The sequence below is a fragment of the Acidovorax sp. JHL-9 genome (assembly GCF_000426205.1).
Lineage (GTDB): Bacteria > Pseudomonadota > Gammaproteobacteria > Burkholderiales > Burkholderiaceae_C > Acidovorax > Acidovorax soli.
Genome location: NZ_AUEX01000016.1, coordinates 1 through 103,729, shown reverse-complemented (window position 1 = coordinate 103,729; position 103,729 = coordinate 1). Strand labels below are relative to the sequence as shown.

The window sequence follows — 103,729 nt, the reverse complement described above, 5'->3', positions numbered from 1 at the left end:
ATGCGGGCTACTGGAACATGGTGGGCCCCTTTGGCGGCATCACCGCAGCCACGTTGCTGCAGGCCGTCATGCAGCACGCGGCGCGGCTGGGCGACCCGTTGTCGCTCACCGTCAACTACGCCGGTGCCCTGGTGGCGGGGCCTTTCACCGTGCAGGCCACGCCGGTGCGCACCAACCGCTCCACCCAGCACTGGACGCTGTCGATCCTGCAAGCCGATGCCGAAGGCGCCCAGGTGGTCACCACCACCGCCACTGCCGTGACGGCCGTGCGCCGCGAGACCTGGAGCGCGGGCGATGTGCCCCTGCCCAACGTGCCGCAGCCGGCAGACCTGCCGGCCATTCCGCCGGGCTTTGGTTCGGAGTGGCTCAGCCGCTATGAGATGCGACCCGTGACCGGAACACTGCCACGCGCCTGGGATGGCAGCGGCGACCACAGCCTGACCCAGCTGTGGATGCGTGATGCCCCCCCGCGCCCGCTCGATTTTTGCGCGCTGGCGGCGCTGGCCGATGTGTTCTTTCCCCGCGTCTGGTTGCGCCGTGCGCACCGGGTGCCTGCGGGCACGGTGTCCATCACGGTGTACTTTCACGCCAGCGCCGAGCAGTTGCAGCAAACCGGCATGGGCTACCTGCTGGGCCAGGCGCGCGGGCAGGAGTTTCGCAACGGCTTTTTTGACCAGACCGTGCAGCTGTGGAACGAGGCGGGCACCATGCTGGCCACCAGCCACCAGATCGTTTACTACAAGGAATAAGAAGCGGGCACTGTGTCGCCCTCGTTTCCCCCTTCACAACCCCCAGACCCACCATGACCGAAGCCACCCAAGACATCCTCGTGCACACCGAAGCGGGCGTGACCACCATCACCTTCAACCGCGTGGACAAGAAAAATTCCATCACCACCGCCATGTATGCCGCCATGGCCGATGCGCTGGCTGCCGCCGAGGCGGACACCAGCGTGCGCGCCGTGGTGTTCCAGGGCGACGTGGCGGTATTCAGCGCCGGCAATGACATTGGTGATTTTCTGCAGCAGCCGCCCGCCACCCAGGACTCGCCCGTGTTCCGCTTCCTGCGCGGCCTGGCCGCTTTCCCCAAGCCCGTGGTTGCAGCGGTCTGCGGCCCGGCGGTGGGCATCGGCACCACGATGCTGTTCCACTGCGATCTGGTCTATGCGGGCGACAACGCCGCGTTCTCCATGCCGTTCGTCAACCTGGGCCTGTGCCCCGAGGCCGCATCGAGCCTGCTGGTGCCGCAGATGCTGGGCTACCACCGCGCCGCTGAAGCGCTGCTGCTGGGCGAGCCTTTCATGGCCGAGGCGGCGCTCGAAGTGGGCCTGGTCAACCGCGTGGTGCCCCCCACGGAATGCAATGGCGTGGCACAGGCGCAGGCGCGCAAGCTGGCCGCCAAGCCGCTGTCGGCGCTGATCGAAACCAAGCGCCTCATGAAAAAAAGCCAGGCCCCCCAGGTGCTTGCCGTGATGGCCGAAGAAGGCGCCAGCTTTGGCCGCATGCTGCGCGAGCCCGCAGCGCGCGAGGCCTTTGGCGCTTTCATGGCCAAGCGCAAGCCCGACTTCAGCCAATGCTGAAACCAGCGCTGCCCCAGCCAGCCCAAGGACACGGATGACCAAAACCCCCGCAACACCCGTCGCGTTCGAGCCCGAGTTCATTGCCGGCGTGAAGACCATTTTTGAGGAAAAGATTGTCTTCAACCAGGTGCTGGGCCTCAAGGTGGTCAGTCTCGCGCCCGAGCGTGTGGTGGCCCGCATCGACATGAAACCCGAGCTGGTCGGGCACTTTGCCTACAACCGCATCCACGGCGGCGTGATCAGCGCGGGCCTCGATGCCATGGGCGGCCTGGCCGTGATGGCCGCCATGGGCGCCAAGCACATGGACGAGACGCCCGAACAGCGCCTGCACCGCTTTGCCCGGCTGGGCACCATTGATCTGCGCGTGGACTATCTGCGGCCGGGCATAGGCAGCCATTTCGAGTTGCGCGCCGAGGTGTTGCGCCTGGGCTCGCGCGTGGCCACCACGCGCATGGAATTTTTGGGGCCCGATGGCCTGCTCATGTCGGCGGCCGCCGCAGCCTATATCGTGTCCTGACTGCGCCCGATCCGGTGTGTCCATGCAAGTGATGCAAGTGCATGCAACCAGAGAACGATTTGGTTACCGATCTTGCGCAAGACGCCAAGGTGCAAGGCCACGGCACTCCTACGATGCCTTTTTTTCAAGGAGATCCGATGGCTGTGCAGAACCCCTTTTTTGGCAAGCGCGAAACTGAAACCTTCCAGCCCCGCCACAACACGGTCACCCCCAGCACCGTGAGCAATGTGGCACCCAGTGCCAGTGCCGCGGTGGCAGCCGCTGCTGCCAAGGCACCGGCAGAAAGCAGTGGCAGCAAGCTCACCGTGGGCCCCAACATCAAGCTCAAGGGGGTAGAGATCACCGATTGCGACACCCTGGTGGTGGAAGGCACGGTGGAGGCCACCATGGATTCGCGGGTCATCCAGATTGCCGAGCAGGGCGCGTTCCGTGGATCGGCCGACATCGACATCGCCGAGATCCGCGGCGAGTTCAATGGCTCGCTCACCGTGCGCGACAAGCTCGTCGTCTTTGCCACCGGCAAGGTCAGCGGAAAAATCCGCTATGGCAAGCTGGTGGTGGAAGAGGGCGGCCAGTTGTCGGGCGAAATCGAGGTGGGCGTGGGCACCGCCACCAGTGCCCGCACGGCGGCCGCAGCGCGGCCCATGGACGCTCCAGTGCCAGCCGTGGCACTGGCCTGAACGCAGCGCGTTCAGGTCGGCACCGGCACCGGGCGCGGCCGGCCGTCGGCGTCGATGGCCACATAGGTCAGGCGGGCTTCGGTCACTTTCAGGTATCGGCCCTGGTCCGAGAAGCGTTCGGCATACACCTCCACCTCCACGGTGATGGAGGTGCGGCCAATGCGTGTGACCGTGGCGAAGAAGGACAGGATGTCGCCCACCCGCACCGGTTGCTTGAAGATGAACTCGTTCACCGCCACGGTCGCCATGCGGCCCTGGATATAGCGCGCGGGCAGCACCGAACCGGCCAGATCGACCTGCGCCATCACCCAGCCGCCGAAGATATCGCCGTTGGCGTTGCTGTCGGCAGGCATGGGAATGACCTTGAGGACCAGTTCATGGCTGGAGGGCAAGGCGGGTGCGGGGAGGTGGGGCAAATCAGGCATGGGCACAATCGGGGTGAATAAGCAACCCCCGGAATTGTCCCCTATGCGCCACCACGGCGATTCTTCTCCCCCTCCTTCTCCGAACGACCCCGCGCACAAACGCTCTGACTGGGCCACGCTCTCACGCCTGCTGCCCTATCTGTGGCAGTACAAGGGGCGCGTCGTTCTGGCCATCGTGTTCATGGTGGGCGCCAAGGTCGCCAACGTGGGCGTGCCGGTGCTGCTCAAGAACCTGGTCGATGCCATGGCGCTCAGGCCCGGCGACCCGGCTGCCGTGCTGGTGGTGCCGGCCGGCTTGCTGCTGGCCTACGGATTGCTGCGCCTGTCCACCTCGCTGTTCACCGAGTTGCGCGAACTGGTGTTTGCCAAGGCCACGCAGGGCGCGGCGCGCTCGATTGCCCTGCAGACCTTCGAGCACCTGCACGCCCTCTCCCTGCGCTTTCACCTGGAGCGGCAGACCGGGGGCATGACGCGCGACATCGAGCGCGGCGTGCGCGGCATCGAGTCGCTGATCTCGTTCACGCTGTTCAACATCGGCGCCACGCTGATCGAAGTGGCCATGGTGCTCACGGTGCTGGCGGTCAGGTTCGACGCCTGGTTTGCCTGGATCACGCTGGCTGCGCTGGCCTGCTACATCGCCTTCACGGTGCTGCTGACCGAGTGGCGCACCCAGTTCCGCCGCCAGGCCAACGAGTTCGATTCGGCCGCGCACAGCAAGGCGGTGGATTCGCTGCTCAACTACGAGACCGTCAAATACTTCAACAACGAAAGTTTCGAGGCCCGCCGCTACGACGAAAGCCTGCAGCGCCTGCGCGCCGCGCGCCTGAAGGCGCAAAGCTCGCTCTCGCTGCTCAACACCGGCCAGCAGCTCATCATCGCCACCGGCCTGGTGGCCATGCTCTGGCGCGCCACGCAGGGCGTGGTCGATGGCCGCATGACCCTGGGCGACCTGGTCATGGTGAACGCCTTCATGATCCAGCTCTACATCCCGCTGAACTTCCTGGGCGTGATCTACCGCGAGATCAAGCAGAGCCTGACCGACCTGGACAAGATGTTCACGCTGATGGACAAGGAGCGCGAGGTGGCCGATGCCCCCGGCGCGCAGCCGCTGGCGGGACTGGCGCAGCCCACGGTGCGCTTTGAGAACGTGCAGTTCGCCTACGACCCGGCCCGGCCCATCCTCAAGGGCATCAGCTTCGAGATTCCGGCGGGCAAGACGGTGGCGGTGGTCGGCCCTTCGGGCTCGGGCAAGTCCACGCTGGCGCGGCTGCTGTTTCGCTTCTACGACATCCAGCAGGGTCGCATCACCCTGGCCGGGCAGGAAATCCGCGACGTCACGCAGGCCAGCCTGCGGCGCGCCATCGGCATCGTGCCGCAGGACACCGTGCTGTTCAATGACACGGTGGCCTACAACATCGGCTACGGCCGCCCCGGCGCCAGCCAGGCCGAGATCGAGGAAGCCGCGCGCGCCGCGCGCATCCACGATTTCATCGCTGCCACGCCCAAGGGCTACGCCACCCAGGTGGGCGAACGCGGCTTGAAGCTCTCGGGCGGTGAAAAACAGCGCGTGGCCATCGCGCGCACGCTGCTCAAGAACCCGCCGGTGCTGATCTTCGACGAGGCCACCAGCGCGCTGGATTCGGCCAACGAACGCGCCATCCAGGCCGAGCTGCAAAGCGCCGCGCGCAACCGCACCACGCTGCTCATTGCCCACCGCCTCTCTACCGTGGTCGATGCGCACCAGATCCTGGTGATGGACGCGGGGCAGATCGTCGAGCGCGGCACGCACGGCGAGCTGCTGGCACAGGAAGGGCGCTATGCCAGCATGTGGGCGCTGCAGCAAAGCGCAATGGAGTGACCGTGGTGCTTGGTACAAACCCGAATGATTGATGTGAATTAAGCACCAATCCATTGTGATTCGACCGTCTTCCTAGCGGGGCGTTCTACTGGAACAATCGAGCCGAGTTGCGATCGATGCTCTCCTTGCACCAAAAAGCATGGGGGCGTGATTGCCCACGAAGCCCGTTGTCCCTGGAGGCGCCCGGATTGTGTCGGATCTACGTTTTTCTCAGTTGATGCAGGCCCGCCTGGCGGCCGATCCGCAGGCTCCGGCCTTTGTGCACGGCGAGGGCGTCACCACGGTGGCGGCGCTGGCGCAGCAGGTGCAGTGCATGGCGGCCTGGTTGCGGGCCGCGGGCATCGGGCCCGGGGACCGGGTGGCCGTCTGGCTGGTGAACCGGGTCGAATGGCTGGCGCTGCTGATGGCGGCCGCCCGCATCGGCGCCACGGTGGCGGCGGTCAACACCCGCTACCGCCGGGAAGAGGTGGCCCACATTCTGCGCACCAGCGGCGCCCGTCTGCTGGTGACGCAGCTGCCCCACCAGCGGCTGGACTTTCTGGCCATCCTGGCAGGCCTGGACCCCGCGCAAGTGCCCGATTTGCAGCAGGTGGCGGTGCTGGGCAGCGGCAGCGCCGCGCCCGCTGGCGTGGCCGACCTTGCCGCCGGCCTGGCCTGGCCGCTGGTTGCATTGGACTGGCAGCCCTGCGCGCCCGATGCCGGGCCGGACGACTCGGACCCCGACGCCACGGTGGTGCTGTTCTCCACCTCGGGAACGACCAAGGCGCCCAAGCTGGTGATGCACCCGCAGCGCACCCTGGTGGACCATGCGCTGCGCTGCACGGCGGCTTACCGGTTGGATGCGCCCGGTGCCTGCCTGCTGACCCTGCTGCCGCTGTGCGGCGCTTTCGGCTTGAACAGCACCCTGGCCGCGTTCGCCGCGGGCGCGCCGGTGGTCTTGCCGGCTTTGTTCGAGTCCGACGAGGCCGCGGCCTTGCTGGTACGCCATGCGGTGACGCATTGCTTTGGCAGCGACGAGATGGTGCGCCGCTTGGCGGACAGCTCGCAGGCGGCGCAGCCGTTTCCGTCGCTGCGCTTCTTTGGCTTTGGCGCCTTCACGTCGAATTTCACCGAAATCGCCCAGGCCTGTTGTGCGCGGGGTATCCCGCTGCACGGCCTGTACGGCTCCAGCGAGGTGCTGGCGGTTTTCTCCGCCCAGGCCGGCGACCTGCCCTTGGCACAGCGCCTGGAAGGCGGCGGCATGCCCGTGGCCGGGGTGCAGGCGCGCATCCGCATCCGCGACGAGGCCACGGGCCGGTTGCTGCCTCAGGGGCAGTCGGGACAGATCGAGATCCAGGCGCCCAGCCTGTTCCAGGGCTACTTCGGCAATCCGGAGGCCACGGAAGAAGCCATGTGCGAGGGTTATTTCAAGACCGGCGACCTGGGCCATCTGCGGCCCGATGGCAGCCTGGTGTTCGAGACGCGGCTGGGCGATGCCGTGCGCCTGGGCGGCAACCTGGTCAACCCGGCGGAAATCGAAGAACTCCTGCAGCGCGATCCCGGGGTGCGCGAAGCCCAGGTGGTGGCGGTGCCTATCCAGGGCCAGGACCGCCCCGTGGCCTTCATCGTGCCCGAGCCGGGTGCGGGGCCCGACACGGCGGCCTTGCTGGCCCAGTTGCGCCAGTCGATTGCCAGCTACAAGGTGCCCCAGCGGGTGTGGATGCTGGCGGCCTTTCCGCTGACCCAGGGCGCCAACGGCAACAAGATTTCCCGTGCGCAGTTGCGCCAGATGGCCCAGGAGCGCCTGGCCGCCGAAACCGCCCAGCCCAAGGAGCCCGCATGAACCCCCGTTACTTTGAAGACTTCACCGTGGGCGAGCAGTTCACCAGCTCGGGCCGCACCGTGACCGAAGCCGATCTGACCCTGTTCAACATGATCTCGGGCGACTGGAATCCCATCCATGCCGACGCCGAGTTTGCCGCCGGCACCCGCTTCGGCCAGCGCATCGTCCACGGCGCCTTCGGCGTGGCCTTGCTGACGGGCTTCATGCACCAGATGGGAATTTTCGATGGCACGGCGGTGGCCATGCTGTCGCTCAAGGAATGGGCTTTCAAGGCCCCCATCCTGATGGGCCAGACCCTGCGCCTGCAGCTCACCGTGACCGAGCTGGACCCCGGCAGCAGCGCCCGCGTGGGCCGCCTGGGCCGGCATCTGCAGCTGCGCGACCAGCACGGCCAGGTGGTGCAGGAAGGCAGCAGCGACCTGCTCATCCTCAAGCGCCCGCCCACCAGTCACGCCTGATCCCGTCTGATTTCCCGGCCTTGCCCGCTTCCCTTTCCCATCCTCAGGAGACCACATGAAAAAACGCCTTTCCACCCTTGCCGCAGTGACACTGGCCCTGTGCTCCGCCACGGCGGTGACCCAGGCCCATGCCCAGGCCTACCCCAGCAAGCCCGTGACCATCGTCGTGCCGTATTCCGCGGGCGGGCCGGTGGACAACTTCATCCGCGCCCTGGGCCAGCAGCTGTCCGACAGCTGGAAGCAGCCAGTGGTGGTGCTCAACAAGCCGGGCGCCAACGAAATCATTGGTGCCGACCAGGTCGCCAAGAGCGCGCCCGACGGCTACACCCTGTTCGCTGGCACCGAGGCCTCGCTCACCATGAGCCCGCACCTCTACAAGAAGCTGCCTTACAACGTGGAGGCCGACCTGGTACCCATCAGCCAGCTGATCAGCCTGCCGCTGATGCTGTTCACCCACAAGAACACCCCGGCCAACACGGTGACCGAGTTTGTCGAGCTGGCCCGCAAGGCCAAGGCCCAGGGCAAGCCGCTGAGCTATGGCTCGTCCGGCGCGGGCGGCATTGCCCACCTGCCCATGGTGACCTTTGAAAAGCAGGAAGGTATCTCCATGACCCATGTGCCCTACCGGGGCGCGGCCAACCTGATTCCCGACGTGATCGCTGGCCAGGTGGATGCCGCGGTGCTGGCCGTGTCGGTGATCGAGCAGCATGTGAAGACCGGCGCGCTCAAGCCCCTGGCCGTGTCGTCCGAGACCCGCAGCGCGGCCTTGCCCCAGGTGCCCACCTTCAAGGAGGCAGGCGTCAAGGACATCCATGCCATCTTCAGCATCGGCCTGCTGGCACCCAAGGGCACGCCGGCGGCAGTGGTGGACAAGCTGGCCGCCAGCACCCGGGCCATCATCGCGGCGCCAGACTTCCGCCAGAAGAACATCGATGCCTTCAGCTACGTGCCCGTGGCCTCGACCCCGGTGGAGTTCAAGACCTACCTGAGCAGCAACAGCAAGCTGCAGGCCGAGCGGGTCAAGGCCTCGGGCGTGACGCTCGATTGAGCCCCATCTTTCTTCCCTTCGTTTCCTGACCTTCTGAGCGATTGACCATGAACGCCATCACGTCCCGAATCCCCGCCGCGCTGCAGAACCTGGCGCTGCCCATCATCGCCTCGCCGATGTTCACCGTCAGCTACCCCGAGCTGGTGCTGGCACAGTGCAAGGCGGGCATCGTGGGCTCGTTCCCGGCGCTCAATGCCCGCCAGCCCGAGCTGCTGGGCGAGTGGCTGTCCCAGATGAAGGCCGACCTGGACGCCTACCGCAGCGCCCACCCCGGCCAGCCGGTGGGCCCCATCGCGGTCAACCAGATTGCGCACAGCTCCAACGTGCGCCTGATGCAGGACATGGAAACCTGCATCCAGCACCAGGTGCCCGTCATCATCACGTCGCTGCGCGCGCCCGCGCGCGAAGTCGTGGATGCCGTGCACAGCTACGGCGGCGTGATCTTTCATGACGTGGTCAATGTGCGCCATGCGCAAAAGGCGCTGGAGGCGGGGGTGGATGGCCTGATCGTCGTGGCCGCAGGTGCTGGCGGTCATGCGGGCACCCAGTCGCCCTTTGCCTTGGTGGGTGAGGTGCGGCGCATTTTTGACGGCCCCCTGGCCTTGTCTGGCGCCATGGCCACCGGCGGCGCCGTGCTGGCTGCGCGTGCCATGGGGGCGGACTTTGCCTACATGGGCACGCGCTTTATCGCCAGCAAGGAAGCCAACGCCAGCGAGGACTACAAGCAGGCCATCGTGAAGGCGGGCGCCTCGGACATCATCTACAGCAACTGGTTCTCGGGCGTGCATGGCAACTACCTGCGCGAGAGCATCGAGCGCGTGGGCCTGGACCCGGAAAACCTGCCGGTGGGCGACAAGGCCAACATGAGCTTTGCCGATGGCCGATCCAAGGCCAAGGCCTGGAAAGACATCTGGGGCGCAGGCCAGGGCGTGGGCCAGATCCACGACCTGCCCGCAGTGCGGGAGATCGTGGCCAGGCTGCGCGCCGAATACGACCTGGCCCGCGCACGCATTTGCTCGGGTTGACGCCTGGCGCTTTCCGGGTCCAGATCGGCGGCACGATGACGAAGCCTTATGCTCGCGGTTCGAAGGAGGGGCCGGTGGATCAGTCGCCGTATTTGTTTTTTGCGGAAGTGGTGGAGGCCGGCAGTTTTGCGATTGCGGCCCGGCGTCTGGGCATGGACCGTTCCAACGTCAGCCGCCGTATCAAGGAGCTGGAGCACACCGCGGGCGTGCAATTGCTGCGCCGCACCACCCGCAAGATGGTGCTGACCGATCTGGGTGCCGCGTTCTACGAGCAATGCCTGGCGGTGCGCAGCGAAATCGAGCAGGCCAAGAACCTGCTGCTGTCGCATGGCGATGGGGTGCGTGGGCCCCTGCATGTCAGTTGCCCGCCGGCGATTGGCCGGCTGTACCTGGTGTCTTTGTTCGAGGCATTCTGTCGCCGTTACCCTGCGGTGTCCCTGCAGATCACCTTGAAGTCGGGCGCGGTGGATTTGATCGATGAGCGGATCGATGTGGCGATCCGTTTCACCAACGAGCCATCGCCACACCAGGTGGCCAGGGTCTTGGGGCAGACCCACTGGATTTTTTGTGCCAGCCCGGACTACCTGGCCGAGCATGGCGCCCCGCAGTTTCCCGAGGACCTTGCGCACCATGCATGGCTGGGCATGCGCACCCGCATGGAACTGCAGTTGCGCAAGGAGACCGCCCTGCACCGCGTGGTGCTGCGCTCGCGCGTCGCCTGCCCCGATTACGCCCTGCTGGGGCAGATGGCCCGCGATGGGCTGGGCGTGTGCCTGCTGCCCGTCTATGTCGCATCCCGCGGCCTGCCCCAGGGCGGCCTGGTCCAGGTGTTGGCCGACTACCAGATCGAGCCCACGCCTGGCAGCACCTTGTACGCCATGACCTTGCCAGGCATCCATTCACCGCCGCAGGTCAAGGCCTTTGTCCAGTTCCTGGCCGAGACCGTGCAGGCGGAATTCATCCATTGAGATTGTCAGGAAACATAGCCGATACCCTTTTGAATCCGAGGGTAGAGGCTATATTTTCAGGAGCAATTGGGGTTCACTTCTTGCGCGCGGTGATGGCTTTCTCGGCAGCGGCCACCAGGTCGGCGCCAATCTGGCCCTTCCACTTCTCGACCACGGGGCGCGTGGCCTTCACGAAGGCTTCGCGCTCGGCGGGCGTGAGCTGCGTCACGGTGACGCCGTGGCTGGCGATCTCTTTCAGCAGGGGCTTGTCGGCCTCGATCACGCCCTTGCGCGCAATGGCGGTCTGCTCTTTGCCCGCGTCGATGGCGGCCTGTTTGACGATCTCGCGGTCGGCGGGCGTCCAGCTGTTCCAGATGTCCTTGTTCACCACGAAGATCAGCGGATCGTTCATGTAGCCCCACAGCGTCAGGTGCTTTTGCGCCACGGTGTACAGCTTGGCGGCCATATAGACCGACAGGGGGTTTTCCTGCCCGTCCACGGCGCTGCTGGCCATGGCCGGCTGGGCGTCGGCCCAGCTCATCTGCGTGGGGTTGGCGCCCAGCGCGGTGAAGGTGTCCAGGAACAGCGGCGAGCCCACCACGCGGATCTTCATGCCCTTGAGGTCTTCGGGCGTCTTGATGGCCTTCTTGGAATTGGAGATTTCGCGGTAGCCGTTTTCGCCCCAGGCCAGTGGCACCACGCCGGCTTTTTCCAGCGTCTGGAACAGGCTCTTGCCCACTTCGCCCTGCGTGAGCGCGTCGGCGGCGGCGTAGTCGGGCATCAGGAAGGGCAGCGAGAACAGGTTGAGCTGCTTGACCTGGGGCGACCAGTTGATGGTCGAGCCCACGGCCATGTCGATCACGCCCTGGCGCAGTGCGCTGAATTCGCGCGTCTGGTCGCCCTGGATCAGCGAGACGCCGGGGTAGAGCTTGATGTTGATGCGGCCGTTGGTGCGCTCGCGCACCTTGTTGGCCCACAGCTCGCCGCCCTTGCCCCAGGGGAAGGCCGTGCCCAGCACGAGCGACATGCGGTATTCGCTTTTGTACGCGGTTTGCGCGATGGCGGCAGGGGCGGTGAATGCCAGGGCGGCGGCAGCGGCCACGGCCGAGGTGAGGAAGGTACGCAGTTTCATTTTCCAGTCTCCTTGTTGAAATCAATAACCCAGTTGGGCGGGCAGCCACAGTGCGAGTTGCGGGAAGGCAATCACCAGCACCATGACGAGGAACATGGCCAGCAGCATCCAGCCGACCCAGCGCACGGTGGACTCCATGCGCACGCCGGCGATACGGCACGACACCATCAGGTTCACGGCCAGCGGCGGGGTGAACTGGCCCAGCGCCACCTTGAGGGTCAGGATCACGCCGAACCATACCGGGTCCCAGTGGTAGTGGTTCATGATGGGCAGCAAGAGCGGCACGAAGATCAAGAAGATCGAGATGCCGTCGAGGAACATGCCCACGGTGATCAGCAGCACGATCAGCAGCGCCAGCACGCCGTATTCACCCAGGCCCGAATTCACGATGGCGTTGGCCACCGGGTCGATCACGCCCAGGGTGGACAGCGAATAGGCAAAGATGCCCGCCAGCGACACCACGATGAGGATCACGGCCGACAGCTCGCCCGATTCGCGCAGGATGGGGAACAGGTCACGCACGGAGATGGTGCGGTGGATGACCATGCCCACGAACAGGCCGTAGAACACCGCCACCACGGCGGCTTCGGTGGGGGTGAACCAGCCCGCGCGCATGCCGCCCAGGATGAGCACCGGCGCGGCCAGGCCCCACAGGGCTTCGCGCAGGCTCTTCCAGAAAGGTGGGCGGGGCAGGGTGGCTTCGAGCGCGCCCATCTTGTGCTGGCGCGCCATCCACACGGCCGGAACGATCAGCGCAATCCCGGCCAGCACGCCCGGCACCATGCCGGCCGCGAACAGCGCCGGCACCGAGGCGCCGGGCACCAGCACCGAGTAGATGATGAACGCCACCGAGGGCGGGATCAGGATGTCGGTGGCGGCCGCAGCGCCCACGACACTGGCCGAGAACGAGGGCGGGTAGCCCGCGCGCGACATGGCGGCAATCATCACGCCGCCCACGGCGGCGGCGTTGGCCGGGCCCGAGCCCGAGATGCCGCCCAGGAACATGGCCACGGCAATCGCCACCAGCGGCAGCATGCCGGGGCCGCGCCCGACGATGGCCACGGCAAAGTTCACCAGGCGCAGCGCCACGCCAGAGCGGTCGAAGATGGAGCCGACCAGCACGAACATGGGGATGGCCAGCAGCGGGTATTTGCCCAGGCCGGCGTAAAAGTTCTGCGGCACGGCCAGCAGGCCGAACCACTGGCTGTCGGCATTGGCCAGCGCAATGGCGGCGGCACCGGCCAGGCCCAGGGCGGCGCCAATCGGCACGCCCACGAACATCATGGCCAGGAAGGCCACGAACAAGAGCGTAGCGATCATGCCTGGAAGTCTCCGTGGTGGTCTGCGGGCGGCGCCTGGCGGCCGCGCCGGATGAACAGGCCGATGGCGCGCGCGGCAATCAGCGCCGAGATCAGGGGCAGCCAGACCGAATACCACCACTGGGGCACGCCGATGCCGGGTGAAGTCTCGCCAAAGCGGTAGTCGTCCCACACCACGCGCACGCTCAGCACGGCCATCAGGCCGAACAGCAGCGCCACCATGAGCGCGCCAAACCGTGCCAGCAGCTTGCGGCGGGCCACGGAGCCGCCTTCGGCAAAGTATTCGATGCGGATGTGCTGGTCACGCGCCACGGCGGCCGAGCCGGCCACCAGTGCCAGCACGATCATCAGGAAGACGGAAATCTCCTCGGTCCAGGCAAACGAGGAATTCGTGAAGTAGCGCACCAGCACGTTGGCGAAGGTGATGAGGGCCAGGGCGGCCATCACGATCACCGTGAGCCAGTCTTCGATGCGCAGCGAGCGGGGGGCGTTGTCTTCGGATGCCGGGGGTGCGGAGGCGCAAGCCGCCGGCCCGGGAGGGGAGGAGGGTGGCATGGGGGCAGAGTCTCGGGGAAACAAACAGGGCGAATGCTGTCGCTCTGCCCGGCGGTGTTGTGCACCAGGGGCCTTGGACGGGGCGGGCGCTGTGTGCGCCGCCGCATATTATGGGGCGTGTCGTGGGGGCGCTTGCCTTCGGGCAGGCCGGCGGCAGTGCCCGTGCGCGCGGATAATGCGGCGATGGAAACCAAGTGGCTTGAGGATTTTGTCAGCCTGGCCGAGACGCGCAGCTTCAGCCGCTCGGCCCAGCTGAGGCATGTGACGCAACCGGCCTTTTCGCGCCGTATCCAGGCGCTGGAAGCGTGGGCCGGAACCGATCTGGTCGATCGCAGTTCCTATCCCACCCGGCTGACGTCGGCGGGCAAGACGCTGTACGACCAGGCGCTGGAGATGCTGCAGGCCATGCAGAACACGCGTGCCATGCTGCGCGCGCACACCAGCGCCAGCCGGGACATGATCGAGTTTGCGGTGCCGCACACGCTGGCCTTCACGTTTTTCCCGGCCTGGGTGTCGAGCCTGCACGGGAAATTCGGCCCCTTCAAGAGCCGCCTGATTGCGCTCAATGTGCACGATGCGGTGATGCGCCTGGTGGAAGGGGGCTGCGATCTGATGATCGCCTACCACCACGCTTCGCAACCTTTCCAGCTGGACACCGGCCGCTACGAGATGGTGAGCCTGGGGCAAGAGGTGCTGTCGCCCTACAGCAAGGCTGACGCCGATGGGCAGCCGCTGTTTCGCCTGCCTGGCCGCGCCGGCCAGCCGCTGCCCTACCTGGGTTACGCGCCTGGCGCCTACCTGGGGCGCATGACCGAGCTCATCCTCAAGGAGTCGGGCACCGCCATCCATCTGGAGCGGGTCTATGAAACCGACATGGCCGAAGGCCTCAAGGCCATGGCGCTGGAGGGGCATGGCGTGGCGTTCCTGCCGCACAGTGCCGTCAGGAAGGATGTGCGCGAGCGCAAACTGGTGAGCGCGGCCCCTGAAGACCAGGAGGGCTTGCAGATCGTGATGGACGTGCGCGCCTACCGCGAGAAACCTGGCGCCAAAGAAGCGCCGAAAGGCACAGCCCAGGCCTTGTGGGCCTATTTGCAGGCGCAAGGCGCCATGCCGATATAAATTGTTCGGTTGGTTTTTCGGGCCTTCTGCCGCGGAAATTCACAGGACTGTCCCCAGCCGTCCAGGGCGGGTCGGAACTGGCTGCGGAACCTGCAGCCAAACATCGCTGTGGCACAAAGATTGCAAGTTCGCATGGCAAGCATTCATCAGGGCATCACGGCATGAAGGTGGGGCAATGGGTAGGGGCATGGGGCTTGGCCGCCGAGGGCCCTGCCTGTTGCGCGATTTCTGGACATGCCCTTCCGGCCAGGTGCCGTTCTGAATGGCATGGCAGGTAAACCCCCTGTTCTGGATTGTGCCGGCCGCACACAATGCGGGTGGACGCAAGTCTCTAGAATTCCTTTTTTACATGACAACAGGAGATAGAAATGAAGAAGCACATTTTCGCGATGGCCGTGGTCACACTCGCGGCCGGTAGCGCTTTTGCGCAGGCTGGCGACACGCTGGCCAAGATCAAGTCTTCGGGCAGCGTGACGCTGGGCGTGCGCGAATCCTCGGGCCTTTCCTACACGCTGGGCAACGGCAAGTATGTGGGCTTCCATACCGAGATGGCCGAAGTCATCCTCTCCGACATCCGCAAGCAGCTGGGTCTGTCCGCGCTGGAAACCAAGTACCAGCCTGTCACCTCGCAAAACCGTATCCCGCTGGTGACCAACGGCACGGTGGATCTGGAGTGCGGCTCCACCACCAACAATGCAGCCCGCCAGAAGGACGTGGCCTTTGCCGTGACCACCTATGTGGAAGAGGTGCGCATGGTCGTCAAGGCCAATTCGGGCATCACTTCGATCAAGGACCTGAACGGCAGGAGCGTGGCCACCACCACTGGCACCACCTCGGTGCAGACACTGCGCAAGAACGAGCGCGCCGGTGGCATCGACTTCAAGGAAGTCTATGGCAAGGACCATGCCGACAGCTTCCTGCTGCTGGAAACCGGCCGTGCCGATGCGTTCGTGATGGACGGCTCCATCCTGGCCGCCAACATCTCCAAATCCAAGAATCCGGCCGATTTCAAGATCGTCGGCGAAGTGCTGTCGGTCGAGCCGATTGCCTGCATGTTGCGCAAGAACGACCCGGCCTTCAAGAAGGCCGTGGACGACAGCATCAAGCGCCAGATCGCCGACGGTTCGCTGGCCAAGCTGTACGACAAGTGGTTCCTGCAACCCGTGCCACCCACCAACACCAAGATCGGCCTGCCCCTGTCTGACGCCACCAAGGCGGCTTGGGCCAGCCCCAACGACAAGCCCATGGAAGACTACGCCAAGAAATAATCGGCACTCGGCAACGCCCCTTCGAGCCATGCGTGTTCGGGGGGGCTTTTTTTGTTGGACGCGCGCCATGCGCTGTCCGGCTTCATGCAGAAATTGGGGGGTACTCCTATGAGTTGGGATTGGCAGGTGTTCTGCCAGGACACCTTGGATAAAGAGGTGGTGCAAGGCTGCTTTGGCAAGGGCGGCGACATCACCTATCTGGACTGGATGCTGTCGGCCTGGGGCTGGACCGTGTCGGTCTCGCTGCTGGCCCTGTTGCTGGCGCTGGTGCTGGGGTCGCTCATCGGCACGCTGCGCACATTGCAGGGGCGGCCGGTGGTCGTGCGACTGGGCAACGCCTGGGTGGAACTGTTCCGCAACATCCCGTTGCTGGTACAGATTTTTCTGTGGTACCACGTGGTGCCCACGCTGTTTCCGGTGATGCAGGGCGTGCCCGGCTTCGTGCTGGTGGTGCTGGCGCTGGGCTTTTTCACATCGGCGCGCATTGCCGAGCAGGTGCGCTCGGGCATCCAGGCCCTGCCGCGCGGCCAGCGCTATGCGGGCCTGGCCATGGGCTTCACGACCTTCCAGACCTACCGCTACGTGCTGCTGCCCATGGCGTTTCGCATCATCATTCCGCCGCTGACCAGCGAGACGATGAACATCTTCAAGAACTCGTCCGTGGCGTTTGCCGTGTCGGTGGCCGAACTCACCATGTTCGCCATGCAGGCGCAGGAAGAAACCTCGCGCGGCATCGAGGTCTACCTGGCCGTCACGGCCTGCTACATCGTCTCGGCATTTGCCATCAACCGCATCATGGCTTTCATCGAAAAGCGTGCGCGCGTGCCGGGCATGGTCGTGGCCGGCGGATCGGGAGGGCACTGACATGAATCTTGACTTCTCCTTCTACAACTGGGACCTGATCTCCAACTTCGTGCTCAAGGGGCTGTATTTCAGTCTCGTGCTCACGCTGGTGGCCACGGTTGGCGGCGTGCTGTTCGGCACCGTGCTGGCGCTGATGCGCCTGTCGGGCAAGAAGTGGCTCGATGTGCCCGCCACCATCTATGTCAACGGCATGCGCAGCATTCCGCTGGTGATGGTGATCCTGTGGTTCTTCCTGCTGGTGCCCGCCATCATTGGCCGTCCCATCGGCGCCGAAGTGTCGGCGGTGGTCACCTTCATCGCTTTTGAAGCCGCGTATTTCAGCGAAATCATGCGCGCGGGCATCCAGTCGGTGCCGCGGGGGCAGGTGTATGCGGGCCAGGCGATGGGCATGACCTACAGCCAGAACATGAAGCTGGTGATCCTGCCGCAGGCGTTTCGCAACATGCTGCCGGTGCTGCTGACGCAGACCATCATCCTGTTCCAGGACACCTCGCTGGTCTATGCCATTGGCGCCTACGACATGCTCAAGGGCTTTGAAGTGGCCGGCAAGAACTTTGGCCGCCCCATCGAGGCCTATCTGGCTGCGGCGGTGCTGTACTTTGTGATGTGCTATGCCTTGTCCTGGATGGTCAAGCGCCTGCACCAGAAGATCGCAATTATTCGATGACACCCCCTGAGTCGCTTCGCGCCTTCCCCCTCAAGGGGGACGACGCCGGTGGCCTGGCAAGGCCAGTTCCACGGTGTCTGCTGGCGACGGCCGTGCCGGTTGGGCGGCCCGTGCCCTGAACAAGTGACGAGAGAAGAGATTGGAGAAAGAAATGATCGAACTCAAAAACGTATCCAAGTGGTATGGCCCCGTGCAGGTGCTGACCGATTGCTCCACCACGATCCAGAAAGGCGAGGTGGTGGTGGTGTGCGGTCCTTCGGGTTCCGGCAAGTCCACGCTGATCAAGACCATCAATGCACTGGAGCCCTTCCAGAAGGGCGAAATCTATGTGGATGGCGTGGCCGTGCACGACCCCAAGACCGACCTGCCCAAGCTGCGCAGCCGTGTGGGCATGGTGTTCCAGCACTTCGAGCTGTTTCCGCACCTGTCGGTGACGGACAACCTGACCATCGCCCAGGTCAAGGTGCTGGGCCGCAGCGCCGACGAAGCCAGGAAGCGCGGCCTCAAGATGCTCGAGCGCGTGGGCCTGATGGCGCACAAGGACAAGTTCCCGGGCCAGCTCTCGGGTGGCCAGCAGCAGCGCGTGGCCATTGCGCGGGCGCTGAGCATGGACCCCATCGTGATGCTGTTCGACGAGCCCACTTCGGCCCTCGACCCCGAAATGGTGGGCGAAGTGCTGGACGTGATGGTCGGACTGGCCCATGAGGGCATGACCATGATGTGCGTGACCCACGAAATGGGCTTCGCCCGCAAGGTGAGCAACCGCGTGATCTTCATGGACGTGGGCGGCAAGATCCTGGAGGACTGCTCCAGGGACGAGTTCTTTGGCCACCCCGAGAACCGCCAGCCACGCACCAAGGAATTCCTCAACAAGATCCTGCAGCACTGAGGGCAGTGCATGTCCCATCGCCCAGCGGCACCTTCGGGTGCCGTTGGTCTGTTCAGGCCGGGGCGGGCTGTGCCATGCGCGTCCCTTCCGCCGGTAAGATGCCCCGGGCCGGAATCTCCCGGCATGTGGCCGCAACGGCCTGAACGAGATACTGGCAATGAAACAACCCGTGGTCATCACTGCTGAGCTGACACCTGAAAACGCCCAGGCGCTCGCACGCTTCGTCAAGAACATCGGCCATGAGGGCATCCGGGCATGTTCCCGGGACGATGCGGAAACCTTCCTCGTGCGCGATGCGCTCGATTCACTGCGTGAGGCGCTGGATCTGGCCGGTTACGACCCTGAATAAACCCATGGCTGCCGCCCTCCGGGAAGCGATGGCAAATTCCCGAGAGCGGGCAGGGATGGGACAATGGCGGCCATGACTGCCGCCCCTGACACCCTCACCATCACCCGCCCCGACGACTGGCACCTGCATGTGCGCGACGGCGAGCCCCTGCACACCGTGGTGCCGCACACCGCCGCCCAGTTCGGCCGCGCGATCATCATGCCCAACCTGCGCCCGCCCGTGACCACGGCCGCGCAGGCGCTCGATTACCAGCAGCGCATCCTGGCGGCCGTGCCCGTCGGTGTGCAGTTCGAGCCGCTGATGACGCTGTACCTCACCGACAACCTGCCGCCCGAAGAGATCGTGCGTGCCAAGGCGGCGGGCGTGGTGGCCTGCAAGCTCTACCCCGCAGGCGCCACCACCAACAGCGACGCGGGCGTGACCGACCTGCGCAAGACCTACAAGACGCTCGAAGCCATGCAGAAGGCCGGCATGCTGCTTCTGGTGCATGGCGAAGTCACCAGCAGCGACATCGACCTCTTCGACCGCGAGGCCGTGTTCATCGAGCAGCAGCTCATACCGCTGCGCCGCGATTTCCCCGAACTCAAGATCGTCTTCGAGCACATCACCACCAAGGATGCCGCAGACTACGTGGCAGGCGCCGACCGCTTCACCGCCGCCACCATCACGGCGCACCACCTGCTCTACAACCGCAACGCCATCTTCACCGGCGGCATCCGTCCGCACTACTACTGCCTGCCCGTGCTCAAGCGCGAAACCCACCGCGTGGCCCTGGTGCAGGCCGCCACCAGCGGCAGCAGCAAGTTCTTTCTGGGTACCGACAGCGCACCGCATCCCGCGCACCTCAAGGAACACGCCACCGGTTGCGCCGGCTGCTACACCGCGCATGCTGCCATCGAGATGTATGCCGAGGCCTTCGACAACGCCGGAGCGCTGGAGCGGCTCGAAGGCTTTGCCAGCTTCCACGGCCCCGACTTCTACAACCTGCCGCGCAACACCGGCTCCATCACCCTGCGCCGCGAGTCGTGGACGCCGCCTGACAGCTTTGCGTTTGGCGAAGCCGAGCTCAAGCCTTTGCGCGCGGGTGAAGCGCTGCCGTGGCGACTGGTGTAGCCGCCACGGATTGGGGCGCCGCCTGGTTTGCGCCCTGGCGGGACAGGGGAGAACCGGTGGCGCAGCAGATTGTGCGGGGCGATACCGTGCACACTGCGCTCCAGGCGGCGCTGGATGCGGGCAGGTCGCCAATGCGTTTTGTCCCGCAGTCCGAACTGCCCGAAGGCACCGCCTACGAGCAGTACATCTGGGACACCCGCCACGTGCCCACGCGCGACAACCTGCATGACTTCTTCAACGGCTTGGTGTGGCTGCAGTTTCCGCAGGCCAAGCAGCGGCTGAACCAGTTGCAGGCCCAGGTCATCGCGGCCGATGGCGTGCAGGCGGTGCGGGGGGCGCTGCGGGATGCGCTCACGGTGTTCGATGAAAACGGTGCCGTGCTCGACGCTCCGGCGCCGCTGTGGCAGGCGCTGAATGCGCGCGATTGGCGGCGGCTATTCGTGGAACTGCGCCCGTTGTGGCGCGAGGCCCGGCTGGTATTGTTCGGCCACGCGCTGCTGGAAAAACTGGTTTATCCGCGAAAACCCATCACAGCGCATGTCTATCAAGCGCAGGCAGCGATGGATTCAGCGGCATCTCTCGATGCCTGGCTGGCACAGCAGCTGCAGCCCGAGCACCTGGTGGCCAAGCCTTTTGTGCCATTGCCCGTGCTGGGGATACCGGGCTGGTGGCCCGGGAACGAGAACTTTTCCTTCTATGATGATTCCCTCGTATTCCGCAGCGCGCCCCGCAAAAACAACCACACCATGGGATCTGCAGCGCTGTGACACCGGCTTGAAGGAGCGCGCAGCCACCCCCATGTGTGCCGTTCCAGTCCCCCGCACCTCTGTGGAGAACCCATGAAACGTATTATTTTGTTCCTCTTGACCAACGTGGCCGTGGTGGCCGTGCTGGGCATTGTTGCCAGCCTGCTGGGCGTCAACCGCTACCTCACGGCCAACGGCCTGAACCTGGGCGCGTTGCTCGGTTTTGCCTTTGTGATGGGCTTCGGCGGCGCCATCATCTCGCTGCTGATCAGCAAGCCCATGGCCAAGTGGAGCGCGGGTGTCCAGATCATCGAGCAGCCGCGCAACGCCGACGAGGCCTGGATCGTCGAGACCGTGCGCAAGTTCGCCGACAAGGCCGGCATCGGCATGCCCGAGGTCGGCATCTTCGAGGGCGATCCCAACGCCTTTGCCACGGGTGCGTTCAAGAATTCGGCCCTGGTGGCCGTGTCCACGGGCCTGCTGCAGGGCATGACGCGCGAGGAAGTCGAGGCCGTGATCGGCCACGAAGTGGCCCACATTGCCAACGGCGACATGGTCACCATGACGCTGATCCAGGGCGTGATGAACACCTTCGTGGTGTTCCTGTCGCGCGTGATCGGCTACGCGGTGGACAGCTTCCTCAACAAGAACAACGAGAACCGCTCGGGCCCCGGCATCGGCTACATGGTCACCACCGTGGTGCTCGACATCGTGCTGGGCTTCGTGGCGGCCATCATCGTGGCCTGGTTCTCGCGCCAGCGCGAGTTCCGCGCTGACGCGGGCGCCACCCAGCTCATGGGCCGCCGCCAGCCCATGATCAACGCCCTGGCCCGCCTGGGCGGCATGCACCCGGCCGAGCTGCCGAAAAGCATGGCGGCCATGGGCATTGCCGGTGGCATCGGCAAGCTTTTCAGCACCCACCCACCGATCGAAGAGCGCATTGCTGCGCTGCAGAACAGCCAATCCAACGGCTGATTGCGGCCGCTTCCTTCCCGAACCGCCAGTGGGCCCAGGCCCCTGGCGGTTTTTTCATTGCGGCGCGTATCAGCCCAAGCCCAGCAGGCTGCGGGCCACGGCCTCGCCCACCTTGATGCCGTCCACGCCCGCCGAAAGAATGCCCCCGGCGTAGCCCGCCCCTTCGCCGGCCGGGTACAGGCCGGGGGTGTTGGGGCTTTGCAGGTGGTCGCCGCGGTCGATGCGCAGCGGCGCCGACGTGCGTGTTTCCACACCGGTGAGCACGGCGTCGTGCATGTCAAAGCCCTTGATCTTGCGGCCGAACACCGGCAGGGCCTCGCGCAGGGCAGTGATGGCATAGCCGGGCAGGGCGGCGTGCAGATCGCCCAGCGCCACGCCGGGCTTGTACGAGGGCTCCACGCTGCCCAGATCCTTGGAGGGCCGGCCGGCGATGAAATCGCCTACCAGCTGGCCGGGCGCGCTGTAATTGCTGCCGCCCAGCACATAGGCGCCCGATTCCAGCTGGCGCTGCAGCACGATGCCCGCCAGCGGATGGTGCCGGTCGGCGGCCAGGGCCTCGACCCCGTGGGTGGCGCCCAGCGCGGCCGCGTAGGCATCGGGGTCGCGCGGATAGTCGTGCGGGTCGATGCCCACCACCATGCCGGCATTGGCATTGCGCTCGTTGCGCGAGTACTGGCTCATGCCGTTGGTGACCACGCGGCCCGGCTCGCTGGTGGCGGCCACCACGGTGCCGCCGGGGCACATGCAGAAGCTGTACACCGCGCGGCCGTTGGCGGCGTGGTGCACCAGCTTGTAGTCGGCCGCGCCCAGCAGCGGGTGGCCCGCGTGGCGGCCCCAGCGGGCACGGTCGATCACGCCCTGCGGGTGCTCGATGCGAAAGCCGATGGAAAACGGTTTGGCCTCCATCTGCACACCCCGCTCGTACAGCATGGCAAAGGTGTCGCGTGAACTGTGGCCCAGCGCCATCACCACATGGGAGGCAGCGAGCTCGGTGGTCGCGCCCGTCGCCTGGTTCAGCACCCTCAGGCCGCGCACATGGCGGCCTTGCGGGCCGCTATCCACGATCAGGTCGGTCACGCGCTGTTCAAAGCGGATCTCGCCGCCCAGCGCAATGATCTGCTCGCGCAGGCTCTCCACTACCTTCACCAGCTTGAAGGTGCCGATGTGCGGGTGCGCCACGTACAGAATTTCCTCGGGGGCGCCGGCCTTGACGAATTCGGCCATCACCTTGCGGCCCAGGTGGCGCGGGTCCTTGATCTGGCTGTAGAGCTTGCCGTCGCTGAAGGTGCCCGCGCCGCCTTCGCCGAACTGCACATTGCTCTCGGGATTCAGCTCGCGCTTGCGCCACAGGCCCCAGGTGTCCTGGGTGCGCTCGCGCACGTTCTTGCCGCGTTCCAGCACGATGGGCCTGAAACCCATCTGCGCCAGCACCAGCGCCGCAAAGATGCCACAGGGGCCAAAGCCCACCACCACGGGGCGCAGGGGCAGGTCGGCAGGTGCCTGGCCCACGGGGCGCCAGGCCATGTCGGGCGTGGGCTGGATGTGCGGGTTGCCCGCGCATCGTTCGAGCAGGGCGGCTTCCTGCGCGGGATCGGCCAGTGCGATGTCGACGATGTACACCGCCAGCAGATCGGCCTTGCGCGCATCGAAACTGCGCTTGAAGACCTGCAGCTGGGCGATGTCGGCATCTGCCAGACCCAGGATGCGGGTGGTGGCGGCGCGCAGGGGCGCCTCGGCGGCTTCGGCCACTGTGAAGGGCAGCCGGATTTCAGAAAGGCGGATCATGGTCTTGCGGGCCCGTGGTTATCGGGCGAGGGGCAATGCGGGAGAGGCCGATTTTACCGGCCGTGCCGCAGAACTTTCTACCGGTACACCAGCACCGGAATCTTCGAATGCGCCAGCACCTTCTGCGTCTCGCTGCCCAGCAACAGGGCGCTGACGCCCGAGCGGCCGTGCGATGCCATGAAGATCAGGTCGCAGCCATGTTCGTCGGCCGCCGCGATGATGAGCTCATACGGCTTGCTGCCCACCCGCACCACGCGCTGGCAGCTGGCGCCGGCCGCAAGCACCTGCTTTTCTGCCGCATCGAGGATTTCGGTGCTGGCCTGCTGCAGGCGGGTCTGGATGTCCTGGGTGAGGTGCGCATGGCTCACCGCGCCCATCCCGGCATAGGCCGCAGGGGCCTCGGGCTGCACATAGATCAGCGTGATGCGGGCGCCGGTTTCGTGGGCATACGAGGCCGCCCGCGCCACGTTGCGCAGCGACAGTTCCGAGCCGTCGGTGGGAACCAGAATGTGTTGGAACACGGGTTTTCCTTTCAATGGTCAAGGCTCAGTGCCCACCGGCGCCGGGCTCGATGACGCGCGTGGGCTTGGGGGCGATCCAGATGATGCAGGCGGCGAAGACGAACATCACCGCAATGCCGGTCATGACCTGGTTGGTGGACAACATGCCGCTTTGCGACACGACCAGGTAGTCCAGCACCTGTGTGGCGGTGTCCTGGGGGGCGCCCGATTGGGTCAGCTGCTGAAATACGCTGCCATCGCGGTCGGCCAGGCCTACCAGCTCGGCGTGGTTGCGCGTGGTCTGGTTGGCCCATACGGTGGTCACCACCGAGGTGGCAAACGCGCCCGACAGCGTGCGCAAAAAGTTCATCAGGCCGGCGGCCGAATCCATCTCGCGCTCGTCCACGCTGCCCAGGGCGATGCCGGTGGTGGGGATGAAGAAGAACGGCAGCGCAAAGCCCATCACCGCCAGCGGAATGGCGATGTCCCAGAACGCCATGTCGCTGTTGGCCACCGTGCGCCACAGGGTGACGCCGCCCATCCAGAGCACGCCCATGAACACCAGCAGGCGCGGGTCGCGCTTGCTGTTGGCGACGAGGGGCGCCACCAGCAGCGCCGTGACGCCCGTCCAGGCCGTGGCCAGGCCCGCCGTGGTGGCGGTGTAGCCCATGAAGCTTTGCAGCCACAGGGGGGTGAGCACGCTCACGCCAAAGAAGGCGGCATAGGCCACGCTCACCGTGATCACGGCGGCGTTGAAGCCGCGGTGGCGGAACACGCGCAGGTCCACCACCGGGTGCTTTTCGTGCAGCTCCCAGATCAGGAAGGCGGCAAAGCCCACCACGGCGATGATGGTCAGCGCCACGATCTCGCTGGAGGCGAACCAGTCGAGGTTCTTGCCCTCGTCCAGCACCAGCTGCAGCGCCACCACCCACACCAGCAGCAGCACCAGGCCGACCTTGTCGAAGGGGTTGCGCACGGGGGCGTCCTGGTAGTGCTTGAGCAGCTTCCAGGCACCGATGCCAAAGCCGATGGCGATCGGGGCGTTGATCAGAAACACCCAGTTCCAGCGGTAGTCGTCCACCAGCCAGCCGCCCAGGATGGGGCCCACCACGGGCGCCACCAGCGTGGTCATCGACCACACGCCAATGGCCACGCCGGCCTTGTACTTGGGGAAGATGCGCAGCATCAGCGTTTGCGACAGCGGCATCAGCGGCCCGCCGCTCAGACCCTGGAACACGCGCATCACCACCAGCATGCCGATCGAGGTGGACAGGCCGCACAGGATGGAGAAGATGCCGAACAGGATCATCGACACCACGAACACGCGCACGGCGCCAAAGCGTGCCGCGAACCAGCCGGTCAGCGGCACGGTGATGGCTTCGCCGACGGCGAAGGAGGTGATGACCCAGGTGCCCTGGCTGGCCGCTGCGCCCAGGGCGCCGGCAATGTTGGGCACGGCCACGTTGGCGATGGTCATGTTGAGCACCGCGATGAAGTTGGCCGCAGCCAGCATCATGGCGGCCACAAACAGCATGGGGCCGCTGAGCGGCGCCACGCTGTCGCTGGCAGCAGGCGCGCCGGGCGCCGTGGTCGCTTGACTCATGGGGGTGGCCTTTAGTTGGCGGCCGTGCGCTGGGTTTCAGCAGCGGCCGTGGCTTGTTGCTCGCCGGTGCGGGTGTCGATGGTGGCTTTCATCGACAGGCCCACTTTCAGCGGGTTGGCCTGCAACTCCGCTGCATCGAGCTTGACGCGCACGGGCAGGCGCTGCACCACCTTGATCCAGTTGCCGGTGGCGTTCTGCGCCGGAATGGCGGCAAAGGCCGCGCCCGAACCGCCCGAGAAGCCTTCGACCACACCGTGGTAGGTCACGCCCTTGCCGTAGATGTCGGCATGCAGGGTGACGCTCTGGCCCACGCGCACTTTTTCCAGCTGCACTTCCTTGAAGTTGGCATCGACATAGATCTCGTTGACGGGCACCACGGCCATCAGCGGCATGCCGGGCTGCACGCGCTGGCCCAGCTGCACCCTGCGCTGGGCCACCACGCCATCGAGCGGTGCGCGGATCACGGTGCGCGCCAGGTCCACCTGGGCCTGCTCCAGGCGGGCGCGGGCGGCGACCACTTCGGGGTTGGTGTCCACCGTGCTGTGGCTGATGAGGGCGGCATTGGCCTCCTTGGCGGCCACGGCCGAGCGCTGGTTGGCAGTGACCTGGGCGGCGGCGGCCTTGGCGGCGGCCAGCTGCGCGGTGGCGGCGTCAAAACCGTTCTTGGCGCGCGTCAGCTCGTCGCCCGACACCGAGCCCGAGGCCACCAGCGCCTGGCGGCGCTGCAGGTCCACCTTGGCGCGCTCGAAGTCGGCCTGCGCGGCCGCCAGCTGGGCGCTGGCGCGCTGGGCATCGGCCTCGCGGGCGTTGATCTGCGCGCTGAGGTTGCTGTCGGTGGCCATCAGGCTTTTCACGCGGCGCGTGGCGCGGTCGAGTTCGGCGCTGGCCTGGGCCACGGCCAGCTTGGCGTCGGTGGGGTCGATGACCAGCAGCACATCGCCCTGCTGGACGGCCTCGGTGTCGCTCACCTTCACTTCCAGCACGGTGCCGCCCACAGCGGGCGTGATCTGCGCCACTTCCGCGGCGGCATAGGCGTTGTCGGTGGAGACGAAATGCGAGGCGTGCAGCTTCCAGTAGGCGCTGCTACCCACGGCGGCCATCGCCACCATGCCGCCCAGCAGGGCCAGGCGGGCGTTGCGGCGTTTTTTCAGCGGGATGTCGGCGGCGGAGCGGGTGGTGTTGTCAGGCATGAGAATTCCTTGTGCGTTGTATTTCTGCGGGATGGGCGGGGCTTAACGGGAGGCGCTGGCCAGGGTGCTGGCGGGGGCCGACTGGTAGCCGCCACCCAGGGCGCGCTGCAGGCCGATGTCCAGCGTGAGGGAAGCCGAGCGCAGGTTGGTCTGGGCGCTCAGGGCGCCCAGCAGGCCGTCTTCTGCCGTGAGCACTTCGAGGTAGGTGGCCAGGCCGCCCTCGTAGCGGTTGCTGGCCACGCGGTGCGCCTCGGTGGCGGCTTCCACGGCCTCTTGCGCCTTGTGCAGGCGCTGGCCCAGGGCCTTCTGGCTGACCGCGTTGTCGGCCACGTCCTGCAGGGCGCGCGCCACGGTGGCGTTGTAGTTGGCCACGGCCTCGGCATAACCCGCGTGCGCGCCGCGCAGCTCGCCCTGCAGGCGGCCACCGCTGAAGATCGGCAGCGAAATCGCCGGGCCGAAGCTGGCCATGCCCGAGCCGCTCCTGGCCAGCATGTCCAGGCCGAGCGACTGCACGCCGATCAGTGCCGACAGGTTCACGTTGGGGTAGAACTCGGCCTTCTTTTGGTCGATGCGGCTGGCCAGCGCCTCGGTGCGCAGGCGCGCGGCCACCACGTCGGGGCGGCGGCCCAGCAGGTCGGCCGACAGCTCGGCGGGCAGGCCGAAGGCGCGGTCCAGCACCAGGGTGGGCCGCTGCAGCGCCAGGCCCCGGTCGGGGCCCGCGCCCAGCAGGGCGGCCAGGCGGTTGCGCTGCAGCGCGATCTGCTCGTCGATGGCCAGCAGCTCGCCCTCGCTCGCGGCGCGGCGGGCATCGGCATTGCGCAGGCCGCCGCGGGTTTCCAGGCCGTTGTCAAAGCGCTGGGCAAACAGGCTGGAGGTCGTCTTGCGAATCTCCACCGCCCGGGCGGCGGTATCGCGGTGGGCGTACAGGCGGCTCAGTTCGGCGTAGTTGGCGGCCACGCTGGCCGACAGCCACAGGCGCGCCTGGGCCAGCTCGGCGCGGCTGGCCTCCACGTCCGAGGTGGCGGCGGCCAGCGCGGCGCGGTTCTTGCCCCAGAAATCGAGCTCCCAGCGCACATCCAGCGTGGCGCGGCCGTAGTCGTTCAGGCCCTCGGTAGCGGGCGAGCGGGGAATCAGGTGGTTGTAGCTGAGCTTGTCGCCCGTGACGGACGCATTGGCGCTGACCTGCGGCTGGTTTGCCGAGCCCGTGATCTGCATCACGGCGTCGGCCCGCTGCAGGCGCGCGGCGGCGGCGGCCAGGTCGGGCGCGTCGGCCAGGGCTTCATCGATCAGCGCGTTGAGCTGGGCGTCGCCATAAGCCGACCACCACTGCGTGTCGGGCCATTGCGCCGCGGGCGCCTGCAGCGAGGCCGCGGCCTGGTAAGCCGTGGCGGCCTTGGGCTCAGGCTTGGCGCCCAGGTCGGGCAGCTGGGCACAGCCAGCCAGAAACAGGGCGGCGCCCAGGGCCGTGAGGGGCGAGACCAGCCGGCGCACGGTGGGCGAGGGCGGCGTACTGTGGTGAAACATCCATACTCCGTTAATTGAACTGATCGGTTTAGTTTAGATTTATTTTTTGACTGAATCAAGATAAACTGAACTGATTGGTTCAAAAATAAAGAGATTGACATGCGCGCAAAAACCGAGACAAGACGCCAGGCGATCCTGGACACCGCCGCCGAGGTTTTCCAGGAAATGGGCTTCGAGCGCACCACCATGGCCGCCATCTGCGAGCGCCTGGGTTACTCCAAGGCCACGCTGTACAACTACTTTGGGTCCAAGGAAGAGCTGTTCTCGGCCGTGGTGTTTGGCGCCACCGAGGCAGAATTCCAGGCCACCCTGGCCGCCCTGGATGCCACCGTGGCCGACATGACCGAGGCGCTGCAAAAGTTTGGCCGGGGGCTGCTCACGCTGCTGTATTCGCCCCAGGTGCAGGCGGTGCGCCGCCTGATCGTGGCCGAGGCCGGGCGCTCGGCGCTGGGCCGGCAGTGCTACGAACTCGGCCCCGTGCGCAGCGAGGCGGTGACGGCCGCGTTTTTGCAGCAGGCCATGGACGCGGGCCAGCTGCGCCAGGCCGACGCGCGCATTGCCGCCTTGCACCTGCGCGGCCTGCTCGAGGCCGAATGGCTGGACCGCTTTCTGTTCCAGACCCTGGAGCCGATTTCCGCCGCAGAAATCGACGCCACGGTGCAGCGCGCGGTGGCCGCGTTCATGGCGGCCTATGGACCGTTGTGGGCGTAAAAAAAAGGAGCTGAAAGCTCCTTTTTATGGCGGATGGCACTTTTATCAAGAGCCTATTTACGATCTCCCAGGGGTCGCGCAGCGGTCTTTGCGCGATGGGATGCAAGGCGCGGTGCGCAGTGGATAGCCCGGCTATCCACAAGCGCCGCAACGCCGCAGACCGCCCGCAAAGACCGCTGCCCCAAGGGTTGGAGCGAAATCGGGCGATTGCACGCCCCGGCTGCTGGCATGGGCACCAGCCCATGCGGCGCATCCGAAGCATCCACTCATCCCGATGGCGCTCCAACGCGATCCCCTGCGAGATCGTAAACAGGCTCTCGGCGCCAGAGTCCTCTTTTGCTTCAAGCTGGCAAGAAGCCTTCCACCGACAGGTAGCGCTCGCCCGTGTCGTAGTTGAAGCCCAGCACCCGGCTGCCGGCGGGCAGTTCGGGCAGCTTTTGCGCAATGGCAGCCAGCGTCGCGCCGCTGGAGATGCCCACCAGCATGCCTTCCTCGCGGGCGCAGCGGCGCGCGTATTCGCGGGCTGGTTCGGCATCGACCTGGATCACGCCGTCGAGCAGGCTGGTGTCCAGGTTCTTGGGGATGAACCCTGCGCCGATGCCCTGGATGGGGTGGGGCGAGGGCTGACCGCCGCTGATGACGGGCGACTGCGTGGGCTCCACTGCGAACACCTTGAGCTGGGGAAACTTGGCTTTCAGCACGCGCGCCACGCCGGTGAGGTGACCGCCTGTGCCCACACCGGTGATGAGCGCATCCAGCCCTTCGGGGAAGTCGGCCAGGATCTCCTGCGCCGTGGTGCGCACATGCACCTCGATGTTGGCCGGGTTCTCGAACTGCTGCGGGATCCAGGCGCCGGGCGTCTGTTGGCGCAGTTCTTCGGCGCGGGCGATGGCGCCCTTCATGCCCTTTTCGCGCGGCGTCAGGTCAAAGCTGGCGCCATAGGCCAGCATCAGGCGGCGGCGCTCGATGCTCATGCTGTCGGGCATCACCAGAATCAGCTTGTAGCCCTTGACGGCCGCCACCATGGCCAGGCCCACGCCGGTGTTGCCACTGGTGGGCTCGATGATGGTGCCGCCGGGCTTCAGCGCCCCCGACTTCTCCGCGTCTTCCACCATGGCCAGCGCGATGCGATCCTTGATGGAGCCGCCAGGGTTGCTGCGCTCGGACTTGATCCACACGTTGGCGCCTGCGCCAAACAGGCGGTGGATGCGTACATGCGGGGTGTTGCCAATGGCTTGCAGGATGTTGTCGGTTTTCATGGGAGGTCTCCTGGGAAAAGAGGGGTTGCCCATGCATTCTGGCCCAGTTCATCGTGGGTGTGCAGCATATGGATATGCCGATCGGGGCGATAATCACCCCCGTGAAGCGCGCCAGACCGCCGCTGGTGCAATCTGGGAAACCAGGCACTGGAGGAACGTCCGGACTGCACAGGACAGCGTAGCAGCTAACGGCTGCCCACCGTGAGGTGAGGATCAGAGCAACAGAGACGAGTCCGGGTGGAAACTACCTGCCACGGAGTGTTCTGTGAGGCGCCAGCGCAAGCTGGCGAGAGGACAGCGAGAGCTGTCCGAACCCGGCGAAAGCCGGGTCCGAACAGCCACCCCGAGCGGGCAAGCCCGCTCGGGGTGAAACGGGCAATCTCTACGCGCAGCAATACCAAGTAGGCCAGCGTTGATGTGGTTCCGCAGAGCTGGCGGGTAGGTAGCATCGAGCCGTGGTGGCGACACCCGGCCCAGAGTAATGGCGGTCACGCTGCGGGTCTTCGCAAGAGGGCCGGCAGTGCACAGAATCCGGCTTATCGGCGCGCTTCACACATTGATAAAAATAGCTGCCAGCGCTTGATTGGAAAGCGCTGGCAGCTATCATTTTTTGATGTCTCTCTCCGGGCGGTGCGCCGCCGCGTCGTGGGTTAGAACCGTTCCCACGGCTGCAGGTAGCGCCACTGCCCCTCGGGCACCTTGGCCAGCGGCACGCGGCCGATGCGGATGCGCTTCAAGCCCACCACCGCCAGGCCCACGGCCGCGCACATCGCCGGGATCTGCCCGGGGCGGATGCCCTTGAGCGCAAAGCGCAACTTGGTTTCGCTTTGCCAGCTCACCTTGATGGGCGGCAGCGGGCGGCCGTTGAACGTGAGGCCGTGGCACAGGCGCTGCAGGCCATTGGTGGCGATCTCGCCTTTCACCTCGACGATGCATTCCTGCTCCAGCACCTCGATGTCTTCCGCCAGCTTGCGCGCGATGCGCTTGTCCTGTGTATAGACCACCAGGCCGCTGGCTTCGGTGGGCAGCGGCGTGAAGCATTCGAGCTGCCGGAAATGGCGCTGCAGCACGCGGATGCCCGAGGCGTCCTCGGGCAGGTGCGAGGCCGCCCCGAGCAGCGTGGCGGCCTGTGGCGCGCCCTGGCGGCGGCTGGTGTGGGCGGCTGGCCCGGCCGGAAGTCCCAGGCCCGCTTCAAACCCCGCCGGCTTGTGCAGCAGCAGCGTCACCGGGGTCAGCTCCAGCAGGCTGGCGTCTGGCGCCACCACCACGGCCTGGTCGGGGCGCACGCGGGCACCAGGGGCTTCCACCACCTGGCCGTCCACGCGCACAAAGCCGCCCTCGATGAACTGCTCGGCCGTGCTGCGCGAGCAGTTCAGTTGTTCGGCCACGCGTTTGGCCAGGCGGATGTGGCTGGGGTCGGGGTTTCTATCGGTCATTGAATGAATGGCGCGAGGTGTTCTTGTGGTTCAGTTGTTGCCTGGGTGCAGTGACCGGATGCGTTCCACATGCGCCAGCAGCGAGCGCTGGGCCACGGGCCACAGGCGCGGCGGCACGTCGTCGTAGGCGTGCTGCACCCATTCTTCCATGCTGCCATCGGGCAGCGCCTGCATGGCGGCCAGCACCTTGGCCTCGCGCGCCAGGCGGTGGGCCTTGAGCCGGGCAATCGCGCTGCGCGCCCCATGGATCGGGCCACCCAGCACGTAGCCGTGGGCGGGCAGGATGAATTCCACGCCGTGTTCGGCGCACGCCGCATCCAGCCGGTCGAGCGAGTCGAGGTAGTCGGCCATGTTGCCGTCGGGCGGATCGATCACCGTGGTGCTGCCGTTGAGGATGTGGTCGCCGCTGAACAGCAGGCCGTCTTCCTGCAGCAGCAGGCACAGGTGGTTGGCGGCATGGCCGGGGGTATGGATGACCTGCAGTGTGTGGGTTGTTTTTCCCTCTGGCGTCTGTCCGGTCAGCGCGAGCAGCTCATTGTTTTGTAGCGAACGATCGGGCGTGAACTGGCTGGCGGCACGGGCCGTGGGCGCCGATGGCAGGCCCAGGATGGGCGGCCTGGCCTGGCCCGCCTGCACGCACAGCGCCTGCAGCGGAGCGGCGCCGGGCGAGTGGTCGGCATGCGAGTGGGTGCACACGATCATGCGGATATCGCCCCCGGCGGCGCGCCAGAGCTTGTCCAGGTGCTCGGCATCGGCCGGGCCGGGGTCGATGGCGATGAAGCCCGTGGCCGGGTCGCCCACCAGGTAGCTGTTGGTGCCGGGGCCGGTCATCACGCCGGGGTTGGGGGCCGTGAGGCGCATCACGTTGCGCAGCAGCGGCACGGGGCGCTCGGCCTGCCAGTCGAGCGGGTGCACGATCTGCCCGTCGGGGCAGACCAGGGCCAGTTCGCCAAACGGCGCTTCGTCTTCCATGTAGCGCGCTTCCTTGCCCGCCAGGATGCCGGCGCGCGGGCAGCTCACCCACAGCGGCTGCTCGTGTGCCACGGCGTCGAGCACCGCCTGGGTGTTGGCGAACTGGGCCAGCCGCTGCAGCGTGCGGATGGTCGGGAAGATCATGAAGAACTGCCCGGCCTCGTGCCGCGCCAGGGCATCGGCAGGGCGCACCCACACGGGCTCGAACTGCTCGGTCTCGTCGGCCACGGGCTCCTGGCCTTCGGGCATGCGGGCCACGAGAAACGGCACGTCAAAGCGCCGGGGCAGGTCGCGGTCGCCGGTCCAGTGGGCCAGCAGGTACACGCTGTCGGCCGCCAGGCGCAGGCCGCGGGCCTGGCACTGCGCGGCAAAGGGCTGGTGGCGGTCGATGGCGGCGATGTCGTGGGCATCGGCCATCCAACCTTTGCGGGGGCCATCGGCATGGCGCGCGAGCAGCACACCCAGCTCTTCAAAGCTTTCGCGGATGGCCGCAATGGCCTGCGTGAGGTGTGGGTCGTCTTGCGCGGGGCGGCGGTCGGCAGCACCGTGCGATTGCGCGTCGAGTGCATCGATACCCCCGCCCGGAAACACATAGGCGCCAGGCGCAAAGCTGGCCGTGCCCGAGCGCCGGGTCATGAGGATTTCGAGCCCGCCGTTGTCCGGTGCATCGCGCAGCAACAGCACGGTGGCAGCAGGGCGGGTGGCAGCGGGTTCGCGGTGGGGATGCAGTTGTTGGGTGGTGCGGGGCATGCTTGAATTATGGGCAGGGCGCGGGTTGCTTTTCGGCCGTACATATCCCCGGATGGCGCCGACTCGAAAAAAGCTTGCCAATCGGGCCATGGGGGAAGGGAGTGTCGGGGATTTTGTGGGTGAATTGAGTCCACCGACGATAATCCGGCCCATGAAGATTCGCTTCACCAAAATGCAGGGCGCGGGCAACGATTTCGTGGTGCTCGACGAAACGCGGGGCCGCCTGGGGTTGACGCCGGCGCACTACCGCTGGCTGGCCGACCGCCACTTTGGCGTGGGTGCCGACCAGATCCTCACCGTGCGGCCCTCGCCGGGCGAGGGCATCGATTTCGAATACGTGATCCACAATGCCGACGGCGGCGAAGTGGAGCAGTGCGGCAACGGTGCGCGCTGCTTTGCGCGTTATGTGCGCGACAAGGGCCTGACCACGCAGGACACCATCCGCGTGCAGACGCTGGCCGGCGTGATTGCCCCCCGGCTCAATCCGGATGGCCGCGTGACGGTGGACATGGGGCGCCCGGTGTTTGACGCGGCGCTGGTGCCCTTTGACGCGTCCGGCCTCACGCCCGTGGCCCAGGGTTTGGGTCAAAGATGGCCTCTGGTGCTCTCTGGGTCTGCGCAAGATGCTTCTGTCCTGGTAGCGGTGGTGTCCATGGGCAACCCGCACGCCGTGCAACTGGTGGAGGATGTGGACGCCGCGCCCGTGGCCGAGACCGGCCCGCTGATCGAATCGCACCCGCGCTTTCCCCGGCGGGTGAACGCGGGCTACCTGCAGATCGTGGACCGCGGCCATGTGCGCCTGCGCGTGTTCGAGCGCGGCGCGGGCGAAACCCTGGCCTGCGGCACCGGCGCCTGCGCCGCCGTGGCAGCGGGCATCCGGCTGGGGCTGCTCGACGCCCAGGTGGATGTGCAGACCCGCGGCGGCCTGCTCACCATTGCCTGGAGCGGCCAGGAGGCCGACTCCGTTTTCATGACCGGCCCGGCCACCTCAGTTTTTGACGGCCAGATAGAACTCCCTGACACGCCATGACCACCAGCGCCCACATTCCTCCGATCACCGAAGACGACATCGCCCAGTTCCTCACCCAGACACCCGGTTTTTTCGAGCGCCATGCCGAGGTGCTGGCCAGCGTGCAGATCACCAGCCCGCATGGCACCCGCGCCGTGAGCCTGCAAGAGCGCCAGGCCGAGATGCTGCGCGAGAAGATCAAGGGCCTGGAGCAGCGCATCATGGAAATGGTGCGCCACAGCCATGAGAACGCCGCCATCTCCGCCAAGGTGGACCACTGGACCAGCGCCCTGCTGCAGGTGCGCGACCCCATGGACCTGCCCCAGGCCGTGGTGGACGGGCTGCGCACGCTGTTCGATGTGCCGCAGGCTGCCGTGCGCGTGTGGGGTGTGGCGGGGCCTTATATCGACGCCGACTTCACCCAGGGCGCGAGCGAGGACGCCCAGGCCTTCGCCTCCTCGCTGACCATGCCGTTCTGCGGCCCCAACCTGGGGTTCGAGCCCGCCGCCTGGCTGGCCAGCGAGGCGGGCGAGGCACCCCAGTCCCTGGCGCTGCTGCCGCTGCGCGAAGGCGCCATCGACAGCGCAACGCCGGCATTCGGCCTGCTGGTGCTGGGCTCGCACGACCCGCAGCGCTTTGACGCCACCCTGGGCACCGAATTCCTGGCGCGCATGGCCGAACTGGCCAGCGCGGCGCTGATGCGCTTGAGATGAGTCACCCCCCTGAGGCGCTGCGCGCCTTCCCCCCGCTCTCGCTGCGCTGCGCTGCGCGGGCAGGGGGACGACGCCCTCGCTGCGGGGCGGCCCTTGCTCGGCGTCCCGCGCCTGGGCAGCGCCAGTGGCGGCGGCCTGGCCTTGCCGCATGTGCCGACTGCCCGGCAGCAATCCTCACTGGCGGTTGAATCCATGTCCGATGCGAAGGCCACACGGCTGTCCAGCGATCCGCAAGTCCTTCGCTATTTGGAACATGTGCGGGTCGAAAAGCGGCTGGCCGCGCGCACGCTCACGCTCTACACCCTGGACCTGGAAAAGCTGGCGCAGCTGGCGGCGGGCGTGAACCGGCCCCTGCTGCAACTCGAGAGCGCGCACATCCGCCGTTTTGTGGCCCAGATGCACAGTGCGGGGCGCAGCGGGCGGGGCATTGCGCTCATCCTGTCGGGCTGGCGCGGTTTTTTCACCTGGGCCGGGCGGCAGGGCCTGATGGGGCACAACCCCGTGCAGGACGTGCGCGCACCCAAGGCCCCCAAACCCTTGCCCAAGGCGCTGGGCGTGGACGACGCCGTGCGCCTGGCCGAGTTCGACCATGCGGGCGCCGACCCCTGGCTGGAGGCGCGCGACGCGGCCATGGTCGAGCTGCTGTATGGCTGCGGCCTGCGCGTGGGCGAGCTGGTGGGGCTGGATGCCGTGCCCGGCCCCGACACGCAGCGCCAGGGCCGTGGCTGGATCGACCTGCAGGCCGGCGAGGCCCATGTGTTCGGCAAGGGCAGCAAGCGCCGCAGCGTGCCCGTGGGCGCTGCCGCCGTGGCCGCACTGCAGGCCTGGCTGGCGCTGCGCGCCGGGCCGTTGGGTGGCGAGGGCTCGGCGCGGCTCGATGCGGCGCTGTTCGTGGGCCAGCGCGGAGCGCGGCTCACGGCCCAGTCGGTCTGGCTGCGCCTGCGCCTGCGCAGCCAGCAGGCGGGGCTGACCACGCCGGTGCACCCGCACATGCTGCGCCATTCGTTTGCCAGCCACCTGCTGCAAAGCAGCGGCGACCTGCGCGCCGTGCAGGAGCTGCTGGGCCACGCCAACATCACCACCACGCAGGTCTATACGCGGCTGGATTTCCAGCACCTGGCCAAGGTGTACGACGCGGCGCACCCGCGCGCACGGCGCAAGTAGCGCCCTAAGCCGCTACGGCCGGCTCATCAACCCGCCGTCCATGCCGCGGCCATGCGCGCAAGCGAGGGTGCATGAGTGCTTGTTTTTGATAGCTGTTTTCGCAATATCCATGAGCACTATCGTTGGCTTTATTAAAAATTTCACTGGGCGAGTGCACAGGCGCAGGGCTGGCTAATCGCCGGGCTTTCGCGGTGTCCGCGTGGCCTGGGGTGTGGCCGTTCGGACGTGCGTGCCGTGCACATGGCCCGCATGCGGGCGGCCCGGTCGGCTGGCGATGTCGGTCAACCCATTGAGGATGCCGCAGTGGGCGGCATCCTGGGCCTCGTGGCACTGCTCGCGCAGGTTCTTGAGCTGCTTTTCGAGCTGGCGCAGTTCGCGGATGCGCGCCGCGACGTGGCCGATGTGCGCGTCCAGCAGGGCGTTGACATCGCCGCAGCTGCGCGTGGGCGCGTCCTTGAAGCGCAGCAGGGTGCGGATTTCGTCCAGCGTCATGTCCAGGCCCCGGCAGTGCCGTATGAACGACAGGCGCGTGGCCTGGGCTTCGTCGTAGATGCGGTAGTTGCTCCCGGTGCGGGCGGCCTCGGGCAACAGGCCTTCGCGTTCGTAATACCGGATAGTCTCGACCGGGGTGTGGGCCAGGGTGGCCAGCTCGCCGATTTTCATGGGGTGCGCTGCTCGTGGGGTGTGTGGCCATGGTACGCCGTGTGCGTGCTTGACTCTGAAGTGGCATCAGGGTTTCCAATAGGGTCAAGCAAGGAAAGCCAGCATGAGCACCCCCCCCCACACTTCTCCCGCCCCGGCGGATGCCTGCGGCCATTGTTCCTGCGCGCCGGCCCTTGAGCCCGCCGCCGTGCAGGGCGCCGAAGGCGTCGCGCGCGGGGCCGCCCACGGGGCGGTTTTCCGCATCGCCAGCATGGACTGCGCGGCCGAGGAAAGCGAGATCCGCCAGGCCCTGGCGGGCATTTCTGGCCTGCACGGCCTGCGCTTCCAGCTGGCGGCCCGCACGCTGGCCATTGATGCGGCGCCCGCGGCGATGCCGCAAATCCTGGCGGCCATCCGGCAGGCGGGGTTTGATCCGCAGCCTGTGGCGCAGGCATATGCCCACCTGCCGGGCGCGCAGGGGCTGTGGCGTCTGGGGTGGGCGCTGGGGCTGGCCATGGCGGCCGAGCTGCTGGCCTTTCTGGCGCCAGACACGCGGGTGTTGCAGGTGGCCGGCATGGCGTTGGCCGCCGCCGCCATCGGGCTGGCCGGTTTTTCCACCTACCGCAAGGGCCTGGCTGCGCTGGGGCGCGGGCGGCTCAACATCAATGCGCTGATGACCGTGGCCGTGACCGGCGCGTTTGCCATCGGCCAGTGGCCCGAGGCCGCCATGGTGATGGCGCTGTATGGCATTGCCGAGCTGATCGAGGCACGCTCGGTGGACCGTGCCCGCAACGCCATCCAAAGCCTGCTCGACCTGGCGCCCGATACGGCCGAGGTGCGCCAGCCCGACGGTGCCTGGCGGCCAGTCGCCGCGGCCGCTGTGGCGCTGGACGCGGTGGTGCGCATCCGGCCGGGCGCGCGCGTACCGCTCGATGGCGTGGTCATCGCGGGCACCAGCGCGGTCAACCAAACCTCGGTGACGGGTGAAAGCCTGCCCGTGGACAAGGCTGCGGGCGACACCCTGTTCGCCGGCACCATCAACGACACCGGCACCCTGGAAATGCGGGTGACGGCCACGGCCAGCCATACCACGCTGGCCCGCATCATCCATGCGGTGGAGCAGGCGCAGGGCAGCCGCGCGCCCACGCAGCAGTTGGTGGACCGGTTTGCCGCCATCTACACGCCGGTGGTGTTCGCGCTGGCCGTGGCGGTGGCGCTGCTCATGCCCTGGCTGATGGATGTGGCCTGGACGCAGGCGCTGTACAAGGCCCTGGTGCTGCTCGTGATCGCCTGCCCTTGCGCGTTGGTCATTGCCACGCCGGTCACGGTGGTGAGCGGGCTGGCCGCCGCTGCGCGGCGCGGCATTCTCATCAAGGGCGGGGTCTATCTGGAGACCGCCCACCAGATCCAGGCGATAGCGCTCGACAAGACCGGCACCATCACCGAAGGCCGGCCCCGGCTGGTGGCGACCGAGGTTCTGCCGCTGCCCGAGGGGCGGACCCCGGTGGCGCCGGCGCAGGTGCTGCGCTGGGCGGCCGGCCTGGCAGGGTATTCCGACCACCCGGTGTCGCGGGCCATTGCGCAGGGGCTGGATGCGGCCCAGGGGGCGCCAACGGGCGCGGCGCTGGAGGCCTTCACGGCCCTGCCCGGGCGCGGCGTGCAGGCCCGCATCGCCGGGCAGGCACTGGTGCTGGGCAACCATCGCCTGATCGAGGAGCGCGGCTTGTGCCATGCCGGCATCGAGGCGCGGCTGGCTGCCCACGAGGCCCAGGGTCGCACCGTGACGCTGCTGGCCACCGATACCGCCGTGCTGGCCATTTTTGCGGTGGCCGACACGATCAAGGACAGCTCCCGCCAGGCGCTGGCCGCGTTGCGTGCCATGGGCGTGGCCCCGGTTATGCTGACAGGCGACAACCAGGTGACGGCTGGCACCATCGCCGCCCAGGCGGGCGTGGCGGAGGTGCGGGGCAACCTGCTGCCACAAGACAAGCTGGCGGCCATCGAAGCCCTGCAGGCGCGCCACGGCCTCACCGCCATGGTGGGAGACGGCATCAACGATGCCCCCGCGCTGGCCCGCGCGGACATCGGCATCGCCATGGGGGCGGCAGGCACCGACACGGCCATGGAGGCGGCCGATGTGGTCATCATGAACGACGATCTGCGGCGCATTCCAGAGCTCATGCAGCTGTCGCGCCGCACGCGTGCCGTGCTGTGGCAGAACATTGCGCTGGCGCTGGGCATCAAGCTGGTATTTCTGTGGCTGGCGCTGTTCAACGGCGCCTCGATGTGGATGGCGGTGTTTGCCGACATGGGGGCCAGCCTGATCGTGGTGTTCAACGGCCTGCGCATGCTGCGCGCGATGGACCTGGAGCCGGCGGCATAGGCGACTGCCTTGTCCGCTGGTGGCCTCGTTTCGCCGCGTCCGGCGTGGGCTTTTGTCCCCCGCTAAACTCACCCCCTTCGCGGTCTGGCGCCCCGTCCGGCGGGCTGCATGGCCCATTGCATCTCCCAAGGCTACTCCCCATGTCCCTCATTCCTGTCACCATCCTCACCGGCTTTCTGGGTTCCGGAAAAACCACGCTGCTCAAGCGCCTGCTGAGCGAGGCCCATGGCCAGAAGATCGCCGTGATCGAGAACGAATTTGGCGAAGAGAACATCGACAACGACATCCTGGTGACCGACTCCAAGGAGCAGATCGTGCAGATGAGCAATGGCTGCATCTGCTGCACCATCCGCGAAGACCTGCGCGAAACCCTGCAGTTGCTGGCTGCCAAACGGCGCAAGAATCTGCTGGCGTTCGACCGCATCGTGATCGAGACCACCGGCGTGGCCGACCCCGGCCCCGTGGCGCAAACCTTCTTCATGGACGAGGAGATCGCCGAAACCTACCTGATCGACTCCATCATCACGCTGGTCGATGCCAAGCACGCGGCCCAGCAGCTCAACGACCGCCAGGAGGCACGCCGCCAGGTGGGCTTTGCAGACCAGATCTTCCTGTCCAAGACCGACCTCGTGAGCGCCGAGGACACCGAGGCGCTGATCCACCGCTTGAAGCACATGAACCCGCGCGCGCCCATCAAGGCCGTGCACTTTGGCGAGGTGCCGCTCAAGGAGGTGCTGGACCTGCGGGGTTTCAACCTCAATGCCAAGCTGGATATCGACCCCGACTTTCTCAAGGAAGAGGAGGAGCACGACCACCACGGCCATGGGCACCACGACCATGCGCACGGTGAGCACTGCAACCACCCTTCGCACCAGCACGGACACGAGGGCCATGGGCACCATCACCACCATGACGACGATGTCAAGAGCTTCGTCTACCGTTCGGATCGGCCGTTCGATCCGGCCAAGCTGGAGGATTTCCTGGGTGCCATCGTCAACATCTATGGCCCGCGCATGCTGCGCTACAAGGGCGTGCTGAACATGCAGGGCACCGATCGCAAGGTGATCTTCCAGGGCGTGCACCAGCTCATGGGCAGCGACCTGGGCCCCCAGTGGGCCGAAGGGGAGGCGCGCACCAGCAAGATGGTCTTCATCGGCATCGACCTGCCCAAGGATATCTTTCTGCAGGGGCTGGAGCAGAGTCTCGTTTGAACGGTTTGTACCGGAACGGGCAGGGATGGCCCCACATCCTTTTGTGTCGTATCTGCAACGTTCCCGTTTGCACCCGCGCAGGTCGATACAATCGCGCCCCGGCAAAACCCCGGAAGGCTTGCCACCCGCCCTTGGCTGCCTGCGCAGCCCGGGCCAGCCCGTTACGCGAGGAGTTCTGTCAGTGAAAGCCGAAACCAGCAAACCCAAGGCGGCCGCCAAAGCGGCCCCAACCGCGGCAAAAACTGCCGCCGCCCCAGCGGCAAGCAAGGCTGCTGCAAAGGCTACTGCCCAGGCCGCCCCCAAAGCCGCCAGCCCTGCCGTTGCAGAGGCCTCCGAGCAGGCGTTGCGGGCCGGCAGCCAAGTACCCGTGCGCAGCACCCGGCCTTCTTCCCGGCTGGTCCAATTGACCGTACCATCCATGGCCCAGGCAGTGGCTTCCACCGCTGCCAAAGCCAGTTATCTACACACCATGCCCACGACCGCGCAAGCGCAGCCTGTTTACACGGCTGCCAAGAAAGACCCCAAACTGGCGAACAATTGGAAAGACAAGGCCGCCGAAGAGCTGACCGACGCCGAAGTGATGGCGATGCCCGACAGCGAGTACATGAACGACAAGCAGATGGCGTTTTTCCGCCGCAAGCTCGTCCAGCTCAAGCAGGACATCCACAACAGTGCCGGTGAAACCACCGAGCACCTGCGCGAGGACACCGTGGTGGTGCCCGATCCTGCCGACCGCGCCACCATTGAAGAAGAGCATGCGCTGGAGTTGCGTACCCGCGATCGCGAACGCAAGCTGCTCAAGAAAATCGAGCAATCCATTGCCCGCATCGACTCGGGTGACTACGGGTATTGCGATGAAACCGGCGAACCCATCGGGGTGGGCCGCCTGATCGCCCGTCCCACCGCCACGCTGTCGCTGGAAGCGCAGCAACGCCGTGAACTCAAGCAAAAGATGTTTGGCGACTGAAGGCGAGCGGGCCTGAACTCTTTATGCGCACCCGACCTGACTGCCTATGAGCAAGCAAGACACCACACTCGGCGGTCTGCTGTCCAAGGTGGTGCGGTTTGTGCGCAACCCCACGGTCAACTGGACAGAGCTCGACTCGATCCAGGCCGATCGGGAGAGCCAGTACAGCAAGCAGATGCTCAAGGAGATGATCGAGCGCAAGCGGCGCAACGACTTCGTTCGTCGCCGCGAGTTCGATCAGCTGCGCAAACTGCGCCAGCGCGAGGTGCTGCAGGGCCATGGCGCCGAAGACCCTGCGGGTCGTCCGTCTTTCTTCCAGAGCAGCATGACTTCGCCCGGCGAGCGTGCGGTCACGCTCAAGAAAATCGACGAGATCGAAGCGCAGATGTCGCAGCAGTGGTGGAAAGGCAAGCAGCATGCAGATGCGCCCACCCAGCCTGTCGATATGCAGCCCCAGGGGAATGAAAACGCCGCCGCGCGTGCGTATGCACCCACCAGGCCGGGCACTTTGCAGGTACCGCTGGAGGCCAAGCCCTCGGTAGCGCCCTTGTTTGCAGATGACAGCATGGCCATTGCTGGCGCTGGTGGCACGGATGCCTCCCCGCGGGCCCATGCACCTGCGGCGTCCTTCAGCCCTGCGGCGCCTGCCGCCGGACCTGAATATGCTGCCGAACCGGAGGAATTCGTGCACGAACCCGATCTAGAAGAAGCCGCCATCCGGTTTGCCAATGGCGACCATGCCGGCGCCGAGTCAGGTTTGCGGGAGGTGCTCGCACAACACCAGCAGGACGACCCGCAGCAGCAGCTGGAAATCTGGATGACGCTGTTTGACCTGTACCGCGCGACAGGTTCGCAGGACCGTTTTGACACGCTGGCGATTGATTTTGCCGCGCGCTTCAACCGCTCGGCCCCTCTGTGGTTCTCGATACCCGAGCAGCTGGGGCTGGCATCTTCTGTGGCGCCTGCCGAGGCGCCGGTGGTCGCACGGCGCGATTTCAGCTGGACGGCGCCTTCGACCATGGCGGTGTCGTCCGTGGCTGCGTTGCAGGCCGCGCTGGGGCGTGCCGCCTCACCCTGGGCCCTGGCCTGGGGGCGGCTGGCGGCCATCGACGATGCGGCCGTGCCGCTGCTGGCCGACCAGTTCACGCAGTGGGCGGAGCGCAGCGGGCAGTTTGTATTCTCCGGCGTGTCTGCGCTCAACGCGCTGCTGGAGAGCAAGACCCAATCGGGCGACCGGTCCAGCAGCCCCGAGTGGTGGCGCCTGCGCATGGCGGCCCTGCGACTCATGGCCAGCCCCGATGAGTTCGAACTGGTCGCACTGGATTACTGCGTGACCTATGAGGTGTCGCCCCCTTCGTGGACGGTACCGCGCTGCAGCTACGCGGACAGCGAAAACGCAGCGGCGCATGTTGCGGAGGCCGCCGGCCAGGATCTGCTGGCCCCTGCGGCCGCCGTGCCTGCGGCGCTCGAATCGGCGCCCACGGCGACGCTGAGTGGCCACATCGACGGCGATGCCACGCCACAGCTGGAACCTTTCCAGGCGCTGATACAGCCTGGAGAACCCCTGGTCATCGCCTGCGACCGTCTGATCCGCATCGATTTTGGCGCTGCCGGATCGGTGCTCAACTGGGCTGCCGAACAGCAGTCCCGCGGCCATGTGGTGCAGTTCCACAATCTGCACCGCCTGGTGGCGATTTTCTTCAATGTGATTGGCGTCAACGAGCACGCCTGGGTCGTCCCGCGCAAGAACTGAACCGGCGCAAGGGCGATAGTGGCCGGGGCGGTGGCTTGCAAAATACCGCATCGCCCCCAGCTGGGACGGCTATGGATTCATCGAGTCAAAACCCTGTTTTTCACGGCACCACCATCCTGAGCGTGCGCCGCCAGACGCCCCAGGGCGTACAGGTTGCCATTGGCGGCGACGGCCAGGTGACTTTGGGCAATATCGTTGTCAAGGGCACGGCGCGCAAGGTGCGCAAGCTCTACCACGGCAAGGTGCTGGCGGGTTTCGCCGGCGCCACGGCAGATGCCTTCACGCTGTTCGAGCGTTTCGAGGCCAAGCTGGAAAAGCACCAGGGCCACCTCACCCGCGCTGCCATCGAACTCACCAAGGACTGGCGCACCGACCGTGTGCTGCGCCGCCTGGAGGCCATGCTGGCCGTGGCCGATGCGAGTGCCTCGCTCATCATCACGGGCAATGGCGATGTGCTGGAGCCCGAGCAGGGCATCGTGGCGATCGGTTCGGGCGGTGCGTATGCACATTCGGCGGCCAAGGCATTGCTGAACCACACCGACCTGTCGGCCCAGGACATCGTGAAGCGGTCGCTGGAAATCGCCGGCGAGCTGTGCATCTACACCAACATGAATCACACCATCGAGACGCTGTGACGGCAGGTGTGTGTTGCTATTTTATTTGTAGCTGCTTGCGCTTTTTGGATAAGCGTTGCAACCATTTTTGACGGTGGATTAGCCCTATGTCGTCCATGACCCCCCAGGAAATCGTCTCTGAACTCGACCGCCACATCGTCGGCCAGGCCAGCGCCAAGCGCGCCGTGGCCATTGCGCTGCGCAACCGCTGGCGCCGCCAGCAGGTCGAAGGCAGCCTGCGCCACGAGATCACGCCCAAGAACATCCTCATGATCGGCCCCACCGGCGTGGGCAAGACCGAGATCGCGCGGCGCCTGGCGCGCCTGGCCGATGCGCCTTTCATCAAGGTCGAGGCCACCAAGTTCACCGAGGTGGGCTATGTGGGCAAGGATGTGGACGCCATCATCCGCGACCTGGCCGAGATGGCGGTCAAGCAGACGCGCGAGTCTGAAACGAAGAAGGTGCGCGCCCGCGCCGAGGACGTGGCCGAAGAGCGCATCCTGGATGTGCTGATTCCGCCGGCCCGTGCCGCGACGGGCGCCGAGCCGGCTGTGGACAGCACGGCGCGCCAGGTGTTTCGCAAGAAGCTGCGCGAAGGCAGCCTGGACGACAAGGAGATCGAGATCGACCTGGCCGAGAGCCGCCCCCAGGTGGAGCTCATGGGGCCGGCCGGCATGGAGGAAATGACCGAGCAGCTGCGTGGCATGTTCAGCCAGATGGGGCAGGGCAAGCGCCACACCCGCAAGCTCCGGATTGCCGAAGCGCTCAAGCTGCTCACCGAAGAAGAGGCGGGCAAGCTGGTGAACGAGGAAGAGATCCGCGCCCGCGCCATCCAGAACGCCGAGCAGAACGGCATCGTCTTCATCGACGAGATCGACAAGGTCGCCGCGCGCCAGGAGAGCAGCGGCGCCGATGTGTCGCGCCAGGGCGTGCAGCGCGATCTGCTGCCGCTGGTGGAAGGCACCACGGTGTCCACCAAATACGGCATGGTCAAGACCGACCACATCCTGTTCATCGCCTCCGGTGCATTCCACCTGTCCAAGCCCAGCGACCTGATTCCCGAGCTGCAGGGGCGCTTTCCGATCCGTGTCGAGCTGGAATCCCTGTCGGTGCAGGACTTTGAAGCCATCCTCACGCAAACCCACGCCTCGCTGGTCAAGCAATACCAGGCGCTGCTGGCCACCGAAGGGGTGGCGCTCGACTTTCAGCCCGAGGGCATCACGCGCCTGGCGCACATTGCCTTTGAGGTGAACGAGCGCACGGAAAACATCGGTGCGCGCCGCCTGTCCACCGTGATGGAGCGGCTGCTGGACGATGTGAGCTTCGACGCGGCGCGCCTGGCCGGCCAGAAGGTCACCGTGGACGCGGCCTATGTCGACACGCGGCTGCAAACCCTCAGCCAGGATGAAGACCTGTCGCGCTACATCCTCTGAGGGCCTGTTTGCGATCCCCTGCGAGATCGTAAACAGGCTCTGATACGGTTTCGCCTTCCAACGTATCACGTCGTTGGGTCGCCTCGCCGTGCGACAGCACTGTCTTCTGCTCCCTCCAGGTTATCCGCCGGCATGCCAAACCGTATGAGGCGGTTCGCGCGCCTAGCGAGAACGGCGTGGCCGCGCCCTGTTCTCGCTGGCGGGGCCAAACGGGATGTGCGCCCGTTTTGCCTTCAGGTATCACTTGCATAGGCAGTTCTAAGTGCTTGCTGAGCAACGGGTTTTAGGGTTTTGAATCCTTCGAAAACGCTTCTAAGTCCTTGATTCCATTGCAAAAGTTTGTTGCAAGCGCCCTTGCATGGAATGCTTTTCCTGCTACAGTGCAAAAAAGTGCAATTAAGTGGTGAAAAGTGCCTTGAAACTCCAGTTCTGGGTTCAAGGGTTCATCGTCCTGCCAGGGGAAGCGTTCCGTGTTTCAAGGTGCCTCGTCGCTGAGTCTCGATGCGAAAGGTCGGCTGTCCGTGCCGACCCGGCATCGTGACGTCCTGAGCGCGACCGCGGCCGGCCAACTCACGATCACCAAGCACCCCCACGGCTGCCTCATGGTGTTTCCCCGTCCCGAATGGGAGAAGTTCCGCGAGCGCATCGGCCAGCTGCCGATGTCTGCCCAGTGGTGGAAGCGCATCTTCCTGGGCAATGCGATGGACGTGGAAATGGATGCCACCGGCCGGGTGCTGGTGTCGCCCGAATTGCGCGAGGCGGCTGGTATCGCCAAGGACGCCATCCTGCTGGGCATGGGCAACCATTTCGAACTGTGGGACAAGGCCACCTACGACGCGCAGGAAGCGCAGGCCATGCAGGGCGAAATGCCCGATGTGTTCAAGGATTTCTCTTTCTAAGGCCCGTGGTGACCCCTGATCTGCAACACACCACGGTCCTGCTCGATGAGGCGGTGGACGCGCTGCTGGGCGGTGCGGGCCCCGAGCCTGCCGGCACCTGGGTGGACGCCACCTTTGGTCGCGGGGGGCACTCGCGGCACATCCTGCTGCGGCTCGGGCCGCAAGGGCGTCTTGTGGCGTTCGACAAGGACCCGCAAGCCATCCAGGAGGCAACGCGCATCACTGATGCGCGTTTTTCCATTCGGCATGAAGGTTTTCGCCATCTGGCGGATTTGCCGCCGGGCAGTGCGGCCGGAGTGTTGATGGACCTGGGGGTGAGTTCGCCCCAGATCGACAGTCCCGAGCGTGGTTTCAGTTTCCGTTTCGATGGCCCGCTGGACATGCGCATGGACACCACGCGGGGGACCAGTGTGGCCCAGTGGCTGGCCACTGCCGAGGTGCAACAGATTGCGGAGGTGATACGTGACTACGGTGAAGAACGGTTTGCTGGCCCCATTGCAAAGGCGATTGTTGCTCGGCGCGAGGAACGGGGGCCTCTTGCAACCACCGCCGAACTGGCCGATCTCGTGGCTGGTGCGGTCAAAACCCGCGAGTCGGGCCAGAACCCTGCAACGCGCACATTTCAGGCTTTACGGATTTTCATCAACGCTGAACTTGAAGAGCTGCAGCAGGCGCTAGAAGCCAGCCTGTCGGTGCTCCAGCCGGGCGGGCGGCTGGTGGTGATCAGCTTTCATTCGCTCGAAGATCGCATCGTCAAGCAGTTCATCGCGCAGCATTCCAAGGAGGTGTACGACCGTCGCGCGCCGTTTGCACCGCCCAAGGTCATGAAGCTGGTCGCGCTCGACCGCATCAAGCCCAGCGCCGCCGAAGTGGCAGCCAATCCCCGTTCGCGCAGCGCCATCATGCGGGTGGCCGAGCGCACGGAGGCGCCCGCATGACCCGGCTCAGCCTCGTCCTGCTGGTGGCGGTGATGGCCAGTGCGCTGTATTTGGTGCACACGCAGTATGAGTCGCGCCGCCTGTTCACCCAGCTGGACCGTGCCGTTTCCGAGTCGCGCCGGCTGGAGACCGAGCACCAGCGCCTGCAGGTGGAAAAACGCGCGCAGGCCACCCCCCTGCGGGTGGAGAAAATCGCACGGGCGCAGTTGCAGATGCGCACGGCCACGCCGGCCATCACCCAGTATGTGGCCGACCCTGCCGGAGCCAGGGCCTCGGCTGCCGCACCGGAGGCACAGCCGTGAGCCGCAGCGTTCTCTACACCTCCAGCCCGCTGCTGGCCAGCAAGACACCCGTTTGGCGCAGCAAGTTCATCGTGGCGATGATTGCGCTGGGATTCGTGGGGCTGGGCGCGCGTGCGGCCTATGTGCAGGTATTCGGCAACGATTTCTTTCAGCGCCAGGGCGAAGTGCGCTTTGCGCGCACCCTCGAATTGCCCGCCAACCGGGGCAAGATTCTCGATCGCAATGGGCTCATCCTGGCCTCCAGCGTGCCAGCGGCCAGCATCTGGGCCATCCCCGAAGATGTGGAGCAGGACAAGCCCGAGGTGCGTGCCAAGCTCAAGCAGCTGGCGCGGCTGCTCGACATGCCCGCATCAGAGTTGCATGCCAAGCTGGCCGACGAAGACAAGACTTTCGTCTGGATCAAGCGCCAGCTGGACTGGGAGCTGGGCCAGCAGATTGCCGCCCTCGACATCAAAGGCATCTACCAGCGCAAGGAATACAAGCGCCAATACCCCGAAGGCGAATCGGCCGCGCATGTGGTAGGTTTTACCAACGTGGAAGACAAGGGCCAGGAGGGCATGGAGCTGGCCTTCAACAGCGAGCTGGCCGGGCGTGCCGGCTCGCGCCGCGTGATCAAGGACCGCCTGGGCCGCGTGGTCGAGGGCGTGGGCGAGACCGTGCCACCGGTCGATGGCCGCGACATGCAGCTGTCCATCGACAGCAAGGTGCAGTTTTTCGCCTACCAGAAGCTGCGTGACCAGGTCGCAGCCCATAAGGCCAAGGCGGGCAGCGTGGTGGTGCTCGATGCGCACACGGGCGAATTGCTGGCCCTGGCCAACTACCCCAGCTACGTGCCCGACAAACGCCAGAACCTCACCGGCGAGCAGCTGCGCAACCGTGCGCTCACCGATGTGTTCGAGCCGGGCTCGACCATCAAGCCCATCACGGTGGGCATTGCGCTCGAAAGCGGCCGTGTCAGGCCCGAGACCGTGATCGACACCTCCCCCGGGCGCCTCACGATCACGGGCTCCACCATCAGCGACACGCACAGCTATGGCGCGCTGACGGTCGAGGGCGTGATCCAGAAATCGAGCAACGTGGGCACCACCAAGATCGCCATGCAGCTTCCCGCGCGCGAGATGTGGGAAACCTTCTCGGCCGTTGGCTTTGGCCAGAAGCCGCAGATTGCCTTTCCGGGCGCGGTGAGCGGGCGCTTGCGGCCCTACAAGACCTGGCGCCCCATCGAGCAGGCCACCATGTCCTATGGTTACGGTCTGTCGGCCAGCCTGTTCCAGATGGCGCGCTCGTACACCGTGTTTGCCAACAGCGGGCGCGTCATTCCCGCCACCATGCTCAAGTCCAGCGAGCCTCCGGTGGGAGTGCCCGTGTTCTCCGAGCGCACGGCCGACCAGGTGCGCAAGATGCTGCAGATGGCCGCAGGCCCGGGCGGCACGGGGCAGAAAGCGCAGACCGTGGGCTACTCGGTGGGTGGCAAGTCGGGCACGGCGCGCAAGCAGGTCGGCAAAAACTACGCCGCCGGCAAGTACCGCGCCTGGTTCACCGGCATGGCGCCCATCGACAAGCCGCGCATCATCGTGGCCGTGATGATCGACGAGCCCAGCAATGGCCAGGTGTACGGCGGCCTCGTGGCCGCGCCGGTGTTCAGCGAGGTGGTGCAGCAAACGCTGCGCATGATGGGCGTGCAGCCGGACATGGCCGTCAAGCCGCAGATCGTCACCAACGGGGCGGAGGAGTCGCTGTGATGCATGTGCTGACCTCTGCCCATGAGGCCGTGCAATGGCTGCGCGCGCGCGTCACCGGCACCTTGCAGACCGACAGCCGCCTGGTGGCACCGGGCGATGGCTTCATTGCCTGGCCCGGAGCCGCGACCGACGGGCGCGCCCATGTGGCCGACGCCATGGTGCGGGGCGCCACGGCCTGCCTCGTGGAACAGGCGGGTGTGGAGGCGTTCGGGTTCACGGGCGACCACATGGCCGCATTGCATGGCCTCAAGGCCGCCACGGGGCCGATCGCCGCGCAGTGGTTCGGCCACCCCGCGCAGCAGCTGGCCGTGCTGGCCGTGACGGGCACCAATGGCAAGACCAGCACCGCCTGGTGGCTGGCGGGCGCCTGGAATGCGCTATCGAATCAAACGCCGCATCTGCGTGCCGGGTGTGCGCTGGTGGGCACTTTGGGCATGGGTGTTCCGCCTGGGCTCGAGGCCACGGGCATGACCACCCCTGACCCCGTGCGCCTGCAGCGCGCGTTTCGCCGGTATGCCGACCAGGGGCTGGGCGCTTGCGCCATCGAGGCTTCTTCCATCGGACTGGCCGAGGCGCGCCTGGATGGCACGCCGATCCGCGTGGCCGTCTTCACCAATTTCACCCAGGACCACCTCGATTACCACGGCAGCATGGCCGACTACTGGCTGGCCAAGCGGGCCCTGTTCGGCTGGCCCGGTTTGCAGGCCGCCGTCATCAACGTGGACGACCCCGCCGGTGCGCAACTGCATGCCGAACTCTCGGGTGGTGCGCTCGATCTGTGGAGCATTTCCGCCCAGGGCTCGGCTCGGCTGGTGGCGCAGGACATTGCCCTGGGTGACCAGGGCCTGCGTTTCACGGTGGTGGAGGGGGCGCAGCGGCTGCCGCTGCAGACCCGCGTGATTGGCCACTACAACGTGCTGAACCTGCTGGGCGTGCTGGCCACGCTGCGCAGCCAGGGCGTGCCGCTGCTGGATGCCGTGCATGCCTGCTCCAGCCTGCAACCCGTGCCCGGCCGCATGCAGCGGCTGGTGGCGCCGGGGCAGCCGCTGGTGGCGGTGGATTACGCCCACACCCCCGACGCGCTGGACAAGGCCTTGCAGGCGCTGCGCCCGCTGGCGGCCGAGCGTGGCGGCCAGCTCTGGTGCGTGTTCGGCTGCGGCGGCGACCGCGATGCCGGCAAACGCCCGTTGATGGGTGCCGTGGCCCAGCAGCATGCCGATTGGGTGGTGGTGACCAGCGACAACCCGCGCAGCGAAGCGCCGGTGGCCATCCTGCACCAGATCCTGCAGGGCACGATTGCCGGAGAAACCGTCCGCGCCGAACCGGATCGGGCGGCCGCCATTGCGCTGGCCATCGGCGAGGCCGATGCTGCCGATGTGGTGCTGATTGCCGGCAAGGGCCACGAGGACTACCAGGAAACCGCCGGCGTGCGCCGGCCGTTTGATGACATGGCGCAGGCGCAGGCAGCGCTGGCTGCCCGGGGAGCCAGCACATGGGCATGATGAATCTGCAGCAGGCACTCGACTGGATTCGCCCCGGCATTCCCCAGGCGCGCCTGGTGGGCGATGGGGCAACGCCGCTGGCACGGGTGCACACGGACACCCGCACGCTGCAGGCGGGCGACCTGTTCGTGGCGCTCAAGGGCGAGCGCTTCGATGCCAACGCCTTCCTGGCCGATGCCCGTGCAGGCGGTGCCGTGGCCGCCATCGCCCATGGCGGGCTGGAAGCCGCAGGTTTGCCCGGTATCGAGGTGCCCGACAGCCTGGCGGCGCTGGGCGCGCTGGCGGCCGGGTGGCGCGCCCAGTTCGGCCTGCCGCTGATCGGCATCACGGGCAGCAATGGCAAGACGACGGTGACGCAGATGGTGGCGTCCATCCTTCGCGCCTGGAAGGGCGAGGCCGCTTTCGCGACGCAGGGCAATTTCAACAACGACATCGGCGTACCGCTGACGCTGTTGCGCCTGCGCGCCGGGCATGCCGCCGCGGTGATCGAGATGGGCATGAACCATCCCGGCGAAATCGCCACCCTGGCGGCCATCGCACAACCCACGGTGGCGCTGGTCAACAACGCCCAGCGCGAGCACCTCGAATTCATGCACACCGTGCAGGCCGTGGCCGAAGAAAACGGTTCGGTCTTCGCGGCGCTGCCGGCCAGTGGCGTGGCCGTGTTTCCCGCAGGCGATGCCTACACCGCGCTGTGGAGCGGTCTGGCGGCGCCGCGCCGCTGCATCACGTTCGGAGAGGGCGGCGATGTGCACTGCGCGCACGCCCGCTGGCAGCAGGGTGCCTGGGCGGTGGAGATGGCCACGCCCGCGGGCGCGCTGTCGTGCACCCTGCAGATCGCCGGTCAGCACAACGTCACCAACGCCCTGGCGGCTGCGGCCTGCGCCCTGGCGGCAGGGGCTCCGCTGGACGCGATGGCCCGCGGGCTGAGCGCATTCGTCCCTGTCAAGGGACGCTCGCGCGCCCTGCGCCTGCAACTGGCGGGCCGCGAGATCACCGTGGTGGACGACACATACAACGCCAACCCCGACTCCATGCGCGCCGCCATCGACGTGCTGGCCGCGCTGCCCGCACCGCAGCTGCTGGTGATGGGCGACATGGGCGAGGTGGGCGACCAGGGCCCGCAGTTCCACGCCGAGGCCGGCGAACACGCGCACGCTGCGGGCATTTCGCACCTGTATGCGCTGGGTGCGCAGTCGGCCAACGCGGCCCGCGCCTTCGGGGTTGCGCGGCATTTTGACAACATGGCATCGCTGCAGGCGGCGGTGCTGGAGATGCTGCCCCGGGTGGGCAGCGTGCTGGTGAAGGGATCGCGGTTCATGAAGATGGAACAGGTGGTGGAGGCGATGGTTGCCACCGCAGAACAACAAGCAAAGCCAAGCGTTCACCCGGAGGGACACCCTGATGCAAGCCATTGATGCCCGCCGCCCACCGCACGGAGGTGCCGCATGCTGCTGATGCTGTCGCAATGGCTGCAGGGCCTGTCGCCCGAGTTCGGCTTCTTTCGGGTGTTCCAGTACCTCACGTTCCGTGCGGTGATGGCGGCCCTGACGGCGCTGCTCATCGGCCTGGTGGCGGGGCCGCGCGTGATCCGCATGCTCACTTCGCTCAAGATCGGCCAGCCGATCCGGGGCTATGCGATGCAGTCGCACCTGTCCAAGAGCGGCACGCCCACCATGGGCGGCGTGCTCATCCTGCTGTCGATCGCGATCTCGACACTGCTGTGGTTCGACCTGTCGAACCGCTTCGTCTGGATCGTGCTGCTGGTCACGCTGGGCTTTGGAGCCATCGGCTGGGTGGACGACTGGCGCAAGGTGGTCAACAAGGATCCCGAAGGCATGCGCTCGCGCGAGAAATATTTCTGGCAATCGGTGATCGGCCTGGTGGCTGCGCTGTACCTGGTGTTCAGCATCTCCGAGAGTTCCAACGCCCGGGTGCTGGAGCTGTTCATCAGCTGGGTGCAGTCGGGTTTCTCGCTCGATCTGCCGCCCAAGGCCGGTCTGCAACTGCCGTTCTTCAAGGAAGTGAGCTACCCACTGGGAGTGCTGGGTTTCGTCATCCTGACCTACCTCGTGATCGTGGGCTCCAGCAATGCTGTCAACCTGACCGACGGCCTCGATGGCCTGGCCATCATGCCGGTGGTGATGGTGGGCTCGGCGCTGGGGGTGTTTGCCTACGTCACCGGCAGCTCGGTGTATTCCAAATACCTGTTCTTTCCGCACATTCCCGGCTCGGGCGAGCTGCTGATCTTCTGCGCCGCCATGGCGGGCGCGGGCCTGGCCTTCCTGTGGTTCAACGCGCACCCGGCCCAGGTGTTCATGGGCGATGTGGGCGCGCTGGCCCTGGGCGCGGCACTGGGCACCATCGCCGTCATCGTGCGCCAGGAGATCGTGCTGGCCATCATGGGCGGCATCTTCGTGGTCGAAGCCCTGTCGGTCATGCTCCAGGTGACCTGGTTCAAGGTCACCAAGCGCCGCTACGGTGAAGGCCGGCGCCTGCTGAAGATGGCACCGTTGCACCACCATTTCGAAAAGAGCGGCTGGAAGGAAACGCAGGTGGTCGTGCGCTTCTGGATCATCACCATGCTGCTGTGCCTCGTCGGCCTGTCCACGCTGAAACTGCGATGAACCCGGACGATCCCCTCATCCCCGCAGCCGCCGAGTCACCGGCGGTCACACCGCCCGAGGTGGGGGCCGGCACAGGCCTGCCAGCCGCGGGCAGGCGCGCGGCCGCGCCCGCCTGGGATCCCGAAGTGCCGCCTGCGGTCTCTGCTGCCCAGGCGGCTGCCGATTTTGTAGCGCAGATTTTTGCGGACGTGACCGCGCCCGAGGCCGTGTCCGCCCCGGTCCCGCAGGCCGTGGATGCCACCGACAAGGTGCCTGCCGACGAAGCCGCCGAGCCGCTGGGCCGGCCTGGCGAAGGCATGGTGCCGCTGCAGGGCCGGAACATCCTCATCCTCGGCCTGGGCGCTTCGGGCCTGGCGATGGCGCGCTGGTGCGTGCGCTGCGGCGCGCAGGTCACCGTGGCCGATACGCGGCAAGCACCGCCCCAGCTGGCCGCCTTGCAGCAGGAGCTGCCGCAGGTGCGTTTCGTGGCGGGCGAGCTCGGTGCCCATCTGGTCGAGGGGCAGGGCCTGCACGCGGTGTACCGTTCGCCGGGCCTGAGTCCTGCATCGATTGCGGCTGTATTTGCAGCTGCCGATGCCATGGGCATCAGCACTGGAGGCGAACTGAGTCTCTATGCCATGGCGCTGGACACGCTGCGCACCGCGCACGGCTATGCGCCGGCGGTGCTGGCCATCACCGGCACCAATGGCAAGACCACGGTCACCTCGCTCACGGGCCAGCTGGTCGAGCGCGCAGGCAAGACGGTGGCCGTGGCGGGCAATATCGGCCCGACGCTGCTCGATACGCTGGCGGCCCGCATCGACGGGGGCACGCTGCCCCAGGTGTGGGTGCTGGAGCTGTCGAGCTTCCAGCTCGACGGCGTGGCGGGTTTCGAGCCCACGGCCGCTGCGGTGCTCAACATCACGCAGGACCACCTGGACTGGCATGGCGACATGCAGGCCTATGCCGGGGCCAAGGCCCGCATCTTCGGGCAGCACGGCGTGATGGTGCTCAACCGTGAAGATCCCGCCGTGATGGCCATGCTGCCGGAGCCGGTGCGTGTGAAGCTGCAAAAGCCGCAGCAGCGTGCGCACACCACCTTTGGCGGCGACATGCCCAGGCGCCCGGGCGATTTCGGCATCGAGATGGTCAGTGGAATGGCCTGGCTGGTGCGTGCCCACGCATCGGACGAAACCCGCAAGCGCGGGCGTGGCGAAGAGCCAGAGCTGCACATCCAGCGCCTGATGCCGGCCGATGCGCTGCGTATCCGGGGGCGCCACAACGCCATCAATGCCCTGGCCGCCCTGGCGCTGGCCTGTGAGGCCGGCTGCGTGCTGTCGCCCATGCTGTATGGCCTGCGCGAATACCGCGGCGAGCCGCACCGCGTGGAGCCCATCGGCATGGTGTCGGGCGTGGAATATTTCGACGACAGCAAAGGCACGAATGTGGGGGCCACGGTGGCGGCCCTGGCCGGGCTGGGCGCTGACCGGCGCCTCGTGGTCATCCTGGGAGGTGATGGCAAGGGGCAGGATTTTTCGCCGCTGGCAGCGCCGGTGGCGCGGTATGCGCGCGCCGTGGTGCTGATGGGGCGCGATGCACCGTTGATCCATGCGGCCCTGGAAGGCGCGGGTGTGCCACTGGTCGATGCGCAGACTCTGCCGCAGGCCGTGCAGCTGGCTGCGCAGCGCGCCCACGCAGGCGATGCGGTGCTGATGTCGCCCGCCTGCGCCAGCTTGGATATGTTCCGCGACTACGCACACCGCGCCCAGGTGTTTTGCGACGCGGTGCGCGAACTGGCACACGACGCCGGGCAGGAACTGGGGGGCATGCAATGAGCGCCGCCACCGGTGCATGGTCGCGCGTCACAGCCTGGCTGAAAGGGCTGTCGGGCAAGGCCGCCGATGTGCTGCCGGTGCGCGTGGGCGGCACCGACTACCGCCAGACCCACAGCACGCCCGCCACGGTGCTGGGCTTTGACCAGGCCCTGCTGTGGGTGGTGGTGGCGCTGCTGGCCTGGGGGTTGGTGATGGTGTATTCGGCGTCCATCGCCATGCCGGACAACCCCCGTTTCGGCAAGATCGCACCCACCCATTTCCTGACGCGCCATGTGTTTGCCCTGGTCGTCGGCTTCGTGGTGGCGCTGCTGGCGTTCCAGGTGTCCATGGCCACCTGGGAGCGCGTGGCGCCCTGGCTGTTCGTGGTGTCCATCGTGCTGCTGGTGGCGGTGCTGATTCCGCATGTGGGCACGGTGGTCAATGGCGCGCGGCGCTGGCTGTCCCTGGGCATCATGAACTTCCAGCCCTCGGAACTGGCGAAGTTTGCCGTGCTGGTATATGCGTCCGACTACATGGTGCGCAAGATGGAGGTGAAAGAGCGCTTCTTTCGCGCGGTGCTGCCCATGGGCGCGGCCGTGGCCATCGTGGGCGTGCTGCTGCTGGCCGAGCCGGACATGGGGGCCTTCATGGTGGTGGCCGTGATCGCCATGGGCATCCTGTTCCTGGGCGGCGTCAATGCCCGCATGTTCTTCCTGATCGCGGGCGTGCTGGTGGCGGCCTTCGGCCTCATGATCGCCACCTCGCCCTGGCGCCGCGAACGCGTGTTTGCCTACCTCGATCCCTTCAGCGAGCAGCATGCACTGGGCAAGGGCTACCAGCTCTCGCATTCGCTCATTGCCATCGGGCGCGGCGAGATCTTTGGCGTCGGGCTGGGTGGCAGCGTGGAAAAGCTGCATTGGCTGCCCGAAGCCCACACCGACTTCCTGCTGGCCGTGATCGGCGAGGAATTCGGCCTGGTGGGCGTGCTCACGCTGATCCTGCTGTTTGTCTGGATGACGCGCCGCATCATGCACATCGGCCGCCAGGCCATCGCGCTCGATCGCGTGTTCGCCGGCCTGGTGGCACAGGGCGTGGCCATCTGGATCGGCTTTCAGGCCTTCATCAACATGGGGGTGAACCTGGGCGCGCTGCCCACCAAGGGGCTCACGCTGCCGCTGATGAGCTTTGGCGGCTCGGCAATCCTGATGAATCTGGTGGCATTGGCCGTGGTGCTGAGGGTGGATTATGAGAACAAGCTCCTCATGAGGGGAGGCCGCGTATGAGTCAGAAAACCGCTCTCATCATGGCCGGCGGCACCGGCGGCCACATCTTCCCGGGCCTCGCCGTGGCCGAAGAATTGCGTGCGCGCGGCTGGCGCGTGCACTGGCTGGGCGCACCGGGCAGCATGGAGTCGCGCATCGTGCCAACCCATGGTTTTGCGCTGGAACTCATCGATTTCTCGGGCGTGCGCGGCAAGGGTCTGGTCACGCTGGCCTTGCTGCCGTTGCGCCTGCTGCGTGCCTTCTGGCAAGCCCTGCAGGTGGTGCGGCGTGTGAAGCCCGACGTGGTGGTGGGCCTGGGCGGCTACATCACCTTCCCGGGCGGCATGATGGGCGTGCTGGCGGGCAAGCCGCTGGTGCTGCACGAGCAGAACTCGGTGGCCGGCATGGCCAACAAGGTGCTGGCCGGCGTGGCCGACCGGGTGTTCACCGCATTCCCCGACGTGTTCAGGAAGGGGCAGTGGGTGGGCAACCCGCTGCGCGCGGCCTTCACGCAGCAACCCGGCCCGGCCGAGCGGTTTGCCGGGCGCACCGGCCCCCTGCGCCTGCTGGTGGTGGGGGGCAGTCTGGGCGCGCGCGCGCTCAACGAAATCGTGCCGCAGGCCATTGCGCTCATGCCTGCTGCACAACGCCCCGCCGTGCTCCACCAGAGCGGGGCGACGCAGATCGATGCGCTGCGCGCCAACTACGCTGCGGCGGGGGTGGAGGCGGAACTGACGCCTTTCATCGACGACACCGCCAGCGCGTTTGCGGCGGCCGACATCATCGTCTGCCGCGCGGGTGCCAGCACGGTCACCGAGATCGCTGCCGTGGGGGCGGCGTCCATCTTCGTGCCCTTCCCGTCGGCCGTGGACGACCACCAGACCACCAATGCGCAGTTCCTCGTGAACGCGGGTGGCGGCTGGCTGGTGCAGCAGCGCGACCTGACGCCCCAGGGGTTGTCTGAAATGCTATTGAAATTAGAGCGATCCATGCTTGCGGATGTGGCGCTCAAGGCCAAAAAAATGCAAAAAATCAACGCCACGCGCGAAGTGGTGACAGCCTGCGAGGAGCTCGCCGGATCATGAAACACGCGATTCGCCACATCCATTTCGTCGGCCTGGGCGGCGCCGGCATGAGCGGCATCGCCGAGGTGCTGTTCAACCTGGGCTACCGCATCTCGGGCTCCGACCTGGCCGACAGCGCCACGCTGCGCCGTTTGCAGGCGCTGGGCATCCAGACCTGCCTGGGCCATGCGGCGGCCCACATCGAAGGCGCGGACGCCGTGGTCACCTCCACTGCCGTCACGGCCGACAACCCCGAGGTGCTGGCTGCGCGCGAGAAGAAGATTCCCGTGGTGCCCCGCGCGCTCATGCTGGCCGAACTCATGCGCCTCAAGCAGGGCATCGCCATTGCCGGCACGCACGGCAAGACCACCACCACCAGCCTGGTGACCAGCGTGCTGGCCGAGGCGGGGCTCGATCCCACCTTCGTGATCGGCGGGCGCCTGAACAGCGCGGGTGCCAATGCCAAGCTGGGCAGCGGCGACTACATCGTGGTCGAGGCCGACGAGTCCGATGCGTCCTTCCTCAACCTGCTGCCCGTGATGGCGGTGGTGACCAACATCGACGCCGACCACATGGAGACCTACGGGCACGATTTCGGCCGGCTCAAGAAGGCGTTCGTCGATTTCCTGCACCGCATGCCTTTCTATGGCACCGCCATCCTGTGCGTGGACAGTCCGGCGGTGCGCGACATCCTGCCCAGCGTGACCTGCCCTGTCACCAGCTACGGCTTCTCCGAGGATGCCCAGGTGCGCGCCATCAACGTGCGGGCCGATGCCGGCCAGATGCGCTTCACGGTGCAGCGGCGCAACGGCGTCACGCTGCCCGACATGGAGGTGGTGCTCAACCTGGCGGGCGAGCACAACGTGCTCAACGCCCTGTCGGCCATTGCGGTGGCCGTGGAGCTGAACATCCCCGACGACGCCGTGCAGCGCGCGCTGGCCGGCTTCAAGGGCGTGGGGCGGCGCTTTCAGCGCTATGGCGACCTGCCCGCCAAGGGCGGTGGCCAGTTCACCGTGATCGACGACTACGGCCACCACCCCGTCGAGATGGCCGCCACGCTGGCGGCGGCGCGCGGTGCCTTCCCCGGACGGCGCCTGGTGCTGGCCTTCCAGCCGCACCGCTACAGCCGCACGCGCGACTGCTTCGAGGATTTCGTCAAGGTCATCGGTTCGGCCGACGCCGTGCTGCTCACCGAGGTGTACGCCGCCGGCGAAGCCCCCGTGGTGGCCGCCGACGGCCGCTCGCTGGCGCGCGCGCTGCGTGTGGCGGGCCGGGTGGAGCCACTTTTTGTCGACAGCGTGACCGACATGCCCCAGGTCATTGCCGACAACGCCAAAGACGGCGACGTGGTGATGTGCATGGGCGCGGGGACCATCGGTGCCGTGCCCGGAAAAATCGTTGAAATGCTACAAAATAATGAGCTACTGTCGCAGACAGGGAAAGCGCAATGAATACATTTGGTTCCAATATTGATGTGCGTGCACTGGGCAAGGTGGCGGTGCTGATGGGCGGCGCGTCGGCCGAGCGCGATGTGTCGCTGATGTCCGGCCGCGGCGTGCTGGAGGCGCTGCGCTCGCGCGGCGTGGATGCCCACGCGTTCGACCCCGCGCACAGCGATCTGGGCGAACTCCAGCGCGGCGGCTATGACCGTTGCTTCATTGCGCTGCACGGGCGCCATGGCGAGGACGGCACGGTGCAGGGTGCGCTGGAATTGCTGGGCATTCCGTACACCGGCCCTGGCGTGATGGCGTCCAGCATGTCGATGGACAAGATCATGACCAAGCGCATCTGGCGCGCCGAAGGGTTGCCCACACCCGACTGGCGCCTCGTGGCCAGCGCCGAAGAAACCGCGCAGGCCCTGCAGGCGCTGGGCACGCCCATGATCGTCAAGCCGGCGCGCGAGGGCTCGACCCTCGGGCTGACCAAGGTCTCCACGCCCGAGGCGTGTGCGCAGGCCTATGCGCTGGCGTCGCGCTACGACCCCGAGGTGCTGTGCGAGCAGTTCATCGAGGGCGACGAAACCACCTGCCCGGTGCTGGGCGAAGGCGCCGGTGCCCATGCCCTGCCGGTGATCCGCATCGTCGCCCCCGAGGGCAACTACGACTACCAGAACAAGTATTTCACCGACGACACGCAATACCACTGCCCGAGCGGCCTGCCCGAAGCCGAAGAGCGCGAGATCCAGCGCCTGGTGGTGCAGGCCTTCCGTTCGCTGGGTTGCCGTGGCTGGGCGCGGGCCGACATCATGATCCGCGCCAGCGACCGCAAGCCCTTTTTGCTGGAAATCAACACCTCGCCGGGCATGACCGGGCATTCGCTGGTGCCCATGTCGGCCCGCGCCCTGGGCATCAGCTACGAAAACCTGTGCGTGGGCGTGCTCGCCACGGCCACGCTGGACACGCCGCCGGGCGCCACGCTCAGCCCCGCGCAAGGCCAACCGCAGGAGACCACCGCGCCATGAACCAGTCGCTGCCCGCACCGCTGGACGTCAAGCTCATGAACCGGACCGCATCGGTCCTGTTCCTGTGCTGCGTCCTGCTGCTGCTGGCAGCGGGGACGCGCTGGATGTTGCTCTACCCCGGTTTTTCGGTGGCTCGCATCGTGGTCCAGGGGGAGCTGGTGCACAACAACGCCGTGACCTTGCGGGCCAATGTGGCGCCGCAGCTGGTGGGCAACTTTTTCACCATCGACCTGCGGGCGGCGCGCGCGGCCTTCGAGCAGGCACCCTGGGTGCGCAAGGCCCTGGTGCGGCGCGAATTTCCGCGCGGCCTGCGGGTGGTGCTGCAGGAACACGATGCCGTCGCCTACTGGGGGCCCGAAACGGGCGCGGCACTGGTCAACCGCGAGGGCGAGGTGTTCGAGGCCAACGTGGGCGATGTGGAGCAAGAAGGCTTGCCCCGCCTGATGGGCCCCCAGGGCAGCTCGGCCGAAGTGCTGCGGATGCATGGCCTGCTGCAGCCGGTGTTCGAGCCGCTGGGCATGGCGGTGGAGGCGCTGGAGCTGACGGGACGCGGCGGCTGGCGCGCGACGCTCGACAGCAACGCCGTGCTGGAGCTGGGGGGCGGCACGCCGCAGGAGGTGGTGGAGCGCACGCAGCGCTTCACCCGCACGCTGACACAGGTGGCGGCGCAATACCGGCGCCGCGCCGATGCGCTGGAGTCGGCCGACCTGCGCCATGCCGGGGGCTACGCACTGCGCCTGCGCGGGGTGACGACCGTGACCGCGGAAGCGGCAGCAAAGACGAAGAAATAGCCGCGGGGAGCGGCCGCGACTGGACAGGACAACGAAGGGCAGACACTGATATGGCAAGAGAATACAAAGACGTGGTGGTGGGGCTGGACATCGGCACGGCCAAGGTCATGGCCGTGGTGGCCGAGGTGCTGCCCAATGGCGAACTCAAGCTGGCCGGCCTGGGCGTGGCGCCGAGCAATGGCCTCAAGCGCGGCGTGGTGGTGAACATCGATGCCACGGTGCAGAGCATCCAGCAGGCGCTGAAAGAGGCCGAGCTGATGGCCGATTGCAAGATCCAGCGTGTCTATACCGGCATCACGGGCAGCCATATCCGGGGGCTCAATTCCAGCGGCATGGTGGCCGTGAAGGACAAGGAAGTCACCGCTGCCGACGTGGCCCGCGTGGTCGAGACGGCCAAGGCCATCAACATCAGCAGCGATCAGCGCCTGCTGCTGGTGGAGCCGCAGGAATTCGTGATCGACGGGCAGGACGTGAAAGAGCCCATCGGCATGAGCGGCATCCGCCTGGAGGCCAAGATCCATATCGTGACCGGTGCGCAGAGCGCGGCCGAGAACATCATCAAGTGCGTGCGCCGCTGCGGCCTGGAAGTCGAGCAGCTCATGCTCAACCCGCTGGCCAGCAGCCAGGCCGTGCTGACCGACGACGAGCGCGAACTCGGCGTGGTGCTGGTGGACATCGGCGCCGGCACCACCGACGTGGCCATCTTCACCGGCGGTGCCATCCGCCACACCGCCGTGATCCCGATCGCCGGCGACCTGATCACCAGCGACATCGCCATGGCGCTGCGCACGCCCACGAAGGACGCCGAGGACATCAAGGTCGAGAGCGGCTACGCCAAGCAATTGCTGGCCGACCCCGAGGCGCAGGTGGAAGTGCCCGGCCTGGGCGACCGCAGCCCGCGCATGTTGTCCAAGCAGGCGCTGGCGGGGGTGATCGAGCCGCGTGTCGAGGAGATCTTCTCGCTGGTGCAGCAGGTGGTGCGCGAATCGGGTTACGAAGAAGTGCTGTCCTCTGGCATCGTGCTCACAGGCGGCAGCTCGGTGATGCCCGGAATGATCGAACTGGGTGAAGACATTTTCCTGAAGCCCGTGCGCCGCGGCATCCCCAAGTATTCCAGCGCCCTGTCGGACATGGTGGCCCAGCCGCGTGCCGCCACGGTCATGGGCTTGCTCGAAGAAGCCCGGCTGGCACGGCTGCGCGGCTTCAAGGTGGCGCAAAAGAGCGGGTCGATGAAGACCGCGTTCGGGCGCTTCAAGGATTTCATCGTGGGGAATTTCTGAAATGCAGCGACAACCCCCTGAGCGACTTCGTCGCTTCCCTCTTCTCTCGCGCTGCGCGCGGGAAGGGAGACGCCGCCAGCGCGGCGGGGCGGTCCTTGCGCGGTGGCCCTCGTCCGGGCTGCGCCAGTTTCATGGGCTGTGGGCGGCGTGCCGCACGGGGGATCAATGACATGAAATATCCACTCTGGCTAGCGCGTGGGAGCCCTCACCGAATACCGCGCGAGCGATGGCGATGTACTGGACCGCCATGCTCTCCCACCCAATCCCCTTTTTCCATTTGGCAATTGCATACGAATCTAGAACCAGGAGCTCCAACATGACCATCGAAATGATCGAAGCCGAAGAATTCAACCAGGGCACCCAGATCAAGGTGATCGGTGTGGGCGGCGGCGGCAGCAACGCCGTCGAACACATGATTGCCCGCAGCGTGCAAGGCGTGGAGTTCGTCAGCGCCAACACCGACGCGCAGGCGCTCACCCGCAGCTCGGCCCATCGCACCATCCAGCTGGGCCAGAGCGGCCTGGGTGCAGGCAGCAAGCCCGACAAGGGGCGGGACGCTGCCGAGGCGGCGGTGGACGACATCCGTGCCGCCATCCAGGGCGCCCACATGCTGTTCATCACCGCCGGCATGGGTGGCGGCACGGGCACCGGCGCCGCGCCCGTGATCGCGCGCGTGGCCAAGGAAATGGGCATTCTCACCGTGGGCGTGGTCACCAAGCCCTTCGACTGGGAAGGCGGTCGCCGCATGACCAATGCCGACAACGGCCTGGCCGAACTCGAAGCCAATGTCGATTCGCTGATCGTGGTGCTCAACGAGAAGCTGCTCGAAGTGCTGGGCGATGACATCACCCAGGACGAAGCGTTTGCGCATGCCAACGACGTGCTGAAAAACGCCGTGGGTGGCATTGCCGAAATCATCAACGAATACGGCCATGTGAACGTCGACTTCGAGGACGTGCGCACCGTGATGGGCGAGCCCGGCAAGGCCATGATGGGCACGGCCACCGCCAGCGGCCCCGATCGCGCCCGCATCGCTGCCGAGCAGGCCGTGGCCTGCCCGCTGCTCGAAGGCATCGACCTGTCGGGCGCCAAGGGCGTGCTGGTGCTGGTGACCGCCGCCAAGGGCAGCCTGAAACTGTCCGAGTCGCGCCTGGCCATGAGCACCATCAATGCCTACGCATCGCCTGATGCGCATGTCATCTACGGCGCCGCCTACGACGACAGCCTGGGCGACGAGATCCGCGTCACCGTGGTGGCCACGGGCCTGTCGCGCCCCAACGCACGCCGCCAGCCCATTTCGGTGGTGCAGGGCGGCCTGCGCACCGGCACGGACAACATGGCCTACCAGATGCCCATGACTGTCAGCGGTGGCATGGGCGGTGCCGTCGGGGTGGCCGGTGGCATGGTCGGTGGTTCCCAGGCCGATTACGGCGGCATGTCGGTGCCCAGCGTCTGGCGCACCAACCGCACACAGGCGGCCGCCCGCGTGGATGCGCTCTCGTCGGGTGGCATGGACGATCTGGAGATCCCGGCTTTCCTGCGCAAGCAGGCGGATTGATCCGGTCCATCCCCCTGAGCGGCTGCGCCGCTTCCCCCTTCTCTCTGAGCGCTACGCGCTCCGGGAAGGGGGACGATGCCCTCGCTGTGGGGCGGCCCTTGCTCGGCATCCCTGGCACGGGTCGTGCCAGTCTCGATCGCTCCGTTTTCTATCAATGCCATAGTTGAGACGGTGCCGTGATCAACGGGTCGGCCCACTAAAATCTACCCATGCTTCAGCAACGCACCCTCAAGACGATCACCCGCGCTGTCGGCGTGGGGCTGCACAGCGGCCAGCGGGTCGAGTTGACCCTGCGGCCGGCACAGCCCGACACGGGCATCGTGTTTCGCCGCGTGGATCTGCCCCAGCCCGTGGACATTCCCATCTGCGCGACGGCGGTGACCGATACCCGCCTGGCATCGACCATTGGCACGGGCAATGCCAAGGTGCACACCGTGGAGCACCTGATGTCGGCCTGCGCCGGCCTCGGCATCGACAACCTGTATGTGGACATCACGGCGGAAGAGGTCCCCATCCTCGATGGTTCCTCGGCATCGTTTGTCTTTCTGCTGCAAAGCGCAGGCATCGCGTTGCAGAACGCGCCGCGCCGCTTCATTCGCGTGACCCGGCCGGTCGAGGTGCGCCAGGGCGAGGGGGCCGCGGCCAAGTGGGCAAGGCTCACGCCCTACCATGGCTACAAGCTCAGTTTCGAGATCGATTTCGACCACCCGGCGGTCGACTCCACGGGCCAGCGGGTCGAGTTCGACCTGGGCTCTGGCAACTACAGCCGCGACATCGCGCGCGCGCGCACCTTTGGCTTCACGCGCGACGTGGAAATGATGCGCTCCAGCGGCCTGGCGCTGGGCGGCGGGCTGGACAACGCCATCGTGATGGACGACTACAAGGTGCTCAACAGCGACGGCTTGCGCTACGACGACGAGTTCGTCAAACACAAGATTCTCGACGCCATGGGTGACCTGTACCTGGTGGGCAAGCCCCTGCTGGCGGCCTACAGTGCCTTCCGTTCGGGCCACGCCATGAACAACCTGCTGCTGCGCGAGCTGCTGGCGCAGCGCGACGCCTGGGAGGAAGTGACGTTCGAGGACGAGCGCCAGGCGCCCCGCGGGTTCCTGCAACCCGCGCGGGCCTGGTGAATATGAAGTCCCCCCCGAGCCGTTTCGCGCCTCGGTGCCGCCGCCAGAGGCGGCAGCTCTTCAGGCACGTCCAAGCCTGCGCAGGCAGGCTTGGAGTCGCGGCCCTCAGCCCCCAGGGGGACGACGCCCTCGCTGCGGGGAGGCCCTTGCCTGGCGTCCCTGGCCAGCGCTGTGCAAGTTTTCGCCGCGCAGGGAGTCGTTGAAATGCTGCTGTTTCGCTGGCTGGCCATGGCACTGCTGCTGGCGGCAGCGGTTTCTTTGGCGTTCTATGCCGGCACGGGCCAGGCGCGCTACAGGCGCTTTGGCCTGGTGGTGCTGAAGTGGACCCTCATCGCGGCGGTCTTTTTCTTTGCCGTGCTGTTCATCGGGCGCCTGGCCTGAAAACCGGCACGGCAGCAGCCGCCGCCGCGCTGGCCTATACTCGCGCCTGCTCCGGGGTGTGCTGATGCACTGAGATGCGGAGGCCTGACATGCGGGCCCAGACGCGAACCCGACGAACTTGATCCGGTTCATTCCGGCGGAAGAAGAGCCGATCCCTCCATGCCCCATGCCAGCTGCCTGGCGCGGGCGCCATGCCCCAGTTGTCCCGTGCAGCTGCGGGGGAGCAGGTCCATTCCGGAGCAGCCCCGCCACCGGAACCAGGAGACTGCCCCATGAATGCCCCCGAACCTGTCGCCCGCGAGAAATTCGCCGAACTGCTCGCCCTCACCCGCGAACCATTCCCTGCCTCGCGCAAGGCCTATATCCCCGGTCACCTGCACGCCGACCTGCGCGTGCCCGTGCGCGACATCGCGCTGACCAACGGCGAATTGGTCAGCGTGTACGACACCTCGGGCCCCTACACCGACCCGAGCGCGGTGATCGACGTGCGCCAAGGCCTGGCCAGCGTGCGCGGTGGCTGGATCAGCGGCCGTGGTGACGTGGAGCACTACGAAGGCCGCGCCCCCGTGGCGCTGGACGACGGCCAAAAGAGCGAAGACGCCACCCGCCTGGCCCAGCTGCGCGCCGAGGCCGCTGCCCTGCAGCGCAAGCCCCTGCGCGCCAAGAGCGGTGCCAACGTCACGCAGATGCATTACGCCAAGAAGGGCATCATCACGCCCGAGATGGAATACGTGGCCATCCGCGAAAACGGCAAGCGCGAGTGGATGCAGCAGTACATGGCCGATGCGGGTCGTGAAAAGCGCCTGATGGGCAACCCCCTGGGCGCAAGCATCCCGCGCATCATCACGCCCGAGTTCGTGCGCGACGAAGTGGCCCGGGGCCGCGCCATCATCCCGGCCAACATCAACCACCCCGAGGTGGAGCCGATGGCGATTGGGCGCAACTTCCTGGTCAAGATCAACGCCAACATCGGCAACTCGGCCGTCACGTCGAGCATTGAAGAAGAGGTGGAAAAGCTGGTCTGGGCGATCCGCTGGGGCGCCGACAACGTGATGGACCTGTCCACCGGCAAGAACATCCACACCACGCGCGACTGGATCGTGCGCAACTCGCCCGTGCCGATTGGCACCGTGCCGATCTACCAGGCGCTGGAAAAGGTGGGCGGCATCGCCGAAGACCTGACCTGGGAAATCTTCCGTGACACGCTGATCGAGCAGGCCGAGCAGGGCGTGGACTACTTCACCATCCACGCCGGCGTGCGCCTGGCCTACATCCACCTCACGGCCCAGCGGCGCACGGGCATTGTTTCGCGCGGCGGCTCCATCATGGCCAAGTGGTGCATGGCGCACCACCGCGAGAGCTTCCTGTACGAGCACTTCGAGGACATCTGTGACATCATGAAGGCGTACGACGTGTCGTTCAGCTTGGGAGACGGCCTGCGCCCCGGCTGCGCATCGGACGCGAATGACGAAGCGCAGTTCGCCGAGCTGCACACGCTGGGCGAACTGACCCAGATCGCCTGGAAGCACGACGTGCAGACCATGATCGAAGGCCCCGGCCATGTGCCCATGCACATGATCCAGGCCAACATGACCGAGCAGCTCAAGACCTGCCACGAGGCGCCGTTCTACACCCTGGGCCCGCTGACCATCGACATCGCGCCCGGCTACGACCACATTGCCTCGGCCATCGGTGCGGCCATGATCGGCTGGATGGGTACGGCCATGCTGTGCTACGTGACGCCCAAGGAGCACCTGGGCCTGCCCGACCGTGATGACGTGAAGCAGGGCATCATCGCCTACAAGATCGCGGCCCACGCGGCCGACGTGGCCAAGGGCCACCCCGGCGCGCGCTCGCGCGACGATGCGCTCTCCCAGGCGCGCTTCGACTTCCGCTGGCAGGACCAGTTCAACCTGGGACTGGACCCCGAGACGGCCAAGGAATACCACGACGAAACCCTGCCCAAGGACTCGGCCAAGGTGGCCCATTTCTGCTCCATGTGCGGCCCCAAGTTCTGCTCGATGAAGATCACGCAGGAAGTGCGCGACTTCGCTGCGCAAAAGGGTGTGGCCGAGGCCGAGGCGCTGGCGGCGGGCATGGAGACCAAGGCCGAGGAGTTCCAGCGCGGCGGTGGCAGCCTGTATGTGCCGATCCAGCCAGTCTGACGGTCGCTACTAAAAAAGAGCTTCTGGTGCTTTCTGCATGGGCGCTGGAAGCGCTTTTGGGCGAATGGCGCTTATGCAGTAGGCGCTTGCAGCTCTTGAACATGTCATATTGCAGCCCGAACTTCCCGTGGCGGTACCGGGGTGCAACGGCGCCAGCCACCGGCGCGCACCTGGCGATCAGTCCCTCGTCACCCGCACCACTTCTTCGCGGCTGGTGATGCCGGCGGCGATCAGGCGCTCCCCGTCGTCGCGCATCAGCGCCATGCCGTTGGCCAGTGCCGCGGCGCGGATGTCGGCCTCGGAGGCCTGGCTGTGGATCTGCGCGCGGATGGTGTCATTGGTCACCAGCATCTCGAACACCCCCGTGCGGCCCGCGTAGCCGGTCTGGCCGCAGGCATCGCAGCCCTGGCCGGTGCAGTGGGGGCAGATCTTGCGCACCAGGCGCTGGGCCAGCACGCCCAGCAGGGAAGAACTCAGCAGGAACGGTTCCACGCCCATGTCGGTCAGGCGCGTGACGGCGCTGGCGGCATCGTTGGTGTGCAGCGTGGCCAGCACCAGGTGGCCGGTGAGCGAGGCCTGGATGGCGATCTGCGCGGTTTCGAAATCGCGGATCTCGCCGATCATGATGATGTCCGGGTCCTGGCGCAGGATGGCGCGCAGCGCCTTGGCAAACGTCAGGTCGATCTTGCTGTTGACCTGCGTCTGGCCCACGCCGGGCAGTTCGTACTCGATGGGGTCTTCCACCGTCATGATGTTGTTGCGCGTGGCGTCGAGCCGGCTCAGCGCGGCATACAGCGTGGTGGTCTTGCCCGATCCCGTGGGGCCGGTCACCAGCACGATGCCGTGGGGCTGGGCGATCAGGCTGGTGAAGCGCTGCAAGGTGTCGCCCTGCATGCCCACGGCTTCGAGGCTGATCTTGCTTTCGCTCTTGTCCAGCAGGCGCAGCACGGCGCGCTCGCCATGCGCGCTGGGCAGGGTGGACACGCGCACGTCGATGGCGCGGGTACCCAGGCGCAGGCTGATGCGGCCGTCCTGCGGCAGGCGCTTTTCGGAAATGTCGAGGTCGGCCATGATCTTCAGGCGCGAGATCAGCGCTGCGTGCAGCGCGCGGTTGGGCTGCACCACCTCGCGCAGGCTGCCGTCCACGCGAAAGCGCACGCTGCTGTGGCGCTCGTAGGGCTCGATGTGGATGTCGCTGGCGCCATCGCGCGCGGCCTGCGTGAGCAGGGCGTTGAGCATGCGGATGATGGGTGCGTCGTCGGCCGTTTCCAGCAGGTCTTCGACGGCGGGCAGCTCCTGCATCATGCGCGAGAGGTCGGCGCCTTCTTCGACCTCGCTCACCACCGTGGCGGCGCTCGATTCACCCTGCGCATAGGCGGCGCTGATGCGCTGGGCCAGGCCATGGGCGTCGAGCGGCAGCAACTGCTGCACGGGGTGCTTGCGCAGCACCTCCGACAGCGCGCTGGCATTGGGCTGGGGGCCGTGCCACAGCACCAGCTGCTGGCCGTCGTCCTCCAGCAGCAGCTGGGCGGTGCGCGCAAAGGCGTAGGGCAGGGGGTGGCGCATGGTGGTGCCGCCTCAGGGTGCGCTGACGGGCGCGGGTTCGTACGACGCGGGCGTGGGTGCGGGCGGTGTGGCTGCTGGGCGCAGCGCGGGCAGTACCGGGGCCGCCGAGACCGAGCCCATCACGGCGCTGGGCGCGGGTTGCGCGACCTGCTGCAGCGCACGGATGGCTTCGTAGCGGTCGAGCATCAGGGCGTCGCTGGCGGCCGCATCGCGCACCACCACGGGGCGCAAGAACACCATCAGGTTGGTCTTCTTGCGCGAGCGGTTCTCGCTGCGGAACAGGTTGCCCAGCACGGGGATGTCGCCCATCAGGGGCACCTTGTCCTCGGCCTGCTGGTAGCTGTCTTCCAGCAGGCCGCCGAGCACGATGATGCTGCCGTCCTCGACCAGCACGTTCGATTCGATGGAGCGCTTGCTGGTAGTGGGGCCGTTCACGTCCTTGAGGGTGTTGCCGTCGATTTTGGAGACCTCCTGGTAGATGGCCATCTTGACGGTGCCGTTCTCGTTGATCTGGGGGCGCACGCGCAGCATCAGGCCCACGTCCTTGCGTTCCACGGTGGTGAAGGGGTTGACCGAGTTGTTGCCGGTGGTATTGGCGTACGAGCCCGTGACGAAGGGCACGTTGTTGCCGATGACGATGCGGGCCTCTTCGTTGTCCAGCGTCATCAGGTTGGGGGTGGAGAGCACATTGGCATCGCCGCTGTTTTGCAGGAAGTTGGCCAGCGCGCCCAGGTAGTACTGGCCGTTGACGCGCGGCGCCAGTGCAATGTTCAGGCCCCCGCCCAGCGATGCCAGGGCCGTGGCGCTGCCGGTGGCAATGCCGGCGGCCAGGCCCAGGATGTTGCCGCCCGACACCGACGAGTTGGTGCCGATGGCGCCCACCACGCCGTCGCCCTTGCTGCCCAGCACGCTCTGCCACTGGATGCCGAACTCGGCCAGCTTGCTGGCCGTGACTTCCACGATCAGGCTTTCCACCAGCACCTGCGCGCGGCGGCCGTCGAGCTTGTCGATCACGGCGCGCAGCTGCCGGTACTGGGGCTCGGGTGCGGTGATGATGAGCGAGTTGGTTGTGGGGTCGGCCTGGATCTGCCCGCCGGTGGAGGGCTGGTTGCCGCTGGCACTGCTGCTGGAGCCCCCGCCTGCACCCATTCCCAGGCCGCCGCTGCCGGCGCCCAGCCCGGCGCTGTTGCTGGCGCTGCTGGTGCCGGCCGTGCCGGAGGACGCCACCGTGGTGGACAGGCCGCTCGTCCCCGCAGAGCCCGACAACGCGGTGTTGCCCCCCCCCGTGACCGACATGGCTGCGCGCAGCGTGGTCGCCAGCTTGGTGGCATCGGCATTCTTGAGGTAGACCACATGGATGTTGCCGCTGGCCGCGCTGCTGCCGGGCACGGGCGGCTGGTCGAGCTTGTCCACCAGCGCGCGCACCTGGGCCACGCGGGCCGGGTTGGCGGCGCGCAGGATCAGCGAGTTGCTGCGCGCCTCGGGCAGCAGCGTGGTCTTGAACGAGGTGTCGGTCTGGCCCTGGGCCGCGGCCGGGCCGACTGCGCTGCCACCATCGATGAGCCGTGCCACCAGCGGCGCCAGGTCGGCGGCCACGGCATTCTTGAGCGGGATCACCTCGACATCGCTGGCGTTCGACACATCCATGGCCGCCACGATGCGGGCCAGGCGCTGCAGGTTGTCGGCGTAATCGGTGATCACCAGCGAGTTGTTGCCGGGGTTCACGTTGATGGTGTTGTTGGGGCTGATCAGCGGGCGCAGCACCGGCACCAGGTTGGCCGCGTTCTCATAGTTGAGCTTGAAGATCTGCGTGACGATCTGTCCGCCGCCGGGGCCCGCCGCGCCGCCCCGCGACACGCTCACGCTGCCGCCCTGCAGCTTGGCATCGGCCTCGGGCACCACCTTGTACAGGCCGGCGGACTCGACCACCGTGAAGCCTTGCAGCCGCAGTGCCGCCAGAAATTGGTGGAAGGCCGCCGCAGGCGTCACGGCCCGCTCGGTGATCAGCGTGAGCTGGCCTTTCACGCGGGGGTCCACCACCACGTTGCGGCCGGTGATGGTGGCCATGGTGCGGGCTACGGCCTCGATCTCGGCGTTGGCGAAGTTCAGCGTGACGGGTTCGCCCGGGCGCACGCTGCTGGTGCCGGTGTCGATGGCTGTCTGGGCATGAATCTGGCCGCTAGCGCTTGCCAATAAGGCGCAAGCAGCTATTGTATTGAGAGCGAACTGCAGTCGTGGCGAGATCTTGGAAGTCATAGGGTCAACCCACGGTAATGATGGAGCGTGCGCCGTTGCGCCGTCCGATGATGTTCAGAAGATTGGCCAGGGCCGCCTCGCGCTCGGGCGTGGCGCTGGCCTCGCCGGTAAAGTGCAGGCGCTGGCCCACCCATTGGCCGCGGCCGTTCAGCTGCAGGTCGCCATCGAGTGTGTTCAGGGTGAGCGTGGGCACTTCGCCGCCCTGCAGCACGAGCCGGTAGCTGCCCATGGGGCGCAGGGTGGACAGGCGCGAGGACATGGCCCGCGCGTCCAGTTGTGCTGTGCCCGCCAGTGCCAGGCGGCCCGCGGTCCACAGGGCTTCGAGGCCCTGGGTCTGCAGGGCCAGCTGGCCCTGGGGTTGCAGGGTGTTCCAGGGTGTGCCCAGGCCGGTCAGCAGGCCGGCGGGGAACTGGCTCTGGCCATCGGCGATGGCCAGGCGCGCGCCGCCCCAGCGCGCGTCCACGCGGGCCTGCAGGGGGGCGGCCATGCAGCAGGCGGCGTGCACCTGGGCGTGCAGGCCGGTCCAGCGGGGGCGCAAGCGCCACTCCAGGCGCCCGGGCAGGGCGGTGCGGTCCTGGCTGGCACCACCGCCGGTCAGGACCAGCTGGGCCGACCCGGTCCACACGGTGCCACGCGCCTGGGCCAGCAGCACTTGCCCCTGGCTGGCGCGGTCCACCGCCCGGGCCAGCCACTGCGCCGGCGCAAAAACCACCAATGCTGGCAGCACACCCGCGAGCACGCCGGCCGCAGCCCAGCCCCAGGGCGCGCGCGGGGCCGCCTTGGTGGTACGCCGGGGCCGGGAACGCTGGGGAAGGGACACGTTGCGGAACACGGAAGGGGCAGCCGGTCAGCGGGCTGGCAGGGCCAGCACCAGGCTGCCATCCCAGCGTGGTGCGGCTGCAGCGGGCCCATTGCCGAGGGGGGTGGGGGCCGTGGGGCTGGCTGCTGGCGCGCTGCGTGCGAGGCGGGCCTCGACCGGCACCGCCAGCGCATTGCTGCGCGCCTGGGCCAGCCATGGGGCCAGGGCGTCGGCGGGCGCCCCCTTGAGCGTGATGGTGGCGCGGTCGCCCGCCAGGCTGAGCTGGGCCGTGGCGCCCAGGCGCTCGGTCAGCGTGCTGCGCAGGCTGGCCACGGCATCGCTGGGGGCGCTACGGGGTGCAGCCTGCAGTTGCAGGGCTTCGGCCTGCAGGCTTTGCATGCGCTGCAGCTGGGTATCCAGGGCCGCATGGCGCGCGGGGGCCGTGCGCAGCGTGGCCAGGGCCGGCGCCAGGGCCACCCACCACAGCAGCGCCAGGGCCACCACGGCGCCCGCGGCCAGCAGCAGGTTCTGCTCGCGCGGGGCCAGGGCCTTCCAGCGGTCCTGCAAGACGGTGTGGAGGGGGGCGCTCATGGTGTGGTCTCCGGGCGCAGCAACAGGCTGCCGTCGCCCAGGCGGGCGCTGTAGCCGGCCGCTTGCAGCCGCGCGGCCAGGGCCGCCTGCGCTTCGGCCGTCAGCGTCACGCCGCGCAGGCGCAGCTCGCCCGCGGTGTATTCGAGTGCATTGGGCAGCTGGCCTGCGGGCAGGGCAGCGCCTGCCGCCGCGAGCAGGGGCTCCAGGTCGCGCGGCGACACGCTGCCGGCGGCCTGGCGCAGCGTGGCCAGTTCGCGTTCCATCTGCACGGGGGCATCCACCACCACCTGCACCTTGGGAAAGGTCTGGGTGAGTGCATTGCGCACACCCGCCTGCTTGGCGGCGAGCGCACCGCGCTCCTGCCAGGCCCACGCGTTCAGGCCCACCAGATGGGCGGCGGCCAGCAGGCCTGCGCCCCAGCGTGCCGCGCGCCACTGCGGCGCATGCAGCAAGGCGCTGGCGGCGCTGCCAGCCTTGCGCAGGGCACGGGTGCGCCCGGTGCTGGCCAGGTCGAACTGCGCCAGGTCCCAGTCGCTGCGCGCCGCATCGAGTGCGCGCTGGCTGGTGGTGTGCAGCACCACCGACCGGCCCAGCGTGCGCTCGGCCAGTGCCGCCACGGCGGGCTCGGCGCGCACCGGCGGCATCGCTTCGTCGGGGTCTCCGGGGCGGGTGGCCGGGCCGATCAGGCCCAGTGCCGCAGCGGACAGGGGTAGCACGGCCACGCCCTGATCGGGTCCGTGGCCACAAACCACGAGCTGGGCATCCTCGGGGCTGCCCAGCGCAAACAGCTCGGGCCCGCCGCTGGCGGTGGGGCCCGGCGCAAATTCGGGCACCACGCGCGCGACGCGCCGGCCTGCGGCCTCCAGTGTCTGCAGCGCTTCGCGCAGCCAGGCGCGGTCGCACACGGCCACCCACACCGGCTCGCCAGCGCTGGCACCCGGTTGCAGGGCAAAGTGCAGCTGGGAAGGTTCGTCGAGCAGCTGGTCTTCCAGCAGGCCTTCGAGCACCGAGCGCAGGCGCGGCGTCTGCTGGTTCCCCCCCAGCGGCACACCCTGGGGCAATTGCACGCGCTGCCATGAAAGCGCCGCTGCCGGCACCACTGCCACCACCTCGCCGCCCGGCCGGGCAGGCTCGGGCAGCAGCGGCGCCGGGGCGCTGGCGTGGCGAAGTGCGGTGTGGCCGTCGGCGGTCAGCGTGTAGCTGTAGGCGGTGGCGGACCCGGAAGGTGCCAGGGGCAGAAAAAGGATCAGGGTGCTCATGGGCGGGATTTGCGGGCCATTTTAGGGGGCAGAGTTGACAGTGCCGCGGCAAGGGCGCTCAGCGCGCCGCTGGAGGCGCAGCGGTCGCGCCTGCGCTGTCAAAAGCGCCGCGTTCGCGCCACAGCGTGGTGAGGGTGGTGCCCTGGCGCATCACCAGCGAGCGTTCTTCCACCACGCTGGAGCCCAGGCGCAGGCGTCCGCGCACCTCGAAGTAGCGCGAGGCGATGGCATGGTCGTCGGCGTTCAGCGCAATGCTGGCGCCCAGCTGGTCGGAGGCATCGGTCAACGCCCGGAAATGGCGCGCCTGCCGGGCCTGCACCAGCTTTTGCGCGCCCGCCATGTCCAGCCCGTCGATCGCGGCCAACAGCACATCCACGTCGGCGGTGTTCAGGTTCACCGGGGTGCGCACCGGCAACAGCGTGACATGCGGCGCCAGCACGGCGAGCGTGGCGGGCGGCAGGCCCAGCCAGCCCAGCTGGGCCAGGGTGGGCGGCAGCAGGGGAGCGCTGCTGCTGGCACCCTGGCTGGCCTTGGCTTCGCGCAGGCCCTGCACGAGCAGGCCCAGTTGCTGCAGGGGCAGGCCCAGGCGCTCGAACAGGCGAGAAAACTGGCGCAAGGCGCCTGCGTTGACCTTGTCGCCATCGATCAGGTTGCTCAGGTTCAGCCGCCCCTGCAGGTCGGTGATCTGGCCGGACAGAAAGGCGTCGGTGGTGTCGGTGCTGGCGTCGTCCACCTGGGTCATGTTGCGGTCGGCGGCCAGAAAGGTGGACAGGCGCGCCTCCTGCAGCGGCACGGCCCAGGGTTCGGCCAGGTGGTCGGCACCGCCGGTGATGCCGTCCTCGCGCAGGATCAGGCGCGACCAGTCGAGCGCGCCCACCAGAATCCAGGCCGACTGCAGCCGGGCACGCTCGGCCGTTTCGACCTCAATCGCGCGCCACTGCTGCCACAGGGCGGCGGCGGCAAAGGTGGCCACCAGCGTCACCGTGAGCATGGCCGCCAGCAGGGCCGCGCCGCGCTGGCGGGCCGGGCCCGAGGCGTTTGGAAACGAGGTAGTGCCGTGCCTCATGACTTACCGCCACCCAGCACCGGGTTGACCCAGTCGCGCGTGATCTGCCCGGCCAGCGCCTGGCCCGGGCTGAGGGTGATCTGCAGGCGCACGCCATCGGGCAGTGCGGCGTTGGCCTCACCGGGCGTCGTGTTGCTGCTGGACTGCGGGTTCGACCAGGCACCGCCGCGGTAAAAATAGATTTGCCAGTGGTCCAGTGGCAGCAGCACCACTTCCCTGCGCCGCTCGGCTTCGCCGGGGTTGCCGGCCCACTGGGCCGCCTGCTGCCAGGCCTGCTGCCAGTCAGCATGGGTGCGCACCGGGGGCGATTGCCAGCGCAGCCAGCGGCTGGTGCCCTGCAGGTCGCGCCGGGTCCAGGCCACCACCAGGGCACCTTCGTCGGGCCGGGCGCTGCTGCGCCGCGTCATGCGCAGCACCTGGCCGTCCCAGTTCAGCGGCGTGGTGTAGGGCACGGACACGATGGCGTCCAGATCCGCGCCCCACTGCGCGAGCGCGGCCTGCACCACCAGCAGTTCATCGGCCCGCTGGCGCGTCGTCTCCTGTGCCCGCGCCATGCCGTCCAGCCCGCGCCACCCCAGGATGGCCATCAGCGCCATGATGGCAATGGCCACCAGCAGCTCGATCAGGGTGAAACCGTTTGGAGAGCGTGCGCGGCGCGCGCCCCAGTGCGTCATGCCAGCCATTCGCATATCAATATCTGCCCACGATGGTGGACAGGCGCAGCACGGAGTTTTCGCCATCGAACACCTGCGCATCCACGCGCCGAAAACTCGGGTTGGGCGTGGGCCGCACGATCACGGCCACATCGAAGCGCCGCCCCGCCTGCTCGCAGGGCTGGGTGCTGTCGCCCACCCCCGGCATCTGGCGTGACAGGCGGGCCTTGACCAGTTCGTTCTCGGCGCAGAGCTGGGCCAGCACGATGTCCGATTGCCGCAGTGCATTGCGCGTCAGCGCCGTGGTGGCCTGCAGGCCCGCCAGAAGGGCAATGGCCACAATGGCCAGCGCCACCAGCACCTCGACCAGGGTAAAGCCCTGTTCTGGCGTTTTCATGGCAGTGGCTCCACCGCGAAAGGCCGCAGGCCGTCGGTGGCCACGCGCAGCGTGCGTTCGGGGTGGGCCTGGTGGGTCAGCAGCACCTGCTGCGGCCCGATCAGCGGCTCGGGTCCCAGTTGCAGGGTGGCGGGGCCGCGCACCGTGGTGCCGGCATCCAGCCACTGGGTGGGCAGCGTGCCGGCGGGCAGGCCCTCGAACCGGAAACCCTGCGCATCGGCGCGCCAGCGTACCGGCACGCCCGTGCCGCGCGATTGGGCCCGGCCCGATTCCAGCAGGGCCGCCAGCCGTGCTGCTTCGCGCTCCAGCTGTGTCTGCCCGCCGTCGCGCAGCGCCAGGCTGACGCCCGCCGTGGCCAGCGCCATGATGCTGATGACCACCAGCAATTCCAGCAGGGTAAAACCCCCCTGGGCCGCTGCGCGGCTTCCCTCCGCTCTCGCGCCGCGCGCGGGGAGGGGGACGACGCCAGTGACCTGGCAGCGCCAGTTCCACGGCGTCCCTGGCCGGGGGCGCGCCAGTTTCATGGGCCTGGGATGCGTGGGGAAAGAAGACCGGTCACTGCCAGCTGCCGATATCCGCGTTCTTGCCCTCGCCGCCCGACTGGCCATCGGCTCCGAACGACATCACGTCGATCTCGCCCTTGATGCCGGGGTTCAGGTACTGGTAAGGGCGACCCCAGGGGTCGTTGGGCAGCTTGTCGAGGTAGGGTTTCCAGTTGCCGGGGATGGGGCCGGCCGTGGGCTTGGCGACCAGCGCCTGCAGGCCCTGTTCGGCCGTGGGGTAGCGTTGGTTGTCCAGGCGGTACAGCTTGAGCGCCTGCATCACGTTGGCGACGTCGGTGCGGGCGGCGGTGCTGCGCGCATCGTCGGCGCGGTCGAGCACGTTGGGCACGATCAGCGCGGCCAGCACGCCGATGATGACCAGCACCACCATCAGCTCGATCAGGGTGAAGCCCCGCGCAAGGTGCGTGGCCAGGCGGCTGCGGGCGGTGCGCAGGGGGGGGGCGGAGGATTTGTTCACTGCAGGCGGTCTCGGGAGGGTCGGATCGTGTGAATCATAATCCCCGCATGGTGACCAATACACACAGCAGATGGGGCGTGCGCCTGGGGACTCTGGCGCTCTGGGCCCTGGCGGGCGCCAGCGTGGCCTATTGGGGGCTGCGCCTGTCGGCCCGGCCCGTGGGGCTGGCGGTGCCGGCCGTGGCCCCCGCGCCCGTGGCGCCCGATGCGCAGGCCATGGCGCGCCTGCTGGGTGTGCCGGCAGCGACCGATGCGGTGGCGGGCCGGGCGCCCGCGGCCTCGCTGGCCAGCCGCTTTGCCCTGATCGGCGTGCTGGCGGGCCGCAGCAGCGGCGGCGGTGCGGCGCTGATTGCGGTGGACGGCAAGCCGGCCAAGCCGTTCCGCGTGGGCGCTGCGGTGGACGAGGGGCTGGTGCTGCAGTCGCTGGACCCGCGCCAGGCCCGGCTGGGCGCCAGCGTCGATGGCCCCGCCACGCTGACGCTGGACATGCCGCTCAAGAACTGAACCGGTCCAGGTTCCGGATTTCCCATTCGCCCCACGCGGGCGCTGCCGCCGGCCACTGCTCTGGCCGGGGCCAGACGCCGTCGCCATGCGTCTGCAGCCAGGCCACGCAGCGCGCTACCCCGGCGTGGGTGATCCACACCACATCCTGCGCCGCTGGCTCCGTGTGCTGGGGCTGCGTGGCGCGCAAGGCCAGCGAGACGCGGGCCAGCATGGCGCTCAGGCTCTCACCGCCGCCGGGTGCGTGGGTGGCGAAGGCGGCCGTCCACGCGTCGATGGCCGTTTTGCCAATGTGTTCCCAGGCCCGCCCTTCCCAGTGGCCAAAGTCCATTTCACGCAGGCGGGTGTCGGGATTGGAGGCCAAATCGGGCCTGAGCGCTTGCAGGTCATGCGCCAGCAGCGCACATCTTTGCAGCGTTGAATGAAAGACCCGCGCCTTCGGTGGCAGGGCGTCTGCCAGGCGTTGCGCCGCCACGCGGGTGGCTGTGGCGTCGGCTGGCACATCGAGCGCACCGTAGCAGGTGCCCGGTGCCACCAGGGGTTGTGCATGGCGCACCAGCCACAGGCGGGTGCCAGCGGGCGGGCTCACATCCATCGCAGGGCCAGCGCCGCGCCCAGGTAAAAGCCGATCTCGCTGACCTGCTGCGTGGCGCCCAGGCAGTCGCCCGTGAAACCCTGCAGGCGCCGCGCGACCCAGCGGCCCATCCAGGCAGCGGCCAGTGCACTGCAGGAAGCAGATACTCCTAAATAAATAGCTGACTGCGATTGCCAGACAAGCGTTAGAGGTATAAAACACCACAAAACGGCAGCAACCAGTGCGGCGCCGGTGATCTGGTCGGCCAGCGGCTTGCTTTTGGACCGGGTCGTGTCGCCCACATGCGGCAGCCCGCGCACGATGAACAGCGGCCACAGGCGCGACAGCACATGGCCGCCCACCAGCGCAGCCACGGCCGCCAGCAGGCTGTGCGCGCCCAGCAGCGCCAGCAGGCCGACCTTGGCCAGCAGCGCCAGCACCAGGGCCATGGCCCCGAAGGCGCCGATGCGCGAGTCCTTCATGATGTCGAGCGCGCGTTCGCGCTCGTAGCTGCCGCCCAGGCCGTCGGCTACGTCGGCCAGGCCGTCTTCATGGAAACCGCCGGTCATCAGCACCGTGGCGATGGTGCAGAACACCGCCGCCACGGCCGGCGCCAGCGGGTTGGGCGCCAGGGCCCAATGCAGCGCGGCATACACGCCCGCCGCCAGCGCCGCCGCCAGCCAGCCGATGCCCGGAAAATGCGCTGCACTGGCGCGCAGCATGGCCGGGCTGTAGCCCACCCAGCCGGCCAGCCGCCCGGTGACGGGGATGCGGGTGAAAAACTGCACGGCCAGCAGGTAGTGGCGCAGGGCTTGCATGGTGCGGGGCCGTGGGAGTTTCAAATCGGATAGCTGCCAGCGCCGGATGGATAAGCTTCCGCAGTCATTTTGCGCAATATTCTGCTTACTTGGAGCGCAAAAACAGCCGGTAGGCCGGGTTCAGCGTTTCTTCCACAGATGGGTAGCCCAGCGTGGCCAGGAAGGCATCAAACGCCGCAGCGTCTTCGGGCGGCACCTGCAGGCCCACCAGGATGCGGCCGTAGTCGGCGCCCTGGTTGCGGTAGTGGAACAGGCTGATGTTCCAGGTGGGCTGCATCAGGCTCAGGAACTTGAGCAGCGCGCCGGGCCGCTCGGGGAACACGAAACGCAGCAGGCGCTCGTCCTGCGCCAGCGCCGAGTGGCCGCCCACCAGGTGGCGCAGGTGCTCCTTGGCCAGCTCGTCGTGCGTCAGGTCGAGCGACTCGAAACCGTGGCGCTCGAAGTTCCGGGTGATCTTTTCCGACTCGCCCTTGCCATGCGTGGCCAGGCCCACGAACACATGGGCGCGCTGGGCGTCGCTGATGCGGTAGTTGAACTCGGTCACGTTGCGCGGGCCGCCGGGCAGGCCGCCCACCACCTCGCAAAAGCGGCGGAAGCTGCCGCGCTCTTCGGGGATGGTGACGGCCAGCAGGGCCTCGCGTTCCTCGCCCACCTCGGCGCGCTCGGCCACGAAGCGCAGGCGGTCGAAGTTCATGTTGGCGCCGCACAAGATGGCGGCGTAGGTTTCGCCCTTGGTTTTGTTCTTGGCCACGTACTGCTTGATGGCCGCCACGGCGAGGGCCCCGGCGGGCTCGACGATGCTGCGCGTGTCCACGAACACATCCTTGATGGCGGCGCAGACCGCGTCGGTGTCCACGGTGACGAATTCATCCACCAGGCCCTGGGCGATGCGAAAGGTTTCCTCGCCCACCAGCTTGACGGCCGTGCCGTCGGAAAACAGGCCCACATCGGCCAGCGTGACGCGTTCGTGCGCGTTGACCGACTGGAGCATGGCGTCCGAGTCGTTCATCTGCACACCAATCACCCGGATGTCGGGCCGCACCGCCTTGATGTAGTTGGCCACGCCCGCCACCAGGCCGCCGCCGCCAATCGCCACGAACACGGCATCGAGCTGGTTGCTGCCCAGCTTTTGCAGCTGGCGCAGGATTTCCATGGCAATCGTGCCCTGGCCGGCGATCACGTCGGGGTCGTCAAAGGGGTGGACAAAGGTCAACCCCTGCTCCTGCTGCAGCCGCACCGCGTGGTCGTAGGCATCGGAATAGCTGTCGCCCGCCAGCACCACCTCGCCGCCCAGCGCCTGCACAGCGTCCACCTTGAGCTGAGGTGTGGTGGTGGGCATCACCACCACGGCGCGCGTGCCCAGCTTGCGTGCGCTCATGGCCACGCCCTGCGCGTGGTTGCCGGCCGAGGCGCAGATCACGCCCTTTTGCAACTGCTCGGGCGCCAGGTGGGCCATCTTGTTGTAGGCACCGCGCAGCTTGAAGCTGAACACCGGCTGCTGGTCCTCACGCTTCAAAAGCACCTTGTTGTGCAGGCGGCGGCTCAGGTTTCTGGCAGGCTCCAGGGCCGACTCGACGGCCACGTCATAGACGCGCGCGGTCAGGATCTTCTTCAGGTAATCGAGGGGTGTGAGAGGCTGGGTCATGGGATGGCAGGGTGTGCGCCGCCACAGCGCAGGTGGCGGGGCAGCCATCATAGGCGCAACGCCTGACGGCCCGACAGGGGCGGGGGCTGCCCGCACAGTGCTGAGCGCCGCACAGGCAAAAAAAAGCCCCAGGCGGTAAGGCCCAGGGCTGAATCCATCCTTTGAGGAGATGGAGGAGACAATCAGCGCATTGCGGCTGTTGGTGGCCTTGGGCTACCAACCCTTTCTTCCCGAAAGGGCAACGCATGGCGCTATTCTAGCGCGTCGGGTGCTGCAATGCAGCAAAAATTACCGTATTTTTTGCAGTGGCGGGCCCATTTCGCCAAAAAAGCCACGCACCAACAAGGAGTGACAGACATGGAATGCACAGTCAGCTGGACCGGCGGCGCCGGAACGCGATCGGGAATGGGCTTTGTGGCCGAAACGGGCAGTGGCCACATCCTGGCCATGGATGGCGCCCCCGATGCGGCGAACCCGGCCAATGGCGGGCTCAACCTGGCGCCCCGGCCCATGGAAACCCTGCTGGCGGGCACCGGCGGCTGCACCGCCTACGACGTGGTGCTGATCCTCAAGCGCGGCCGCCACGATGTACGCGGTTGCAGCGTCAGGCTCACGTCGCAACGGGCCGAGGTGGACCCCAAGGTGTTCACCGCCATCCACATGCAGTTCACCGTGACGGGCAAGGGGCTCGCACCCGCCGTGGTGGAGCGCGCCATTGCCATGAGCCACGAAAAATACTGCTCTGCCAGCATCATGCTGGGCAAGACGGCACGCATCACCACCGGGTTCGAGATCGTCGAGGCCTGAGATCGTAAGCGGGCTCTGTGGCCGCGCCGGTTCAGACGTAGTGCGCCGTGGTCGTCATCACCTTGGCGGCCATTTTCATCATCAGGCGGGCGGGCGCTGGCAGGGCCACAGCCCCGGTATCGTGCGCATGGGCGGCGTGGCGCTCTTCGTCGTCCTTCATGCGGCTGACCACGGCCCGCGAGGCCAGATCTTCCGCGGGAAGTCTTTGCAGATGGCTTTGCAGGTGTTCTGCCACCTGGTTTTCAGTTTCCACCACAAAACCCAGGCTCACGCGGTCGCTCACCTTGGCGGCCACCAGGCCCAGCGCGAAGGCGCCCGCAAACCACAGCGGGTTGAGCAGGCTGGGCCTGGTGCCCAGGGCGTCGAGCCGCTGCTGCGTCCAGGCCAGGTGGTCGGTTTCTTCGCGGGCCGATTCGAGCAGGTGGCTGCGCAGCCGGGCATCGCGCGTGACCGCTGCCTGCGCCGTGTAAAGGGCCTGGGCGCACACCTCGCCCACATGGTTCACCCGCATCAGCGCGCCAGCCAGGCGCTTTTGTGCGGGATTCAGTGCGGCTTCGGCAAAGGGCTCGGCGGGGGAGGCCTCCACGGCATGGGGTTGGGCAAACAGGGTGCGCAGCGCGGTGTCTGCGGCGCAAAGGAATGGATCCATGGCGAATCTCTTGGAAGAAAAATGGGCGGTGGTGGGAGCGGAATATGTTTTGACAACCCACTTCCCGGCAGCGCACAGGGGGACAATGCGACGAAGTGTTGCAACGTTCCGGGTGTGTGGCAAGGATGCCCGAGGAGAATGCGACAGTTGTTACAGACAGAAGTGGTTGTCTTGAGGTAGTTTGCGATCGCTTCTGCGCTGGCCGCCGCCAATGAGGTGCTGTGTGACGCATTTTTTGCCGCACCAGGGGATATTGGCATGGTGCCCTGTTGCGCAGGGCTTCTGCGATAAGGGGGTCTTGTTGCAATGCCGCAACGAAATTGACCCTGCGCGGTGATTTTCTTTGCGCAACCGCGCCCCGTCTGGTGCAATAACACCAACTTCCCCACCAGGAGGTTGGCCCGGGGAACCGGTGGGACTGTGCTGGCGCTGCGCCCCAGACCTCCGAACCGGTGCCCATGTTTAACCTTGGAGTAATTCGCAATGAAAAAATCCCTGATTGCCCTGGCTGTGCTGGCTGCTTCCGGCGCCGCAATGGCCCAATCTTCCGTGACCCTGTTCGGTATCGTCGACACGGCCGTCGGCTATGTGGACCACTCCGGCGCAACTGGCGCAGTCGACAAAAGCGTGTATGGCCTGAGCACCAGCGGTAACCTCACCAGCCGCCTCGGCTTCCGCGGTGTGGAAGACCTGGGCGGTGGCCTGAAGGCTGGTTTCTGGCTCGAAGGCGAAATCTTCGGCGACAACGGCAATGCTGCTGGCTTCAACTTCCAGCGCCGTTCGACCGTCAGCCTGATGGGCAACTTCGGTGAAGTTCGCCTGGGCCGCGAACTGCTTGCTGGCTACAGCAAGACCAGCAGCTACGACCTGTTCAGCCAGACCGGTATCGGCCAGTTCATGGGCTGGAGCGCCTGGGGTGAGACGGCTACTGATGCTGCCGGTGTCCGTAAGAACAACATGATCAGCTACTACACGCCCAACATGAGTGGCTTCACCGGTGGCATCAGCTACGCTTTTGACGAGCAGACCTCGGGCAAGGTTGGCCGCTACATTGGCGGCAATGTGGCCTATGACAACGGTCCTCTGAGCGTGGCCCTGTCGTTTGACCGTGCCAACCTGACCAGCACCGTTGAGCGCGACAAGCTGACCCTGGGTGGTTCTTACAACTTTGGCGTTGCCAAGGCTATCGCCATCCTCCAGCAGACCAAGGATGACCGTGGTGTCCTGGCCGAGCGCAAGGTGAACGCATACGCCCTGGGCGTGTCGGCTCCTGTGGGCGCTGGCGAAGTCAAGCTGCAATACGCTCTGTACGACCAGAAGGCCATCGACTCCAAGGCCCACCAGATCAGCCTGGGCTATGTCCACAACCTGTCCAAGCGCACGGCTGTGTACGGCACGGTGGCCTTCATGGACAACAAGGATGCTTCCAACATGGGCCTGTCTGCCAAGAACCTGAACACCGCCGGCCCCGGCGCTGGCGAAAGCCAGACCGGCGTGCAAGTCGGTATCCGTCACGCTTTCTGATGAACGGCTGGCGTGAGCCAGCTTTCATGGAGGTATGACCCGAGCCACCCGTCGCAAGACGGGTGGCTTTTTCATTGGGGGCATGTTTCCTTCTTGTGCTTTGTCCTTTGCCAGCCGGTTTTTGCGACCGGCTTGCGCTTCTCTGCAAGTGGCCCGGCAAGCGGAGCCGCAAAGTCACCTGCCTTTGTGCAAGCGCGTTGTGATGCCTGATTTTTAATAAGTGAACGATCGTTCTATTAGGGAAAGCCTGTGTAAGCAATACGCCACAAGCGCTTACGAACGGGCGTGCCTTTACTACACTCAATTGGCATCCACTCAACCACGGAAAGAGACGCGACCATGAAAAAAACCGAGATCCAGAAGCTGTTCGCCTTCGGAGCCGTTGCCCTGGCTTCGGGCTTTGCTTGCGCGCAGACCGCCGGCGCCCCTGCGAGCAGCGTGCAGCTGTACGGCATCGTTGATGTGGCCTATCGCCATACCACCAACGAAGGTCCGGCCACCGACCGGGGCCAGTCGCTGGACCAGATGATTGGTGGCGGCATGTCGCAAAGCCGCCTGGGTATCAATGTCACCGAGGATCTGGGCGGCGGATTGAAGGCGATCGCCAATCTGGAGCACCGCTTTCTCGCCGACAGCGGCACCGTGGCCGCCGCCAATTATTTCCAGCAGTCCTGGGTGGGCCTGCAGAGCAGCAGCCTGGGCCGCCTGACCGTGGGTCGCCAGTACAACATGCTGTTCGACCTGGTGACCACGACCTACGCATCCTTTCCCTATTCGCCGTACATGGAGGCATACAAGCCCGAATTGGGCATGTCCATGGGCTCGCGTGCCAACAACATGATCAAGTACATGGCCGAGGTCGGAGCGATCCGCGGCTCGCTCCAGTATTCTTTCGACGAAGGCAGCACGGTTGACAAGATGGGCGCGGCCGCGGCCAGCACCGGCGCCATCCGGACGGCTGGCGGTTACCTGCGTTATTCCGCCGATGGCCTTTCTGCCGGCCTGGGCTACCTGAACACCAGATTGCCGGGCGGCACCAAGGTGGATGCCTGGACCTTGGGTGGTTCGTACCGTTCCGGTCCCTTGTATGTGAACCTGGGCTACGCGGAGAACAAGCGCAAGGGCAACTATCCGCTGAGCGTGGCGGGCGTGGTCGATAGCGCCGTTCTCGGTGCCTTCTGGATGAGCCCTTCGAGTGGCGGCTTTGTACCAGGCGCCACGGCAGACCCGAGCCGGCCTGCCACCGTGGCGGGTTTGCTCAACCATGCCGACAAGCGTGAGATGTTCAAGGTGGGCTTTGGCTACCAGATCACGCCGCAGATCAATGGGGGCATGCATTACTACCATGCCAAGCAGTCCGGCTCGGCTTCGGGTGTTTACAACGGCAAGGCCAACTTCCTGGTGGCTGCCGTGGATTACGCCTTCTCCAAGCGCACGGATGCCTATTTCGCTGTGGACCATACCCGCGTCAGCGGCGGTGACGGCATGGCGCTGGCTGCCAACGGTGCCCGTACACGCACAGGCGTCACCGCAGGCCTGCGCCATCGCTTCTAAATCAACTGGTGGGAGAAGGGCGCTGCTCTGGTGACAGGTCAGCGCTGGTTTCCAGGGAAAAACCGGGTCGCTCGCCAGAGTGACCCGGTTTTCTTCTTTTTGTCGTCAGCCCACGAATGGGTGCATGGTTTCGGTTTCCTGCTGCTGGGTTGCGGTGGCATGGTTCCTGCGTGGAGGCGACGGATGCACTGGCGTTTTGTGGTGCGGAGCTATCGAAAACCATGGGTGGTTGCGAGAAAACTCCCTGTTAGCATGGCCCATCATTTTTCGTTTGACTGATGCTTGCCTTTATTTTGCGTCGCCTGATCCAGGCGGTCATGGTGATGGTCACCGTGGCCTTCATCGCCTTCATGCTGTTCCAGTATGTGGGCGATCCGGTGGTGTTTCTGCTAGGCCAGGATGCCACGCCTGAGCAGATCCGCAGCCTGCGCGCCGACCTGGGGCTCGACAAGCCCTTTTTTGTGCAGTTCTGGCACTTTCTGGTGAATGCCGCCCAGGGCGAGTTTGGCCTGAGCCTGCGCCAGGGCGCCAAGGTGTCGCGCCTGATGGCCGAGCGCTTCCCGGCCACGCTGGAGCTGGCCCTGGTAGCCGCCGCGCTGGCCCTGCTGGTGGGCGTCCCCATGGGGGTGTATGCGGCGCTCAAGCGTGGCACATTCATCAGCCAGGTGTTCATGACCTTGTCGTTGCTGGGCGTGTCGCTGCCCACATTCCTGATTGGCATCCTATTGATTTTGGTGTTTGCGGTGACGCTGGGCTGGTTTCCGAGCTTCGGTCGCGGCGAGGTGGTGCACATCGGGTGGTGGACCTCGGGGCTTTTGACGGCCAAGGGCTGGCACCACATCACGCTGCCGGCCATCACGCTGGCGATTTTCCAGCTCACGCTCATCATGCGGCTGGTGCGCGCCGAGATGCTGGAGGTGCTGCGCACCGACTACATCAAGTTTGCCCGCGCGCGCGGCCTGTCCAGCCGCGCCATCCATTTTGGCCATGCGCTCAAGAACACACTGGTGCCGGTGATGACGATCACCGGGCTGCAGCTGGGTGGGTTGATTGCCTTTGCCATCATCACCGAAACGGTGTTCCAGTGGCCTGGCATGGGGCTGCTGTTCATCCAGGCCGTGACGTTTGCCGACATTCCGGTGATGGCCGCCTATCTGTGCCTGATTGCGCTGATTTTTGTGGTGATCAACCTGGTGGTGGATCTGCTGTATTTTGTGGTGGACCCGCGCCTGCGCGTGGGCCATGCCGGAGGACACTGATGCACAACCCCCGCTGGAAAGTTGGCGGCCGCGCCTTTGCCCATATTGCCCAATTCCACCCCGAACTGACCGCGCTACGGCGTGACCTGCATGCCCACCCCGAGCTGGGTTTTGAAGAGGTGTACACGGGGCGGCGCGTGAAAGAGGCGCTGCAGCTGTGCGGCGTGGATGAAATCCACGAGGGCATTGGCCGCACGGGCCTGGTGGCCGTGGTGCGGGGCCGCAGCCAGTCCAGCGGCAGCATGGTGGGCCTGCGTGCCGACATGGATGCACTGCCGATCACCGAGCACAACGATTTTTCCTGGAAATCGTGCAAGCAGGGCCTCATGCATGGCTGCGGCCATGACGGCCATACCGCCATGCTGGTGGGCGCCGCCCGCTACCTGGCCGAAACCCGCAATTTTGACGGTACCGCGGTGTTAATCTTCCAGCCCGGCGAAGAGGGCTTTGCCGGCGCCCGCGTGATGATGGAGGACGGTCTGTTCGACCGGTTTCCGGTGCAGTCCGTTTTTGCCATGCACAACTGGCCGGCCATGAAACCGGGCACCGTGGGCATCAATCCGGGACCCATGATGGCGGCGGCCGACCGCATCACCATCGAGATCACCGGCCGCGGCGGCCATGGCGCGCATGCCTACCAGACGGTGGACGTGGTGCTGGTGGCGGCGCACATCATCACCGCGGCGCAGGGCATCGTGTCGCGCAACGTGCGGCCCATTGACAGCGCCGTGGTCAGCCTGTGCGCCATCCAGGCGGGCGACCTGGGCGCTTTCAGCGTGCTGCCGGGCAGCGCCACGCTGGTGGGAACGGTGCGCACCTTCGATCCGGCGGTGCAGGAGATGGTGGAGCAGCGCCTCAAAGAGCTGTGCAGCGCCATTGCCCTGGGGTTTGGCGCCACGGCCACGCTGCATTACGAGCGCATGTACCCCGCCACCATCAATACCGAAAGCGAGGCCATTTTTGCCGCCGACGTGGCCGAGTCGCTGGTGGGCGCCGACCATGTGGTGCGCGACCTCGAGCCCAGCATGGGCGCCGAAGATTTTTCGTTCATGCTGCAGACCAGACCCGGCGCCTACCTGCGCCTGGGGCAGGGCACGGGCGCCAGCGGCAGCGCGCTGCACAACAGCCGCTACGACTTCAACGACGAGGTTCTGCCGCTGGGGTCGGCCCTGCACGCCAGCCTGATCGAGCAGGCCATGCCCTTGCAGACCCCCTGATTCTTTGCCTTGTTCCGGTTGACCGCCTGAGTTCTTGTTCCCGTCCATCCACAGGAGATTTGCATGAAATTTCAGAAGAAAGCAGCCTTGGCACTTGTACTGTCTGCGCTGGCAGCCACCAGTTTGGTCGCCAATGCCCAGACGATCCGGATTGCCAACCAGGGCGATGCGCTCTCGATGGACCCGCATTCGCTCAATGAGTCGCTGCAGCTGAGCACCACGAGCAACATCTATGAGCCGCTGGTGGGGCGCAACAAGGACCTGAGCCTGGCGCCCGCGCTGGCCACGGCGTGGAAGCAGACATCGCCCACGGTGTGGCAGTTCGAGCTGCGCAAAGGGGTGCAATTCCATGACGGTACCCCGTTCAACGCCGACGATGTGCTGTTCAGCTTTGCGCGCACGCAGGCCGATGGCTCGGACATGAAGAGCTACACCAACGACTTCAAGCAAGTGCGCAAGATCAACGACTTTCTGGTGGAGATCGAGACCAAGACGCCTTTCCCCATTCTTCCGGACGTGATCTCGCAAGTGGCCATGATGAGCAAGAAATGGTGCGAGACCAACCAGGCCCTGACGCCGGTGGACCGCCGCAAGGGCATCGAGAACGCCGCATCGTTCCGCGCCAACGGCACGGGTCCGTTCCGCCTGCGCGAGCGCCAGCCCAACGTGCGCACGGTGTTCACGCGCAATGGTTCCTACTGGGGCAAGATCGAGGGCAACGCGACCGAAGTCATCTTCACCCCCATCGGCAACGACGCCACCCGCGTGGCAGCCCTGCTGTCGGGCGAGGTGGATGTGATGGAGCCCGTGCCGGTGCAGGACATCGAGCGCGTGAACAGCGGTGCCAACACCCGCGCCATTACCGGCCCCGAGCTGCGCACCATCTTCCTGGGCATGGACCAAAAGCGCGACGAGCTGCTGTATTCGAACGTGAAGGGCAAGAACCCGTTCAAGGACAAGCGCGTGCGCCAGGCTTTCTACCAGGCCATCGACATCGAGGGCATCAAGAAAACCGTGATGCGCGGCGCCTCCAACCCCTCCGCACTGATGGTGGGCCCGGGCATCAATGGCTTCCAGCCCGATGCCAAGCGCCTGCCCTACGACGTGGAAGCGGCCAAGAAGCTGATGGTCGAGGCCGGCTACCCCAACGGTTTTGAAGTGGCCATGAGCTGCCCCAACGATCGCTATGTGAACGACGGCCGCATCTGCCAGGCGGTGGCGGCCAACCTGGCGCGCATCAACGTCAAGATCAACCTGCAGGCCGAGACCAAGGGCACCTATTTCCCCAAGATCCTGCGCCGTGACACCAGCTTTTACCTGCTGGGCTGGACGCCTGCGACCTACGACGCACACAACGCCCTCAATGCCCTGATGGCCTGTGCGGACGACAAGGGCGTGGGCCAGTACAACCTGGGCGGCTATTGCAACCCCAAGGTGGACGAGCTGACCAAGAAGATCCAGGCCGAGACCGACAAGGCCCAGCGCAATGCCATGATCAAGGAGGCGTTTGAGCTGCATGCGGCCGACGTGGGGCACCTGCCACTGCACCAGCAGGCCCTGGCCTGGGGGGTGAGCAAGAAGGTCAAGCTCGTGCAGCTGGCGGACAACTACATGCTCTACAAGTGGATGAGCAAGAACTGAGCTGCCACCCACCGCCTTCCCAAGGGGCGGCAAGGCCGGGCCGCACAGTGCGCCGGGCCTTGCCGCCTGTTTCTGGTTTCCTCCGATGAAAAAAACCCTTGCGCGCTGGCTTGACAGCGATGTTGGCTACAGCTTTCGCACCTCGCCCATGGCCATGGTGGCGGCGGCGATCGCCGTGGTGTGCGTGTTCTGCGCGCTGGCTGCGGGCTGGGTGGCGCCGCACAACCCGTTTGACTTGTCCACGCTCGAACTCAGCGATGCGCGCCTGCCCCCGGCCTGGAGCGCCGAGGGCTCCAGCAAATACCTGCTGGGCACCGACGACCAGGGGCGTGACATTCTCTCGGCCCTGATCTATGGTGCCCGCATCTCGCTGGTGGTGGGGCTGGCGTCGGTGCTGCTGTCGGTGGTGGTGGGCGTGGCGCTGGGCCTGCTGGCGGGTTTCCGGGGGGGCTGGGTCGATGGGGCGCTGATGCGCCTGTGCGACGTGATGCTGTCGTTTCCTGCCATTTTGGTGGCCCTGCTGATCGCCGGGGTGGGCCGGGCGCTGTTTCCCAATGCGCACGAGTCGCTGGCTTTTGGGGTGCTGATTTTCTCCATCTCGCTCACGGGCTGGGTGCAATATGCGCGCACGGTGCGCGGCTCCACCCTGGTCGAGCGCAACAAGGAATATGTGCAGGCCGCGCGCGTGACCGGCGTGCCGCCGCTGCGCATCATGCGCAAGCATGTGCTGCCCAATGTGATGGGCCCGGTGATGGTGCTGGCCACCATCCAGGTGGCCACGGCCATCATCACCGAGGCCACGCTGTCGTTTCTGGGTGTGGGAGCGCCGCCCACCTCGCCCTCGCTGGGCACGCTGATCCGCGTGGGCAACGACTACCTTTTTTCCGGCGAGTGGTGGATCACCGTGTTTCCGGGGCTGATGCTGGTGCTGATCGCGCTGTCGGTGAACCTGCTGGGCGACTGGCTGCGCGACGCGCTCAATCCACGGCTGCGCTGAAGTGGAGAACAACCCCCTGAGCGGCTTGCGCCGCATCCCCCTTCTCTCGGCTTCGCCGGGAAGGGGGACACCGCCAGCGCGGCGGGGCGGCCCTTGCGCGGCGGTCGCTGGCCTGCGCCGTGCCTATTCCATCGACTGTGTGCAGCGCACAGAACTGTGAGTCACCGATATGTCTCTTCTCGAAGTCAAAAACCTCGTCGTCGAGTTCCCGGGCCGGCGCGGCACGCTGCGCGCCCTGGACGGCATTTCGTTTTCCATCGCCCCCGGCGAGATCCTGGGCGTGGTGGGCGAGTCGGGGGCGGGCAAGTCGCTCACGGGGGCCGCCATCATCGGCCTGCTCGAAGCGCCGGGGCGCGTGGCCTCGGGCGAGATCTTGCTGGAGGGCCGGCGCATCGACAACCTCAGCGATGCGCAGATGCGCCCCATCCGGGGCCGGCGCATTGGCGCGATCTTCCAGGACCCGCTGACCTCGCTGAACCCGCTGTACACCGTGGGCCGGCAGCTCACCGAAACCATCCAGGCGCACCTGCCGGTGAATGCGGCCGAAGCCCGGCGGCGTGCCATTGCCCTGCTGCAGGACACCGGCATTCCGGCGGCCGAGCAGCGCATCGACCATTACCCGCACCAGTTCTCGGGCGGCATGCGCCAGCGCGTGGTGATTGCCCTGGCGCTGGCGGCCGAGCCCCAGCTCATCGTGGCCGACGAGCCCACCACGGCGCTTGATGTGTCCATCCAGGCGCAGATCATCACGCTGCTCAAGAACATCTGCCATTCGCGCGGCGCGGCCGTGATGCTGATCACCCACGACATGGGCGTGATCGCCGAAACCTGCGACCGCGTGGCGGTGCTGTACGCCGGGCGCGTGGTCGAGATCGGCCCGGTGCACGAGGTCATCAACCACCCCGCCCATCCCTATACCGCCGGCCTCATGGCCTCCATTCCCGACATGGCGCAGGACCGCGAGCGCCTGAACCAGATCGACGGCGCCATGCCCCGCCTGAACGCCATTCCTGCAGGCTGCGCCTTCAACCCGCGCTGCCCGCGCCGCTTTGACCGTTGCACCGCCGAGCGCCCCGAGCTGCTGAGCGCGGGTGCCACCCGAGCGGCCTGCTGGCTGCATGCCCCGGAGGTGGTCGCATGAAGGCAACGACACCGGCCAGCGCGCCCCTGGTGCAGGCGCACGACCTGGCCAAGACCTTCGATGTCTCGGCACCGTGGCTCAACCGCCTGCTCGAAGGCAAGCCGCGCACGCTGCTGCACGCGGTGGACGGCGTGAGCTTTGAAATCGAAAAGGGCAAGACCCTGGCCCTGGTGGGCGAATCGGGCTGCGGCAAGAGCACCGTGGCGCGCCTGCTCGTGGGCCTGTACGAGCCCACGCGCGGTGGCCTCCACTTTGACGGGCAGGATGCGCATGCCGCCTTCAAGGGCGGCAACGCCAAGCCCATGCGCCGGCGCATCCAGATGATCTTCCAGGACCCCTATGCCAGCCTGAACCCGCGCTGGCTGGTGGAAGACATCGTGGCTGAGCCGCTGCGCGAGCATGGCCTCATCACCGACAAGGCCGAGCTCCAGCAGCGGGTGGGCGAGCTGCTGCAATCGGTGGGCCTGTCGGCACTCGACATGGTGAAGTATCCGCACCAGTTCTCGGGCGGCCAGCGCCAGCGCATCTCGATTGCGCGGGCCCTGGCCACCGAGCCCGAGTTTCTGGTCTGCGACGAGCCCACCAGCGCGCTCGATGTGTCGGTGCAGGCGCAGGTGCTCAACATCATGAAGGACCTGCAGCGCCAGCGCCACCTGACTTATCTGTTCATCAGCCACAACCTGGCCGTGGTGCGCCATGTGAGCGACCAGGTGGGCGTGATGTACCTGGGCCGCCTGGTGGAGCTGGCCGACAAGCACACCCTGTTTGACACGCCGCGCCACCCCTACACGCGCATGCTGCTTGATGCCATCCCCAAGATGCACGACACCGGCAAGGCGCGCAACCCCGTGCAGGGCGAAGTGCCCAACCCGCTCAATCCGCCGCCCGGCTGCGCGTTCAACCCGCGCTGCCCGCATGCCAACGAGCGCTGCCGCGCCGAGCGGCCCCAGTTGCTGGACCTGGGCGGCATCCGCATTGCCTGCCATGCGGTGCAGGAGGGGCGGATTTGAGAGCCTGTTGACGATCTCCCAGGGGTCGCTGCCCCAAGGGTTGGAGCGAAATCGGGCGATTGCACGCCCCGGCTGCTGGCATGGGCACGAGCCCATGCGGCGCAGCCGAAGCATCCACTCATCCCGATGGCGCTACAACGCGATCCCCTGCGAGATCGTAAACACGCTCTGAGGGGAATGACCGCTCCTGAAATGGGCGTTGTTCGCGCTTCCCGTCCCAGTGGGGTCACGGCGCTGGCAGGCCCGGCGCTGGCGGATCGGCTGGCGGCAGGGCGCGGCCCAGCAGATAGTCGATGCAGGTGCGCACCGCCCGCGTCTGGTGGCGGTCGGGCATGTAGAGCATGAACATCTGCGTGCCAAAGATGCTCAGGCGCCACTCGTCCAGGGTGGTCAGCACCTCGCCGCTGGCCACGGCGTCCTCCACCACATAGTCGGGCACCAGCCCCACGCCCAGCCCGGCCAGAATGCCCTGGCGCAGGAACGGAAAGTGCTCCGAAATCAGCATGGGCTCCAGCGTCACCTCTTCACGCCGGTCGCCCTGGTAGGCGCGCAGGCGCAGCTGGCGCCCCACGACGCCGGCCGTGATCAGTGGTGCGGTGCGCAGCGCCTCCAGCCCCGTGGGCAGGCCGTGCGCCAGGGCGTAGCCGCGCGAGGCGCAGGCGAGGTAGCGCACCGTGCCCATGTCGCGCGCCACCAGCGTGGGCGGGGGCTCGGGCATGACGCGGATGGCGATGTCCACCTCGTCGCGGATCAGGTCGTCCACCCGATTTTCAAAGCGCACATCGAGCACGATGCCGGGGTACAGGCGCTTGAAGTCGATCAGCCAGTCCGACATCACCATCTGCCCGTAGCCGCTGGGCACGCTCAGGCCCACGCGGCCCTGCAGACCCTGGCCCAGCGTGGCGATGGTTTCGCGCGCGGCCAGCATCTCGTTCTGGATGGCGCGGCCATGCTGGTACAGGCGCAGGCCCACCTCGGTGGGCTCGACGCGGCGCGTGCTGCGGCGCACCAGCTGCACGCCCACCGATTTTTCGAGCTGGCTCAGGTGGTAGCTCACATTGGCGCGCGACATCTTCAGGTTGCGCGCGGCCTGGCTGAGGTTGCCCGCATCCAGAATGTCCACCAGCACGGTCAGGGAGGTGATTTCCATGGTGGAAGGCTTCAAAAAGCGGTCTATGTCAAAAAATGTTTGACAGTCTGTCAACTGTTAATGTAATTGTCAAGATTGTTTTGCGCATCAACAATAGCGGGCTCTTTCCCAACCACCAGGAGACTCCCGCATGGGCGCAGCCACCCCCGATTCCGTTGTCACCACCGCCCGCGTGGGTTCCATTCTGATCGTGACGGTGAACAATCCGCCGGTCAACGCGCTGGGCGTGGCCGTGCGCCAGGGCCTCGCTGCCGCCATGGCGGCCGCGCAGGCCGACAGCGGTGTGGCCGGCGTGCTGCTGGTGGGTGCGGGCAAGGCCTTCATCGCGGGCGCCGACATCCGTGAATTTGGCAAACCCGCCATGCCGCCATCGCTGCCCGAGGTGTGCCGCAGCATCGAAGACTGCACCAAGCCGGTGGTCGCGGTGCTGCATGGCGCGGCCCTGGGCGGTGGCCTGGAAGTGGCGCTGTCGGCCCACTACCGCCTGGCCTTGCCCGCTGCCAAACTGGGCCTGCCCGAAGTGGCGCTGGGCCTGCTGCCCGGTTCGGGTGGCACGCAGCGCGCGCCGCGCCTGATGGGCGTGAAAGCCGCCACCGAGCTGATGCTCAGCGGCCAGCACCTGCCGGCCAAGGCCGCGCTGGCTGCGGGCCTGGTCGATCAACTGGCCGAGGGCGATGACGCCCTGGCCGCCGGCCTGGCTTACCTGAACGGCCTGCTCGCGCACAACGCCCCCGTGCGCCGCACGCGCGATATCGCCATCGCCGACCCGGCCGCCGCGCTGGCCGAGCTGGCGGCGCTGAAGGCCGACACGGCGAAAAAGACCCGGGGCCTGTTTTCGCCGCTCAAGATCATCGAATGCGTGCAGGCGGCGGTGCAGCTGCCGTTTGACGAAGGCATGGCCCGCGAGCGCGCCCTGTTTCTGGAATGCCTGGACAGCCCGCAGCGCGCCGGCCTGATCCATGCCTTTTTTGCCGAGCGCGAAGTGGTCAAGGTGCCCGAGGCCCAGGCCGCCGCGCCGCGCGCGTTCGCCCGCATTGGCATCATTGGCGGCGGCACCATGGGCGCGGGCATTGCCGTCTCGGCCCTGGATGCGGGCTACCCCGTGACCATGGTCGAGCGCGATGCCGACTCCATCGCCCGGGGCCGTGCCAATGTGGAAAAGGTGTACACCGGCCTGGTTGCCAAGGGCCGCATGACCGAAGAGGCCAAGGCCGCTGTCATGGCCCGCTATACCGGCAGCACCTCCTACGACGATCTGGCGAATGTGGACTTGGTGATCGAGGCCGTGTTTGAAGACCTCGAAGTCAAAAAAGCCGTTTTCCAGGCGCTGGACCGCGTGTGCAAACCCGGCGCTGTGCTGGCCACCAATACGTCGTACCTGGACATCGACGCCATCGCCGCTGCCACCCGCCGCCCGCAGGACGTGATTGGCCTGCACTTCTTCAGCCCGGCCAACATCATGAAGCTGCTGGAAATCGTGGTGCCCGCCAAGGTCAGTGCCGACGTGGTCGCCACCGCCTTCGAGCTGGCCAAGAAGCTCAAAAAAGTTCCGGTGCGCGCCGGTGTGTGCGACGGCTTCATCGGCAACCGCATCCTGGCGGTGTACCGGGACGCCGCCAACCATGTGCTGGAGGACGGCGCCAGCCCCTACGAGATCGACGCTGCCGTGCGTGAATTCGGCTATCCCATGGGTCCGTTCCAGGTGTCGGACCTGGCTGGCGGTGACATCGGCTGGGCCACGCGCAAGCGCAAGGCCGCCACGCGCGACCCCAAGGCGCGCTATGTGGAAATTGCCGACCGCATCGCCGAGCGCGGCTGGTACGGTCAGAAGACCGGCCACGGCTGGTACCTGTACCCCGAAGGCGCGCGCGTGGGCCAGCAAGACCCCGAAGTGCTGGCCATCGTGGACGCCGAGCGCGCCAGGAAAGGCATCACGCCGCGCACCTTCTCGCACGAGGAGATCATGCGCCGCTACATGGCGGCCATGGTCAACGAAGGCGCCAAGGTGCTGGAGGAGGGCATCGCCCTGCGCCCGCTCGACATCGACGTGACCTTCCTGTCCGGCTACGGCTTTCCGCGCTATCGCGGCGGCCCCATGCAATGGGCCGACATGCAGGGCCTGGACAAGGTGCTGGCCGACATCGAGGCCTTTGCCAAGGAAGATGCGCAGTTCTGGCAACCCGCCGCCTTGCTCAAGAAGCTGGTGGCCGAGGGCCGCAACTTCGCCAGCCTGAACCAGCGCGGCTGACTTCACGCGCTCCCTCTCCCGCTGGCGGGAGAGGGGGAGAGTGGCACGCAGCGCCCGTCCACGCTGCGCAAGCGGCGATTGATTGAATAGAAACACAACCCACCCAAGGAGCATCCCATGCGCCAAGCCGTCATCGTCTCCACTGCCCGCACGCCGCTGGCCAAGTCGCACCGCGGCGAATTCAACACCACCCCCGGCCCCCAGCTGGGCGCCTACGCGGTGCGCGCCGCGGTCGAGCGCGCCGGCATCGAGCCCGGCCTGATCGAGGACCTGATCTGGGGCTGCGGCTACCCCGAGGGCACCACGGGCCGCAACATCGGCCGCCAGACCGCGCTGCGCGCGGGCCTGCCGGTGACGGTGGGTGGCACGGTGATCAACCGCTTCTGTTCCTCGGGCCTGCAGGCGATTGCCGTGGCGGCGGGGCGCATCGTGCTGGAGGGTGTTCCGGCCATGGTCGCCGGCGGTGTGGAGAGCATCTCGCTCATGAACCCTGCCGGCCGCAGCGGCGCCGCCCACCTGGACCCCTGGCTGGTGGAGCACAAGCCGGAGCTGTTCATGGAAATGATCGATACCGCCGACGTGGTGGCCCGGCGCTACGGCATCACGCGCGAGGACCAGGACGCGTTCTCGCTGCAAAGCCAGCAGCGCACCGCGGCGGCCCAGGCGAGCGGCGTGTTCGATCACGAGATCGTGCCCTGCGCCACCACCATGGCCGAGAAGAACAAGGAAACCGGGGAGGTGACCCACCGCGAGGTGGTCGCCAGGATGGACAACTGCAACCGCCCGGGCACCACGTTGGCTGGCCTGGCCAAGCTGGAGCCCGTGAAGGGCGCGGGCAAGTTCGTCACCGCGGGCAACGCCTCGCAGCTGTCGGATGGCGCGGCCGCCTGCGTGCTGATGGAGGCCGCCGAGGCCGAGCGCCGCGGCCTGCAGCCACTGGGCGCCTTCCGTGGCTTTGCCATCGCGGGCTGCGAGCCCGACGAGATGGGCATTGGCCCGGTGTTCGCCGTGCCGCGCCTGCTGGAGCGCGCGGGCCTGACGGTGCAGGACATCGACCTGTGGGAGCTGAACGAGGCGTTTGCCTCGCAGGCACTGTACTGCCAGCGCAGGCTGGACATTCCCATGGATCGCCTGAACGTCAACGGCGGCGCCATCTCCATCGGCCACCCCTTCGGCATGACGGGCGCGCGCCTGGCAGGCCACATCCTGCTGGAAGGCCAGCGCCGCAAGGCGCGCGGCGAGCAGGTCAAGTGGGGCGTGGTCACCATGTGCATCGGCGGCGGCATGGGCGCGGCCGGTTTGTTCGAGATTTTCTAAAACCTTGCGGGACAGCGCAAAAAATGCGCCGCAATTTTTGCGCTGTCCCCCACCGACCAGAGGCAAGAAATGGATCTGCAATTCACTCCCGAAGAAGAGGCGTTCCGCGTCGCGGTGCGCTCGTTTCTCCAAGACCACCTGCCGCCCGCATTGGCCACCAAGGTCAAGGCAGGCCAGCGCCTGACGCGCGCCGACCAGGAGGGCTGGCACGCCACCCTGAACAAGAAGGGCTGGCTGGCCTACCACTGGCCTGCCGAGCATGGCGGCACCGGCTGGTCGGCCATCCAGAAGTTCATCTTTGACGATGAATGCGCCATGGCCGGTGCACCGCGCCTGGTGCCCTTCGGGCTGTCCATGCTGGGTCCGGTGCTGATCAAGTTTGGCAACGAGGCCCAGAAAAAGCACTGGCTGCCGCGCATCCTGAACGGCGATGACTGGTGGTGCCAGGGCTATTCCGAGCCCGGCGCGGGCTCGGACCTGGCCAGCCTCAAGACCACGGCGGTGCGCGCGGGCGACCATTACATCGTCAACGGCCAGAAGACCTGGACCACCCAGGGCCAGCATGCCAACATGATGTTCTGCCTGGTGCGCACCGACAAGCAGGCCAAGGCCCAGTCGGGCATCAGCTTTGTGCTGATCGACATGAACCAGCCCGGCGTGGAGGTGCGCCCCATCCGCACGCTGGACGGCGATGCCGAGGTCAACGAAGTATTCCTGACCGACGTGAAGGTGCCCCTGGAGAACCTGGTGGGCGAGGAGAACAAGGGCTGGACCTACGCCAAGTACCTGCTGACCTACGAGCGCACGGGCATCGCCGGTGTGGGTTTTTCCATGGCTGCGCTGGAAAAGCTCAAGGCCATCGCCAGCCGCGTGCAGCGCAATGGCAAGCCTTTGAACCAGGACCCGCAGTTCGCCACGCGCATGGCCCAGGTCGAGATCGATCTGAACAACATGGCCACGACCAATCTGCGTGTGATCGCAGCGGTGCAGGGCGGCGGCGTGCCGGGGGCCGAGAGCTCCATGCTCAAGATCCGCGGCACGGTGATCCGCCAGGAGCTGCTGTCGCTGATCCGCCGCGCCATGGGGCCGTACGCGCTGCCCTACATCGAAGAGGCGCAGTTTGCCGAGTACCAGGATGCGCCCGTCGGCCCCAAGGAGGCCGCCACCGCCGCCGCCGCCTACTTCAACTACCGCAAGCTGTCGATCTTCGGCGGCTCCAACGAAATCCAGCGCAACATCATCTCCAAGATGCTCCTGGGGCTGTGAAGGAATCGCCATGAACTTTGAACACAACGAAGACCGCCGCATGCTGGCGGACGCCCTGGGCCGCTACCTGAGCGAGCAATACCCGGCCGAATACCGCAACACCACGGCCTATGGCCGCACCGGCTACAGCGCCGAGACGTACGCCAAGCTGGCCGAGATCGGCGCCATCGGCGCGCTGTTCACGGAAGAGCAGGGCGGCTTTGGCGGGCAAGGCACCGACATCGCCCTGGTGTTCGAGGCCCTGGGCAACCATCTGGTGGCCGAGCCCCTGCTGGGCGCGCTGCTGGTCGGCCGTGCCTTGACCGAGGCGGGCAGCGAGGCGCAAAAGGCGCAGCTCGAAGGCATCATCGGTGGCTCCACGCTGGCCGCGCTGGCGCACGACGAGCCCGCCAACCACTATGAGCTCAATCGCGTGGCCACCACCGCCAGGAAGAACGGCAATGGCTGGGTGCTGGATGGCGCCAAGGCCGTGGTGTTGTTTGGCGACCAGGCGCAGCTGCTGCTGGTCAGCGCGCGCACCAGTGGCGCGGTAGGCGACGAGGCTGGCATCTCGCTGTTCCTGGTGCCGGGCAACACCCCGGGCATCACGGCGCGCGGCTATGGCCGCATCGATGGCGGCCACGCGGCCGAGCTGGTCCTGGGCGGCGTGCAGGTGGGGGCAGACGCGCTGCTGGGGGCAGAGGGCGCGGGCCACGCGCTGCTGGAGCGCATCACCGGTTTTGGCCTGCTGGCGCTGGCGGCCGAGAGCCTGGGCGCCATGGACAAGGCCAAGGGCGACACGCTGGAATACCTGCGCACGCGCAAGCAGTTTGGCGTGCCGATCGGCAGCTTCCAGGCCCTGCAGCACCGCATGGCCGACATGCTGCTGGAGGTGGAGCAGGCACGCTCGGCCGTGATCAACGCTGCCGCCGCCATGGACGACACCGACCGTGTGGCGCGGGAAAAGGTCTTGTCTGCCGCCAAGTACAGCGTTGGCAAGATCGGCACGCTGATTGCCGAGGAGGCGATCCAGCTGCACGGCGGCATCGGCGTGACCTGGGAGCTGCCGCTGGCCCACTACGCCAAGCGCCTGGTGATGATCGACCACCAGCTTGGCGACATGGACCACCACCTGGCGCGCTGGATGGCACTGGCCGCCTGAGGCCGGTCTCTTGAATCTCTTCTTTGTCTGAAGAGGGGGTTCAAGATAAAAATAGCACAAAGCCCTTTCGCAGAAAGCGCAATAGCTACAAAATAAATAGCATAGGAGATGCCCGTGATCGACAACGCCCTGGACAACGCACTGCTCACCCGCCGCGATGGTGCCGTGCTCGTGCTGTCCAACAACAACCCTGGCGCGCGCAACGCGCTCACGCCGGGTTTCTATGCCGGACTCACGCAGGCGCTGCACGCGGCGGCGTGTGACCCTGCCATAGGCGCCGTGGTGTTGACCGGCGAGGGCGGGCATTTCTGCTCGGGCGGCGACCTGCGCCAGCTCATCCACCGGCGCGAGCTGCCCATTGCCGAGCGCCGCCAGCGCCTGGAGCTTTTGCACAACCTGGTGCGCGCCCTGCGCGACTGCCCCAAGCCCGTGATCATGGCCGTGGAGGGCGCCGCCGCAGGTGCAGGCCTGTCGCTGGCGCTGGCCGGTGACATGCTGGTGGCGGCGAAGAATGCGCAGTTCTCGGTGGCCTACGTCAAGGTGGGCCTGACGCCCGACGGCGGCGCCACGGCGCTGCTGGCCGAGTTTGTGTCGCGCCAGGTGCTCACCGAGCTGTGCCTGACGGGTGAGCGTGTCAGCGGCGAGCGCATGCACCAGCTGGGCGTGGTCAACCGCCTGACCGAGCCCGGCCAGGCGCTGCAGGCGGCGCTGGCCCTGGCGCAGCAGGTTGCCGCCGGCCCCGAGCTGGCCACCGCACGCATCAAGCACCTGTGCCGCATGGCGCCGCGCAACACGCTGGAGCAGCAGCTCGATCTGGAGGCGCTGTACATGCCGCTGTCGCAGGAAACCGAGGAGTCGCGCGAGGGCATAGGCGCCTTTCTGGAAAAGCGCGCGCCTGACTTTGCGCGGCTGCGCACACCCCGCTGACACATTGCAAGGAGACGTTTCATGACCGAAGCCCAGACCCCAGACCTGCCGCTGCAAGGCGTGCGTGTGCTGGATTTGTCGCGCGTTTTTGCCGGCCCCATGTGCGGCATGGTGCTGGCCGACTTTGGCGCAGAAGTCATCAAGGTGGAGCACCCCGGCCGCGGCGACGACACGCGCGACTGGGGCCTGCGCATCGGCGAGACCGAAACCACCTACTACAACAGCATGAACCGCAGCAAGCGGTCCATCACCGTCGATCTGCAGACGCCCGAGGGGGTGAAAATCATCCATGACCTGCTGCCCCAGTGCGACGTGGTCATCCAGAACTTCAAGACCGGCGGCGCCGACAAGCTGGGCCTGGGCTACGCGCAGCTCAAGGCCCTCCAGCCCGGCCTGATCTACTGCTCGGTGGCCGGTTACGACAGCTCCGGCCCCGAGGCCAGGCGCCCCGGCTACGACCTGGTGATCCAGGGCGAGGCGGGCCTGATGGCCCTCAACGGCGAGGCCCACCAGCCGCCGTTGAAGTTCGGCGTGGCCGTGGTCGATTTGATGACGGGCATGTACGCGGCCCAGGCTGTGCTGGCCGCGCTGTTCCAGCGCACGCGCACCGGCCTGGGCCGCCATATCGAGATGGCGCTGTACGACTGCGGCCTGATGGTGACCGGCTACTACGGGCTGGACGCGCTCAAGCTGGGCCGCGACCCCGAGCGTTACGGCAACGCCCACCCGTCCATCGTGCCCTACGGCATGTACGAGGCCGCCGACGGCCCGCTGATCATCGCCGTGGGCAACAACGCGCAGTTCGACAAGTTCTGCCGCCAGGTCATAGCGCGCCCTGACATCGTTGAAGACCCGCGCTTTGCCACCAACGTGGAGCGCGCCAAGAACCGCCTGGAGCTGGGGCCCCAGCTCAAGGCGCTGATTGCCGGCTTCCCGCGCGAAGTGCTGCTGCAGCGCCTCACCGCCGCTGGCATCCCCTGCGGCAAGGTGGCAGGCCTGCACGAAGCCCTGACCAGCGAGCGCACGCGCCGCGGCCAGCTGGTGCAGGACATGCCCCACCCGGTGGTGGGCACCACGCCGGTGTTTGCGCCGCCCTATCGCATGGACGGCCAGCGCCTGCCCATCCGCAACGCCCCGCCCACGCTGGGCGAGGGCACGCGCGAGGTGCTGCAGCAGCTGCTGCAACTGCCCGAGAGGGAACTGCAGGCCCTGCGCGACAAGGGCGTGCTGACGCTGCCACCGCTGGATTGATTCAAGAATGAGTGCTTCGGACGCTTTCCAGGGAGTGGCTAGAGCCTGTTTTGAAGTAGCTGGCGTCCGCCTCGGCTGACCCGTTCCCTCCCACCCACTGACAAGGAGGCCGCATGCCTTTTTCTCGCACACCATCGTTGACCCGTTTCACCCGCCGCGCCGCCTTGGCGCTGGCCACCGTCCCGCTGTGGCTGGGCAGCGCCATGGCGCAGCAGGCCGCCTGGCCCGACAAGATGATCAAGCTGATCGTGCCCTTCCCGGCGGGCGGGCCTACCGATACGGCGTCGCGCATCGTCGGCCAGAAGTTGGGCGAGCGTCTCCAGCAGACCGTACTCGTCGAGAACAAGGCGGGCGCCTCCGGGTCGATTGCCGCCGCCCAGGTCAGCAAAAGCGCTGCCGATGGCTACACGCTGATGATGCTGGCCACGCCCACGCTGCTGGCGCCGCACCTGTACAAGAAGGCAGGCTACGACACGGTGAAAGACTTCACCCCGGTGGCCACGGTGTATGACCTGCCCATCGTGGTGGTGGTCAACCCCAAACTGCTGCCCGATGTGACCGACCTCAAGAGCCTTATCGCCAACGCCAAGGCGCAAAAGACGCCGCTCAACTACACCAGCTCGGGCGCGGGCAGCTTTGGCCACCTGAGCATGGAGCTGCTCAAGCAGATGGCGGGTTTTGACATGCAGCATGTGCCCTACAAGGGCGGCGTGCCGGCCATCACCGACACCATTGGTGGCCAGGTGCCCATCATGTATGCCGACCTGGTGGCTGCACTGCCGCATATCCAGGCGGGCAAGCTGCGCGCCATCGCCGTGGGCTCGCCACAGCGCGTGGCCATGCTGCCCGATGTGAAAACCATTGCCGAGCAGGGCATCAAGGGCTACGACGCCGTGTCATGGGGCGGCCTGCTGGCGCCTGCGCGCACGCCCAAGGCCGTGGTCGAGCGCATTGCGGGTGAGGTCAAGCAGATCCTGGCCGACAAGGAAATCCAGGACAAGCTGCTGCACGCAGGCGCCATCGCCAATTTCCAGGACCCGGCGCAAATGGGCCAGCGCGTGCAGCAGGACTACACCCGCTGGGGCCAGCTGATCCGCGACAAGGGCATTGCCTCCGAGTAACGCCGCCATGCCGGCGCGCATATCCGTATTTATTTCTCCAATCCACAAGGAAACCTTCTGATGAAAATCCTGGTCCCAGTCAAACGCGTGGTGGACTACAACGTGAAAGTCCGCGTCAAATCGGACGGCACGGGCGTAGACATTGCCAACGTGAAGATGAGCATGAACCCGTTTGACGAAATTGCCGTTGAAGAGGCGGTGCGCCTGAAGGAAAAAGGCCTGGTTGCTGAAGTCATTGCCGTCAGCTGCGGCGTGGCGCAATGCCAGGAAACCCTGCGCACCGCCATGGCCATTGGTGCCGACCGCGCCATCCTGGTGGAGACGAACGAAGAACTGCAGCCCCTGGCCGTGGCCAAACTCCTCAAGGCCCTGGTGGACAAGGAACAACCGGGCCTCATCATCCTGGGCAAACAAGCCATCGACGACGACGCCAACCAGACCGGCCAGATGCTCGCAGCCCTGGCCGACCTGCCCCAGGCCACGTTTGCCAGCAAGGTCGACCTTGCGGCCGACAAGGTCAGCGTCACCCGCGAAGTGGACGGCGGCCTGGAAACCCTGGCCCTGACGCTCCCCGCCGTCATCACCACCGACCTGCGCCTGAACGAGCCGCGCTACGTCACCTTGCCCAACATCATGAAGGCCAAGAAAAAGCAGCTCGACACCGTCAAACCCGAAGACCTCGGCGTCGATGTCGCCCCGCGCCTGAAGACCCTGAAAGTCGCCGAACCCGCCAAACGCGGAGCCGGCATCAAGGTGGCCGACGTCGCCGCCCTGGTCGACAAACTCAAGAACGAAGCCAAAGTCATCTAAGGAGCACAAGAAATGACCACCCTCGTTATTGCCGAACACGACAACGCCACCATCAAGGGCGCCACCCTCAACACCGTCACCGCCGCAGCCGCCTGCGGTGGCGACATCCACATCCTGGTGGCCGGCCACAACGCAGGCGCCGCCGCACAAGCCGCCAGCCAGATTGCCGGCGTCGCCAAGGTCATCCATGACGACGCAGAAGGCCTGGCCCACGGCCTGGCCGAAAACGTCGCAGCGCAAGTGCTGGCCATCGCCAGCAACTACAGCCACATCCTGTTCCCCGCCACCGCAGGCGGCAAGAACGTCGCCCCGCGCGTGGCCGCCAAGCTCGACGTCGCCCAGATCAGCGACATCACCAAAGTGATCGCTGCCGACACCTTCGAGCGCCCCATCTACGCCGGCAACGCCATCGCCACCGTGCAAAGCGCAGACAGCATCAAGATCATCACCGTGCGCACCACCGGCTTTGACGCCGCCGCTGCCAGCGGAGGCTGCGCCGCCGTCGAAACCGCCGCAGCCACCAACGATGCCGGCAAGAGCAAGTTCATGGGCAGCGAAATCGCCAAGAGCGACCGGCCCGAACTGACCGCCGCCAAGATCATCGTCTCCGGAGGCCGGGCGCTGGGCAGCAAGGAAAAGTTCGACGAAGTCATGACCCCGCTGGCCGACAAGCTGGGCGCGGC

At 66.8% G+C, this 103,729-nt stretch carries 94 protein-coding genes, 1 other RNA gene and 1 riboswitch; of the genes, 67 read left to right on the top strand and 28 right to left on the bottom strand.

What is annotated here, in order from left to right:
- The 4 genes from K225_RS0112195 to K225_RS0112180 form a co-directional block, all read left to right on the top strand.
- On the top strand, window positions 1-749 hold a 749-nt coding region (locus tag K225_RS0112195; protein ID WP_026436683.1), incomplete at its 5' end, for an acyl-CoA thioesterase II.
- Between the two features lie 53 nt (window positions 750-802).
- On the top strand, window positions 803-1,579 hold the full coding sequence (locus K225_RS0112190) for an enoyl-CoA hydratase (RefSeq protein WP_026436682.1): 777 nt from the start codon (window positions 803-805) through the stop codon (window positions 1,577-1,579).
- Between the two features lie 34 nt (window positions 1,580-1,613).
- Window positions 1,614-2,096: a thioesterase family protein gene (locus K225_RS0112185; protein ID WP_026436681.1), complete on the top strand. Its 483-nt coding sequence runs from the start codon at window positions 1,614-1,616 to the stop codon at window positions 2,094-2,096.
- 137 nt (window positions 2,097-2,233) lie between these two features.
- Window positions 2,234-2,776, top strand: a complete 543-nt coding sequence (locus tag K225_RS0112180; RefSeq protein ID WP_026436680.1) for a polymer-forming cytoskeletal protein — start codon at window positions 2,234-2,236, stop codon at window positions 2,774-2,776.
- 11 nt (window positions 2,777-2,787) lie between these two features.
- Here the strand turns inward: K225_RS0112180 and K225_RS0112175 are convergent, their stop codons facing one another.
- Window positions 2,788-3,201, bottom strand: coding sequence for an acyl-CoA thioesterase (locus K225_RS0112175; RefSeq protein ID WP_026436679.1), 414 nt, complete (start codon window positions 3,199-3,201; stop codon window positions 2,788-2,790).
- 43 nt (window positions 3,202-3,244) lie between these two features.
- Here K225_RS0112175 and K225_RS0112170 point away from each other — a divergent pair, with 43 nt between their 5' ends.
- The 6 genes from K225_RS0112170 to K225_RS0112145 all read left to right on the top strand — a co-directional run bounded on the left by K225_RS0112170 (window position 3,245) and on the right by K225_RS0112145 (window position 10,380).
- Complete coding sequence (locus K225_RS0112170; protein ID WP_026436678.1) at window positions 3,245-5,059, top strand: ABC transporter ATP-binding protein/permease; 1,815 nt, start codon at window positions 3,245-3,247, stop codon at window positions 5,057-5,059.
- A 217-nt stretch (window positions 5,060-5,276) separates the two neighbouring features.
- On the top strand, window positions 5,277-6,881 hold the full coding sequence (locus K225_RS0112165) for an AMP-binding protein (protein ID WP_034712568.1): 1,605 nt from the start codon (window positions 5,277-5,279) through the stop codon (window positions 6,879-6,881).
- Window positions 6,878-7,339 (top strand): MaoC/PaaZ C-terminal domain-containing protein, encoded by a 462-nt coding sequence (locus tag K225_RS0112160; protein WP_026436676.1) that lies wholly within the window; start codon window positions 6,878-6,880, stop codon window positions 7,337-7,339. The genes K225_RS0112165 and K225_RS0112160 overlap by 4 nt, the downstream gene beginning before the upstream one ends.
- A gap of 55 nt (window positions 7,340-7,394) precedes the next feature.
- The gene (locus tag K225_RS0112155) at window positions 7,395-8,387 is read left to right on the top strand and encodes a tripartite tricarboxylate transporter substrate binding protein (RefSeq protein WP_026436675.1); all 993 of its coding nucleotides are present in this window, start codon (window positions 7,395-7,397) and stop codon (window positions 8,385-8,387) included.
- 47 nt (window positions 8,388-8,434) lie between these two features.
- Window positions 8,435-9,412 carry a nitronate monooxygenase family protein gene (locus K225_RS0112150; protein WP_026436674.1) on the top strand — a complete coding sequence of 326 codons (978 nt, stop codon included), beginning with the start codon at window positions 8,435-8,437 and terminating at the stop codon, window positions 9,410-9,412.
- A 74-nt stretch (window positions 9,413-9,486) separates the two neighbouring features.
- Entirely contained in the window at window positions 9,487-10,380 is an 894-nt protein-coding gene (locus tag K225_RS0112145; RefSeq protein WP_026436673.1) for a LysR family transcriptional regulator, read from the top strand.
- Window positions 10,381-10,453: 73 nt separating this feature from the next.
- Here the strand turns inward: K225_RS0112145 and K225_RS0112140 are convergent, their stop codons facing one another.
- The 3 genes from K225_RS0112140 to K225_RS0112130 are packed head-to-tail and all read right to left on the bottom strand — an operon-like array spanning window position 10,454 to window position 13,365.
- Window positions 10,454-11,491 carry a DctP family TRAP transporter solute-binding subunit gene (locus K225_RS0112140; RefSeq protein WP_026436672.1) on the bottom strand — a complete coding sequence of 346 codons (1,038 nt, stop codon included), beginning with the start codon at window positions 11,489-11,491 and terminating at the stop codon, window positions 10,454-10,456.
- Window positions 11,492-11,512: 21 nt separating this feature from the next.
- Window positions 11,513-12,811, bottom strand: a complete 1,299-nt coding sequence (locus K225_RS0112135) for a TRAP transporter large permease (protein WP_026436671.1) — start codon at window positions 12,809-12,811, stop codon at window positions 11,513-11,515.
- Entirely contained in the window at window positions 12,808-13,365 is a 558-nt protein-coding gene (locus K225_RS0112130; protein WP_026436670.1) for a TRAP transporter small permease, read from the bottom strand. Before K225_RS0112130 ends, K225_RS0112135 begins: the two co-directional genes overlap by 4 nt.
- A gap of 183 nt (window positions 13,366-13,548) precedes the next feature.
- On the opposite strand from K225_RS0112130, the gene K225_RS0112125 reads away from it, so the two are divergent.
- From K225_RS0112125 to htpX, 9 genes are all read left to right on the top strand, one after another.
- A complete protein-coding gene (locus K225_RS0112125; protein ID WP_026436669.1) occupies window positions 13,549-14,484 on the top strand; it encodes a LysR family transcriptional regulator in 936 nt (311 codons plus the stop codon).
- Between the two features lie 368 nt (window positions 14,485-14,852).
- Window positions 14,853-15,752: a transporter substrate-binding domain-containing protein gene (locus K225_RS0112120; RefSeq protein ID WP_026436668.1), complete on the top strand. Its 900-nt coding sequence runs from the start codon at window positions 14,853-14,855 to the stop codon at window positions 15,750-15,752.
- 108 nt (window positions 15,753-15,860) lie between these two features.
- On the top strand, window positions 15,861-16,616 hold the full coding sequence (locus K225_RS0112115) for an amino acid ABC transporter permease (protein WP_026436667.1): 756 nt from the start codon (window positions 15,861-15,863) through the stop codon (window positions 16,614-16,616).
- Window position 16,617: 1 nt separating this feature from the next.
- The gene (locus tag K225_RS0112110) at window positions 16,618-17,283 is read left to right on the top strand and encodes an amino acid ABC transporter permease (protein WP_026436666.1); all 666 of its coding nucleotides are present in this window, start codon (window positions 16,618-16,620) and stop codon (window positions 17,281-17,283) included.
- A gap of 151 nt (window positions 17,284-17,434) precedes the next feature.
- Window positions 17,435-18,172, top strand: a complete 738-nt coding sequence (locus K225_RS0112105) for an amino acid ABC transporter ATP-binding protein (RefSeq protein WP_026436665.1) — start codon at window positions 17,435-17,437, stop codon at window positions 18,170-18,172.
- Between the two features lie 157 nt (window positions 18,173-18,329).
- Window positions 18,330-18,521 (top strand): hypothetical protein, encoded by a 192-nt coding sequence (locus tag K225_RS0112100; RefSeq protein ID WP_026436664.1) that lies wholly within the window; start codon window positions 18,330-18,332, stop codon window positions 18,519-18,521.
- 72 nt (window positions 18,522-18,593) lie between these two features.
- Window positions 18,594-19,634 (top strand): dihydroorotase, encoded by a 1,041-nt coding sequence (gene pyrC, locus K225_RS0112095; RefSeq protein ID WP_026436663.1) that lies wholly within the window; start codon window positions 18,594-18,596, stop codon window positions 19,632-19,634.
- On the top strand, window positions 19,619-20,401 hold the full coding sequence (locus K225_RS0112090) for a DUF3025 domain-containing protein (protein WP_026436662.1): 783 nt from the start codon (window positions 19,619-19,621) through the stop codon (window positions 20,399-20,401). Before pyrC ends, K225_RS0112090 begins: the two co-directional genes overlap by 16 nt.
- Before the next feature lie 72 nt (window positions 20,402-20,473).
- Window positions 20,474-21,355, top strand: a complete 882-nt coding sequence (gene htpX / locus K225_RS0112085) for a protease HtpX (protein WP_026436661.1) — start codon at window positions 20,474-20,476, stop codon at window positions 21,353-21,355.
- 69 nt (window positions 21,356-21,424) lie between these two features.
- On the opposite strand, the gene K225_RS0112080 is transcribed toward htpX, so the two are convergent.
- The 5 genes from K225_RS0112080 to K225_RS0112060 form a co-directional block, all read right to left on the bottom strand.
- A complete protein-coding gene (locus tag K225_RS0112080; protein WP_026436660.1) occupies window positions 21,425-23,140 on the bottom strand; it encodes an NAD(P)/FAD-dependent oxidoreductase in 1,716 nt (571 codons plus the stop codon).
- Between the two features lie 77 nt (window positions 23,141-23,217).
- Entirely contained in the window at window positions 23,218-23,661 is a 444-nt protein-coding gene (locus K225_RS0112075; protein ID WP_026436659.1) for a universal stress protein, read from the bottom strand.
- A 25-nt stretch (window positions 23,662-23,686) separates the two neighbouring features.
- The gene (locus tag K225_RS0112070) at window positions 23,687-25,243 is read right to left on the bottom strand and encodes a DHA2 family efflux MFS transporter permease subunit (RefSeq protein ID WP_051248904.1); all 1,557 of its coding nucleotides are present in this window, start codon (window positions 25,241-25,243) and stop codon (window positions 23,687-23,689) included.
- 11 nt (window positions 25,244-25,254) lie between these two features.
- Window positions 25,255-26,433, bottom strand: coding sequence for an HlyD family secretion protein (locus K225_RS0112065; protein WP_026436657.1), 1,179 nt, complete (start codon window positions 26,431-26,433; stop codon window positions 25,255-25,257).
- 42 nt (window positions 26,434-26,475) lie between these two features.
- The gene (locus K225_RS0112060; protein WP_026436656.1) at window positions 26,476-27,957 is read right to left on the bottom strand and encodes an efflux transporter outer membrane subunit; all 1,482 of its coding nucleotides are present in this window, start codon (window positions 27,955-27,957) and stop codon (window positions 26,476-26,478) included.
- A gap of 99 nt (window positions 27,958-28,056) precedes the next feature.
- Between K225_RS0112060 and K225_RS0112055 the strand changes: the two genes are divergently transcribed.
- Entirely contained in the window at window positions 28,057-28,668 is a 612-nt protein-coding gene (locus tag K225_RS0112055; RefSeq protein ID WP_026436655.1) for a TetR/AcrR family transcriptional regulator, read from the top strand.
- A 341-nt stretch (window positions 28,669-29,009) separates the two neighbouring features.
- On the opposite strand, the gene cysK is transcribed toward K225_RS0112055, so the two are convergent.
- Window positions 29,010-29,927, bottom strand: coding sequence for a cysteine synthase A (gene cysK / locus K225_RS0112050; RefSeq protein WP_026436654.1), 918 nt, complete (start codon window positions 29,925-29,927; stop codon window positions 29,010-29,012).
- A 103-nt stretch (window positions 29,928-30,030) separates the two neighbouring features.
- Here cysK and rnpB point away from each other — a divergent pair.
- An RNA gene (rnpB, locus tag K225_RS21470) (RNase P RNA component class A) lies at window positions 30,031-30,482 on the top strand.
- A gap of 95 nt (window positions 30,483-30,577) precedes the next feature.
- Here the strand turns inward: rnpB and K225_RS0112045 are convergent.
- Window positions 30,578-31,363 (bottom strand): rRNA pseudouridine synthase, encoded by a 786-nt coding sequence (locus K225_RS0112045; protein WP_026436653.1) that lies wholly within the window; start codon window positions 31,361-31,363, stop codon window positions 30,578-30,580.
- A gap of 30 nt (window positions 31,364-31,393) precedes the next feature.
- A complete protein-coding gene (locus tag K225_RS0112040) occupies window positions 31,394-33,085 on the bottom strand; it encodes an MBL fold metallo-hydrolase (RefSeq protein ID WP_026436652.1) in 1,692 nt (563 codons plus the stop codon).
- Between the two features lie 151 nt (window positions 33,086-33,236).
- Between K225_RS0112040 and dapF the strand changes: the two genes are divergently transcribed.
- From dapF to K225_RS0112025, 3 genes are all read left to right on the top strand, one after another.
- Complete coding sequence (gene dapF, locus K225_RS0112035) at window positions 33,237-34,115, top strand: diaminopimelate epimerase (RefSeq protein WP_026436651.1); 879 nt, start codon at window positions 33,237-33,239, stop codon at window positions 34,113-34,115.
- Entirely contained in the window at window positions 34,112-34,807 is a 696-nt protein-coding gene (locus tag K225_RS0112030; RefSeq protein WP_026436650.1) for a DUF484 family protein, read from the top strand. The genes dapF and K225_RS0112030 overlap by 4 nt, the downstream gene beginning before the upstream one ends.
- Before the next feature lie 192 nt (window positions 34,808-34,999).
- Entirely contained in the window at window positions 35,000-35,971 is a 972-nt protein-coding gene (locus K225_RS0112025) for a tyrosine-type recombinase/integrase (protein ID WP_026436649.1), read from the top strand.
- Window positions 35,972-36,142: 171 nt separating this feature from the next.
- Here K225_RS0112025 and cadR read toward each other — a convergent pair whose 3' ends face one another.
- The gene (cadR, locus tag K225_RS0112020; RefSeq protein WP_026436648.1) at window positions 36,143-36,634 is read right to left on the bottom strand and encodes a Cd(II)/Pb(II)-responsive transcriptional regulator; all 492 of its coding nucleotides are present in this window, start codon (window positions 36,632-36,634) and stop codon (window positions 36,143-36,145) included.
- A 103-nt stretch (window positions 36,635-36,737) separates the two neighbouring features.
- Between cadR and K225_RS20755 the strand changes: the two genes are divergently transcribed.
- The 24 genes from K225_RS20755 (at window position 36,738) to thiC (ending at window position 66,872) form a co-directional block, all read left to right on the top strand.
- Window positions 36,738-38,996: a cation-translocating P-type ATPase gene (locus K225_RS20755; RefSeq protein WP_081679669.1), complete on the top strand. Its 2,259-nt coding sequence runs from the start codon at window positions 36,738-36,740 to the stop codon at window positions 38,994-38,996.
- Between the two features lie 140 nt (window positions 38,997-39,136).
- Window positions 39,137-40,207 (top strand): GTP-binding protein, encoded by a 1,071-nt coding sequence (locus tag K225_RS0112010; RefSeq protein WP_026436647.1) that lies wholly within the window; start codon window positions 39,137-39,139, stop codon window positions 40,205-40,207.
- Window positions 40,208-40,676: 469 nt separating this feature from the next.
- Window positions 40,677-41,174 carry an RNA polymerase-binding protein DksA gene (gene dksA / locus K225_RS22810; protein ID WP_026436646.1) on the top strand — a complete coding sequence of 166 codons (498 nt, stop codon included), beginning with the start codon at window positions 40,677-40,679 and terminating at the stop codon, window positions 41,172-41,174.
- 46 nt (window positions 41,175-41,220) lie between these two features.
- Window positions 41,221-42,927, top strand: coding sequence for an STAS domain-containing protein (locus K225_RS0112000; RefSeq protein ID WP_026436645.1), 1,707 nt, complete (start codon window positions 41,221-41,223; stop codon window positions 42,925-42,927).
- A gap of 71 nt (window positions 42,928-42,998) precedes the next feature.
- Entirely contained in the window at window positions 42,999-43,562 is a 564-nt protein-coding gene (hslV, locus tag K225_RS0111995; RefSeq protein ID WP_026436644.1) for an ATP-dependent protease subunit HslV, read from the top strand.
- 86 nt (window positions 43,563-43,648) lie between these two features.
- Window positions 43,649-44,974, top strand: coding sequence for an ATP-dependent protease ATPase subunit HslU (gene hslU, locus K225_RS0111990; protein WP_026436643.1), 1,326 nt, complete (start codon window positions 43,649-43,651; stop codon window positions 44,972-44,974).
- A 470-nt stretch (window positions 44,975-45,444) separates the two neighbouring features.
- Window positions 45,445-45,873 carry a division/cell wall cluster transcriptional repressor MraZ gene (mraZ, locus tag K225_RS0111985; RefSeq protein WP_026436642.1) on the top strand — a complete coding sequence of 143 codons (429 nt, stop codon included), beginning with the start codon at window positions 45,445-45,447 and terminating at the stop codon, window positions 45,871-45,873.
- Between the two features lie 8 nt (window positions 45,874-45,881).
- Window positions 45,882-46,811 carry a 16S rRNA (cytosine(1402)-N(4))-methyltransferase RsmH gene (gene rsmH, locus K225_RS0111980; RefSeq protein WP_026436641.1) on the top strand — a complete coding sequence of 310 codons (930 nt, stop codon included), beginning with the start codon at window positions 45,882-45,884 and terminating at the stop codon, window positions 46,809-46,811.
- Window positions 46,808-47,113, top strand: coding sequence for a cell division protein FtsL (gene ftsL / locus K225_RS0111975; RefSeq protein ID WP_026436640.1), 306 nt, complete (start codon window positions 46,808-46,810; stop codon window positions 47,111-47,113). The genes rsmH and ftsL overlap by 4 nt, the downstream gene beginning before the upstream one ends.
- Entirely contained in the window at window positions 47,110-48,855 is a 1,746-nt protein-coding gene (locus tag K225_RS0111970) for a penicillin-binding protein 2 (protein WP_026436639.1), read from the top strand. Before ftsL ends, K225_RS0111970 begins: the two co-directional genes overlap by 4 nt.
- Window positions 48,855-50,357 carry a UDP-N-acetylmuramoyl-L-alanyl-D-glutamate--2,6-diaminopimelate ligase gene (locus tag K225_RS0111965; protein WP_034712560.1) on the top strand — a complete coding sequence of 501 codons (1,503 nt, stop codon included), beginning with the start codon at window positions 48,855-48,857 and terminating at the stop codon, window positions 50,355-50,357. Before K225_RS0111970 ends, K225_RS0111965 begins: the two co-directional genes overlap by 1 nt.
- The gene (gene murF / locus K225_RS0111960) at window positions 50,348-51,775 is read left to right on the top strand and encodes a UDP-N-acetylmuramoyl-tripeptide--D-alanyl-D-alanine ligase (protein WP_026436637.1); all 1,428 of its coding nucleotides are present in this window, start codon (window positions 50,348-50,350) and stop codon (window positions 51,773-51,775) included. The genes K225_RS0111965 and murF overlap by 10 nt, the downstream gene beginning before the upstream one ends.
- 30 nt (window positions 51,776-51,805) lie before the next feature.
- Window positions 51,806-52,984, top strand: coding sequence for a phospho-N-acetylmuramoyl-pentapeptide-transferase (gene mraY, locus K225_RS0111955; RefSeq protein ID WP_026436636.1), 1,179 nt, complete (start codon window positions 51,806-51,808; stop codon window positions 52,982-52,984).
- Window positions 52,981-54,798: a UDP-N-acetylmuramoyl-L-alanine--D-glutamate ligase gene (murD, locus tag K225_RS0111950; RefSeq protein ID WP_026436635.1), complete on the top strand. Its 1,818-nt coding sequence runs from the start codon at window positions 52,981-52,983 to the stop codon at window positions 54,796-54,798. Before mraY ends, murD begins: the two co-directional genes overlap by 4 nt.
- Complete coding sequence (ftsW, locus tag K225_RS0111945) at window positions 54,795-56,060, top strand: putative lipid II flippase FtsW (protein ID WP_026436634.1); 1,266 nt, start codon at window positions 54,795-54,797, stop codon at window positions 56,058-56,060. The genes murD and ftsW overlap by 4 nt, the downstream gene beginning before the upstream one ends.
- Complete coding sequence (gene murG / locus K225_RS0111940; protein WP_026436633.1) at window positions 56,057-57,124, top strand: undecaprenyldiphospho-muramoylpentapeptide beta-N-acetylglucosaminyltransferase; 1,068 nt, start codon at window positions 56,057-56,059, stop codon at window positions 57,122-57,124. Before ftsW ends, murG begins: the two co-directional genes overlap by 4 nt.
- A complete protein-coding gene (gene murC / locus K225_RS0111935; protein ID WP_026436632.1) occupies window positions 57,121-58,554 on the top strand; it encodes a UDP-N-acetylmuramate--L-alanine ligase in 1,434 nt (477 codons plus the stop codon). Before murG ends, murC begins: the two co-directional genes overlap by 4 nt.
- Entirely contained in the window at window positions 58,551-59,564 is a 1,014-nt protein-coding gene (locus K225_RS0111930) for a D-alanine--D-alanine ligase (protein WP_026436631.1), read from the top strand. The genes murC and K225_RS0111930 overlap by 4 nt, the downstream gene beginning before the upstream one ends.
- Complete coding sequence (locus K225_RS0111925; RefSeq protein ID WP_026436630.1) at window positions 59,561-60,355, top strand: cell division protein FtsQ/DivIB; 795 nt, start codon at window positions 59,561-59,563, stop codon at window positions 60,353-60,355. The genes K225_RS0111930 and K225_RS0111925 overlap by 4 nt, the downstream gene beginning before the upstream one ends.
- A 50-nt stretch (window positions 60,356-60,405) precedes the next feature.
- Window positions 60,406-61,635, top strand: a complete 1,230-nt coding sequence (gene ftsA / locus K225_RS0111920; RefSeq protein WP_026436629.1) for a cell division protein FtsA — start codon at window positions 60,406-60,408, stop codon at window positions 61,633-61,635.
- A gap of 316 nt (window positions 61,636-61,951) precedes the next feature.
- On the top strand, window positions 61,952-63,193 hold the full coding sequence (ftsZ, locus tag K225_RS0111910; RefSeq protein ID WP_026436628.1) for a cell division protein FtsZ: 1,242 nt from the start codon (window positions 61,952-61,954) through the stop codon (window positions 63,191-63,193).
- Window positions 63,194-63,402: 209 nt separating this feature from the next.
- Entirely contained in the window at window positions 63,403-64,326 is a 924-nt protein-coding gene (lpxC, locus tag K225_RS0111905; RefSeq protein ID WP_026436627.1) for a UDP-3-O-acyl-N-acetylglucosamine deacetylase, read from the top strand.
- A gap of 204 nt (window positions 64,327-64,530) precedes the next feature.
- On the top strand, window positions 64,531-64,707 hold the full coding sequence (locus K225_RS22460; RefSeq protein ID WP_202900047.1) for a hypothetical protein: 177 nt from the start codon (window positions 64,531-64,533) through the stop codon (window positions 64,705-64,707).
- A gap of 42 nt (window positions 64,708-64,749) precedes the next feature.
- A riboswitch (TPP riboswitch) is annotated at window positions 64,750-64,869 on the top strand.
- Window positions 64,870-64,979: 110 nt separating this feature from the next.
- Window positions 64,980-66,872 carry a phosphomethylpyrimidine synthase ThiC gene (gene thiC / locus K225_RS0111895; RefSeq protein WP_026436626.1) on the top strand — a complete coding sequence of 631 codons (1,893 nt, stop codon included), beginning with the start codon at window positions 64,980-64,982 and terminating at the stop codon, window positions 66,870-66,872.
- A gap of 177 nt (window positions 66,873-67,049) precedes the next feature.
- Here the strand turns inward: thiC and K225_RS0111890 are convergent, their stop codons facing one another.
- The 10 genes from K225_RS0111890 to gspG all read right to left on the bottom strand — a co-directional run bounded on the left by K225_RS0111890 (window position 67,050) and on the right by gspG (window position 76,455).
- Window positions 67,050-68,438, bottom strand: coding sequence for a GspE/PulE family protein (locus K225_RS0111890; RefSeq protein ID WP_026436625.1), 1,389 nt, complete (start codon window positions 68,436-68,438; stop codon window positions 67,050-67,052).
- 12 nt (window positions 68,439-68,450) lie between these two features.
- A complete protein-coding gene (gene gspD / locus K225_RS20745; protein WP_034712556.1) occupies window positions 68,451-70,694 on the bottom strand; it encodes a type II secretion system secretin GspD in 2,244 nt (747 codons plus the stop codon).
- Window positions 70,695-70,698: 4 nt separating this feature from the next.
- Window positions 70,699-71,514 (bottom strand): type II secretion system protein N, encoded by an 816-nt coding sequence (gene gspN / locus K225_RS0111880; protein WP_026436624.1) that lies wholly within the window; start codon window positions 71,512-71,514, stop codon window positions 70,699-70,701.
- A gap of 27 nt (window positions 71,515-71,541) precedes the next feature.
- The gene (gene gspM / locus K225_RS0111875; RefSeq protein ID WP_026436623.1) at window positions 71,542-72,084 is read right to left on the bottom strand and encodes a type II secretion system protein GspM; all 543 of its coding nucleotides are present in this window, start codon (window positions 72,082-72,084) and stop codon (window positions 71,542-71,544) included.
- Entirely contained in the window at window positions 72,081-73,343 is a 1,263-nt protein-coding gene (gspL, locus tag K225_RS0111870) for a type II secretion system protein GspL (RefSeq protein WP_026436622.1), read from the bottom strand. Before gspL ends, gspM begins: the two co-directional genes overlap by 4 nt.
- 58 nt (window positions 73,344-73,401) lie before the next feature.
- Window positions 73,402-74,409, bottom strand: a complete 1,008-nt coding sequence (gspK, locus tag K225_RS0111865) for a type II secretion system minor pseudopilin GspK (RefSeq protein ID WP_026436621.1) — start codon at window positions 74,407-74,409, stop codon at window positions 73,402-73,404.
- Window positions 74,406-75,083, bottom strand: coding sequence for a type II secretion system protein J (locus K225_RS0111860; protein WP_051248910.1), 678 nt, complete (start codon window positions 75,081-75,083; stop codon window positions 74,406-74,408). Before K225_RS0111860 ends, gspK begins: the two co-directional genes overlap by 4 nt.
- Before the next feature lie 16 nt (window positions 75,084-75,099).
- A complete protein-coding gene (gene gspI / locus K225_RS0111855; protein ID WP_026436619.1) occupies window positions 75,100-75,459 on the bottom strand; it encodes a type II secretion system minor pseudopilin GspI in 360 nt (119 codons plus the stop codon).
- Entirely contained in the window at window positions 75,456-75,854 is a 399-nt protein-coding gene (locus K225_RS0111850) for a type II secretion system protein GspH (protein WP_238323227.1), read from the bottom strand. The genes gspI and K225_RS0111850 overlap by 4 nt, the downstream gene beginning before the upstream one ends.
- A 160-nt stretch (window positions 75,855-76,014) precedes the next feature.
- A complete protein-coding gene (gene gspG, locus K225_RS0111845; protein ID WP_026436617.1) occupies window positions 76,015-76,455 on the bottom strand; it encodes a type II secretion system major pseudopilin GspG in 441 nt (146 codons plus the stop codon).
- A gap of 71 nt (window positions 76,456-76,526) precedes the next feature.
- Here gspG and K225_RS0111840 point away from each other — a divergent pair, with 71 nt between their 5' ends.
- Window positions 76,527-76,982, top strand: a complete 456-nt coding sequence (locus tag K225_RS0111840; protein WP_026436616.1) for a type II secretion system protein N — start codon at window positions 76,527-76,529, stop codon at window positions 76,980-76,982.
- Here the strand turns inward: K225_RS0111840 and K225_RS0111835 are convergent.
- The 3 genes from K225_RS0111835 to ilvA all read right to left on the bottom strand — a co-directional run bounded on the left by K225_RS0111835 (window position 76,972) and on the right by ilvA (window position 80,016).
- Window positions 76,972-77,574, bottom strand: coding sequence for a histidine phosphatase family protein (locus tag K225_RS0111835; protein WP_026436615.1), 603 nt, complete (start codon window positions 77,572-77,574; stop codon window positions 76,972-76,974). The genes K225_RS0111840 and K225_RS0111835 overlap by 11 nt on opposite strands.
- On the bottom strand, window positions 77,565-78,371 hold the full coding sequence (locus K225_RS0111830) for an adenosylcobinamide-GDP ribazoletransferase (RefSeq protein ID WP_026436614.1): 807 nt from the start codon (window positions 78,369-78,371) through the stop codon (window positions 77,565-77,567). The genes K225_RS0111835 and K225_RS0111830 overlap by 10 nt, the downstream gene beginning before the upstream one ends.
- A gap of 85 nt (window positions 78,372-78,456) precedes the next feature.
- The gene (gene ilvA / locus K225_RS0111825) at window positions 78,457-80,016 is read right to left on the bottom strand and encodes a threonine ammonia-lyase, biosynthetic (RefSeq protein WP_026436613.1); all 1,560 of its coding nucleotides are present in this window, start codon (window positions 80,014-80,016) and stop codon (window positions 78,457-78,459) included.
- A gap of 357 nt (window positions 80,017-80,373) precedes the next feature.
- Between ilvA and K225_RS0111820 the strand changes: the two genes are divergently transcribed.
- Complete coding sequence (locus K225_RS0111820) at window positions 80,374-80,823, top strand: OsmC family protein (RefSeq protein WP_026436612.1); 450 nt, start codon at window positions 80,374-80,376, stop codon at window positions 80,821-80,823.
- A 31-nt stretch (window positions 80,824-80,854) separates the two neighbouring features.
- Here K225_RS0111820 and coq7 read toward each other — a convergent pair whose 3' ends face one another.
- Complete coding sequence (gene coq7, locus K225_RS0111815) at window positions 80,855-81,472, bottom strand: 2-polyprenyl-3-methyl-6-methoxy-1,4-benzoquinone monooxygenase (RefSeq protein ID WP_026436611.1); 618 nt, start codon at window positions 81,470-81,472, stop codon at window positions 80,855-80,857.
- 483 nt (window positions 81,473-81,955) lie between these two features.
- On the opposite strand from coq7, the gene K225_RS0111810 reads away from it, so the two are divergent.
- The 8 genes from K225_RS0111810 (at window position 81,956) to K225_RS0111775 (ending at window position 91,815) form a co-directional block, all read left to right on the top strand.
- Entirely contained in the window at window positions 81,956-82,996 is a 1,041-nt protein-coding gene (locus tag K225_RS0111810; protein WP_026436610.1) for a porin, read from the top strand.
- Window positions 82,997-83,335: 339 nt separating this feature from the next.
- On the top strand, window positions 83,336-84,550 hold the full coding sequence (locus tag K225_RS0111805) for a porin (RefSeq protein ID WP_026436609.1): 1,215 nt from the start codon (window positions 83,336-83,338) through the stop codon (window positions 84,548-84,550).
- Between the two features lie 278 nt (window positions 84,551-84,828).
- Complete coding sequence (locus tag K225_RS0111800; RefSeq protein WP_026436608.1) at window positions 84,829-85,809, top strand: ABC transporter permease; 981 nt, start codon at window positions 84,829-84,831, stop codon at window positions 85,807-85,809.
- Window positions 85,809-87,026, top strand: coding sequence for a M20 aminoacylase family protein (locus K225_RS0111795; protein WP_026436607.1), 1,218 nt, complete (start codon window positions 85,809-85,811; stop codon window positions 87,024-87,026). Before K225_RS0111800 ends, K225_RS0111795 begins: the two co-directional genes overlap by 1 nt.
- 63 nt (window positions 87,027-87,089) lie before the next feature.
- Complete coding sequence (locus K225_RS0111790; protein WP_026436606.1) at window positions 87,090-88,667, top strand: ABC transporter substrate-binding protein; 1,578 nt, start codon at window positions 87,090-87,092, stop codon at window positions 88,665-88,667.
- Between the two features lie 85 nt (window positions 88,668-88,752).
- Window positions 88,753-89,664 (top strand): ABC transporter permease, encoded by a 912-nt coding sequence (locus K225_RS0111785; protein WP_026436605.1) that lies wholly within the window; start codon window positions 88,753-88,755, stop codon window positions 89,662-89,664.
- 169 nt (window positions 89,665-89,833) lie between these two features.
- Window positions 89,834-90,805 (top strand): ABC transporter ATP-binding protein, encoded by a 972-nt coding sequence (locus tag K225_RS0111780; protein ID WP_026436604.1) that lies wholly within the window; start codon window positions 89,834-89,836, stop codon window positions 90,803-90,805.
- On the top strand, window positions 90,802-91,815 hold the full coding sequence (locus K225_RS0111775; protein WP_026436603.1) for an ABC transporter ATP-binding protein: 1,014 nt from the start codon (window positions 90,802-90,804) through the stop codon (window positions 91,813-91,815). The genes K225_RS0111780 and K225_RS0111775 overlap by 4 nt, the downstream gene beginning before the upstream one ends.
- Window positions 91,816-92,041: 226 nt before the next feature.
- Here the strand turns inward: K225_RS0111775 and K225_RS0111770 are convergent, their stop codons facing one another.
- A complete protein-coding gene (locus K225_RS0111770; RefSeq protein WP_026436602.1) occupies window positions 92,042-92,965 on the bottom strand; it encodes a LysR family transcriptional regulator in 924 nt (307 codons plus the stop codon).
- Window positions 92,966-93,095: 130 nt separating this feature from the next.
- On the opposite strand from K225_RS0111770, the gene K225_RS0111765 reads away from it, so the two are divergent.
- From K225_RS0111765 to K225_RS0111725, 9 genes are all read left to right on the top strand, one after another.
- On the top strand, window positions 93,096-95,213 hold the full coding sequence (locus K225_RS0111765; RefSeq protein ID WP_026436601.1) for a 3-hydroxyacyl-CoA dehydrogenase NAD-binding domain-containing protein: 2,118 nt from the start codon (window positions 93,096-93,098) through the stop codon (window positions 95,211-95,213).
- 117 nt (window positions 95,214-95,330) lie between these two features.
- Complete coding sequence (locus tag K225_RS0111760) at window positions 95,331-96,530, top strand: acetyl-CoA C-acyltransferase (RefSeq protein WP_026436600.1); 1,200 nt, start codon at window positions 95,331-95,333, stop codon at window positions 96,528-96,530.
- Between the two features lie 69 nt (window positions 96,531-96,599).
- Complete coding sequence (locus tag K225_RS0111755) at window positions 96,600-97,796, top strand: acyl-CoA dehydrogenase family protein (RefSeq protein WP_026436599.1); 1,197 nt, start codon at window positions 96,600-96,602, stop codon at window positions 97,794-97,796.
- A gap of 10 nt (window positions 97,797-97,806) precedes the next feature.
- Window positions 97,807-98,937 (top strand): acyl-CoA dehydrogenase family protein, encoded by a 1,131-nt coding sequence (locus K225_RS0111750; protein ID WP_026436598.1) that lies wholly within the window; start codon window positions 97,807-97,809, stop codon window positions 98,935-98,937.
- 108 nt (window positions 98,938-99,045) lie between these two features.
- Window positions 99,046-99,864: an oxepin-CoA hydrolase, alternative type gene (locus tag K225_RS0111745; protein WP_026436597.1), complete on the top strand. Its 819-nt coding sequence runs from the start codon at window positions 99,046-99,048 to the stop codon at window positions 99,862-99,864.
- A 21-nt stretch (window positions 99,865-99,885) separates the two neighbouring features.
- Window positions 99,886-101,115 carry a CaiB/BaiF CoA-transferase family protein gene (locus K225_RS0111740; RefSeq protein WP_026436596.1) on the top strand — a complete coding sequence of 410 codons (1,230 nt, stop codon included), beginning with the start codon at window positions 99,886-99,888 and terminating at the stop codon, window positions 101,113-101,115.
- Window positions 101,116-101,228: 113 nt separating this feature from the next.
- A complete protein-coding gene (locus K225_RS0111735) occupies window positions 101,229-102,236 on the top strand; it encodes a tripartite tricarboxylate transporter substrate binding protein (protein ID WP_034712548.1) in 1,008 nt (335 codons plus the stop codon).
- Window positions 102,237-102,296: 60 nt separating this feature from the next.
- Window positions 102,297-103,046: an electron transfer flavoprotein subunit beta/FixA family protein gene (locus K225_RS0111730; RefSeq protein WP_026436594.1), complete on the top strand. Its 750-nt coding sequence runs from the start codon at window positions 102,297-102,299 to the stop codon at window positions 103,044-103,046.
- Between the two features lie 12 nt (window positions 103,047-103,058).
- Window positions 103,059-103,729, top strand: a 671-nt coding sequence (locus K225_RS0111725) for an electron transfer flavoprotein subunit alpha/FixB family protein (protein WP_026436593.1), incomplete at its 3' end; no start/stop codon positions are given.

Excerpts from the sequence above, each read along its gene's own strand:
- K225_RS0112190 (WP_026436682.1), top strand. The coding sequence starts at position 803 with ATGACCGAAGCCACCCAAGACATCCTCGTGCACACCGAAGCGGGCGTG.
- K225_RS0112185 (WP_026436681.1), top strand. The coding sequence starts at position 1,614 with ATGACCAAAACCCCCGCAACACCCGTCGCGTTCGAGCCCGAGTTCATT.
- K225_RS0112180 (WP_026436680.1), top strand. The coding sequence starts at position 2,234 with ATGGCTGTGCAGAACCCCTTTTTTGGCAAGCGCGAAACTGAAACCTTC.
- K225_RS0112175 (WP_026436679.1), bottom strand. The coding sequence starts at position 3,201 with ATGCCTGATTTGCCCCACCTCCCCGCACCCGCCTTGCCCTCCAGCCAT.
- K225_RS0112170 (WP_026436678.1), top strand. The coding sequence starts at position 3,245 with ATGCGCCACCACGGCGATTCTTCTCCCCCTCCTTCTCCGAACGACCCC.
- K225_RS0112165 (WP_034712568.1), top strand. The coding sequence starts at position 5,277 with ATGCAGGCCCGCCTGGCGGCCGATCCGCAGGCTCCGGCCTTTGTGCAC.
- K225_RS0112160 (WP_026436676.1), top strand. The coding sequence starts at position 6,878 with ATGAACCCCCGTTACTTTGAAGACTTCACCGTGGGCGAGCAGTTCACC.
- K225_RS0112155 (WP_026436675.1), top strand. The coding sequence starts at position 7,395 with ATGAAAAAACGCCTTTCCACCCTTGCCGCAGTGACACTGGCCCTGTGC.
- K225_RS0112150 (WP_026436674.1), top strand. The coding sequence starts at position 8,435 with ATGAACGCCATCACGTCCCGAATCCCCGCCGCGCTGCAGAACCTGGCG.
- K225_RS0112140 (WP_026436672.1), bottom strand. The coding sequence starts at position 11,491 with ATGAAACTGCGTACCTTCCTCACCTCGGCCGTGGCCGCTGCCGCCGCC.
- K225_RS0112135 (WP_026436671.1), bottom strand. The coding sequence starts at position 12,811 with ATGATCGCTACGCTCTTGTTCGTGGCCTTCCTGGCCATGATGTTCGTG.
- K225_RS0112130 (WP_026436670.1), bottom strand. The coding sequence starts at position 13,365 with ATGCCACCCTCCTCCCCTCCCGGGCCGGCGGCTTGCGCCTCCGCACCC.
- K225_RS0112125 (WP_026436669.1), top strand. The coding sequence starts at position 13,549 with ATGGAAACCAAGTGGCTTGAGGATTTTGTCAGCCTGGCCGAGACGCGC.
- K225_RS0112120 (WP_026436668.1), top strand. The coding sequence starts at position 14,853 with ATGAAGAAGCACATTTTCGCGATGGCCGTGGTCACACTCGCGGCCGGT.
- K225_RS0112115 (WP_026436667.1), top strand. The coding sequence starts at position 15,861 with ATGAGTTGGGATTGGCAGGTGTTCTGCCAGGACACCTTGGATAAAGAG.
- K225_RS0112110 (WP_026436666.1), top strand. The coding sequence starts at position 16,618 with ATGAATCTTGACTTCTCCTTCTACAACTGGGACCTGATCTCCAACTTC.
- K225_RS0112105 (WP_026436665.1), top strand. The coding sequence starts at position 17,435 with ATGATCGAACTCAAAAACGTATCCAAGTGGTATGGCCCCGTGCAGGTG.
- K225_RS0112100 (WP_026436664.1), top strand. The coding sequence starts at position 18,330 with ATGAAACAACCCGTGGTCATCACTGCTGAGCTGACACCTGAAAACGCC.
- pyrC (WP_026436663.1), top strand. The coding sequence starts at position 18,594 with ATGACTGCCGCCCCTGACACCCTCACCATCACCCGCCCCGACGACTGG.
- htpX (WP_026436661.1), top strand. The coding sequence starts at position 20,474 with ATGAAACGTATTATTTTGTTCCTCTTGACCAACGTGGCCGTGGTGGCC.
- K225_RS0112080 (WP_026436660.1), bottom strand. The coding sequence starts at position 23,140 with ATGATCCGCCTTTCTGAAATCCGGCTGCCCTTCACAGTGGCCGAAGCC.
- K225_RS0112070 (WP_051248904.1), bottom strand. The coding sequence starts at position 25,243 with ATGAGTCAAGCGACCACGGCGCCCGGCGCGCCTGCTGCCAGCGACAGC.
- K225_RS0112065 (WP_026436657.1), bottom strand. The coding sequence starts at position 26,433 with ATGCCTGACAACACCACCCGCTCCGCCGCCGACATCCCGCTGAAAAAA.
- K225_RS0112060 (WP_026436656.1), bottom strand. The coding sequence starts at position 27,957 with ATGTTTCACCACAGTACGCCGCCCTCGCCCACCGTGCGCCGGCTGGTC.
- K225_RS0112055 (WP_026436655.1), top strand. The coding sequence starts at position 28,057 with ATGCGCGCAAAAACCGAGACAAGACGCCAGGCGATCCTGGACACCGCC.
- cysK (WP_026436654.1), bottom strand. The coding sequence starts at position 29,927 with ATGAAAACCGACAACATCCTGCAAGCCATTGGCAACACCCCGCATGTA.
- K225_RS0112045 (WP_026436653.1), bottom strand. The coding sequence starts at position 31,363 with ATGACCGATAGAAACCCCGACCCCAGCCACATCCGCCTGGCCAAACGC.
- K225_RS0112040 (WP_026436652.1), bottom strand. The coding sequence starts at position 33,085 with ATGCCCCGCACCACCCAACAACTGCATCCCCACCGCGAACCCGCTGCC.
- dapF (WP_026436651.1), top strand. The coding sequence starts at position 33,237 with ATGAAGATTCGCTTCACCAAAATGCAGGGCGCGGGCAACGATTTCGTG.
- K225_RS0112030 (WP_026436650.1), top strand. The coding sequence starts at position 34,112 with ATGACCACCAGCGCCCACATTCCTCCGATCACCGAAGACGACATCGCC.
- K225_RS0112025 (WP_026436649.1), top strand. The coding sequence starts at position 35,000 with ATGTCCGATGCGAAGGCCACACGGCTGTCCAGCGATCCGCAAGTCCTT.
- cadR (WP_026436648.1), bottom strand. The coding sequence starts at position 36,634 with ATGAAAATCGGCGAGCTGGCCACCCTGGCCCACACCCCGGTCGAGACT.
- K225_RS20755 (WP_081679669.1), top strand. The coding sequence starts at position 36,738 with ATGAGCACCCCCCCCCACACTTCTCCCGCCCCGGCGGATGCCTGCGGC.
- K225_RS0112010 (WP_026436647.1), top strand. The coding sequence starts at position 39,137 with ATGTCCCTCATTCCTGTCACCATCCTCACCGGCTTTCTGGGTTCCGGA.
- dksA (WP_026436646.1), top strand. The coding sequence starts at position 40,677 with ATGCCCACGACCGCGCAAGCGCAGCCTGTTTACACGGCTGCCAAGAAA.
- K225_RS0112000 (WP_026436645.1), top strand. The coding sequence starts at position 41,221 with ATGAGCAAGCAAGACACCACACTCGGCGGTCTGCTGTCCAAGGTGGTG.
- hslV (WP_026436644.1), top strand. The coding sequence starts at position 42,999 with ATGGATTCATCGAGTCAAAACCCTGTTTTTCACGGCACCACCATCCTG.
- hslU (WP_026436643.1), top strand. The coding sequence starts at position 43,649 with ATGTCGTCCATGACCCCCCAGGAAATCGTCTCTGAACTCGACCGCCAC.
- ftsL (WP_026436640.1), top strand. The coding sequence starts at position 46,808 with ATGACCCGGCTCAGCCTCGTCCTGCTGGTGGCGGTGATGGCCAGTGCG.
- K225_RS0111965 (WP_034712560.1), top strand. The coding sequence starts at position 48,855 with ATGCATGTGCTGACCTCTGCCCATGAGGCCGTGCAATGGCTGCGCGCG.
- murF (WP_026436637.1), top strand. The coding sequence starts at position 50,348 with ATGGGCATGATGAATCTGCAGCAGGCACTCGACTGGATTCGCCCCGGC.
- mraY (WP_026436636.1), top strand. The coding sequence starts at position 51,806 with ATGCTGCTGATGCTGTCGCAATGGCTGCAGGGCCTGTCGCCCGAGTTC.
- murD (WP_026436635.1), top strand. The coding sequence starts at position 52,981 with ATGAACCCGGACGATCCCCTCATCCCCGCAGCCGCCGAGTCACCGGCG.
- ftsW (WP_026436634.1), top strand. The coding sequence starts at position 54,795 with ATGAGCGCCGCCACCGGTGCATGGTCGCGCGTCACAGCCTGGCTGAAA.
- murG (WP_026436633.1), top strand. The coding sequence starts at position 56,057 with ATGAGTCAGAAAACCGCTCTCATCATGGCCGGCGGCACCGGCGGCCAC.
- murC (WP_026436632.1), top strand. The coding sequence starts at position 57,121 with ATGAAACACGCGATTCGCCACATCCATTTCGTCGGCCTGGGCGGCGCC.
- K225_RS0111930 (WP_026436631.1), top strand. The coding sequence starts at position 58,551 with ATGAATACATTTGGTTCCAATATTGATGTGCGTGCACTGGGCAAGGTG.
- K225_RS0111925 (WP_026436630.1), top strand. The coding sequence starts at position 59,561 with ATGAACCAGTCGCTGCCCGCACCGCTGGACGTCAAGCTCATGAACCGG.
- ftsA (WP_026436629.1), top strand. The coding sequence starts at position 60,406 with ATGGCAAGAGAATACAAAGACGTGGTGGTGGGGCTGGACATCGGCACG.
- ftsZ (WP_026436628.1), top strand. The coding sequence starts at position 61,952 with ATGACCATCGAAATGATCGAAGCCGAAGAATTCAACCAGGGCACCCAG.
- lpxC (WP_026436627.1), top strand. The coding sequence starts at position 63,403 with ATGCTTCAGCAACGCACCCTCAAGACGATCACCCGCGCTGTCGGCGTG.
- K225_RS22460 (WP_202900047.1), top strand. The coding sequence starts at position 64,531 with ATGCTGCTGTTTCGCTGGCTGGCCATGGCACTGCTGCTGGCGGCAGCG.
- thiC (WP_026436626.1), top strand. The coding sequence starts at position 64,980 with ATGAATGCCCCCGAACCTGTCGCCCGCGAGAAATTCGCCGAACTGCTC.
- K225_RS0111890 (WP_026436625.1), bottom strand. The coding sequence starts at position 68,438 with ATGCGCCACCCCCTGCCCTACGCCTTTGCGCGCACCGCCCAGCTGCTG.
- gspD (WP_034712556.1), bottom strand. The coding sequence starts at position 70,694 with ATGACTTCCAAGATCTCGCCACGACTGCAGTTCGCTCTCAATACAATA.
- gspM (WP_026436623.1), bottom strand. The coding sequence starts at position 72,084 with ATGAGCGCCCCCCTCCACACCGTCTTGCAGGACCGCTGGAAGGCCCTG.
- gspL (WP_026436622.1), bottom strand. The coding sequence starts at position 73,343 with ATGAGCACCCTGATCCTTTTTCTGCCCCTGGCACCTTCCGGGTCCGCC.
- gspK (WP_026436621.1), bottom strand. The coding sequence starts at position 74,409 with ATGAGGCACGGCACTACCTCGTTTCCAAACGCCTCGGGCCCGGCCCGC.
- K225_RS0111860 (WP_051248910.1), bottom strand. The coding sequence starts at position 75,083 with ATGACGCACTGGGGCGCGCGCCGCGCACGCTCTCCAAACGGTTTCACC.
- gspI (WP_026436619.1), bottom strand. The coding sequence starts at position 75,459 with ATGAAAACGCCAGAACAGGGCTTTACCCTGGTCGAGGTGCTGGTGGCG.
- K225_RS0111840 (WP_026436616.1), top strand. The coding sequence starts at position 76,527 with ATGGTGACCAATACACACAGCAGATGGGGCGTGCGCCTGGGGACTCTG.
- K225_RS0111835 (WP_026436615.1), bottom strand. The coding sequence starts at position 77,574 with ATGGATGTGAGCCCGCCCGCTGGCACCCGCCTGTGGCTGGTGCGCCAT.
- K225_RS0111830 (WP_026436614.1), bottom strand. The coding sequence starts at position 78,371 with ATGCAAGCCCTGCGCCACTACCTGCTGGCCGTGCAGTTTTTCACCCGC.
- ilvA (WP_026436613.1), bottom strand. The coding sequence starts at position 80,016 with ATGACCCAGCCTCTCACACCCCTCGATTACCTGAAGAAGATCCTGACC.
- K225_RS0111820 (WP_026436612.1), top strand. The coding sequence starts at position 80,374 with ATGGAATGCACAGTCAGCTGGACCGGCGGCGCCGGAACGCGATCGGGA.
- coq7 (WP_026436611.1), bottom strand. The coding sequence starts at position 81,472 with ATGGATCCATTCCTTTGCGCCGCAGACACCGCGCTGCGCACCCTGTTT.
- K225_RS0111810 (WP_026436610.1), top strand. The coding sequence starts at position 81,956 with ATGAAAAAATCCCTGATTGCCCTGGCTGTGCTGGCTGCTTCCGGCGCC.
- K225_RS0111805 (WP_026436609.1), top strand. The coding sequence starts at position 83,336 with ATGAAAAAAACCGAGATCCAGAAGCTGTTCGCCTTCGGAGCCGTTGCC.
- K225_RS0111800 (WP_026436608.1), top strand. The coding sequence starts at position 84,829 with ATGCTTGCCTTTATTTTGCGTCGCCTGATCCAGGCGGTCATGGTGATG.
- K225_RS0111795 (WP_026436607.1), top strand. The coding sequence starts at position 85,809 with ATGCACAACCCCCGCTGGAAAGTTGGCGGCCGCGCCTTTGCCCATATT.
- K225_RS0111790 (WP_026436606.1), top strand. The coding sequence starts at position 87,090 with ATGAAATTTCAGAAGAAAGCAGCCTTGGCACTTGTACTGTCTGCGCTG.
- K225_RS0111785 (WP_026436605.1), top strand. The coding sequence starts at position 88,753 with ATGAAAAAAACCCTTGCGCGCTGGCTTGACAGCGATGTTGGCTACAGC.
- K225_RS0111780 (WP_026436604.1), top strand. The coding sequence starts at position 89,834 with ATGTCTCTTCTCGAAGTCAAAAACCTCGTCGTCGAGTTCCCGGGCCGG.
- K225_RS0111775 (WP_026436603.1), top strand. The coding sequence starts at position 90,802 with ATGAAGGCAACGACACCGGCCAGCGCGCCCCTGGTGCAGGCGCACGAC.
- K225_RS0111770 (WP_026436602.1), bottom strand. The coding sequence starts at position 92,965 with ATGGAAATCACCTCCCTGACCGTGCTGGTGGACATTCTGGATGCGGGC.
- K225_RS0111765 (WP_026436601.1), top strand. The coding sequence starts at position 93,096 with ATGGGCGCAGCCACCCCCGATTCCGTTGTCACCACCGCCCGCGTGGGT.
- K225_RS0111760 (WP_026436600.1), top strand. The coding sequence starts at position 95,331 with ATGCGCCAAGCCGTCATCGTCTCCACTGCCCGCACGCCGCTGGCCAAG.
- K225_RS0111755 (WP_026436599.1), top strand. The coding sequence starts at position 96,600 with ATGGATCTGCAATTCACTCCCGAAGAAGAGGCGTTCCGCGTCGCGGTG.
- K225_RS0111750 (WP_026436598.1), top strand. The coding sequence starts at position 97,807 with ATGAACTTTGAACACAACGAAGACCGCCGCATGCTGGCGGACGCCCTG.
- K225_RS0111745 (WP_026436597.1), top strand. The coding sequence starts at position 99,046 with ATGCCCGTGATCGACAACGCCCTGGACAACGCACTGCTCACCCGCCGC.
- K225_RS0111740 (WP_026436596.1), top strand. The coding sequence starts at position 99,886 with ATGACCGAAGCCCAGACCCCAGACCTGCCGCTGCAAGGCGTGCGTGTG.
- K225_RS0111735 (WP_034712548.1), top strand. The coding sequence starts at position 101,229 with ATGCCTTTTTCTCGCACACCATCGTTGACCCGTTTCACCCGCCGCGCC.
- K225_RS0111730 (WP_026436594.1), top strand. The coding sequence starts at position 102,297 with ATGAAAATCCTGGTCCCAGTCAAACGCGTGGTGGACTACAACGTGAAA.